The 89837-nt window shown below is 67.2% G+C and carries 83 protein-coding genes, 4 tRNA genes and 1 pseudogene (1 of these 88 only partly in view); 37 read left to right on the top strand and 51 right to left on the bottom strand.

Going from position 1 to position 89837, the window contains the following annotated elements; all coding sequences use genetic code 11:
* Both VPH46_RS08790 and gspG read right to left on the bottom strand, forming a co-directional pair.
* On the bottom strand, positions 1 to 25 hold the 5' end (the start) of the coding sequence (locus tag VPH46_RS08790; RefSeq protein WP_416610541.1) for a prepilin-type N-terminal cleavage/methylation domain-containing protein. 485 nt of this gene lie to the left of the window's left edge; 25 of the gene's 510 nt are visible here — the first part of the coding sequence; the start codon lies at positions 23 to 25; its stop codon lies beyond the left edge, outside the window.
* 58 nt (positions 26 to 83) lie between these two features.
* Complete coding sequence (gene gspG / locus VPH46_RS08795; RefSeq protein ID WP_132883447.1) at positions 84 to 593, bottom strand: type II secretion system major pseudopilin GspG; 510 nt, start codon at positions 591 to 593, stop codon at positions 84 to 86.
* A 33-nt stretch (positions 594 to 626) separates the two neighbouring features.
* On the opposite strand from gspG, the gene gspL reads away from it, so the two are divergent.
* The 3 genes from gspL to gspE are packed head-to-tail and all read left to right on the top strand — an operon-like array spanning position 627 to position 3678.
* Positions 627 to 1694 (top strand): type II secretion system protein GspL, encoded by a 1068-nt coding sequence (gspL, locus tag VPH46_RS08800; RefSeq protein ID WP_416610543.1) that lies wholly within the window; start codon positions 627 to 629, stop codon positions 1692 to 1694.
* A complete protein-coding gene (gene gspM, locus VPH46_RS08805; protein WP_416610545.1) occupies positions 1691 to 2188 on the top strand; it encodes a type II secretion system protein GspM in 498 nt (165 codons plus the stop codon). The genes gspL and gspM overlap by 4 nt, the downstream gene beginning before the upstream one ends.
* Positions 2185 to 3678 carry a type II secretion system ATPase GspE gene (gene gspE, locus VPH46_RS08810; protein ID WP_416610547.1) on the top strand — a complete coding sequence of 498 codons (1494 nt, stop codon included), beginning with the start codon at positions 2185 to 2187 and terminating at the stop codon, positions 3676 to 3678. Before gspM ends, gspE begins: the two co-directional genes overlap by 4 nt.
* 177 nt (positions 3679 to 3855) lie before the next feature.
* On the opposite strand, the gene VPH46_RS08815 is transcribed toward gspE, so the two are convergent.
* Positions 3856 to 4872 (bottom strand): family 43 glycosylhydrolase, encoded by a 1017-nt coding sequence (locus VPH46_RS08815; protein ID WP_416610549.1) that lies wholly within the window; start codon positions 4870 to 4872, stop codon positions 3856 to 3858.
* 229 nt (positions 4873 to 5101) lie between these two features.
* Here VPH46_RS08815 and VPH46_RS08820 point away from each other — a divergent pair, with 229 nt between their 5' ends.
* Positions 5102 to 6328 (top strand): type II secretion system F family protein, encoded by a 1227-nt coding sequence (locus VPH46_RS08820; RefSeq protein WP_416610551.1) that lies wholly within the window; start codon positions 5102 to 5104, stop codon positions 6326 to 6328.
* 9 nt (positions 6329 to 6337) lie between these two features.
* On the opposite strand, the gene VPH46_RS08825 is transcribed toward VPH46_RS08820, so the two are convergent.
* Positions 6338 to 6970, bottom strand: a complete 633-nt coding sequence (locus tag VPH46_RS08825; protein WP_416610553.1) for a hypothetical protein — start codon at positions 6968 to 6970, stop codon at positions 6338 to 6340.
* 185 nt (positions 6971 to 7155) lie between these two features.
* Here VPH46_RS08825 and VPH46_RS08830 point away from each other — a divergent pair, with 185 nt between their 5' ends.
* Genes VPH46_RS08830 through VPH46_RS08840 form a run of 3 tightly spaced genes read left to right on the top strand, consistent with a single transcriptional unit; the run spans position 7156 to position 9526 of the window.
* Entirely contained in the window at positions 7156 to 8100 is a 945-nt protein-coding gene (locus VPH46_RS08830) for an ABC transporter substrate-binding protein (protein WP_416610555.1), read from the top strand.
* Positions 8097 to 8642, top strand: a complete 546-nt coding sequence (locus VPH46_RS08835) for a type II secretion system protein GspJ (RefSeq protein ID WP_416610557.1) — start codon at positions 8097 to 8099, stop codon at positions 8640 to 8642. Before VPH46_RS08830 ends, VPH46_RS08835 begins: the two co-directional genes overlap by 4 nt.
* Positions 8639 to 9526 (top strand): general secretion pathway protein GspK, encoded by an 888-nt coding sequence (locus tag VPH46_RS08840; RefSeq protein WP_416610559.1) that lies wholly within the window; start codon positions 8639 to 8641, stop codon positions 9524 to 9526. Before VPH46_RS08835 ends, VPH46_RS08840 begins: the two co-directional genes overlap by 4 nt.
* Here the strand turns inward: VPH46_RS08840 and VPH46_RS08845 are convergent.
* The 3 genes from VPH46_RS08845 to VPH46_RS08855 all read right to left on the bottom strand — a co-directional run bounded on the left by VPH46_RS08845 (position 9523) and on the right by VPH46_RS08855 (position 13500).
* Positions 9523 to 9966, bottom strand: a complete 444-nt coding sequence (locus tag VPH46_RS08845; RefSeq protein WP_416610561.1) for a DMT family transporter — start codon at positions 9964 to 9966, stop codon at positions 9523 to 9525. The genes VPH46_RS08840 and VPH46_RS08845 overlap by 4 nt on opposite strands.
* A gap of 126 nt (positions 9967 to 10092) precedes the next feature.
* Complete coding sequence (locus VPH46_RS08850; RefSeq protein WP_416610563.1) at positions 10093 to 11883, bottom strand: DUF885 domain-containing protein; 1791 nt, start codon at positions 11881 to 11883, stop codon at positions 10093 to 10095.
* A gap of 72 nt (positions 11884 to 11955) precedes the next feature.
* Positions 11956 to 13500 carry an MDR family MFS transporter gene (locus tag VPH46_RS08855; RefSeq protein ID WP_416610565.1) on the bottom strand — a complete coding sequence of 515 codons (1545 nt, stop codon included), beginning with the start codon at positions 13498 to 13500 and terminating at the stop codon, positions 11956 to 11958.
* A gap of 259 nt (positions 13501 to 13759) precedes the next feature.
* Between VPH46_RS08855 and VPH46_RS08860 the strand changes: the two genes are divergently transcribed.
* A complete protein-coding gene (locus tag VPH46_RS08860; protein WP_416610567.1) occupies positions 13760 to 14356 on the top strand; it encodes a hypothetical protein in 597 nt (198 codons plus the stop codon).
* 102 nt (positions 14357 to 14458) lie between these two features.
* On the opposite strand, the gene VPH46_RS08865 is transcribed toward VPH46_RS08860, so the two are convergent.
* Positions 14459 to 14535: transfer RNA gene (locus VPH46_RS08865), tRNA-Pro, on the bottom strand.
* Between the two features lie 161 nt (positions 14536 to 14696).
* Here VPH46_RS08865 and lepA point away from each other — a divergent pair.
* A complete protein-coding gene (gene lepA / locus VPH46_RS08870; protein WP_416610569.1) occupies positions 14697 to 16505 on the top strand; it encodes a translation elongation factor 4 in 1809 nt (602 codons plus the stop codon).
* Between the two features lie 36 nt (positions 16506 to 16541).
* Here the strand turns inward: lepA and VPH46_RS08875 are convergent, their stop codons facing one another.
* The 3 genes from VPH46_RS08875 to VPH46_RS08885 form a co-directional block, all read right to left on the bottom strand.
* A complete protein-coding gene (locus VPH46_RS08875) occupies positions 16542 to 18236 on the bottom strand; it encodes a diguanylate cyclase domain-containing protein (protein WP_416610571.1) in 1695 nt (564 codons plus the stop codon).
* A gap of 96 nt (positions 18237 to 18332) precedes the next feature.
* Positions 18333 to 20645, bottom strand: a complete 2313-nt coding sequence (gene clpA / locus VPH46_RS08880; protein ID WP_132883461.1) for an ATP-dependent Clp protease ATP-binding subunit ClpA — start codon at positions 20643 to 20645, stop codon at positions 18333 to 18335.
* Between the two features lie 133 nt (positions 20646 to 20778).
* On the bottom strand, positions 20779 to 20976 hold the full coding sequence (locus VPH46_RS08885; protein ID WP_125960698.1) for a DUF1192 domain-containing protein: 198 nt from the start codon (positions 20974 to 20976) through the stop codon (positions 20779 to 20781).
* A gap of 73 nt (positions 20977 to 21049) precedes the next feature.
* On the opposite strand from VPH46_RS08885, the gene VPH46_RS08890 reads away from it, so the two are divergent.
* Entirely contained in the window at positions 21050 to 22069 is a 1020-nt protein-coding gene (locus VPH46_RS08890; protein ID WP_416610574.1) for an NAD(P)H-quinone oxidoreductase, read from the top strand.
* Between the two features lie 33 nt (positions 22070 to 22102).
* Here the strand turns inward: VPH46_RS08890 and VPH46_RS08895 are convergent, their stop codons facing one another.
* Complete coding sequence (locus tag VPH46_RS08895; RefSeq protein ID WP_416610576.1) at positions 22103 to 23299, bottom strand: threonine ammonia-lyase; 1197 nt, start codon at positions 23297 to 23299, stop codon at positions 22103 to 22105.
* Positions 23300 to 23489: 190 nt separating this feature from the next.
* On the opposite strand from VPH46_RS08895, the gene VPH46_RS08900 reads away from it, so the two are divergent.
* The 4 genes from VPH46_RS08900 to VPH46_RS08915 all read left to right on the top strand — a co-directional run bounded on the left by VPH46_RS08900 (position 23490) and on the right by VPH46_RS08915 (position 27693).
* Positions 23490 to 24107 carry a YqiJ family protein gene (locus tag VPH46_RS08900; protein WP_416610578.1) on the top strand — a complete coding sequence of 206 codons (618 nt, stop codon included), beginning with the start codon at positions 23490 to 23492 and terminating at the stop codon, positions 24105 to 24107.
* A 2-nt stretch (positions 24108 to 24109) separates the two neighbouring features.
* Positions 24110 to 25819 carry a flotillin family protein gene (locus tag VPH46_RS08905; RefSeq protein ID WP_416610659.1) on the top strand — a complete coding sequence of 570 codons (1710 nt, stop codon included), beginning with the start codon at positions 24110 to 24112 and terminating at the stop codon, positions 25817 to 25819.
* Between the two features lie 210 nt (positions 25820 to 26029).
* Positions 26030 to 26692 (top strand): DUF1013 domain-containing protein, encoded by a 663-nt coding sequence (locus VPH46_RS08910; RefSeq protein ID WP_204991407.1) that lies wholly within the window; start codon positions 26030 to 26032, stop codon positions 26690 to 26692.
* A 122-nt stretch (positions 26693 to 26814) separates the two neighbouring features.
* Complete coding sequence (locus VPH46_RS08915; protein WP_416610580.1) at positions 26815 to 27693, top strand: dienelactone hydrolase family protein; 879 nt, start codon at positions 26815 to 26817, stop codon at positions 27691 to 27693.
* Between the two features lie 17 nt (positions 27694 to 27710).
* Here VPH46_RS08915 and VPH46_RS08920 read toward each other — a convergent pair whose 3' ends face one another.
* The 3 genes from VPH46_RS08920 to VPH46_RS08930 all read right to left on the bottom strand — a co-directional run bounded on the left by VPH46_RS08920 (position 27711) and on the right by VPH46_RS08930 (position 29840).
* Positions 27711 to 27935 (bottom strand): DUF1289 domain-containing protein, encoded by a 225-nt coding sequence (locus tag VPH46_RS08920; RefSeq protein WP_416610582.1) that lies wholly within the window; start codon positions 27933 to 27935, stop codon positions 27711 to 27713.
* A 14-nt stretch (positions 27936 to 27949) separates the two neighbouring features.
* Positions 27950 to 29308, bottom strand: a complete 1359-nt coding sequence (locus tag VPH46_RS08925) for a DEAD/DEAH box helicase (RefSeq protein ID WP_416610584.1) — start codon at positions 29306 to 29308, stop codon at positions 27950 to 27952.
* A gap of 88 nt (positions 29309 to 29396) precedes the next feature.
* The gene (locus VPH46_RS08930; RefSeq protein ID WP_165890020.1) at positions 29397 to 29840 is read right to left on the bottom strand and encodes a hypothetical protein; all 444 of its coding nucleotides are present in this window, start codon (positions 29838 to 29840) and stop codon (positions 29397 to 29399) included.
* Positions 29841 to 29941: 101 nt separating this feature from the next.
* Between VPH46_RS08930 and VPH46_RS08935 the strand changes: the two genes are divergently transcribed.
* Positions 29942 to 31387: an FAD-binding oxidoreductase gene (locus tag VPH46_RS08935; protein ID WP_416610586.1), complete on the top strand. Its 1446-nt coding sequence runs from the start codon at positions 29942 to 29944 to the stop codon at positions 31385 to 31387.
* A gap of 30 nt (positions 31388 to 31417) precedes the next feature.
* Positions 31418 to 32191, top strand: coding sequence for a SapC family protein (locus VPH46_RS08940; protein WP_125960707.1), 774 nt, complete (start codon positions 31418 to 31420; stop codon positions 32189 to 32191).
* Between the two features lie 270 nt (positions 32192 to 32461).
* Here VPH46_RS08940 and VPH46_RS08945 read toward each other — a convergent pair whose 3' ends face one another.
* The gene (locus VPH46_RS08945; protein ID WP_416610588.1) at positions 32462 to 33310 is read right to left on the bottom strand and encodes an N-formylglutamate amidohydrolase; all 849 of its coding nucleotides are present in this window, start codon (positions 33308 to 33310) and stop codon (positions 32462 to 32464) included.
* A gap of 96 nt (positions 33311 to 33406) precedes the next feature.
* On the opposite strand from VPH46_RS08945, the gene cpdR reads away from it, so the two are divergent.
* On the top strand, positions 33407 to 33784 hold the full coding sequence (cpdR, locus tag VPH46_RS08950; protein WP_125960709.1) for a cell cycle two-component system response regulator CpdR: 378 nt from the start codon (positions 33407 to 33409) through the stop codon (positions 33782 to 33784).
* A gap of 74 nt (positions 33785 to 33858) precedes the next feature.
* Positions 33859 to 33933 (top strand) — tRNA-Val (locus tag VPH46_RS08955).
* Between the two features lie 150 nt (positions 33934 to 34083).
* On the opposite strand, the gene VPH46_RS08960 is transcribed toward VPH46_RS08955, so the two are convergent.
* From VPH46_RS08960 to VPH46_RS08970, 3 genes are all read right to left on the bottom strand, one after another.
* Positions 34084 to 35253 carry a YdcF family protein gene (locus VPH46_RS08960; RefSeq protein ID WP_416610591.1) on the bottom strand — a complete coding sequence of 390 codons (1170 nt, stop codon included), beginning with the start codon at positions 35251 to 35253 and terminating at the stop codon, positions 34084 to 34086.
* Between the two features lie 17 nt (positions 35254 to 35270).
* Positions 35271 to 37778 (bottom strand): TonB-dependent receptor, encoded by a 2508-nt coding sequence (locus VPH46_RS08965; protein ID WP_416610592.1) that lies wholly within the window; start codon positions 37776 to 37778, stop codon positions 35271 to 35273.
* Positions 37779 to 38032: 254 nt separating this feature from the next.
* Positions 38033 to 39466 carry a L,D-transpeptidase family protein gene (locus tag VPH46_RS08970; RefSeq protein ID WP_416610594.1) on the bottom strand — a complete coding sequence of 478 codons (1434 nt, stop codon included), beginning with the start codon at positions 39464 to 39466 and terminating at the stop codon, positions 38033 to 38035.
* 132 nt (positions 39467 to 39598) lie between these two features.
* Here VPH46_RS08970 and VPH46_RS08975 point away from each other — a divergent pair, with 132 nt between their 5' ends.
* The gene (locus VPH46_RS08975) at positions 39599 to 39772 is read left to right on the top strand and encodes a hypothetical protein (protein ID WP_165890021.1); all 174 of its coding nucleotides are present in this window, start codon (positions 39599 to 39601) and stop codon (positions 39770 to 39772) included.
* Positions 39773 to 39776: 4 nt separating this feature from the next.
* On the opposite strand, the gene VPH46_RS08980 is transcribed toward VPH46_RS08975, so the two are convergent.
* The 3 genes from VPH46_RS08980 to VPH46_RS08990 are packed head-to-tail and all read right to left on the bottom strand — an operon-like array spanning position 39777 to position 42406.
* On the bottom strand, positions 39777 to 40274 hold the full coding sequence (locus VPH46_RS08980; protein WP_416610596.1) for a DNA-deoxyinosine glycosylase: 498 nt from the start codon (positions 40272 to 40274) through the stop codon (positions 39777 to 39779).
* A complete protein-coding gene (locus VPH46_RS08985) occupies positions 40271 to 41443 on the bottom strand; it encodes an NAD(P)/FAD-dependent oxidoreductase (protein ID WP_416610598.1) in 1173 nt (390 codons plus the stop codon). Before VPH46_RS08985 ends, VPH46_RS08980 begins: the two co-directional genes overlap by 4 nt.
* 3 nt (positions 41444 to 41446) lie before the next feature.
* Positions 41447 to 42406, bottom strand: coding sequence for a cation diffusion facilitator family transporter (locus VPH46_RS08990; protein WP_416610600.1), 960 nt, complete (start codon positions 42404 to 42406; stop codon positions 41447 to 41449).
* 98 nt (positions 42407 to 42504) lie between these two features.
* Between VPH46_RS08990 and VPH46_RS08995 the strand changes: the two genes are divergently transcribed.
* The 3 genes from VPH46_RS08995 to VPH46_RS09005 all read left to right on the top strand — a co-directional run bounded on the left by VPH46_RS08995 (position 42505) and on the right by VPH46_RS09005 (position 46725).
* Complete coding sequence (locus tag VPH46_RS08995) at positions 42505 to 44373, top strand: ABC-F family ATP-binding cassette domain-containing protein (protein WP_416610601.1); 1869 nt, start codon at positions 42505 to 42507, stop codon at positions 44371 to 44373.
* Positions 44374 to 44408: 35 nt separating this feature from the next.
* Positions 44409 to 45152 (top strand): 2-phosphosulfolactate phosphatase, encoded by a 744-nt coding sequence (locus tag VPH46_RS09000; protein WP_416610602.1) that lies wholly within the window; start codon positions 44409 to 44411, stop codon positions 45150 to 45152.
* A 70-nt stretch (positions 45153 to 45222) separates the two neighbouring features.
* Complete coding sequence (locus VPH46_RS09005; protein ID WP_416610604.1) at positions 45223 to 46725, top strand: S10 family peptidase; 1503 nt, start codon at positions 45223 to 45225, stop codon at positions 46723 to 46725.
* Positions 46726 to 46790: 65 nt separating this feature from the next.
* Here the strand turns inward: VPH46_RS09005 and VPH46_RS09010 are convergent, their stop codons facing one another.
* The 4 genes from VPH46_RS09010 to rpoB form a co-directional block, all read right to left on the bottom strand.
* Positions 46791 to 47201 (bottom strand): low affinity iron permease family protein, encoded by a 411-nt coding sequence (locus VPH46_RS09010; RefSeq protein WP_125960812.1) that lies wholly within the window; start codon positions 47199 to 47201, stop codon positions 46791 to 46793.
* Between the two features lie 63 nt (positions 47202 to 47264).
* Positions 47265 to 47924, bottom strand: a complete 660-nt coding sequence (locus VPH46_RS09015) for a TorF family putative porin (RefSeq protein ID WP_416610606.1) — start codon at positions 47922 to 47924, stop codon at positions 47265 to 47267.
* Between the two features lie 374 nt (positions 47925 to 48298).
* On the bottom strand, positions 48299 to 52564 hold the full coding sequence (rpoC, locus tag VPH46_RS09020) for a DNA-directed RNA polymerase subunit beta' (protein ID WP_416610608.1): 4266 nt from the start codon (positions 52562 to 52564) through the stop codon (positions 48299 to 48301).
* A 73-nt stretch (positions 52565 to 52637) separates the two neighbouring features.
* The gene (rpoB, locus tag VPH46_RS09025; RefSeq protein ID WP_416610610.1) at positions 52638 to 56783 is read right to left on the bottom strand and encodes a DNA-directed RNA polymerase subunit beta; all 4146 of its coding nucleotides are present in this window, start codon (positions 56781 to 56783) and stop codon (positions 52638 to 52640) included.
* A gap of 364 nt (positions 56784 to 57147) precedes the next feature.
* Between rpoB and VPH46_RS09030 the strand changes: the two genes are divergently transcribed.
* Positions 57148 to 58467, top strand: coding sequence for a hypothetical protein (locus VPH46_RS09030; protein ID WP_416610612.1), 1320 nt, complete (start codon positions 57148 to 57150; stop codon positions 58465 to 58467).
* A gap of 331 nt (positions 58468 to 58798) precedes the next feature.
* Here the strand turns inward: VPH46_RS09030 and rplL are convergent, their stop codons facing one another.
* Positions 58799 to 59179, bottom strand: a complete 381-nt coding sequence (gene rplL / locus VPH46_RS09035) for a 50S ribosomal protein L7/L12 (RefSeq protein ID WP_125960766.1) — start codon at positions 59177 to 59179, stop codon at positions 58799 to 58801.
* A gap of 54 nt (positions 59180 to 59233) precedes the next feature.
* Positions 59234 to 59755 (bottom strand): 50S ribosomal protein L10, encoded by a 522-nt coding sequence (gene rplJ / locus VPH46_RS09040; protein ID WP_416610614.1) that lies wholly within the window; start codon positions 59753 to 59755, stop codon positions 59234 to 59236.
* Between the two features lie 425 nt (positions 59756 to 60180).
* On the opposite strand from rplJ, the gene VPH46_RS09045 reads away from it, so the two are divergent.
* Positions 60181 to 60747, top strand: a complete 567-nt coding sequence (locus VPH46_RS09045) for a L,D-transpeptidase family protein (protein ID WP_416610615.1) — start codon at positions 60181 to 60183, stop codon at positions 60745 to 60747.
* Between the two features lie 84 nt (positions 60748 to 60831).
* On the opposite strand, the gene VPH46_RS09050 is transcribed toward VPH46_RS09045, so the two are convergent.
* The 5 genes from VPH46_RS09050 to VPH46_RS09070 form a co-directional block, all read right to left on the bottom strand.
* Positions 60832 to 63957, bottom strand: a complete 3126-nt coding sequence (locus VPH46_RS09050; protein WP_416610617.1) for a TonB-dependent receptor domain-containing protein — start codon at positions 63955 to 63957, stop codon at positions 60832 to 60834.
* A 245-nt stretch (positions 63958 to 64202) separates the two neighbouring features.
* Positions 64203 to 64895, bottom strand: coding sequence for a 50S ribosomal protein L1 (rplA, locus tag VPH46_RS09055; protein WP_125960770.1), 693 nt, complete (start codon positions 64893 to 64895; stop codon positions 64203 to 64205).
* Positions 64896 to 64899: 4 nt separating this feature from the next.
* A complete protein-coding gene (rplK, locus tag VPH46_RS09060; protein WP_125960771.1) occupies positions 64900 to 65331 on the bottom strand; it encodes a 50S ribosomal protein L11 in 432 nt (143 codons plus the stop codon).
* A 170-nt stretch (positions 65332 to 65501) separates the two neighbouring features.
* A complete protein-coding gene (locus VPH46_RS09065; protein WP_416610620.1) occupies positions 65502 to 66179 on the bottom strand; it encodes a spermidine synthase in 678 nt (225 codons plus the stop codon).
* Positions 66176 to 66511, bottom strand: a complete 336-nt coding sequence (locus tag VPH46_RS09070; protein WP_125960773.1) for a DUF6481 family protein — start codon at positions 66509 to 66511, stop codon at positions 66176 to 66178. Before VPH46_RS09070 ends, VPH46_RS09065 begins: the two co-directional genes overlap by 4 nt.
* Before the next feature lie 238 nt (positions 66512 to 66749).
* Here VPH46_RS09070 and VPH46_RS09075 point away from each other — a divergent pair, with 238 nt between their 5' ends.
* The 3 genes from VPH46_RS09075 to VPH46_RS09085 are packed head-to-tail and all read left to right on the top strand — an operon-like array spanning position 66750 to position 69431.
* Positions 66750 to 67625, top strand: coding sequence for a CDP-alcohol phosphatidyltransferase family protein (locus tag VPH46_RS09075; RefSeq protein WP_416610623.1), 876 nt, complete (start codon positions 66750 to 66752; stop codon positions 67623 to 67625).
* Positions 67625 to 68716, top strand: a complete 1092-nt coding sequence (locus tag VPH46_RS09080) for an inositol-3-phosphate synthase (protein WP_416610625.1) — start codon at positions 67625 to 67627, stop codon at positions 68714 to 68716. Before VPH46_RS09075 ends, VPH46_RS09080 begins: the two co-directional genes overlap by 1 nt.
* A gap of 1 nt (position 68717) precedes the next feature.
* Complete coding sequence (locus tag VPH46_RS09085; RefSeq protein ID WP_416610627.1) at positions 68718 to 69431, top strand: NTP transferase domain-containing protein; 714 nt, start codon at positions 68718 to 68720, stop codon at positions 69429 to 69431.
* Positions 69432 to 69543: 112 nt separating this feature from the next.
* Here the strand turns inward: VPH46_RS09085 and nusG are convergent, their stop codons facing one another.
* The 5 genes from nusG to VPH46_RS09110 all read right to left on the bottom strand — a co-directional run bounded on the left by nusG (position 69544) and on the right by VPH46_RS09110 (position 73203).
* On the bottom strand, positions 69544 to 70080 hold the full coding sequence (nusG, locus tag VPH46_RS09090; RefSeq protein WP_125960777.1) for a transcription termination/antitermination protein NusG: 537 nt from the start codon (positions 70078 to 70080) through the stop codon (positions 69544 to 69546).
* 10 nt (positions 70081 to 70090) lie between these two features.
* Entirely contained in the window at positions 70091 to 70288 is a 198-nt protein-coding gene (gene secE, locus VPH46_RS09095; protein ID WP_125960778.1) for a preprotein translocase subunit SecE, read from the bottom strand.
* 180 nt (positions 70289 to 70468) lie between these two features.
* Positions 70469 to 71077 carry a YqaA family protein gene (locus VPH46_RS09100; protein WP_416610629.1) on the bottom strand — a complete coding sequence of 203 codons (609 nt, stop codon included), beginning with the start codon at positions 71075 to 71077 and terminating at the stop codon, positions 70469 to 70471.
* A gap of 197 nt (positions 71078 to 71274) precedes the next feature.
* Positions 71275 to 71350 (bottom strand) — tRNA-Trp (locus VPH46_RS09105).
* A 107-nt stretch (positions 71351 to 71457) separates the two neighbouring features.
* Complete coding sequence (locus VPH46_RS09110; protein ID WP_132883484.1) at positions 71458 to 73203, bottom strand: fatty acyl-AMP ligase; 1746 nt, start codon at positions 73201 to 73203, stop codon at positions 71458 to 71460.
* A gap of 118 nt (positions 73204 to 73321) precedes the next feature.
* On the opposite strand from VPH46_RS09110, the gene VPH46_RS09115 reads away from it, so the two are divergent.
* The 5 genes and pseudogenes from VPH46_RS09115 to VPH46_RS09135 form a co-directional block, all read left to right on the top strand.
* Positions 73322 to 73903: a regulatory protein RecX gene (locus VPH46_RS09115; protein WP_132883485.1), complete on the top strand. Its 582-nt coding sequence runs from the start codon at positions 73322 to 73324 to the stop codon at positions 73901 to 73903.
* A gap of 29 nt (positions 73904 to 73932) precedes the next feature.
* The gene (locus VPH46_RS09120) at positions 73933 to 74523 is read left to right on the top strand and encodes a cold-shock protein (protein ID WP_125960781.1); all 591 of its coding nucleotides are present in this window, start codon (positions 73933 to 73935) and stop codon (positions 74521 to 74523) included.
* Positions 74524 to 74561: 38 nt separating this feature from the next.
* A complete protein-coding gene (locus VPH46_RS09125) occupies positions 74562 to 75020 on the top strand; it encodes a DUF192 domain-containing protein (protein WP_416610662.1) in 459 nt (152 codons plus the stop codon).
* An 83-nt stretch (positions 75021 to 75103) separates the two neighbouring features.
* Positions 75104 to 75496 carry an NADH:ubiquinone oxidoreductase subunit NDUFA12 gene (locus VPH46_RS09130; protein WP_416610632.1) on the top strand — a complete coding sequence of 131 codons (393 nt, stop codon included), beginning with the start codon at positions 75104 to 75106 and terminating at the stop codon, positions 75494 to 75496.
* 272 nt (positions 75497 to 75768) lie between these two features.
* Positions 75769 to 75936, top strand: a pseudogene (locus VPH46_RS09135) (DUF2155 domain-containing protein); the annotation flags it as partial.
* A gap of 35 nt (positions 75937 to 75971) precedes the next feature.
* On the opposite strand, the gene aat reads toward VPH46_RS09135, so the two are convergent.
* The 8 genes from aat to VPH46_RS09175 all read right to left on the bottom strand — a co-directional run bounded on the left by aat (position 75972) and on the right by VPH46_RS09175 (position 80783).
* Positions 75972 to 76706 (bottom strand): leucyl/phenylalanyl-tRNA--protein transferase, encoded by a 735-nt coding sequence (aat, locus tag VPH46_RS09140; RefSeq protein ID WP_416610634.1) that lies wholly within the window; start codon positions 76704 to 76706, stop codon positions 75972 to 75974.
* An 89-nt stretch (positions 76707 to 76795) separates the two neighbouring features.
* Entirely contained in the window at positions 76796 to 77179 is a 384-nt protein-coding gene (locus VPH46_RS09145) for a hypothetical protein (protein WP_129340047.1), read from the bottom strand.
* Between the two features lie 180 nt (positions 77180 to 77359).
* Positions 77360 to 77722: a hypothetical protein gene (locus VPH46_RS09150; protein WP_239434786.1), complete on the bottom strand. Its 363-nt coding sequence runs from the start codon at positions 77720 to 77722 to the stop codon at positions 77360 to 77362.
* A gap of 138 nt (positions 77723 to 77860) precedes the next feature.
* Entirely contained in the window at positions 77861 to 78286 is a 426-nt protein-coding gene (locus tag VPH46_RS09155) for a hypothetical protein (protein WP_317892844.1), read from the bottom strand.
* A gap of 52 nt (positions 78287 to 78338) precedes the next feature.
* Positions 78339 to 78809, bottom strand: coding sequence for a DUF3597 domain-containing protein (locus VPH46_RS09160; protein ID WP_416610637.1), 471 nt, complete (start codon positions 78807 to 78809; stop codon positions 78339 to 78341).
* Complete coding sequence (locus VPH46_RS09165; RefSeq protein ID WP_416610639.1) at positions 78806 to 80122, bottom strand: hypothetical protein; 1317 nt, start codon at positions 80120 to 80122, stop codon at positions 78806 to 78808. Before VPH46_RS09165 ends, VPH46_RS09160 begins: the two co-directional genes overlap by 4 nt.
* Entirely contained in the window at positions 80119 to 80331 is a 213-nt protein-coding gene (locus tag VPH46_RS09170; RefSeq protein ID WP_416610641.1) for a hypothetical protein, read from the bottom strand. Before VPH46_RS09170 ends, VPH46_RS09165 begins: the two co-directional genes overlap by 4 nt.
* Before the next feature lie 299 nt (positions 80332 to 80630).
* On the bottom strand, positions 80631 to 80783 hold the full coding sequence (locus VPH46_RS09175; protein ID WP_164521262.1) for a hypothetical protein: 153 nt from the start codon (positions 80781 to 80783) through the stop codon (positions 80631 to 80633).
* A 503-nt stretch (positions 80784 to 81286) separates the two neighbouring features.
* Here VPH46_RS09175 and VPH46_RS09180 point away from each other — a divergent pair.
* Positions 81287 to 82114 (top strand): toll/interleukin-1 receptor domain-containing protein, encoded by an 828-nt coding sequence (locus VPH46_RS09180; RefSeq protein ID WP_416610643.1) that lies wholly within the window; start codon positions 81287 to 81289, stop codon positions 82112 to 82114.
* Between the two features lie 136 nt (positions 82115 to 82250).
* Positions 82251 to 82868: a hypothetical protein gene (locus tag VPH46_RS09185; protein WP_416610645.1), complete on the top strand. Its 618-nt coding sequence runs from the start codon at positions 82251 to 82253 to the stop codon at positions 82866 to 82868.
* A 161-nt stretch (positions 82869 to 83029) separates the two neighbouring features.
* Here the strand turns inward: VPH46_RS09185 and VPH46_RS09190 are convergent, their stop codons facing one another.
* From VPH46_RS09190 to uvrA, 3 genes are read right to left on the bottom strand one after another with little or no spacing between them, the layout of a single operon-like run.
* Positions 83030 to 83206 (bottom strand): hypothetical protein, encoded by a 177-nt coding sequence (locus VPH46_RS09190; protein ID WP_416610664.1) that lies wholly within the window; start codon positions 83204 to 83206, stop codon positions 83030 to 83032.
* Positions 83181 to 83726: a hypothetical protein gene (locus VPH46_RS09195; RefSeq protein WP_416610646.1), complete on the bottom strand. Its 546-nt coding sequence runs from the start codon at positions 83724 to 83726 to the stop codon at positions 83181 to 83183. The genes VPH46_RS09190 and VPH46_RS09195 overlap by 26 nt, the downstream gene beginning before the upstream one ends.
* A 31-nt stretch (positions 83727 to 83757) precedes the next feature.
* Positions 83758 to 86679 (bottom strand): excinuclease ABC subunit UvrA, encoded by a 2922-nt coding sequence (gene uvrA, locus VPH46_RS09200; RefSeq protein WP_416610648.1) that lies wholly within the window; start codon positions 86677 to 86679, stop codon positions 83758 to 83760.
* Positions 86680 to 86781: 102 nt separating this feature from the next.
* On the opposite strand from uvrA, the gene VPH46_RS09205 reads away from it, so the two are divergent.
* Positions 86782 to 87003 (top strand): AbrB/MazE/SpoVT family DNA-binding domain-containing protein, encoded by a 222-nt coding sequence (locus VPH46_RS09205; protein WP_416610650.1) that lies wholly within the window; start codon positions 86782 to 86784, stop codon positions 87001 to 87003.
* A gap of 197 nt (positions 87004 to 87200) precedes the next feature.
* Positions 87201 to 87287 (top strand) — tRNA-Leu (locus VPH46_RS09210).
* Between the two features lie 135 nt (positions 87288 to 87422).
* Here VPH46_RS09210 and VPH46_RS09215 read toward each other — a convergent pair.
* Positions 87423 to 88604, bottom strand: coding sequence for an abortive infection family protein (locus VPH46_RS09215; protein ID WP_416610652.1), 1182 nt, complete (start codon positions 88602 to 88604; stop codon positions 87423 to 87425).
* A 37-nt stretch (positions 88605 to 88641) separates the two neighbouring features.
* Here VPH46_RS09215 and VPH46_RS09220 point away from each other — a divergent pair, with 37 nt between their 5' ends.
* Positions 88642 to 89193, top strand: a complete 552-nt coding sequence (locus VPH46_RS09220; RefSeq protein WP_416610653.1) for a hypothetical protein — start codon at positions 88642 to 88644, stop codon at positions 89191 to 89193.
* A gap of 37 nt (positions 89194 to 89230) precedes the next feature.
* Here the strand turns inward: VPH46_RS09220 and VPH46_RS09225 are convergent, their stop codons facing one another.
* Positions 89231 to 89647: a copper chaperone PCu(A)C gene (locus VPH46_RS09225; protein ID WP_416610655.1), complete on the bottom strand. Its 417-nt coding sequence runs from the start codon at positions 89645 to 89647 to the stop codon at positions 89231 to 89233.
* Positions 89648 to 89837: the final 190 nt, after the last annotated feature.

Genomic DNA, 89837 nt, shown 5'->3' on the forward strand with positions numbered 1-89837 from the left:
CCTGCGCAGGCGCAGGATTCCGCACGCAACCGCGCGAAGGGACGGCCGGAATGGTGCCCGCGACCCGGGCGGGCGGCATCATGTCAGGGACGCTTGCCGTCGATGTCGGCGTCCAGATCCTCGCCGCCGGGCTTTCCATCCTTGCCGAGCGACTTCAGCTCGAAGCTGCCGTTGCCGGCCGAGCTATAGGCATAGGGGTTGCCCCACGGATCCACCGGCATGTCGGAGAGATAGCCGCCCGGCGCCCAGCTGCTCGGGACCGGCGGGGTGCTCGGCCGCTCCACCAGCGCCTTCAGCCCCTGCTGCGTCGTCGGATAGTCGCCGTTGTCGAGCCGATACATCTTGAGCGCCGCGGAGATGCTCTTGATGTCGGTATTGGCGGTGGTGACACGCGCCTGGTCCGGGCGGCTGATGACGTTGGGGACGATCAGGGCCGCGACGATCGCGATGATCGCCAGCACCACGATCATCTCGACCAGCGTCAGGCCCGCCTGCGAGGCGGGGACAGCACGCACGCGCGGCTTGCGGCTTTTCGTCCGGGCTGCCACGGTGCCCGTCACGCTGTCATGAAACTGTTGTGAAAAGATGCGCATCCCGGCCCCATGCGTTCGCCTGATGACTCAAATATGACTGTCCCTCCGGCCGGCCCCGCTGCCGGCGTGTGGACGCTTGAGGGCGAACGCCCGATCATAGCCGATGCCGAGGGACCCGCAACCTTGCTGGTGCCTTCCGAGCGTCTGCTGCTGCTCGCCGTCGACCTGCCGCTCGCCACGCGCGCCCAGCGGTTGGAAGCACTGCCCTTCGCGGTCGAGGATCGCATCGCCGACCCGCTCGATTCGGTGCACCTGGCGATCGGGGAGATGCTGGCGCCGCAGCGCTATCTGGTCGCGGTCGTGCGGCACAGCGTCATGGCCGAGTGGGTCACGCTGGCGGACGTGAACGGCCTCGGCGATGCGGCGCTGGTGCCCGATGCGCTGTCGCTGCCGCGCCCGGTCGAGGGCGCGTGGAACGTCGCGCAGCGCGAAGGCCGCGCGGTCGTGCGGGCAGGGGACGGCACCGGCTTTGCGGTGCCCGCCGCGCTGCTGCCCGCCGCCTGGCAAGCCGCCGCCCGGCCCGAGGTCACCACGTTCCGCGATCCGCTCGCCCAGCCGATCGTCGCGCAGGCGGCGGTGCCGCAGCCGCTCGGCATGACGCTCGCGGTGCCCGCCCTCGATCTGCGCCAGGGCCGCTACGCACGTCGCCGCACCGGATCGGCGTTCGTGCGCAAGCTCGCGATGGTCGGGCTCGCCGCGCTGGTCGCGCACGGCGTCATCGCCGCCGCCGACACGCTGATGCTCCGCGCGATCGCCGACCGGCGCGAGGCGGAGACGCGGACCCTGCTCGCCACCGCCGCACCCGATCTCGCCCAGGCGGAGGACCTGCCCGGCAGCATCACCGATCGGCTCCCGCGCGCCACCGGCGACAACCGATTCGTTCCCGCACTCGCCCGAGTCTCGGCCGCGCTCGCCCCCATGGGGCCCGCCATCGTCGTGCGCTCGATGCAATGGAGCGGCAACCGGCTGGTGGTGGATCTCGACGCGGGCGAGGTGGGCGCCGCCGACCGGCTTCGTGCGGCGCTCAGCGGTGCCCGGATCGACGCGACGGTCACCCCCGATCCCGCGGGCGGCATCCGCGTGACGGCGGCCGGCGCATGATCGTGCGGCTGCCCGGACGCTCGCGACTGGAGGCAGGGCTTGCCCGCTTCGACGCGTGGTGGAGCAATCTCAGCCAGCGGGAACGAAAGCTGGTCGGCAGCCTTGCGGCGCTGCTGGTGCTGCTGGTCGCCGTCTATGGCGTGGTGAAGCCCATTCAGGCAGCGCGCGCCGACGCCCGCGCCGACATCCGCCAGTTCGAGACGCTGAACGCCCGCATCCGTGCGGCCGGCACGCTGCCGCCGGTGCAGCCGCTCGCCGCCGGCCCGCCCGATGCCGCGATCACCGCCGCCGCCGGTCGCGCCGGGCTGGCCGTCCAGACGGTGCCGATGGTCACCGGTGGCTATCGCGTCACCGTCGCCGACGGCGCCTATGACGGCGTGATCCGCTGGATCGACGACGTCGCGCGCACCACCACGCTCGGTATCCGCCAGGTGTCGATCGTGCGCGGCACCGCCCCCGGCCATGTCTCGGCCACCGTGGAGTTCGGCGCATGACCGACACGCTGCTCCTGATTGAGGACGCGCCTGCCGAGCGGCTCCCTTATGGCTATGCCCGCCGTGCCGGCGTGCTGCTGCGGCCGGGCAGCACGGGCGTCGAGTGCCTCCACCGCACCAGCGCGCCGCTCGACGCGCTGCTGGAGGTCCAGCGCATCGCCCCCGGCGTCCCGTTCGTGCCCGTCGCCGACGACGCATTCGAGGCGGCGCTCGCCCAGGCCTATGGCGGCAGCAGTGCGACCACCGCCGCCGACATCGAACTTGCGGAACAGGACCTGGCCGCCCTCGCCGACAGCGCGGCGTCCGTCGACGACCTCCTCGACAGCCGCGACGACTCGCCAGTCATCCGCCTCATCAACGCGCTGCTGCTCGAAGCGGTGAAGGAGCGCGCGTCGGACGTGCATGTCGAGACGCAGGAAAAGCGCCTCGTCGTCCGCTTCCGCATCGACGGCGTGCTGCGCGACATCGTCGAGCCGCAGCGTGCGCTCGCGCCGCTGCTGGTCAGCCGCATCAAGGTGATGGCCAAGCTCGACATCGCCGAAAAGCGCGTGCCCCAGGACGGTCGCGTGACGCTGCGCATCGGCGGCCACGACGTCGACGCGCGCGTCTCGACCATCCCCACCCAGCATGGTGAGCGCGTGGTGCTGCGCCTGCTCGAGCGTGGCGGGCTGCGGCTCGACCTGCCGAGTCTGGGCATGTCGGACCGCGACGTCACCGTCTTCACCCGCCTGCTGGAGCGCCCGCACGGCATGCTGCTCGTCACCGGCCCGACCGGCTCGGGCAAGACGACCACGCTTTACACCGCGCTCACCCGCCTCAACGACCGCCGCCGCAACATCATGACGGTCGAGGATCCGATCGAATATGAGCTGCCCGGCATCGGCCAGACCCAGGTCAATCCGCGCACCGACCTGACCTTCGCGCGTGGGCTGCGCGCGATCCTGCGCCAGGACCCCGACGTCATCATGGTCGGCGAGATCCGCGACCAGGAGACCGCCCAGGTGGCTGTCCGCTCGTCGATGACCGGTCACTTCGTGCTGTCGACGCTGCACACCAACTCCGCGGTCGGCTCGGTCACCCGCCTGATCGACATGGGGGTCGAGCGCTATCTGCTGGCCCCGATGGTCGTGGGCCTGGTCGCGCAGCGGCTCGTCCGCAAGCTCTGCCCCGAGTGCCGGCGCGAGGACGTGGCGACTGAGGGCGACGCGCTGCTGATGGGCGGCGCCATCGCAGTCGGCGAGCCGCTGTGGCGCGCGAACGGCTGCGACGCCTGTCACGGCGACGGCTACACCGGCCGCGCCGGCCTCTACGAAGTGGTCGCGGTGGACGACGCCTTCCAGGCGCTGATCCACGACGGTGCATCGGAGGCCGAACTCGAGCGCGCCGCCCGCCGCGACAACCCCTCCATGCTCGACGACGGCGCCGCCAAGGTCCGCGCCGGCATCACCACGGTCGAGGAAGTCGCCCGCGTCGTCCGCGACGAGGGGTGAGCCGCTGCCGCTGAGGAGCGGTGTCCCAGGGGGTTCGCCAGACCCGTTCGTCCTGAGTAGCCATTGAGCGAAGTCGAAATGGCGTATCGAAGGACCGTCGGCGGTGCTTCGATACGGGTCTTCGGCAGGCTCAGCCCCTACTCAGCACGAACGGTCTCGGTTCCAAATCGTCCTGCGTCACGGCACCACCGCCTCCCGCTCCAGCGTCGGCAGCGCCGGCGCGCCGCTGGCATCGAACGTCACCCGCTGGATGTGCGGCGCACGCTTGCCGGTGCAGCCCATCTCGGCAGCGGTGTTGGCGTGGTAGACCATCCAGGTCGACCCATCCTTGCCCGTGAAGAACCCATTGTGCCCCGGCGCGTACACCCCGGCCGAGGGTGTGGTCTTCAGGATCGGCTCCGCCGCCTTGGTCCAGGACGATGCCTTCAGCGGATCCGCACCGGCCGGCGCACGCACCAGCCCCACCGCATATCCGTCCGACCAGCAGGCGCTGCCCGAATAGGCGAGGAACAGGTCGCCCTTCGGCCCCTTCAGGAACGCTGGCCCCTCCAGGATCTGCCGCCCGCCCTGCCGTTCCCACGCGCGGTCCGGCCGCGCGAGGATCGTCTCCGGCCCCGTCACCGTCCACGGGTTCGTCATGGCGACGATCGCCAGGTCGCTCTCGCTCCCGACATAAGGCGAATAGACGAAATAGCGTTTGCCGCGATGCTCGAAGGTGGTGCCGTCGATCCCCGGCTGTGCGGTCGCGACGCGGCCGCGGTCGATCCACGTGCCCGTCAGCGGGTCGGCACTCGCATTCTCCAGCACGAACACGCCGCGATGCGCGTCGTCGTCATGCCCAGCTGCTGCTGCGGTATAATAGATGTACCATTTGCCATCGATGCGGTGCAGCTCGGGCGCCCAGATCGACTGGGCATTGGGGCCGGTCACCGGCGGCCGCCACACCACCGTTTCCTTCGCCTCAGCCAGCCGGGAAAGGTCGCGCGTCGCCCGGATCGCCAGCCGGTCGCCCAGCGTCGCCATGTAGTAATAGGTGTCGCCTTGCCGGACGATCCAAGGGTCCGGTCCGCCGGGGAGCAGCGGGTTGATCGCCACCCGCGCCGCCGCGCCGCCGGCCGGGGTGCGCGCCACCCCCGCTTCCGACACCAGGGTGGCCGAAGCCAGGGCAGGCAGGATCCACCGGAACGCGCGCATCAACCTCTCTCCTCATATTTATCTGCTGTATGGCGGCAGTTCGGCGTGATGCTCAAGAGGACAGTGCGCTTGCCCCTGTCCTACGCCGCGCGCCTGTGCTTTCGTGGCCGACGATGCCTCTCCTCGCCCCCTTGTCCGCTCGCCGCCTGTGTCACGGTGCTGACATGGTTGAGGCAGAAGTGCGTTTGAGCCTCAACTTCCTCAACTTCCGCGCTCCCGAAAGCCTCGCATGACCGCCTATGCCTATCGCGCCGCCGATCGTGGCGGCGCCACCCGCAAGGGGATCATCGAGGCGTCGAGCCCCGCTGCGGCCCGCGCGATGCTGCGCGATCAGTCCCTGTTGCCGCTGTCGGTGGAGGTCGCGGGGGAGAAGCGCGCCTCGCTGGGAACGCTGCGGCTGCCCTCGCTCCGTCGGCGCGGCATTACCCCGCGCCAGCTCGCCACCATCACCCGCCAGATCGCGACCCTGGTCGGCTCCGATGTCTCGATCGAGGAGTCGCTGCGCCTGGTAGCCGGGCAGGCCGAACAGGCGGCGGTGAGCGCGCTGTTGCTCGACGTCCGCTCGGCGATCCTCGACGGCCGCAGCTTCGCCGCGGCTCTCTCGAAGCACCCGCGCGCCTTTCCCGGCTTCTACACCGCTTCCGTCGCGGCCGGCGAACAGTCCGGACGGTTGACGGACGTGCTCAACCATCTCGCCGCCTTCGTCGAGACGCGCCACGCCAACGGGCAGAAGCTCCAGCTCGCGCTGCTCTATCCCGCGCTGCTCGCCGCCGTCTCCTTCGGGATGATGGTGCTGCTGATGGTCTATGTCGTGCCGGACATCGTGCGCGTGTTCGTGTCGCGCGGCGCCGAGCTGCCGTTCCTCACCCGCGCGCTGATCGCACTGTCCGCCTTCATCCAGAACTACGGCCTCTATGTCGCCGTCGCGGCCCTAGTGCTGGGGCTCATTGCCGGCCGCTGGGCAAAGGTGCCCGCCAACCGGCTTCGCGTCGATCGTTTCCTGTCCGAACGGCGGCCCTTCCGCCGCTTCAGCCGCCAGCACAATGCCGCGCGCTTCGCCGGCAGCCTCGCGACCCTGGTCGGCAGCGCGGTGCCGCTGGTGGAGGCGCTCCACGCCGCCGCCGCCGTCACCCCCAACCGCTGGGTGCGCGACAAGGCGCTCGGCGTCGCCCATCGCGTCCGCGAAGGCCTCAGCCTGCGCGCCGCCATGGCGGAGGCGGAGGCATTCCCGTCGATGCTGGTCGCGATCGTCGCCTCGGGCGAGTCGAGCGGCCGGCTTGCCCCCGCGCTGGATCGCGCCGCCACCGAGCTGGAGCGCGAGCTCGACGCGCTCACCGCCACGCTGGTCGCCCTGGTCGAGCCGCTGGTGCTGCTGCTGATGGGCGGGCTGGTGCTGCTGATGGTGCTCGCGATCCTGCTGCCGATCATCAACCTCAACAATCTCGTGACGATCTGATGCGCTGCCCTACAGCCGGCTCTCGATCGTCACGCCCGGTGGCAACCCGGTGAACGGCAGCACCGCCGCGCCGTCGCTGGTAAGCGTCACCCGATATGCGCCGTCCTCGGCCAGCACCGCCTCCACCAGCGTCTGGCGGCGCTGGGTCTGCGGTGCCAGGCGGACGCGCGTCTCGCTGCCGACGTGCTCGGCGGTCAGGATCATCGCCGGCACCGTGCTTCCGGCGCCCGCCGGCTTTGCCATGCAGCTGCCGGCGTCGGACAGGATCGTCGCCTGCGCCTGGTGGTCGCTGCCGCCGGCCACCAGTCGCGGAAGCTCCACCTGCATGGTCATGTCGCAGGTGAAGGGCAGGTCCGGCGCCACCGCCTGGAGCAAGGTCGCGTCGGCGGATCCGCTCACCCGGTCCAGCCGGACGGTGCCCCCCAGGCGGAACAGCGCCTGGCCGCCCAGGTCGGTGTGCGGCCCCGTCGCACGCCAGTCGACCGCAAAGCCCAGGGAGGTGAGCGAGCGGAGCGGCGCCCATTGCCATTCGACCTTGCTGCCGCCGGCGACGCCCACTTCGCCGTTCCAGATCGTGCCGGCGACCCCGCTGCGCCACGGCCGGTCGGTCAGCACTGCGCTCGCCGGCAGCGTTGCGATCATGGCGACGGCGAACGAGGCTATGCCCAACCCCGCGAACGCGATAGAGCGCCGCCGTGCCTGAGCTCGCGCCCCTTCCGGAAGTATCGCGGCGGCAGACGCTTCGCCTGCTGCGGTCGACCCTAGTGCTATCGTCTGCGGCATGGGCCGCTGCTCCCTTGCTGGCGGCGCGGAAGGAAACCCGGCCCGTGGCGCTGCTGGTGCCGCTGACCGGCAGCCATGCGGCGCTGGGCCTTAGCATGCAGCAGGCGGCGATGCTTCCGCAATCCGGCGCACCGGCCGAAACGGGAATGCTGCGCGTGTTCGACACCGCGGGCACCCCGGCGGGGGCTGCCGCTGCCGTCCGGCTGGCGTTGAAGGCGAAGGCCGGCATGCTGCTCGGGCCGCTCACCGCGGCGGAGGTGCCCGCGGTGGTGCAGGCGGCCGGCGGTAAGGTGCCGGTGCTCGCCTTCTCCAACGACATGGCGCTGCGCAACAGCGGCGCCTTCCTGTTCGGCATCACCGCGTCGCAGAGCACCCAGGCGATCCTGCGCTATGCCCGCTCCCGTGGCGTGCGGACCGTGCTGGTGATCGGCGACGGCGGCGCCTGGTCCGTCGCCTCGGTCGATGCGGCCAAGGCGATGGAGGCGGAGCTCGGCATGACGGTCCGGACGGTGACGGTCGCCCCCGGGACGCCCTTGCCTGCGGTCGGCGATGCGCCCGATGCGGTCTTGGTGCCGGGTGGCGGTACGACGCTCCTCGCCGCGGCCCGCGCGTTGCGCGATGCCGGCGTGCAGCTGCTCGCGACCTTCCAGGGCGTGGACTATCGCCCCGAAGCGCTCACCGCGCTTGAAGGCGCCTGGATCGCCAGCCCCGATCCGGAAGCGTTCGAGGGCTTTGCCGGGGCCTATGCGGCGCGCAATGGCGGCCGCCCAGGCACCATCGCGGCGCTCGCCTATGACGCGGCCGGCATCGCTCGCCAGCTGCGTGCCGCCAATAACCTCAACCGCGAGGGCCTGCTTGCCGAAAGCGGCTTCCAATGCGCGACGGGTGCCGTCCGCTTCCGCACCGACGGCAGCTGCGCGCGCAGCTTCGCGATTCTGCTCGCCGGGCGCGACGGCTACTCCAAGGTGGCGGTGAGCCAGGGCGCGTGACTCAGCCCGTCCGGCACGGGGAGGGCGGCTTCACCCTCATCGAGCTGATGATCTCGCTCGGCCTGTTCGCGCTGATCGCCGTCGCGGGCGTCACGCTGGTCGACAGCATTCTCTCGGTCCAGGGCCGCACCGAGAAGCGGCTGGACCGCATTGCCGAGGTGCAGCGCGCGATGTTCGTGGTGGCCAGCGACTTCGACCAGCTCGCACGCGGGCGCGTGCAGGGGGACGGCGGCCGGGTCGCCTTCTCGCGTGCCGCCGGCGGCTTCGGTGGCCCCGCACTCGCCGTCACCTACACCCTCGCCAACGGCGTGTTCGTCCGCACGGTGGACGGCCGGGCGCAGCGGGTGCTCGGCGGCGTCCAGTCGGCCCGCTGGCGCTATTTCGACGGCGGCTGGCTCGACTCCTGGCCTCCCGACGAGGAGCGGGTCGACAGCTGGCCGCGCGCCGTGGCCGTCGAGCTCGCGGTCTCCGCCCCCAGCGGCATGGCAGGCACCGTCCGCCGCGTCGTCACCCTCCCAATTCCGGCGGCCGAGCCGAAATGAACCGACGTCCGCCTGACGACGAGGGGATGATCCTCGTCAACGTGCTGATGTTCGTGGCCATCGCCAGCGGCATCGTGCTGCTGCTCATCAGCCGCGAGGAAATCGCGCTCGATCGCGCGATCCGCTCAAGGGAAGCCGCGCGTGCGCTCGCGATCGTGCGCGGCGGCGAGACTTCGGCGCTGGTGGCGCTCCGCCGGGATGCCCGCGATGCGCCGGATGCCGATTATGCCAGCGAGCCCTGGGGGGCGATCGCCGACAGCGACGTGCCGATCGAGGGCGGCCGCTTCGACCTCGCGATCGCGGATGCCGAGGGGCGCTTCAACGTCAACGCCGTGCGCAAGGATGACCTCTCGGCCCAGCTGCTGTTCGCAAAGATCGGCCGCGCGGCCGGGTTCGACGACGACCAGCTCGCCTTTGCGGTCGGGTTGATCCGCGAATATGGCCCGATCAGCGACCTGCGCCCCCTGCGCTACTCCGGGATACCTCCCGAACTCGCCGACCGGCTCGAGCGGCTGGCGACGGCATTGCCGGGCAGCACGACGATCAACCTGAACGCCGCCTCGCCCGAACTGATGACGGTGCTGTTCGGCGATCCCGTCGTGGCCGAGCGGCTGGTGGCGACCCGTACCCGCCAGGGGTTCCTGTCGCTCCAGGACTTGGCCGACGAAGGCGTGACCATGCCCCCCGGCGCCGGCCTTCGCTCCAACACCTTCTGGGTACGCACCCGTGCCACGGTGGGCGGCACCGCGCAGCAAGGCGCCACCCTGATCCAGCGCCGCGAGGGCGAGGAGGGGCCGGTGGTGGTGCCCGTCGCCCGCTGGCGCAACGCCGCCGTCCCGCCCGAAGCGCCCGCCTTCGTGCTGCCCCGCAAGCCGCCTGCCTAGAAGATCGAGATCAGCGCGACCCCCAGGATCATCAGCACCGCGCCGGCGATGCGGCCGAAACCCGCCTGGTGCACCTCGAACCCCATCCAGCCGTAATGGTCGAGCACCAGTGCCGCGACCGTGGAGGCGGTGACGATCAGCGCCACGAACAGCCCCGCGCCGAGCCGGGGGGAGGCATAGACGGTCGCCAGCACGAACACGATGCCGAGCACGCCCCCGGTCCACGACCACCACGGCGCCTGCGCGATCGCCTGGCCGCTCGGCAGCCGCTCGCCCGCTGCCAGCGACAGCAGCAGCGACACGGACAGCGTCACCACCGAGACGATCGAGACCGTCCACAGCTGCGTACCCAGCGCCTTTTGCAGGGCATTGTTGGTGCCCGACTGGAGCGCACTGGTGATGCCAGCCCCGGCCGCGAACAGGATGAAGAGCAGGTACACGCCCTTACCCCTGCCGCAGACAGGGGAGGAACGGCGCGGCGCTGGGTTCGGGCAATCGGCTTCTCCCTCGGATCGTCCGCCAGCAACCACCGGCAGCGGCAAATGATCCGAGGAGGCGAACTCGCCCTAGTGAATGGCCTCGCCCAGCATCAGCGCGCGGACGTAGCGCACCGGCGGGGAGCCGTGGGCCAGCACCGCGTCATTGTAGCGCTTGAGGTCGAACGCCGCGCCCTCGCGCTTCTCCGCCGCCGCGCGCAGTTCCAGATGCTCGGAGTAGCCGACGAAGTAGCTCAGCAGCTGGGTGGAAGAGAGGCGCGCGCGCGTCCACTTGCCGGCGGCCTCGCGCTCCTGCTGGAACGCGCCCTGCATCATCAGCTCCATCGCCTGCGCCTCGGTCATCCCTTCGGTATGGATGCCGATGTCGAGCAGCGTGTTGGTGATCGAGCGCAGCCGCATCTTGAGGACGGTGAGCTTGAACAGCGGATCGCCGTTCAAATAGCCCTGGTCCGCCATCATCCCCTCGGCATAGACCGCCCAGCCCTCGATGAACGGTCCGGAGGCGAGCACCGCGCGCAGCATCGACGGATACTCGTTGGCGTGCGCGATCTGGAGGTAATGCCCCGGCATCGCCTCATGCACGCTCAAGTCGTGGATCATGTAGTCGTTGTACTCGCGCAGGAAGGATTCCGCCTGCGCGTCGCTCCAGTCCTCGGGGATCGGCGACACGGCAAAGAAGGTGCCGAGCTGCTTCTCGAACGGCCCTGGGCTATCGCAATAGGCGACGGCCACGCCCTGGCGGAACTTGGGCATCTCGATGATCTGGACGGGCGTGTCGGGCACGGTGATGAGGTTCTTCGCGCGGACGAACGCGGTCGCCTGCTGGAGCGTCTTGGTCGCCTCCGCGATCACGCCGCCCCGTGCGGGATGCTTGGCATAGGTGAGCTCCAGCGCCGCCTCGATCGCCTTCTGCTGCTGGTCGGGCGTAGGGGAGGCGGGGAGCGCCGGTGCGTTGGGCTTGCCCGCCAGAACGGTGCGCGCGATCGCATACATCTCCGCCCGCGCATCCGCCTTGGCCTTGAGCGCCCGCGCCTTGATCTCGGGGCGGGTGAGATCGGTCACCAGCGCAAAGCGCAGCTTCTGGTCGTAGCGCTCGGCGCCGAGCCGGAAGTCTCCCTTCGCCTGCGGCACCAGCACCGTGTCCAGCCACTTCTGCTGGTCGGCGACCGCCGTCTTGAGCGTCGCAAGCGCCGCGTCGAACTGCTTCTGGTCGGCGGCGGGAAGCTCGCCCTTGTGCGGCGCCAGCATGCCCTCCGCGATCTGGAGCACGCCCGAGTTCTGCTGCGCCACGGTCTTGGCGAACACCTCCGGCACGCGTGCGGGTACCAGGCTGGCGCGCATCTGCTGGAACAGCTGCGGCGTCTTCTCCATCCGCGCGATCGCCGCCCGCAGCCGCTGCGGCCACGGCGCGAAATCCCGCGCGGCGAGCAGGTAGAGTCCTCCGGAGACGGACTCGTTGGCGCCCTGCGGGTCCCATCCGTGAGGTTTCAGCGTCTCGATCGTCCACAGCTGGTAGGCGAGCTCGTTGGCGAGCAGCGCCGCATCGACCTGGTTCTCGCGGCTGAGCTTGCTGCGATCGATCCGCGCCAGCGCCGCTTGGGTACGCTTCAGCGCCGCTACCTCGCGTCCACGGCCCGCGGCGGACAGGTCGTCGACCTCTGCGTCGAAGCGATGGTCGCCCAGATACGTCGCATAAGTCGGGCGCAGCCGCGCCATCTCGTCCAGGAAGCGCTTGCCCAGCGCCTCGAACGCCGCGTCCTGCGCAGAAGCCGCGGCGGGTGCTGCAGGCTTGGCGACGATCGCGCTGCCGGGCAGCGTCGCCCCGGCCAGGAGCAACAGGGCAAACAGACCAGAGCGCATCGACGACCCCCACAAGTTCCAGTGGTTCGGGTCTATGCAGCGCACCGCCCGGCGGCAAGCGGCGGGATCGGATTACGCCGGCTTCGCCCGGCCGCTCAGCTCGGCGCCCGCCTGCGGGTCGAAGCGCAGGTTGACCAGCAGTGCCGCCAGCGAGATCGCCGTCACCGTCCAGAATGCGGCGGAGAAGTCGGGGAAGCTCGGGCTCGCCCGGCCGTTCGCGCCCATCGACACGTGCAGCGCGACGCTGGCCGTACAGATGCCGAGCGACAGCATCAGCTGCTGGAAGGTCGAGTAGAAGCTGGTCGCCGCGCTCATCCGCTCCTTGTCGATCTCGTCATAGGCGATGGTGTTGTAGGCGGTGAACTGGAACGACATCAGGAAGCCCGAGACCACCAGCACCGCAAAGATCGCCGGCAGCGGCCAATCCGGGCGAAACAAGCCGCAGACCGCATAGGCAGCCGTGCCGAGCACGCCCATCACCACGAGGCTCGAGCGAAAGCCGAAGCGATGAAGCAGGCGGCGCGCCACGCCCTTCATGCCGAACGAGCCGATCGCGGTGGCAACCGTCATTGCGCCGCTCTGCGCGGCGGTGAGGCCGAAGCCCAACTGCATCATCAGCGGCAGGAGGAACGGCTGCGCACCCTGGGTGATCCGCGCCAACGAGCCGCCCAGGACGGACAAGCGGAAGGTGGGAATACGCATCAGCGAAAGGTCGAGGATCGGGTGCTCGATGCGGCGTGCGTGCAGCATATAGAGGAGGCCGGTCACCGCGCCGACGGCGATCAGCGGCACCGCGACACCAGCCCCTTCCGATCGGCTCACCATCTCGAACCCCAGCAGCAGGCAGCCGAGGGCTGCTGCCGACAGGAGGAAGCCGGTTCGATCGAACGGCTGGGCCTCTCCCTCGCGAATGTCGGCGATGAACTTGCCAACCAGCGCGAAGCCGACGATGCCGATGGGCAGGTTGAGCCAGAAGATCCACCGCCAGTCGGCATAGGTGACGATGAAGCCGCCCACCGGCGGGCCCAGGATCGGCCCGATCAGCGCCGGCATGATCAGCCACGACATCGCCGACACCATGTCGCGCTTGGCGACGGAGCGCAGCAGCACCAGTCGCCCCACCGGCATCATCATCGCGCCGCCGACGCCCTGCAGGAAACGCGCGACTGCCATGGTCGGCAGGTTGGGCGCGAGGCCACAGGCGAGCGAGCCCAGCACGAACACCGCGATCGCCCAGCGGAACACGGGCTTGGCACCGAAGCGATCGGCCACGAAGCCCGAGGCGGGGATGAACATGGCGAGCGCGAGCAGATAGGAGGTGAGGGCGATGCTCATCTCCGGAGCACGCACGCCGAAATCCCGTGCCATCGTGGGCAGCGCCGTCGCGAGCACGGTGGCGTCCAGATTCTCCATGAACATCGCGCAGGCGATGATCAGCGCCACCGTCCGGTAGTTGGCGCTCGCCGGCGCGCCACCTTGTTGATCGGTGGTCTCGGCGATTCGCTCGCCCGCCGGCACGATGCCGTCGCGCACTTCGGAGTGGACGGAAGCGATGCCGCGACGCCGCGGGCGAAGGAAGTTGCGCGGATCGAGTCCGTGCGGGAGGTGCAAAGACATGAACCTGCAATTTGGCGTCTGGAGTCGCCGATGCAATGCTGCGGGTGCACAAAGACGCCGGGCGGGCTGCCGCTTGACCTTCACCATGGCCGTAGCGGTATGTCGGAGCTGCGGTGTTCGAGATTGTCAGGGCACCGTTGGGAAGGGGACCAGAATGCGTCACGTGGTCGCTGCGGGTGTCTGCCTTGCCGCTCTGACGGCTGCGGGCGCGGTGCAAGCCCCAGCATCGGGTCGGCAGGGATCAAGGACTTCCGCGCCGATGGACGCGCTGGCAGAGACCCTGCTCGCGCTCGCCCCGGAGGCGAATGCCGCCGGCACGCCGACGATCGCTGCGCTGCGGGCAAAGGACTCGCCGGTGCGATGGATCGACGCACCGCCCTCGGCTGCAGAAACGCCTCGGACTGTCGGCAAGCTGGCGGGCGGCACCGTTCTTGCGCCCAACGCCGACGTGGTATCGGAACTCACCTTCGAATGGGACGGCCCGCCCGGTCAGCCCTTCGGGTTCAATCCGGTGCAGGCGCTCCGGAGCAAGGGCTTCGAGGTGCAGGCGCTATACTGCTCGCCGATGGTGTCCGAGGGGACGAACTATTTCCTTGTCGCGCCACCGGGCAAGCGGCCGGGCTTCCTTGCGGTCTACGCGTTCGATGCGCCCCTGGCGATTTCGATCGCGAGCTGGTCGATCCGGTACCGACTGGATGGCCACATCCCCTCGCTTGCGGAGGTGCAGGCAGACGAAGATACCGAGGCCACCACGGATTGTTCGACGGAGACCTTCGGACCGGTCGAGCAGATCAGCCATGCCGAGGCAGAGGCGTTCGTGCGGAGCAGGGCCTCGGCTACGCAGGGTTCGCGCTAGCGGGACGCTGAAAAGCAGACCGAACGAAGCGAAGGTCGGCGCCGCGCCTGCCTCGCGAACGCTCCCCGAAGGGGGTGGTCTCATCGATGTCTTGGAAGAAATTGGTCGGGGAAAGAGGATTCGAACCTCCGGCCCCTGCGTCCCGAACACAGTGCTCTACCAGGCTGAGCTATTCCCCGACCGATGCCATCCCAGTCGCTGACCAGGTGGCAGGCGGCGGCTTATATCAGCGATTTCGCGGGTGACAAGCGTCTCTTTTGCGCTTTTCTGCGGTCTGGATCGCCGGCAGCGCGCGCGCCCCCTTCGCATCCGCCCGGCCCGGTGCTAACCGCGCGGGATCATGGCGACAGAACTCAGCAAGATCCGCAATTTCTCGATCATCGCGCACATCGATCACGGCAAATCGACGCTTGCGGACCGGCTGATCCAGCGCACCGGGGGGCTCTCCGACCGCGAGATGTCGGCGCAGGTGCTCGACAACATGGAGATCGAGAAGGAACGCGGCATCACCATCAAGGCGCAGACCGTGCGCCTGGAATGGAAGGGCCATGTCCTCAACCTGATGGACACGCCCGGCCACGTCGACTTCGCCTATGAAGTCTCGCGCAGCCTGGCCGCGTGCGAAGGCGCGCTGCTGGTGGTGGATGCGGCGCAGGGCGTGGAGGCGCAGACGCTCGCCAACGTCTACCAGTCGATCGAGCACGATCACGAGATCATCCCGGTCATCAACAAGATCGACCTGCCGGCCGCCGAGCCCGAGCGCGTGAAGGTGGAGATCGAGGACCTGATTGGCCTCGACACCTCCCATGCGGTGCTCGCCTCCGCAAAGGCCGGGATCGGCATCGAGGAAATCCTCGACACGGTAGTCGAGCGTATCCCCGCGCCCAAGGGCGATGCGGACGCGCCGCTGAAGGCGATGCTCGTCGACAGCTGGTACGACCCGTATCTGGGCGTCGTCATCCTGGTTCGCGTGATCGACGGCACGCTGAAGAAGGGCCAGCAGATCAAGTTCATGAACGCGGGCACCACCCACCTGGTGGACCGCGTCGGCTGCTTCCGGCCGAAGATCGAGCAGCTGACCGATCTGGGTCCGGGCGAGATCGGCTTCATCACCGCGCAGATCAAGGAAGTCGCGCAGACCGCGGTCGGCGACACCATCACGGACGCCAAGCGCCCTGCCGCCGAAGCCGTGCCGGGGTTCAAGGAAGTGCAGCCGGTGGTGTTCTGCGGGCTGTTCCCGGTCGACGCCAACGACTTCGAGAAGCTGCGCGAGTCGATCAGCAAGCTTCGGCTCAACGACGCGAGCTTCAGTTTCGAGATGGAGACCTCGGCGGCGCTGGGCTTTGGCTTCCGCTGCGGCTTCCTGGGGCTGCTCCACCTGGAGATCATCCAGGAGCGGCTGACCCGGGAGTACGACCTCGACCTCATCACCACCGCGCCGTCGGTCGTGTACGAGATCGAGCTGACCCATCCCGATCCCGCGGGCGTGACCAAGATCGACCTGCACAACCCGGCCGACATGCCCGATCCCAACAAGATCGCGAGCATCAGCGAGCCGTGGATCGAGGCGACGATCTATGTCCCCGACGAATATCTCGGCTCGATCCTGAAGCTGTGCCAGGATCGGCGCGGCATCCAGAAGAACCTGACCTATGTCAGCGGCCGTGCGCAGGCGACCTACGAACTGCCGCTCAACGAAGTGGTGTTCGACTTCTACGATCGGCTGAAGTCGCTGTCGAAGGGCTATGCGAGCTTCGACTATGAGCAGATCGGCTATCGCGAGGGCGACCTCGTCAAGATGAGCATCCTGGTCAACGAAGAGCCTGTCGATGCGCTGAGCATGATCGTCCACCGCGGCACGGCCGAGGTGCGCGGCCGCGGCATGGTCGAGCGGCTGAAGGAGCTGATCCCCAGGCACATGTTCAAGATCCCGATCCAGGCGGCGATCGGCGGCAAGGTGATCGCGCGCGAGACGATCAGCGCGATGCGCAAGGACGTGACCGCCAAATGCTATGGCGGCGACGCCACCCGCAAGCGCAAGCTCCTGGAGAAGCAGAAGAAGGGCAAGGCGAAGATGCGCGAGTACGGCTCGGTCAGCATCCCGCAGGAAGCCTTCATCGCCGCCTTGCGGATGGGGGACGAGCAATAGCATCGATGGGGCGGCGCCGGAGCGTCGCCCCTTTTCTTATGCGGCGTTGCGCGACGGCTCGGCCCAGTGCACCCGATCCCGGCCGGCGTGCTTGGCAGCGAACAGTGCGGCGTCGGTCTGGTGATAGAGCTGCTGCCAGTCGGCTTCCGTCGCCAATGGCCCGATGCAGCTGCCGATGCTCGCCGTGACCTTCAACCCATAGGGCATCGCCGCCGCGCGGAGCGACGCGAGCAGCGCCTCCGGGTTCAGTGCCGCGCGCGAATCGGCGAGGATCGCGAATTCCTCGCCTCCGATCCGTGCGATCAACGTCCCTGCCGGCGCTGCGCGACGGAGGGTGCGCGACACCACCCGCAGCACTTCGTCGCCGCCGTCGTGGCCGATGGCGTCGTTGATCCGCTTGAAATGATCGATGTCGGCGACCAGCAGCTGCTGTTCCGCCGTGCGGCCGATCGCCTGGGCCAGGAAGGCGCGGCGGTTCAGCAGGCCGGTGAGCGGATCGGTATCGGCAAGGCGTCGCGTGCTGATCTCCTGGCGGATTGCCGCATCCCGCTCCATGCTCAGCAGGCGGATTCGATAGGCGATTGCCAGGCTGGTGAGCAGCGCCTCGGCGCTCATCGCGAGCACGGTGCTGTTGTCGATCCAGAAGCTCCACGAAAGCAGCCCGAAGTTGCTGGAGACCCGCACGATCACCATGACGACCGGCGACGACCAGGTCAGTGCGAACAGCCACAGATAATTGCTCCGCCGCCGCCAGGCCCGCCACAGGATGGGGGCGATGACGCCGATCAGCGCCAGGAAAGACAGGGAGAACAGCGCGTCGAGAGCGTGGATGTTCACCGGTGCGATCAGCAGGAACAGGATTCCCAGGATCGCCATGCCCGCCGCCGAAAGCTCGGTGAGCCGCCCCACCCAGCCGTCGAAGATGCGCGCCTCGAAGAAGCTCCGGCTGAAGGCGAGCGCGGCCGCGCCGGCCCAGGCGAGCATCACATAGTTGATCGTGATCCGCTGGTTGTTCTGGATGTCGGGCAGCAGCCAGGCGAGCGCGGCCGAGGAAGATGCTGCATAGAACAACAGGCAAAGCAGCATCGCGCAGTAGGCGAGCTGGAAGCGGTGGCGCAGCGCCTTCCACAGCGCGAGATTGTAGACGATGAGCGCGATGCAGAGACCTGCGAAGGCTGCGTAGATCGCTGCCAGTTTCAATGTCTGGCGTTCGGCCTCGGCGCGGGTGAGGAGCCGCGGCCCGAGCACGATGCCCCGGACGTTCGCCGCTCCTTCAACGTGCCAGAGCAGCCGTGTCACGGGCGCGCTCCGCGAGGGCAGCGCGAACTCGATTAGCGCACCGAGCTGGAGGTGCTGCGTGAGCCCGCGCTGGTCGACGGTCACCGAGGCGATGTGTCCGTCGGCATAGAGCACGTAGACGGACATGCCGCGGATCCAGACGCTTCCGGACCGGACTCGAAGCGGCTCGTCGGCCGGGGGGCGGAGCGTCACCGGGCTGGACAGGACCCAATAGTCGCCTCGTCCCCAGGATCGCTGCGGAGTGGCGCAGTCGAAGCTTTGAGGCTGTGCGAAGAGGCTCTGCGGCGTCAGCCTGTCCGCATCCGGCCGTACGCAGGCCCGGAGGGACGCGGCGCCCTGCGGGGGGGCGGCGGCGGCCTGCTGGGTGAGGGCGAGACCCGCCAGCACCAGTGCGCAGACGATCCGCGCCAGTCGATTCAGGCTCCAGCTCACGCGATCGGACCTATCGCGTGCGGTGCGAAAAATCCGTTAAGCACGGAGAAGGGAAAATGTCCGGCCCCGGTCGCGAGGACCGGGGCCGGACATTGGTTACGCCTTGGCGGGTGCCTTGGCCCGGCCGCCTTTCTTGGGCTTGCGCGGAGCTGCCGGGGTGATCTCGAAGGCGAGCGCGCCGTCCTTCAGCTTCACCGACACCTCGCCCCCGTGGACGAGCTTGCCGAACAGCAGCTCCTCGGCGAGCGGCTGCTTGATCTTCTCCTGGATCAGGCGACCCATCGGCCGCGCGCCGTACAGCTTGTCATAGCCGCGCTCGGTCAGCCACGCCTTGGCTGCCTCATCCAGGTGGATGTGGACGTTGCGGTCGGCGAGCTGGAGCTCGAGCTGGAGAATGAACTTCTCCACCACGCGTTCGACCACTTCGGTCGGCAGGTACCCGAACGGCACGATCGCATCCAGGCGGTTGCGGAACTCGGGGGTGAAGAGCTTCTTCACCGCCTCCTCCTGCACGTCCTCGCGGCTGATCTGGCCGAAGCCGATCGACTCCTTGGCCATGTCCGACGCACCGGCGTTGGTCGTCATGATCAGGATGGTGTTCCTGAAATCGACGGTCTTGCCGTGGTGGTCGGTCAGCTTGCCGTTGTCCATCACCTGCAACAGGATGTTGAACAGGTCCGGATGCGCCTTCTCGATCTCGTCGAGCAGGAGCACCGAATGCGGGTTCTGGTCGACCGCGTCCGTCAAGAGGCCGCCCTGGTCATAGCCGACGTAGCCCGGAGGGGCGCCGATCAGCCGGCTGACCGAGTGGCGCTCCATATATTCGGACATGTCGAAGCGCTGGAGCGGAATGCCCAGGATTTCGGCAAGCTGGCGTGCAACCTCAGTCTTGCCGACGCCGGTGGGGCCGGAGAACAGATAGTTGCCGATCGGCTTGTCGGGATCGCGCAGGCCCGCGCGGCTCAGCTTGATCGCCGAGGACAGCACCTCGATCGCCGGATCCTGCCCGAACACGACCCGCTTGAGGTCGGTATCCAGGTTGGCGAGCACGCGTGTGTCGTCGGTCGAGACCGACTTCGGCGGAATGCGCGCCATGGTGGCGATCACCGCCTCGACTTCGCGGGTGGTGATGGTCTTCTTGCGCTTGTTCGGCGCCACCAGCATCTGCATTGCGCCCACCTCGTCGATCACGTCGATCGCCTTGTCGGGCAGCTTCCGGTCGTTGATGTAGCGCGCCGACAGTTCCACCGCCGACTTGATCGCGTCGGGGGTGTACTTGACCGAATGGTGCCCCTCGAACGCGGTGCGCAGGCCGGTCAGGATCTTGATCGTGTCCTCGACCGACGGCTCGTTGACGTCGATCTTCTGGAACCGGCGCAGCAGCGCGCGATCCTTTTCGAAGTGGTTGCGGAACTCCTTGTAGGTGGTCGAGCCGATGCAACGGATCGCGCCGCCCGACAGCGCCGGCTTCAGCAGGTTGGACGCATCCATCGCGCCGCCCGAGGTGGCACCGGCGCCGATCACCGTGTGGATCTCGTCGATGAACAGGATCGCGTGCGGCAGCTTCTCGAGCTCGTTGACGACCTGCTTCAGCCGCTCCTCGAAATCGCCGCGATAGCGGGTGCCGGCGAGCAGCGCCCCCATGTCGAGCGAGTAGATGACGGCGGGCAGCAGCACTTCCGGCACGTCACCCTCGACGATCTTGCGCGCCAGCCCTTCCGCGATCGCGGTCTTGCCCACGCCCGGATCGCCCACATAGAGCGGGTTGTTCTTGGAGCGGCGGCACAGGATCTGCACCGTGCGATCGACCTCGGCCGAACGGCCGATCAGGGGATCGACCTTGCCGTTCTTGGCCTTCTCGTTGAGGTCGACGCAGAACTGCTTCAGCGCGCTCTCGCCCTTGCCCTTGGGATCGGCCTTGGGCTTCTCCTCGTCCGCGCCCTTCACTTCGCGTGCCTCGGACGGCGAGCCGCCCTTGCCGACGCCGTGGCTGATATAGCTGACCGCATCGAGCCTGCTCATGTCCTGCTGCTGGAGGAAGTAGACGGCGTAGCTTTCGCGTTCGGAAAACAGCGCAACGAGCACGTTAGCGCCGGTCACTTCGTCGCGGCCGGAGGACTGGACGTGAAGAATCGCGCGCTGGACGACGCGCTGGAAGCCCGAAGTGGGCGAGGGATCGGTGGCCGAATCGACCTTCAGCGCGTCAAGTTCGGTGTCGAGATACTGGGCGACGGTCGCCTTGAGTTCGCCCAGGTCGACGCCGCAGGCGTTCATGACCTTGGACGCATGTTCGTCCTCCACCAGCGCGAACAGCAGGTGCTCGAGCGTGGCATATTCGTGCCGGCGGGTGGACGCAGCCTCGAGCGCCTTGTGCAGCGTGGTTTCGAGGGCGGAGGCAAAGGATGGCATCAGACGGATACTCCAACCGGGCCGACGAGCGTGCATCGGCCGTTTGCATCTATGTCGGAACGCAAGGGGCCTACATCAAGCGGCTGCCGGCCCCGGCGTTCCAGGAACGTTCCCGTGACCAGCGCCCCGATGGTCACCTTCGAAAGAGCGCGTCGGCGCTGGCCCGATGGGTCGTCGCCCGCTCAACCTGGCTTCGGCACCGGGCGATCTCCGCCTCCAGCGCCGCGATGCGTGCGTGAAGCTCCGCGACGGACAAAGGATCCAGGTCCTCGCGGGCCAGCTGCGCCAGCGGATCGTCCTTGCGACGCGGCAGAAATTCCTCGGCGTCCATCGGCACAGCGTTGACCCTCCTTTGCGCGATGTCAATAACGCTGGGCAACGCGCGGGGAAGCAAAGGGAGCCAGATGCCGATGAACCTTCCCGAGAGCATTCCGGGTACCATGATCGCGATCGACCCGGAGGTGGCGGGCGGGCCCGAGGTGCTGGTGCCGATCGAACGTCCGGTGCCGCAGCCGGGGCCCGGCGAGGTGCTGATCCGGGTCGCGGCGGCAGGCGTGAACCGGCCCGACCTGCTCCAGCGGGCGGGCAATTACCCGCCGCCGCCTGGCGCGCCGTCCATCCCCGGGCTCGAGGTTGCCGGCACGGTCGCCGCAGTCGGGGAGGGCGCGGACCAAAGCTTGGTCGGTTCCACCGTCTGCGCGCTGCTGGCGGGCGGCGGCTATGCCGAATATGCGCTGGCGCCCGCTGGGCAGTGCCTGCCGGTTCCCGAGGGGCTTTCGATGGCAGAGGCGGCGGCGCTGCCGGAGACGCTGTTCACCGTGTGGACCAACCTGTTCGAGCGCGCCTATGTCCAGGCCGGGGACGCGGTGCTGGTCCATGGCGGCACCAGCGGCATCGGCACCATGGCGATCAGCCTGTGCGCGCTGTTCGGGGTCGAGATCATCGTGACGGTCGGCTCCGACGACAAGGCCGAGGCGGCGCTGGCGCATGGCGCGACCCACGCGATCAACTACAAGACCGAGGACTTCGTCGAGCGGGTCAAGGCGATCACCGGCGGCGCAGGCGTCGCGGCGGTGCTCGACATGGTCGGCGGCGACTATGTGCCGCGCAACCTGAAGTGCCTGGCCGAGGATGGGCGCCATGTCTCGATCGCGGTGCAGCGTGGCGCGGAGGCGACCATCCCGATCTGGCAGGTGATGCGTCGTCGCCTGACGCTGACCGGTTCGACGCTGCGCCCACGCGATTCGGAGTTCAAGACGCTGGTTGCAGAGGAGATCGCGCGGCTGGTCTGGCCGTTCGTGGCCGAAGGCAAGCTGCGCCCGCTGATGGACCGCAGCTTTCCGCTCTCGCAAGCCGCAGAGGCGCACCGCCGCATGGAGGCGGGCGACCACGTCGGCAAGATCGTGCTGACGATCGGCGACTGAACCGCCGGCGACCCGGTCGCCGGCGGAATGCCTCTACAGCCGCGTGACCGCGTAATGCTCCTGCAGCGCGGCCACGACGGCATCGCTGTGGGTCGCGTCGCGTGCCTCGAACATCACCTCCAGTCGCGCCGCCTGGACGCTGGGGGAGGTGAAGAGCCGGTGGTGCGACACCTCGATGATGTTGGCCCCGGCTGCACCGATCCGCGTGGAGATCTCGCCGAGCACGCCCGGGCGGTCGGGGATGTCGAGGATCAGCCGCATCAGCCGCCCGTCGCGCACCATCACCCGCTGGAGCACGTTGGCGAGCGCGCGGTTGTCGATGTTCGCCCCGCACACCGGCACGCCCACCTTGCGGCCACGGAACAGCTCCGGATAGGTCAGCAGCGCGGCGACGCCAGTTGCGCCGGCGCCCTCGGCAACGATCTTGGCTTCCTCGGCCAAGAGCGCGATCGCGCTCTCGATCGCGCGTTCGGGCACGGTCAGCACCTGCTTCACTAGCTGGCGCACGATCTCCAGCGGCTTGCGGCCGACGTCGCGGACAGCAATGCCTTCCGCCACTGTCGCACCGCCGACGCTGACGGGCGTGCCCGCCAGTTCCTGCGCCATCGCCGCATAGCTCTCGACCTCGACGCCATAGGTGACGATCGGGCGACCGGCGCCCTCCGCTGCGAGCGCGGCGCCTGCGACCAGCCCGCCGCCTCCCACCGGGATCGCCAGCGTGTCGAGTTCGGGCACATCCTCGATCAGTTCGAGCGCAAGCGTCCCCTGACCCGCGATCACCGCGTCGTCGTCATAGGGGTGGACGAACACCAGCCCCTGGTCTTGGGCGAGATCGTGGGCGTGGGCGGCGGCCTCGGCCAGGGTCGTGCCGTGCAGCACGACCTCTGCGCCCCAGCGGGCGGTGCGGGTGACCTTGGTGGAGGGGGTGAAGGCCGGCATCACGATCACCGCGCGGATGCCGAGCAGCGCTGCGTGGCGCGCGACCGCCTGGGCATGGTTGCCCGCCGACATCGCGACCACCCCCGCCGCGCGCTCTTCCGCGGAGAGCAGCGCGAGGCGGTTGGCGGCGCCGCGCTCCTTGAACGCGCCGGTAACCTGCAGCGTATCGAGCTTCAGCCAGACGTCCGCGCCGGTAATCCGGCTAATCGCATCGCTGTGCACCACGGGGGTGCGGATCACCTTGCCGGCGATCCGGGTAGCGGCTGCGTGGACGTCTTGGGAAGTGATCACGTACGGCCCTCTTCGTTGGTGCCTCGTCGGCGGCGCGATACGCCGCGCCTGCCTACAACCACCAAAGCCGCAACCGGACAAGGAAAAGCCGCGGGGTACACCGCGTAGCGACTTCCCCCGCGTCGATCCGATTCCGCTAGAGTGCGAGTAGAAGCACCCCTAAGCTCGACTTCGAATCGGGGAGGGGGAGTTGCTCGAGTTTCTGGGCCTGCCGCAGAACATCGCCTTTACTGCGGCGCTTGTTCTGATGCTGCTGATCGGACTGGTGCAGTTGATCGGCTTCGGCGTCGAGCTGGATGCCGATGCGGATCTGGACGCCGACATGGGTGGTGATCTGTTGTCGTGGCTCGGCGTCGGCCGGGTGCCGCTGCTGATGCTGCTGGTGCTGTTCCTCGGGATCTTCGGTTCGATCGGATTGCTTGGCGAACAGGCAGCGCTCGAATGGGCGGGCGCTCTGGTGAGCGGCTGGATCGCTGTCCCGGCCGCCACCATCCTCGCACTGCCGCTCACCGGCCTGGCCGCGCGCGGCCTGGCGCGCCTGCTGCCGCAAGACCACACCACCGCGATCCTGCTCGAGGAACTGGTCGGTCGCTTCGCCCGGGTCGTGATCGGTCGCGCAGTTCCCGGTGCGCCTGCGCGGGCGCGGGTCGAGGACCGTCACGGGCAGCCGCACTACGTGATGGTCGAACCCGATAACCCCGGACAGACCTTCGAAGAGGGCGAGCAGGTCCTCCTCGTCCGGCGCGAGAACGACGTGTTCCGCGCCATTTCCCGCGGCGACCACAAGTTGCCCCAGCTAGGAGCGTGACGATGAATACCGACGTGGTGGTGCCCCAGTCCGGAATGCTGACCACGGTCGGCATCGTGGCAGGTGCCGCGCTCCTGCTGCTGCTCGTGATCGGCCTGTTGTTCGCCAAGCTCTACAAGCGTGCGTCGAAGGAAATCGGCTTCGTCCGCACCGGCGCAGGCGGGGAAAAGGTGGTGATCAACGGCGGCGCGCTGGTGCTGCCGGTGTTCCACGAGACCATGCCGGTGAACATGAACACCGTGCGCCTGGCGGTGGAACGCAAGAACAGCGATGCGCTCATCACACTTGATCGGCTGCGCATCGACGTGAAGGCCGAGTTCTACGTCCGGGTGAAGCCGGATGCCCAATCGATCGCGATCGCCGCGCAGACGCTGGGCATGCGGACCATGCATCCCGATGCGCTCAAGGAACTGGTCGAGGGCAAGTTCGTCGACGCGCTGCGCTCGGTGGCGGCCGGTATGACCATGGCGCAGCTGCACGAGCAGCGCAGCGAGTTCGTGCAGAAGGTGCAGCAGGTTTCCTCCGCCGACCTCGCGATGAACGGCCTGGAGCTGGAGAGCGTGTCGCTGACCGGGCTCGACCAGACGTCGATCGAGCATTTCAACGCCAACAATGCCTTCGATGCCGAGGGCCTGACCAAGCTCACCGAGCAGATCGAGCTGCGCAAGAAGGCGCGCAACGACATCGAGCAGGACACCCGCGTCCAGATCGAGACCAAGAATCTGGAGGCGGCACGCCAATCGTTTTTGCTCGGCCGCGACACGGAGTTCGCGCGGCTGGAGCAGGAGCGTGAGCTGGAGGTTCGTCGCGCCGAACAGGCCGCCGAGATCGCGCGCGAGCAGGCCGCGCGCCAGCGGGAGTCCGATGCAGCGCGGATCGAGGCCAAGCGCCAGATCGACGCGCAGCAGATCGAGGCCGATCGCGCGATCAAGGAAGCGCGCATCGCCCAGGAACAGGCGCTCGAACTCGCCCGTCAGGAGCAGCAGATCGCCGTCCAGAACAAGAGCCGCGACGAGAGCCAGGCTCGTGCGGAGGCCGACAAGGCGCGCGCCGATGCGGTGGCGGCCGAGGAACAGGTGTCGACCAGCCGCGAGACCGAGATCGCCGAGCGCACCAAGCGGATCGAACTGATCGACGCCGCGCGGGAGGCGGAACGCGCCGCGATCCGCATCCGCGTCGAGGCAGAGGCCGAGAAGCAGGCCGCTGCCGACCGCGCCGAGGCCGCCCGTCTTGCCGCAGAGGGCGAGGCCGAGGCCGCCAAGCTGCGCGCGGAGGCCGACCGCGTCCGCTTCGAGGTGGAGGCCGCCGGTCAGCGTGCGGTTAACGAGGCGGCGAACCTGCTGTCGTCGGACCAGGTGTCGCTCCAGACCAAGCTCGCGCTTCTGAAGGTGCTGCCGGAGGTCATCCGTGAGGCATCCAAGCCGCTGGAGGCGATCGACAGCATCAAGATCGTCCAGGTCGACGGGTTGACCGGCGCCGGTGGGACGACGGGGGCAGGTGTCCCCGCGGACGGCGGCGTCGATCGCAACCTCGCCAACTCCGCGGTGCAGGCGGCGCTTCGCTATCGCGCGCAAGCACCGATGATCGACGGGCTGATGAAGGAGCTCGGTTTCGACGGCGGCTCGCTGGATGGGCTGGTAAGGGGCGCGGCGCTTACGGCCAGCGGTCCGGTGACGCCAGCCGCCGCGGACCTGCCGGCTGCGGCGGAGTAGCGGCGTCAAGCGAGGGGAAGCGGTGTTGCTCCTGCGCAGGGCGGTCTGATCGGACCCGCGCCCCTTTTCGCAAAGCATTGCCGGAATAACGCTTTGCCGGCAGCTATGCTTGCCTCTGTCCACTTCGCGCACTAAGTCTGTTCCGGATACGGCCACCCCGCGAGGGGTGGCCCTTATTGTTTCTGGAGAACTGCCGTGGCCCAGCCGTTGATGCCGCATGCGACCGCTTCCTGGCTGGTCGATAACACGTCGCTGTCGTTCGAGCAGATCGCCGACTTCTGCGGCCTGCACATCCTGGAAGTGCAGGCGATCGCCGACGACACTGCCGCAACCAAGCTCACCGGCCGCGATCCGGTCCGCGCCCACGAACTGACGCAGGACGAGATCGAAAAGGGTCAGGCCGATCCGAACTATCGCCTCAAGATCCAAAAGGGGCCCGAGCAGGTCCGCCGCACCAAGGGGCCGCGCTACACCCCGGTGTCGAAGCGCCAGGACAAGCCGGACGGCATCGCCTGGATCATCCGCAATCACCCGGAGATCTCGGACGGCGCGATCGGCAAGCTGATCGGCACCACGCGCACCACCATCGCCGCGATCCGCGACCGTACGCACTGGAACATCGGCAACATCGTGCCGAAGGATCCCGTCACGCTCGGCCTGTGCTCGCAGCGGGAGCTCGATGCACTGGTGACCAAGGCCGCCAAGGCCGCGGGCATGGAAGCACCGACCGACACGCGCCTGGAGGGCGACCGCGAGGCACTGTTGGAGCAGCTGCGCAACGAGCGGCAGCAGGCGGTGCGCGATGCCGAGGCACTGGCGAACGGCGAGACTGCCGAGCCCGCCCCGGCCTTCATCGATCCGTTCAAGCGCTGATCGCCAGCGTTCCCGTCCCTCCGCGCTTGCGGGGGACGGGCTCGGCGGGCCCGAGGTCCTGCCGCTTCTGCTGAGGCAGAAAGCCGATTAGCTTCTCCCCGTCCGACTCGGGGAGAACTGGCATGACCGACCTTCGCGAGCGCGCTGTCGCGCTCTACGACGCCTTCACCCACGAGCACCGCGACCGTCGCGCCTTCATGCGGGAGATGGTCGCGCTCACGGGCTCCGCCGTCGCTGCCGAGGCGCTGGTCGCAGCGATCGCGGCGTCTCCTGCCGCAGCACAGCAGGTCCAGCCGGACGATCCTCGCCTTCGCACTGCCACGCGCAAAGGGGCCGAGGCGGGCAAACCAGCCGCAGCCTATTTCGCGGCACCCCGAGAGGCCGGCGGCCGCAAGCTCGGTACGGTGTTGGTCATCCACGAGAACCGGGGGCTGACCGAGCATATTCGCGACGTTGCAAGGCGCGTGGCGCTGAGCGGGTTCCGAGCCGTCGCACTCGACCTGCTGGCGCCGCAGGGCGGCACGCCTGCCGACGAGGACCGCGCACGCGAGATGATCGCCGGCATCGACATGGACTTGGCCCTTCGTCAGGCAGTCGCCACCATCGATCGTGCGGCGCGGCAGCGGGGCGGCTCCGGCAAGGTGGGCGCGGTCGGCTTTTGTTGGGGCGGCGCCTTCGTCAATCGCCTGGCGATCGCCGCCGGACCTGCGCTCAGCGCAGGCGTGGCATATTACGGACCTGCGCCCGCTCCTTCCGAGGCGGCGAAGGTCGAGACGCCGCTGTTGCTACACTATGCGGGCAAGGACCAGCGCGTGAACGCGACGGGCCTGCCTTGGGCAAAAACGCTGGAGGCGGCAGGCAAGCAGGTCGAGGCCCATGTCTATCCGGACGTCGACCACGCCTTCAACAACGACACGTCGGCAGAACGATATGATCCCGCGGCGGCAAAGCTCGCCTGGGAGCGGACCACGCGCTTCTTGCATACCCGGATCGACGGCTAGGCCGCCGAAGCCGGCGATCAGCCGATCGAGGCGGCAATCCGCTGTTCGAGTGTGCCGCAGCGCTCGGGGAGGGCCGCCATCACGGTGCTCCGCTCCTCGGCCGACATCGCCGTCCAGTCGGCAATCTCCTCGCGCGTGCGGCCGCAGCCGAAACACCAGCCGCTCTCGAGGTCGAGCGTGCACACCAGGACGCACGGGCTTTCGACCGCGACCGGCGCAACATACTCGATGAAATCGTCCACGCGGCCTTGCACGATCAGGCGGTGAGTCGAACGTCCAGAAAAGCCGGGATGGGGCCGTTCCAGCCGCCATCGTCCGCCACCGCATCCTCGACCTCGCGACGACGGCGTGGTTCTTCATGGCGGGGCGCCCGTTCCTCCCGGGTGCGGCGAGGTTCTTCGGACCGCGGGGTGCGATCCTCGCGGCCGCGGCGATCGCGTGAACGCTCGGTCCGCGGTGCCCGTGGCTCCGGCGTAGCTTCCGCTTCCGCAACCGGCACGCCGCCCAGATCGAGCACCTCGATCTTCTGGCCGGTCAGCTTCTCGATGTTGGCGATGTTCTCGGCATCGTCGGGCGTGACGAAGGTATAGGCCGTGCCCGTCGCACCGCCACGGCCGGTGCGGCCGATGCGGTGGACATAGTCGTCCGGATGCCAGGGCGCGTCATAGTTGAAGACGTGGCTGACACCCTTCACGTCCAGGCCGCGCGCCGCGACGTCCGACGCGACCAGGATGTTGACCTCGCCGTTCTTGAACCGGTCCAGCTCGGCGATACGCGCCGACTGTTCCATGTCGCCGTGGATCTCGGCCGAACGGAAACCCGCGCGCTGGAGGCTCTTGTTGAGCTCGCGCACCGTCGTCTTCCGGTTGGAAAAGATGATCGCGGTGCGGACCTCGTCGGAGGACAGGAGCCGGCGCAGCACGTCGCGCTTCTTGGCCGCACTGACATGGACCACCCGCTGGGTGATGTTGGTGTTGGTGGTCGCCGGCCGGGCGACCTCGATGGTCTTGGGGTTCTCGAGGAACTTGTCTGCCAGCTTCTTGATCGGCGGCGGCATGGTGGCCGAGAACAGCAGCGTCTGCCGCTGCTTGGGAAGCTTGGTGCAGATTTCCTCGATGTCGGGGATGAACCCCATGTCGAGCATGCGGTCGGCTTCGTCGATCACCAGGAGATTGCAGCCGGTGAGCAGGATCTTGCCCCGGCTGAACAGGTCCATCAACCGCCCCGGGGTCGCGATCAGCACGTCGACGCCCTTCTCGAGCGCCGCCAGCTGGTCTCCCATCGATACGCCGCCGATCAGCAACGCCATCGACAGTTTATGGCCAGCGCCGTACTTCTCGAAGTTCTCGGCAACCTGGGCCGCGAGTTCGCGGGTGGGCTCCAGGATCAGCGAGCGCGGCATGCGTGCGCGGCTGCGACCCTGGGCCAGAATGTCGATCATCGGCAGCACGAAAGCGGCCGTCTTGCCGGTGCCGGTCTGGGCGATGCCGATCAGGTCGCGCATCATCAACACGGACGGGATCGCGCTCGCCTGGATCGGCGTCGGCTCCGTATAGCCCGCCTCCGTTACAGCGTGCAGCAGTTCATCGGAAAGACCGAGATCGGCAAAGTTCATGGGGTTTCCGGAAAACGGCACCGTCGCGGCACCGGAATGCAGGTCCGCGCCTTGCGGATTTCTGCCGGATTGTCAAGCAGAACGCGCTTCAGCGGCCGGGAACGAGCATCCGGAAAGACGAGATGCGGCACTGCCCGCCAGAGCGGGAGCGAATCGTATCGCGTGACGCGCACACCATCCCGTCCGCGGTCGGCTTGAGGTAGAAGCCCGAGTAGAAGTCGAGCGTGGGGCAATCCTCCTCCAGGCGCGCCCGCAGCCGCTTCCCCCCGGTCAGCATCAGGTCCACGCTGTCGGTGCGGGTGATCGACACCGCAGCCAGATTGGCGACGGGCACACAGCGGTCGGTGCGTTTCTCCACCCAGTTGATCGCCGGCAACGCACGCGAACTGGAGGCGGGGGTGACTTCCATGCGCGGCACCCGCACGATGATTCGCTGGATGCGCACCTCCCTGTGCACGACCGTGCCGGCCGGAACGCTCACGCGCTGCTGGGCCCCGGCCATGGGGGCCGCGAGCGTCAGCAGCAGAAGCACGGGTACAGGCTTCGGTACGGGCATGGGGCTCTCTTCTCAGCCCCTGGGTTTTAACCGGTGATGAACTGGCGGCAAGCCTCTCGGCCGTGTAGCGCGACGGGATGACCGCACAGACCCGCCTGATCCATGCCATTCGGAAAGCGCTAGGCGAGTGCAGCCTCACCACCGACGCCGACCGGATCGCGCCCTTTCTCACCGATTGGCGCGGGCGGTTCCATGGCGCGGCCGCCGCGATGCTGCTGCCGACCTCCACCGCCGAGGTGGCCACCATGGTTCGCCTGGCGGTTGAGCATCGGGTGCCGCTGGTCGCACAGGGCGGCAACACATCGATGGTGGGTGGCGCGACGCCGCCTGCGGACGGATCGGCGCTGCTGCTGTCCACCCGCCGCCTCGACCGCATTCGACGCCTAGACGCCGGGGTTGCCCTCGCGGTGGCCGAGGCAGGCGTGATCCTGCAGAACCTTCATGAGGCCGCTGCGGAAGCCGGCTGCCGTTTTCCGCTCACCCTGGGCTCGCGCGGGACGGCGACAATCGGCGGCCTGGTCTCGACAAACGCAGGCGGTACCCAGGTGCTGCGCTGGGGGACGATGCGGCGGCTGGTGGCCGGGGTAGAGGCAGTGCTGCCCGATGGCAGCATCCACGATGGGCTCACGCCGCTGCCCAAGGACAACCGCGGCTACGACATCGACCAACTTCTCGTCGGCGCCGAAGGTACGCTGGGAATCATCACCGCCGCGACCCTGCGCCTTGCCCCTGCGATCCTTGGCCGCGCTGTCGCCTGGGTGGGCATCGCCGACCCGGAGGCGGGGCTGGCGCTCCTGCGACGGATGCAAGGGACGACCGATGCGATCGAGAGCTTCGAGATCATCCCTGGCGAGACGCTGGAGCGCGCGGTGCAGTATCTGCCGGACGCGCGGCCGCCGCTCAGCGGTACCCACCCATGGCACCTGTTGATCGAGGCGGTCGCTGCGACCCCGGAGGCCGAGGCGCCGGATGCCCTGCTCGCACGACTGCTCGGCGACGCGCTGGACGCCGGTCTCGTTGCCGACGCGGTGATCGCCACTTCAGAGGCGCAGGCGGAGGCGTTCTGGCGGCTGCGGGATTCGCTGTCGGCGGCGGAGCGCGCCGCGGGCCCGGCGGTGCAGCACGACATTTCCGTGCCGGTGGACCGGATGCCGCGCTTCATGGTCGAGGCGGCCGCGGCTGCCGAGGCGCGCTTTCCGGGCACCCACGCCACCGCCTTCGGACACTTGGGCGACGGCAACGTCCACTTTCATGTGCGGGCGCCTGCGGGCGTCGATCCGGCCCGCTGGATGGCGGGGGAGGCGCCCGGCATCACCACCTTTGTGCACGATCTGGTGGTTGCCGCCGGCGGTTCGATTTCGGCCGAGCACGGTATCGGGCAGATGAAGCGCGATGAACTTGCCCGCCTCGGCCCGCTCGCCCGCTTGGCGGCGCTGCGGGGGATCAAGCAGGGGCTCGATCCGATGAACCTGTTCAATCCCGGCAAACTGGTGACGCTTGCGCCCGTCGACGGGGCGAAATAGACGCGCAAGCTGGGTTCCAGGAGATCAAGAATGGCCACGGCGCCGAAGAACAACGGGCTTCCTCTGTTTTACAACCAGCTCGAACCGCTTTCGAGCCAGCAGCACGCCAACTACAAGGTTCGCGTTGCGGATCGTGCGCCGTTCCTGGTCAACGAGCATGCCGTGCCGGTCACCGTCGAAGAATTCCCACTGGTGCAGCGCCGCATGCCGATCGTCTTCTCGGTGGGCGAGGATCCCGTGCCCCTCGCGCTGATGGGCCTGAACGAGGGCGTCAACACCTTCATCGACGCCGACGGCCGGCTGATCGACCCGGAAGTGTACGTCCCGGCCTATGTCCGCCGCTATCCGTACATGCTCGCCCGCCTGCGTCCGGACAGCGAGGACCTGTCGCTGTGCTTCGATCCGACCGCGGACACGATCGGCGCGTTCGAGGACGGCGAGGCGCTGTTCGACGGCACCGAGCCGAGCGAGACCACCAAGCAGATCCTGCAGTTCAACGAGCAGTTCGAGCAGGCCGGCCAGCGCACCGCGATGTTCATGAAGGAGGTCAAGGACCTGGGCCTTCTGATCGACGGTGAAGTCTCGATCCAGCCGGACGGCGCCGAGCAGCCGTTCATCTACCGTGGTTTCCAGATGGTCGACGAAAAGAAGCTCAACGAGCTTCGTGGCGACCAGCTGCGCAAGATCCAGCAGAACGGCATGCTGCCGCTGCTCTATGCGCACATCTTCTCGCTGTCGCTGATGCGGGACCTGTTCGCGCGTCAAGTGCGCGCGGGCATGATCGCGCCCCAGCCGACCGCCTGATCGGACGTCCCGCCGGGTCAAGCCCGGCGAGACGCAGTACGAAGCGCAAGCGCCGTCCGTCTTCCCGACGGGCGGCGTTTCGTCGTGCGCGGCAGGCAATGCATCGCAAGTGTCGGCAAACGCTTGAACCTTTGCGCTTGATATCTATATTCTCTGGTACGCGGTCTCGTGTTCCCCCCTTTCGCGGGATCGTGTGACACGCTTTCAGCGTGTCTCCTCCCTGAACCTAGGCCACCTCGTGCTTCGTGCACGGGGTGGTTTTTTTATGCGCTATTCGGCGGCAAGCGCCGGCGGAAGCGCTTCCGCGGCGACGGCTGCGATCATGCGGGCGAGGGCGGCAGCGAGGTGGGGTAAGCCGGGGCCGGCTTCCGTCAGCGTGGGATCGAGATAGAGGCCACGATCGAACTCGATCTGGATCGCGTGCACATTGCGTGCGGGCGCGCCATGGGTCGTCACCACGTGCCCACCGGCATAGGGCTGGTTACGGGCGACCCGAAGGCCGGCATCCCGCGCGGCGGCTTCGAGCGTATCGACCAGGCGCCGCGCTGCCGAGCGCCCGTGTCGGTCGCCGAGCACCACCTGCGCAGGCGTGACGCCCGGCAGCGATGGCATGGAGTGGATGTCGAGCAGGATGGCGACGCCGAACCGCGCGTGCGCCGACGCGAGCGCGGCAGCCACCGCGGCGTGGTAGGGACGATGGTGGGCCATGATGCGGGCGGTGACCTCGTCCGCGTGCAACCGGCGCTTCCAGATGTCGCCCGCGCTGCTGGCGCGCCGGGGTATGAGCCCCAGCCCGCTGCGCAGCCGCGCCGAGGCCCGGGGCTGCACCATCGGATCGGCGCCCGCGTCGACCTGCGGATCGCGCTCCTGCTCGCTCCGGTTCAGGTCGATCCAGGCGCGAGGCAGCTTGGCGACGAACAGCGTGTGGGGGCCGCGCGCCGCAAGCGCCACCTGGTCGACCAGCCGGTCCTCCAGCGGCAGCAGCGCCGCAACCGGCACCCGCAGCAGGTCCTGCATCTCCTCGGGATAGGCGCGGCCGGCATGCGGCACCGAAAGCACCAGCGGCGTTGCCGGTTCGGCGGGACCGTGCAGGTCGAAGGAGAGGGGCGGCGCGGGCACGCCCTGGATGCTAGGCCCCGCAGCGATCCGGAGCAACGCGCTGGAAAAGCGGCAGGGGTTCGCCCATAGACGCGGGCGCTCGTACGAGAGGGATGCATGTACAGGATTCTGCTGGCCGAGGACGATCAGGTGATGCGCGAGTATCTGACGCGCGCGCTCGAACGTTCCGGCTACCGCGTGGCGGCGGTCGATCGCGGGACGGCCGCCTTGCCGTTGCTGGAGAGCGAGACGTTCGATCTGCTCCTCACCGATATCGTAATGCCCGAGATGGACGGCATCGAACTCGCACAAAAGGCGCAGGAGATCGCACCCGAGATGCGGGTGATGTTCATCACCGGCTTTGCGGCAGTGACGCTGAAGGCGGGCAAGGCCGTGCCCCAGGCTCGGGTGCTGTCGAAGCCCTTCCACCTGCGCGACCTGGTGCGCGAAGTGGACCAGCTGTTTGCGGAGGACAGCGTTCCCTCGCACAGCTGAGCAGATTTTTTAGGTTCGGCCGCTTTCGGTGCTTGCGCTCCCCAGCGCTCCCCGCTAGAGGCCGCACTCCCGGCGGGCGTGTAGCTCAGTGGTAGAGCACTGTGTTGACATCGCAGGGGTCGCAAGTTCAATCCTTGCCACGCCCACCACGGAAAAACCCGCCAGCGCACTGCGTTGGCGGGTTTTTTCATGTCGGTGCCCTGTGCCAGAAACTCGGCACATCTTTCGTTCGGCATCTCGACGACTTGGCGCCGCCCGACGGGTCCATCGTTCCCGACAGACCCGCTTCAGCCCGCCGATCAGGGATCGAGCGGGTCGAGTGGATCGATGCGCGCCGAACGAGGGTCGGGGCGGAAGGTGAGCTCGGTAGGCGAGAGCCGGCGGCCGATCACGCCGGGTTCGTAGCCGAGTTCGCGGCGGTTCCTCTCCCCAAAGGCGGGGCTCTCGATCATCCGGCTTTGGTCCGGGTTGCAGACGATCAGCGCCTCGCGATCGAGCGGGGCGCCCAACGCCATCAGCCGTCGCGTGGCGTTGCGCAGGTTGGTGGTCGTGTGGCGGGCGTAGGGCTCGATGACGATCGCCTCGGCAGGCACGCCATAGCGCTCGATCAGCGCGCGGCGCATCTCGACGGCCTCGTCATGGGGCGTGCCGTGCGGGTGTGCACGGCCACCGCTCACGATGATGAAGGGGGCGTCTCCCTCCGCGAAGCGGTTCGCGACGAGCCGGACGTGGTATTTGCCGCCGGGACTGAGCGGCATGTCGGGAACCTCGGGGCCGATCCCCGTCAGCACGATGGCCGTGTAGCGGTAGCGGGACCAGTCAAGGCCGCGGGCCCGCGCCATCGCCGCGGCGTTGTCACCGCCGTCGATCGGCTCGAATCCGCTTGCATCGGTGCGGTCGTTCACGTCGAGCAGGGCCAAGCCCAGTTCCACGCTGGGATCGAGCGCCTGCAGGGAGCCGGCACGCGGCGTGTTGCGCAGGCGGACCGCAGCCGCCAGGCGCGTCTGCGCCACCGTGCTCCCGAACGCCGCCGATGGCCCGTCGATGGAAGGGTAGCGCGCCGGCATTCCCAACGCATAGACGCGGACGATCGCGTTCAGCCCGCGGATCTCCCGAGCAAGGCCGGAGGCGAGGCCGTCGTCAGGAATCAGCCGCCGATCGCGCAGCAGCGGGGTGGCATTCCGCTCCACCGCATGCGTGAGGGTCGCCAGTTCCTGCTCGTCCCACAACGCGGCTTCCGCCACGCACGGGGCCGCCTCTGCGCAGGCGGCGGTGCGTTTCGCACGCGTCGCAAGCGTGGTGGCGAGGCTGCGATCGGCGCGGAGCCGGGTGATCGTCTCCGGCGACCGACCCATCGCATCGAGCATCGGGAACAGCCGTTGTGCCAAAACCTCGCTGGCGCGGTCGCGGACCTCGGCCGCCACAGCGGGCTGAACCGCCGCCGCGAGGATCGCGGCGGCGAGAGTCATGCGCAGCGCCCGATGCCTCACCACGACTTGGAGACGACCAGGCGGAAGTTCCGGCCGAAGATCGGGCGGCCGTAGATGGCCTCGCTGCTGCCTTGGCCGCTCAGCGAGTCGGTGCGGGTGTTGCCTTCGGTCAGGCCATGCGCGTTGAACAGGTTGTCGCCGACCACCTGCACCTGCCAGCTCGCCCGGCGCAGCGTCACGCCCGCGCCGATCGTGCCGTAGGAGGGCAGCGCAGTGTTGTTGTACAGGTCGACGTAGCGCTTTCCCATATAGGTGTAGCGGCCATAGACCGAGATATCAGTCGCGCCCGAGGTGAAGTCGAAGCTCGGCCGGATGTTGCCGTAGATCTTGGGCTGGCGGACGATCTGATTGCCTTCGGCCTGCTCGGGATCGGCGCCGGTTGCGCTTTCAAAATTCTTGTACTTCGGGTCGCTGACGGTGAGCGCGCCGTTCAGGGTGAACCAAGGGGTCACCGACCAGGCGCCGTCGAATTCCACGCCCTTGACCTGCGCTTCGCCGATGAAGGGGACGTTCACGTCGTTGCGGCCCGTCGTCGGGTCATACGCCAGGAACGAGGCGTTGAGCGGGTCGAAGTTGGTGTAGAAGCCGGTGACGTAGAGGTAGGAGCGTCCCGCCGCGAGCTTCAGCCCCGCCTCGAACTGGTCGGCGACGGTGGTGATGACGGTCGGGTTGATGCTCATCACCGTCTGGACGCTGGGCGGCGTCTCGAGGTGCGACGCGCGCCCATAGACGCCGACATGGTCGCTGAAGTCGTAGTTGGCGCCGACCGTCCAGTTGGTGACATGCGGCTTGCGCTTCTGGTTGATGATCGCCCCGGTAAAGGCGCGGGTGGCATCGTCCGCCAGCGTGGTTCGATCGCCGAGGTCGGCCTGCTCGGTGAGTGCCGCCCAGCCCTTGTAGCTGTAGCGCTCGTGGCGGATGCCGGCATCGACGCGCAGACCCGGCACGATCTCCCAGGTGTCGTTGGCATAGATGGCGAACATCTTCGCGTCGGAGTCGCCTTGGTTGAGCGTGGCGGCGTAGTTGAGCACGCCGTTGTCCGTCACGCGGCCGAGCTCTGCGCCCGTGGCCGAATAGGCCACCAGGTCCAGCGTGCGCGGCTCGCCCGCAACCTCGATCAGATAGTTCTGGTAGAGCGTCCGGCTGTCTTCGCCATAGAGGCTGGCATAGAGGCCGAGCTTGATGTCGTGGCTGCCGATGCCGGATTCGAACTTCTTGGCGACCGTGAAATTGCCCTGGCCCGAATAGAACTTCGAGTGGATGTCGCGATACTGGCCCTGCATCACCAGACCGGACGCCGCGTCGGGATCATAGGCGGTGTTGGTCCCCGCCAGCACATAGCCGAAGCGGTTCACCGCGCCGAAGGCAGTGGTCGCGCGCGTCAGATAGCCGTTGGCGAAGCTGTCGGCGTCAGCCGGATTGGTGGTCGAATAGAAGGCCGTGAAGTCGAGCTTGCCCTGGGTGTACCCAACCTTGGCGGAGACGAGCCACCCGTCGAAGTCGGCATCATATTGCGCGCCGAAGTTCACCATCTGCATGTGGCGTCCGTCGGACAGGTCGCTGGTGCGGCTCTGGATCACGCCGGCGCCGTCGCGGTACTTCAGGTTGACGTTGCGCAGCGCTGGCGAGTTCATCGTGCCGGTGAAATAGTCGATGTACGGATCGAGCGAGACGCTCGGGTCGCGCGGGTCGGCGATCGGAATCGGCAAATAGAAGACGTTGTGGTCGTTGACGTAGTTGAGGTTCAGCTTGATCGAACCGTTGTCGAGGTCATGCTTGAGGTTCGCGCGGATCTGGCCACCCTTGTCGTTCGGGAAGCCGTTGTCGCGATAGCCGTCGTGGTACCGGAGGAAGCCGCCGACGGCGTAATAGGTGTCTTCGGCGATCGGGCCGGACTGATAGGCGTCCAAGCGATAGAGGCCGGTGTCCCCGAGCGTCAGCTGCGCCTTTCCGCGCGGCGTCTCCTCGCCGGTGACGGTGATGGCGTTGATGATCGCGCCCGAATAGCTGGCGTAGACCGGCGCCGGACCGCCGCGGACGACTTCGGCATGGTCCGTCATCAGGTCCTGCTTGAGGATCGCGTCGCCGCGGAAGAACACGCCGTCGTTCTCGTGGAACAGGGGCAGGCCGTCCTGCTGGAAGCTGACGAAGCCGCCGTCGTTAGGCAGGCCGCGGATGCGGTAGATGTTCTGCACCTCACCGCCGGTGATCTCGGTCTGGAAGCCCGGCAGCTGGCCGATCAGGTCGGCGAAGTTGACCGGCGCGATCTTCTCGACATCCGCCTGGGAGATGGTGTTGATCGCATAGGACACGTCGAACCGCCGCTGCGCGCGGGTCGATCCGGTGACGATGATTTCTTCGGGCGACACGTCGCCGGCTGCTGCCTGCGGGTCCGACGCTTCGGCCGATGCAGCCGCTGGAGTCGTTTCCTGCGCCCAGGACGGTGCGGCGACGAAGCACAGCGCGGGAAGAGCGGCGTAGGCGAGCTGCTTGATGTTCGGCATGATATCCCAGTTCTGAACAATACCCGGAAAGGGCAGGCGACTGGGGCCGAGCGGCTACGGCAAAGCCATGACAGATCTGTTACGGAGTCGAACCGGTTGCAGGCCTATCTGCCTGCTGATCGAACCTTCTGGTCATCAATGAAGGGCAAGCAGGCATGTCTTTGGTACTATGCGCGCGGATGGAAATAGCGCTGGCTTGAATGGGGTATCGGCGAGGGCAGAGCTGATGCAGTCAGCTCCGCCCTCACAGGGCATCAGGGGCCTACGTCCGCACCGTCCGGCTTCAGGCGATAGTTGGTGGTGGTGCCGAGGCCGAGCGCCTGGGCGACGCGATCGTTCCAGCCATAGGGGTCGTTGCGGATCACCGGTTCGCCGGCTTCGTCGAACAGCACGGTCTGGTAGAGCATCCGGACCGGGATCTCGCGCGGCAGCTTGACGAAGGTCTCCTTGCCGGTCGCGCGCGCCTTGTTCCACTCGTCGATCACGCCCTCGTCCTTGGCGAGCATCTCGGCAAAGCCCAGCGCATCCTCGACGCGAACGCAGCCGTGGCTGCGCTGACGCTGCACCTGCTGGAACAGCGGCTTGGCCGGCGTGTCGTGCAGGTAGATGGCGTGATCGTTCTGCATGTCGAACTTGACGAGGCCGAGCGAGTTCTTCGGGCCTGGCTGCTGGACGATCCAGCCGTCTTCCCACGCCATGTTGTTGCGGCGCAGATAGTCCGATCCCTTGCCGGCGATCTCCTTTTCCTGGATCGAGCGGGGCACGGTCCAGGTCGGGTTGGCAACCAGGCGGAAGATCGGCGAGCCCAGCTGCGGCGTCTCGTTGTCGGGCTCGCCGACCACGACCTTGCGGCTGTTCACGAGCTTGCCGTCGCGCCAGTAGCTCAGCCGCGCCGCCGCCACATTGACGTCGATGCGGGTGCCGGGAGGGGTGCGCTCGATCCAGCGCAGCCGCTCCATGTTCACCGCGATCGCACGGGCACGGTCGGCATCGGAAAGGTTGAGAATGGCGAGCGCATCGCTGCCGATCACGCCGTCCGGCTTGATGCCGTAGTCGGCCTGCATCTGCTTGACGGCAGCCGCCATGGCCGGCGTGTAGCGATTGCCGCCTGCCGCCGCCCGATCCAGATAGTCGGAAGCGACCAGCTGGCTGGCGATCATCGGGATGCGCGCGTCGGTTGCGCCCGGCTTCAGCGGCTCGCCCTTATCGGGGATCGCCGGCGTCGCCGCCTCGCCCTGCTTGCGCAGCGCCAGATAAGCTTGCGACAGCTTGCGATAGTTCGCGTCCTGCGGGGCGAGGCTTTCCAGCCACTCGCCGACCTTGCCCTGCTGCAGCGCCTGGGCGAGCCCCTGTTTCAGATCGGGGTTGGGCCGGGGAACGGTGTAGACCTCATAGAGCTTGGTCGGATCGGTTGCGCCACGCGCCAGCGCGCCGGCATAGGCGAGCGCCGCCTTTGTCAAAGCCGCTTCGTCCTCGCCGGCCGGAACCTCGAAGTTCATCTTGTCGAGGCCATGGGCGGCGCGCTTGTTGAGGGCGTCGCGCAGCTGGTCGGTTGTGGATTTCGACCATTGCGCGGGCTGGGCGCTCTCGCCGGCTTCGGTCTGGTTGGACGGGGAAGTGTTGACGTTGCACGCCGACAGCGTGAGCGACATCGCCAGCAACGATGAACCGATAAGACCGACGCGCACCCGCTTCTCCTCGTTATTTTGCAGGCAGATAACGTCCGGACTGCCGTTTCGCTCCCGCAAGGAGCCTTCCGAGCCGTTGCCGCAACCGCGGGGCTGTTCGTCGGTTGAGGGGGGAAGAAGAGGAGACGCGTCATGGTCGACCGCGACATGGGTACGCCCGATCACAATCTGTCCACCGAGCATCAGAAGACGGGGGACGCAGCCCTTCCGAGCGACACGCTGGACAAGCCTGCGGACGAGGTGTCCCCGGCCAAGGACTTCGATCCCGCGGGCGACGTGGGCAAGCCGCAGCCGAGCGGCCGCTGACCGGTCAGAGATAGTCGGCGAGCGCCAGCCAGGCCTTCTGCTTGGCCGCGACCCCGACCGTGTGCAGCGGGCTGCTGGAGGGTAGGGCGAGGATCGCATAGTGCGCTGCCGCCTCGCCCAGCTGTGCCCGCCCATGGCGAAGCGCCGTGCCGCCGTTGAAGCCGATCGCGCGCAACTGCGGCAGCGTCGCGACCAGTGCGACCAGGTCATTGGCGGCGAGGTCACGGATGGCCGCGTCGCTGCTGCCGGTCCGCCGCGCCTGGGCGACGACGTCCCACAAGCCGATCTTGGCGGCCTGCAAGGCGGCGAGCCGCTCCGTATAGGCGAGTGGCGCCAAGTCCTGTCCGGCGACCGGCGACATCAGCCGCCAGAACTGGTTCTGCGGGTGCGCGTAATAACGCTGCTCGGCGAGTGAGCGCTCGCCGGGCAGGCTGCCGAGCACCAGCACGCGCGTGCCCGCGTCGACCACAGGCGGGAAGCTGCGCTTGAGCGTGTCGGTCACAGCGCCTTGCCCGCCGCCCAGCCGCTCGCCCAGGCCCATTGGAAGTTGTAGCCGCCCAGCCAGCCGGTCACGTCCATCGCCTCGCCGACGACGTACAGCTCCGGCAGGTGCCGCGCCGCCATGGTGCGCGAGGAGAGCCCCTCGGTCGCGATGCCGCCTACCGTCACCTCCGCCTTGGCAAAGCCTTCGCTGCCATTGGGGACGAAGCGCCAGTTGCCAAGCCGCTGCTCGGCGTCGCGAAGCGTGGCGTCGCGCTGGTTGCCGAGTTCTCCCACCACCGCTAGGCGTTCGGCGAGGGCTTCGGCAAGTCGGTCGGGAAGCGCCGTCGAAAGCACCGTGCGCAGACCCGCACGGGGGCGGGTGCGCTTCGCCTCCAGCAGCCACCCCGCATCCTGATCAGGCAGGAAATCGATGCCGATCGCATCGCGGTGGCGCCAATAGGAGGACACCTGGAGGATCGCCGGACCCGACAGGCCGCGGTGGGTGAACAGCGCCGCCTCGCGAAACGTCGCCTTGCCGCAGCGCGCGACCACTTCGGTGGCCACGCCGGACAGGGAGCGGAACAGCGCTTCCTCCGGCGGCAGCGTTAGGGGCACGAGCGCCGGGCGCGGCTCGACGACCTTCAGCCCGAACTTGCGGGCGAGATCATAGGCGAAGCCGGTGGCGCCGAGCTTCGGGATGGAGGGACCGCCGGTGGCGATCACCAGTGCCGGCGCCGTGAGCGTGGCGTCCCCATGCACCACGGTGAAGCGTCCGTCCGCATGCGAGACGTCCCGGATCGCCGCACCCAGGCGCATCGCCACGGCGCCCGCCGCGCACTCGTCCAGCAGCATGGCCACGATCTGCCGGGCGGAGCCGTCGCAGAACAATTGGCCGAGCGTCTTTTCGTGCCAGGCGATGCCGTGCCGCTCGACCATCTCCAGGAAGTCGCCGGGGGTGTAGCGGCCGAGCGCCGACTTGGCGAAATGCGGGTTGGCGGACAGGTACCGGTCTGGCGCGGTGCCCAGGTTGGTGAAGTTGCAGCGACCGCCGCCCGAAATCAGGATCTTGCGGCCCGGCTCCGGCGCATGGTCCACGACGACCACGCGCCTGCCGCGCTGCCCGGCGACGGCCGCGGCCATCAGCCCGGCGCCACCCGCGCCGAGCACGATCGCATCGAAGCTCTCCATCGATCAGCCGGCGGCAGGCGCGAAGCTGAGGATGGCCTCCTCGTGCTTCTCCGGACGGATGTAGATGGAGGTGAGGGTGGGGATCGCGGCCTTCAGTTCGGCCTCCAGTTCCTCGATCAGTGTTTCGCCTGCGCCCATGGTCAGCGCATCGTCGAAATCGGCGCTGATCGCAACGAAGACCGCATCGGGTGCGGTGTGGATGGTGCGCACGTGGTTCACCGCCGAGATGCCGGGCTTCGCGCCCACCACGGATCGCACCCGCTCGATCAGCACCGGGTCCGCGCGCTCGCCGATCAGCAGCCCCTTGGCCTCCCGCGCCAGCAGTGCGGAGACGGTCGCCAGGATCAGGCCGATGAGGATCGATGCGACGCCATCGATGCGGGGATCCCCAAAATAATGGCTGGCCCACACGCCAGCGCCGGCGACGGCAAGGCCGATCAGCGCCGCGGAGTCCTCGAACAGAACGATGAAGCCGGCGGGATCCTTGGACTCGTGGATCGCGCGCCACCAGCCGGTGTCGCCGCGCTTGGCGTTGAACTCGCGTACCGCGATCGTCCAGGACGAACCCTCCAGCAGGACGGCGACGCCCAGCACGACGTAGTTGATGAGGGGATCGCTGAGTGGCTCTGGGTCCAGGATATGGAGGTAGCCTTCGTAGATCGATACGCCGGCGCCGACCGCGAAGATCAGCAGGGCGACCACGAATGCCCAGAAGTAGAGCTCGCGGCCATAGCCGAACGGGTGCTTGGCATCGGCCGGTCGGCGCGCGCGCCTTTGCCCGTAGAGCAGCAGCACCTGATTGCCGCTGTCCACTACCGAATGCACGCCCTCCGTCAGCATCGAGGACGAGCCGGTGATACCGGCGGCGATGAACTTCGCGACACCGATCCCGAGATTTGCCGCGAGCGCACCATAGAGAACGAGGTTGTTCTTGATGTGCGCGCCGGCGCCGTCCTTCGCCATGAACCATTCCCTGCCTGTGCGGATGCTGAAGTGCCTGGGCAGCACCTGTGGTTCCGCCAGCCCTCGCGTGGCGGCGTTCGGGCTGCTAGGCGGCAGCGATGCTGAATCTCAACGGAATCACGGTGCGCCTGGGCGGGCGGCTCATTCTCGATGGCGTCAACGCGGCGCTGCCGCCGGGCAGCCGCGTCGGCCTGATCGGTCGCAACGGTGCCGGCAAGTCGACCCTGGTGCGCGTGATCGCGGGCGAGCTGGAGCCCGATGGGGGCGCCGCGGAGATGCCGCGCGGCAGCCGCCTGGGCTATGTCGCGCAGGAAGCGCCTGCTGGCAGCGCCACGCCGTTCGAAACGGTACTCGCCGCCGACACGGAGCGGGCAGCGCTGATGGAAGAGGCCGAGACGTCGCACGACCCCGACCGCCTGGCCGAGGTGCACGAGCGGTTGCTCGCAATCGACGCCCATACCGCGCCGGCACGTGCCGCCCGCATTCTGGTGGGCCTCGGGTTCGACGAGGGCATGCAGAACTCGCCGCTCGACGGCTTTTCCGGTGGCTGGCGCATGCGCGTCGCGCTCGCCGCCTTGTTGTTCAGCCAGCCCGACGTGCTGCTGCTCGACGAGCCTTCGAACCACCTCGACCTGGAAGCCGTGCTGTGGCTGGAGGATTTCCTCAAAAGCTATCGCGCGACGATCGTGATCGTCAGCCACGAGCGCGACTTCCTCAACAACGTCGTCGACCATATCCTTCACCTGCAAGGCGGCAAGGTGACGCTCTACCCGGGCGGCTATGACGCGTTCGAGCGGCAACGCGCCGAGCGGATGGCGCAGCTGGAGGCGGCGCGGGCCAACCAAGTCGCGCAGCGCGCAAAGCTGCAGGATTACATCGCCCGCAACTCTGCGCGCGCTTCGACCGCCAAGCAGGCGCAGTCACGCATCAAGGCGCTTGCCAAGATGGCGCCGATCGCCGCGATGGCAGAGGATCCGTCGCTGTCGTTCGATTTCCCCGACCCCGACGAACTGCGCCCCCCGCTGGTGACGCTCGACATGGCGAGCGTCGGCTATGGTGAAAAACCGATCCTCAAGCGGCTCAACTTGCGGCTCGACCCCGACGATCGCATCGGTCTGCTTGGTCGCAACGGCAACGGCAAGACCACGCTCGCCCGACTGCTCGCGGCGCAGCTGACGCCGATGGAAGGCGAGATGGCATCCTCGTCCAAAATGCGGGTCGGCTATTTCACCCAGTATCAGGTCGAGGAACTCGACGCGCGCGACACGCCGCTCGAGCACATGACCCGGCTGATGAAGGGCAAGACGCCGGGCGCGGTGCGCGCGCAGCTCGGGCGGTTCGGCTTTTCGGGCGACAAGGCGACGACGCTGGTCGGCAAGCTTTCCGGCGGCGAGCGCGCGCGCCTGGCGCTTGCGCTCATCACCCGCGACGCGCCGCACATGCTGATCCTCGACGAGCCGACCAACCACCTCGACGTCGACGCGCGCGAGGCGCTGATCCAGGCATTGAACGCCTACACCGGTGCGGTGGTGGTGGTCAGCCACGACCGCCACATGCTCGAGACCACCGCGGACCGTCTGGTGCTGGTCGACGGCGGCACCGCCAGCGACTTCGACGGCAGCCTGGACGACTATATCGCGCTGGTGCTGGGCGGCGGCAGCAAGGCGGACAAGGCCGAGAAAAAAGCCAACAAGAAGGAGGACCGCCGGGTCGCGGCCGAAGCACGCGAGCGTGCCCAGGGGCTGCGCAAGGAGGCGCAGGCTGCCGAGCGCGAGGTGGTGAAGCTCACCGCCGAGCGTACGGCGATCGACCAGGCGATGTTCGCCCCTGCGGAGGCGGCGCCGGCGCTTGCGAAGCTCACCATGACCGAGTTGATGAAGCGCCGAGCGGATCTGTCCGAGCGGATCGAGGCCGCGGAGACGCGCTGGATGGAGATCAGCGAGGCGTTGGAGGGCGCAGCGGCGTAGCGGCCACACTGATCGGCGCGGTGGGGGCCGGCTGGTTGGCAGGCCTGCTTCCCTCTGGCATCAGTCCGATGATGCCGAAAATAGCCTGTGAATGGGGCCTGTCCGGAATCGAGGCGTGGAAGGCCTCTGCGGACGTCTTCGTCATCGTCGACGTGTTGTCGTTCTCGACGGCGGTGAGCGTAGCCGTCGGAAACGGTGCGATCGTGTTCCCCTTCCCGTACGGGGACGCCGCCGCGGCAGCTGTCGAAGCTGCTCGGCATGGAGCGGTTGCAGCTTCACCGCGCAGTGCTGGAGGGGGACAGCTCAGTCTTTCGCCGGCCAGCCTGAAGCATATCGCGCCGGGAGGCCGCCTCCTGCTGCCGTCGCCGAATGGCTCCCGGCTGTCGCTGGCCACTGGTGACGCTCCGACCCTCTGCGGCTGTCTCCGCAACGCCCGAGCGGTCGGTGCGGCGGCAAGCTCTCTCGCCGGTGATGGAATGATCGTCGTGATTGCGGCAGGGGAGCGGTGGCCGGATCAAACGTTGCGACCAGCCATCGAGGATTGGCTCGGAGCAGGTGCCATCATCGATGCTCTTGGCGGGACATGGAATGCAGAGGCCGATCTAGCAGCCGAAGCGTACCGGGCAGCGAAGCCTCGCCTGGCCGAAATCCTCCGCGACAGCCGCTCGGGCCGCGAACTCTCCGGTTGGGGATACGCTGCCGACACCGAGGTCGCGCTTGAGGTGGATTCTGCCGACGTCGTGCCGATGATGCGAGAAGGTGCATACCAGGCCCTCTGAACCGGCTTCATCATTGCCTCGCAGTCCCCGCGCTGCAACATTCTCTCCCTTGCGAAGGGGAGCCCAACACTTGCGATCGATTCTGCGCCTATCCGCCGCCGCCCTGCTGCTCGCGTGCACCAGCAGCCTTGCTCATGCCCAGTCGGCGGAGACCACCACCGCCGTCGAGAAGAAGAAGGCCGAGGACGAAACCAAGCCGCCGCCGCTGCCGGGTGACAAGACGATCAGCCAGTCGGCGCGGATCGGGGGCCGTACGCTGTCGTACAAGGCGACCGTGGGCACCATTCCCGTGCGCGACGGGAAGGGGAAGGAAATCGGCCAGGTCACCTATACGGCCTACACCGTGCCGGGACGCGATCCGGCGCGTCCGGTGACCTTCGCCTTCAACGGCGGGCCGGGCGCCGCGTCGGTCTATCTTAACCTGGGCGCCATCGGGCCTAAGCGCGTCCAGTTCGGTGCGCAGGGCGATGCGCCTTCCGACGCCCCGATCGCGAGCGACAATCCCAACAGCTGGCTCGACTTCACCGACCTGGTGTTCATCGATCCCGTCGGCACCGGTTTCAGCCGCAGCCTGGTGGACGAGGCGGAGACCAAGAAGGCGTTCTACGCCAACGATCCCGACATCAAGTATCTGTCCAAGGTTGTCTACGACTGGCTCGTCAAGGAAGGCCGGCTGCGCTCGCCCAAATACGTGATGGGAGAGAGCTACGGCGGGTATCGCGCGCCGCGGATCGCCTATGAACTCCAGTCGCAGATCGGCGTCGGGGTCAACGGGATGATCCTGGTGTCCCCTTATCTCGATCCCGCCTCGGGGGACGGCGCGACCGCCCTGTCGCCGCTGCCGTGGATGATCGATCTGCCGTCGATGGCGGCCTCCAACCTGGAACGGCAGGGACGCCTGACGCCGGCCGCAATGGCGGAAGTGGAGGCCTATGTCCGCGGCGACTATGCCCGCGACCTGCTGCGCGGCCGGTCCGATCCCGAAGCGACCGCGCGTATCTCGCAGCGCGTGGCGGAACTGACCGGGCTCGATCCTGCGATGGTGCAGAAGCTGGGCGGACGGATCGACAGCCGCACCTATCTGCGCGAGATCCATCGCAACGAAGGACGGATCGGCAGCATCTATGATTCCAACGTGACGGCGTTCGATCCCTTCCCCTGGTCGGCACAGCAGCAATCGAACGACCCGATCCTGGACGCGCTGATCGCGCCGACCACCAGCGCGATGGTCGACTTCGTCACCCGCGAGGTGGGCTGGAAGACGGATGCGCGCTACCATGCGCTGTCCTACGAGGTGAATCAGGCGTGGGATCGCGGCAAGCCGGACGATACGCCCGTGACCGATCTGCGCAAGGCGATCGCCAACGATCCCAAGATGCGGGTGATGATCGTCCATGGCTGGGACGATCTGTCCTGCCCCTTCTTCGCCTCGCGCCTGATCGTCGACCAGATGCCGGCGTTCGGCCAGTCGGAGCGCGTGCAGCTGCGCGTCTATCCCGGCGGGCACATGTTCTACAGCCGCAGCGACAGCGGCGCGTCGTTCAAGCAGGATGCCCAGGCGCTGTATCGCTGATCCCGTCGCTGCCGGTCGCGCAAACGGGCGCGATCGGCAGCGCCATGCTCGTTCGCCGTGGCGCCTCAGCGGCGCTTGAGCAGCGTCTCCACGCTATCGTCCACGGTGCCGATCTTGCCCGGCTCGTGGCCGGCCTCTTGCTCCAGGGCAGCCCGGATCTGCTCGATCTGCCGGTCCGTCAGATGTTCGATGCCGATGAACTCGCCGCGAGCCGGGCCAAGGGCACGGATGAGCTCGTCGAGCTTCGCCTGCATCGCCGCTGCGTCCCGGTTCTGGGAGTTCTGGATCAGGAACACCATCAGGAAGGTGACGATGGTGGTCGCGGTGTTGATCACCAGCTGCCACGTGTCGGAATAGCCGAAGATCGGCCCGCTGACCCCCCAGGCGAGGATCGTAACGAGCGCGAGCACGAACGTCAGCGGCTGTCCGGCCGCAGTTGCAATGCGGGTGGATATGGCGGTGAAGATGTTGTCCAGCATGCGCGTACCCAAGGCGCGAACTGCCGCGAAAGCAAGCAGCGCCGCGCCCTGGTCATAGCATCAGAAGTTGAGTCCGACCCGCGCCAGCAACCGGCTGTCCACGTTGCGGCCATCCGCATAGGGGGAGTCGACGATCGCCCGGTCGGAGATGTCGGTATCGACATAGTCGATGCCGATCACCAACGGGCCGGTGACATGCTCCACGCCCAGGCGCCAGTCCATGTAGTTGCCGCCCGGCCGCAGGCGCGCAGCACGCAGCGTGTTGTCGACGTTCCCCGAGCTGCGCCCGATCCCCGCGATGACCGTGAACGGCGTCACGGGGATGCCCATGCGCCCTTCCGCGCCGATGTAGAAATTGTCGCCGCCGATCGCCGACTGCTTCGGCGCATAGCGTGCAAAGCCGTCGAGTTGCACGGGACCCAGCGCAAAGCCGGCGCCGCCGCCGAGCTCGAGATAGCTGAGCGCGCGGTCGCTGCCCGGGAAGAAGTGGCCGGTGATCCCGCCGTCCACGCGGACCGGTCCCAGATATTGTGCGTAGCTGGCGGCGAGATCGATCCCCACCGCAGCGCCGCCGTGGCGCGGGCTATCGTTCAGCGTCGCGACCGAACCCGTGACCGAGAAGCCCTGGCCCCCAAGCGGAATGGTCGCCGTGCCCCGCAGGCTGACGTCGCCGTCGCTCCAGCTGATTCCTCGCTCGCGATCGTCGGTGGTGAGTTCCACGGAAAGGGTTGAGCGCTCCGTTTCGCTCTGGGCACGGGCGGGCAGGGCGGCGGCAACGGAGGGAAGGGCGCTGCCGACCAGAAGAAGCAGGCGGGACTTGGCTCCCGGGGCGGAACAGCGCGTGCGCATCGACGATCTCCGAAGATTGGGTGGTGCGATCGCGTTCGGCAAACGCGACCAGCTGGGTGTGGAGGCTCGGCAGGTCTGCCTCGACGTGGCTGCGATAGCGATGCGCCCTGCGTCGCGCCACCCCGAGCGGTGACCCTCATCGGCTGCGACGCACCTGTCGGCGCGGGCCGCTGGATCATTCCCAAAAGAAAACCGCCGCCCGGTCTCCCGGACGGCGGCTTCGTTGTTCAGGCTGATCGCGGCGATCAGTCGTTCAGATACTCGCCGGCATCCCCGTCGGTGCCGTGACCGCTCGGGGTGACCGAGGCGAGGGCGTCGCTCGTACCCTGGTCGTCGCGGACAGAACGCGCATGCTCGGCCTCATGCTCTTCCTCGGCGCTGTTCGGCGCGATGAGAGCGGCCTGAAGCGCCCGCTGCTGTGCGCGGAGCGCCACGTCGCGGCTGGTGGCCGCCACGCGCAGGCGGTTCATGCCCGCACCGGTGCCTGCCGGGATGAGCCGGCCGACGATCACGTTCTCCTTCAGGCCGTTCAGCGAGTCGATCTTGCCCTGCACCGAAGCCTCGGTGAGCACGCGGGTCGTCTCCTGGAACGAGGCGGCCGAGATGAAGCTGCGGGTCTGCAGCGACGCCTTGGTGATGCCCAGCAGGATGGGCTTGCCCTGTGCCGGCTGCTGGCCCGGGGCCAGCTTGGCATTGGCTTCGTCCATCTCGTCGCGGTCGAGCTGCTCGCCCGCCAGCAGGGTGGTGTCGCCACCGTCGGTGATCTCGACCTTCTGCAGCATCTGGCGAACGATCACCTCGATGTGCTTGTCGTTGATCTTCACGCCCTGCAGTCGATAGACTTCCTGGATTTCCGACACGAGATATTCCGCAAGCGGCTCGATGCCGAGCACTTCCAGAATGTCGTGCGGATCCGGGCTGCCGCCGATCAGGTTGTCGCCACGCTTGACGTAGTCGCCTTCCTGAACGTCGATCACCTTGGACTTCGGCACCAGATACTCGACGACCTCGCCGCCGTCCTCGGGCTGGATGCCGATCTTGCGCTTCGCCTTATAGTCCTTGCCGAACACGACGCGGCCGGAGACCTTCGCGATGATCGCGTTCTCCTTCGGCTTGCGTGCCTCGAACAGCTCGGCGACGCGCGGCAGACCGCCGGTGATGTCGCGGGTCTTGGCAGCCTCGCGGCTGACACGGGCCAGAACGTCGCCGCCCTGGACCTGCGCACCGTCCTCGACCGAGAGCGTCGCGCCCGGCGCCAACATGTAGCGGCCGGCTTCACCCGAATTCTCGTCGAGCAGGGTCAGGCGAGGACGCAGATCCTCCTTCGACTTGCCGCGATATTCGGTGACAACGCGCTGGGTGATGCCCGTCGCTTCGTCGGCCTGCTCGGTCAGGGTCTTGCCGTCGATGAGGTCCTGGTACTTCACGGTACCCGGATTCTCGGTGATCACCGGCATGGTGAACGGATCCCACTCCGCCATGCGGTCGCCCGCGCTGATGATGTGGCCATCGTCGCACAGCACATAGGCACCGTACGGGATGCGATCCACGGAGAGCTCGCGGCCGTCCATGTCGACGATCGCCATCTCGCCCGAGCGGCTGAGCACCACGCGGCGGCCACGCTGGTCCATGATGACGCGCAGGTCGCGGTATTCGACCTTGCCGTCGACCGGCGCCTCTAGGTTCGACTGCTCGTTGAGCTGCGCCGCACCGCCGATGTGGAAGGTACGCATCGTCAGCTGCGTGCCCGGCTCACCGATCGACTGCGCCGCGATGACGCCGACGGCTTCACCGATGTTCACCGGCGTACCGCGAGCGAGGTCACGCCCGTAGCACTTGCCGCACACGCCGATCTTGGCCTCACAGACGAGCGGGCTGCGGATCTTCATGCCCGGCACGTTCAGCGCCTCGATCTGCGTGATCATCGCCTCGTCGAGCAGCGTGCCCGAAGGGATGACGACCTCGCCGGTCTTGGTGTCGACCACGTCCTCGGCCGTGGTGCGGCCCAGGATGCGCTCGCCAAGCGAAGCGATGGTCGAACCGCCCTGAACGATCGCCTTCATCTCGAGCGCACGCTCGGTACCGCAGTCCTCTTCCATGATGACGCAATCCTGCGACACATCGACGAGGCGGCGGGTCAGGTAACCCGAGTTGGCGGTCTTCAGCGCGGTATCCGCGAGGCCCTTACGAGCGCCGTGGGTCGAGTTGAAGTACTCAAGGACGGTCAGGCCTTCCTTGAAGTTCGAGATGATCGGCGTCTCGATGATCTCGCCCGACGGCTTGGCCATCAGGCCGCGCATGCCCGCCAACTGCTTGATCTGCGCTGCCGAACCACGAGCACCCGAGTGCGCCATCATGTAGATCGCATTGACCGGCTTTTCGCGACCGTTCTCGTCGCGCTTCACCGCCTTGATCTCGTCCATCATGGCCGCCGCCACCTGGTCGCCGCAGCGGCTCCAGGCGTCGATCACCTTGTTGTACTTCTCCTGCTGCGTGATCAGGCCGTCCTGATACTGCTGCTCGTAATCCTTCACGAGCGCACGCGTCTCGTCGACCATGCCTTCCTTGGCGGCCGGGATGATCATGTCATCCTTGCCGAAGGAGATGCCGGCCTTGAACGCGTTGCGGAAGCCCAGCGCCATGATGGCGTCGGCGAACAGCACCGTCTCCTTCTGGCCGGTGTGGCGATAGACCTCGTCGATCACGTCGCCCACGTCCTTCTTGGTGAGAAGGCGGTTGACGGTCTCGAACGGCACCTTGTGGCTCTTCGGCAGCGTCTCGCCGAGCAGCATGCGGCCCGGCGTCGTCTCGACGCGCTTCATGTAGGTGTTGCCGTCCTCGTCCGTCTGCGGAACGCGGCTGATGATCTTGGTGTGCAGCGTGACGGCGCCGGCGTTGAGGGCCTGGTGCACCTCCGCCATGTCGGACAGCATCATGCCTTCGCCCGGCTCGCCCTGCTTCTCCATGGAGATGTAGTAGAGGCCGAGGACCATGTCCTGCGACGGCACGATGATCGGCTTGCCGTTCGCGGGGCTCAGGATGTTGTTGGTCGACATCATCAGGACGCGCGCTTCCAGCTGGGCCTCGAGGCTCAGGGGAACGTGCACGGCCATCTGGTCACCGTCGAAGTCGGCGTTGAACGCCGAGCAGACCAGCGGGTGCAGCTGGATGGCCTTGCCCTCGATCAGCACCGGCTCGAACGCCTGGATGCCCAGGCGGTGGAGCGTCGGCGCGCGGTTGAGCATCACCGGGTGCTCCCGGATCACCTCGTCCAGGATGTCCCAGACTTCCTTGCGCTCCTTCTCGACCCACTTCTTGGCCTGCTTCAGGGTCATGGACAGACCCTTCGCATCGAGGCGCGCGTAGATGAACGGCTTGAACAGCTCGAGCGCCATCTTCTTGGGCAGGCCGCACTGGTGCAGCTTGAGCTCCGGACCGGTCACGATGACCGAACGGCCCGAATAGTCGACGCGCTTGCCGAGCAGGTTCTGACGGAAACGGCCCTGCTTGCCCTTGAGCATGTCGGACAGCGACTTCAGCGGACGCTTGTTGGCGCCCGTGATCGTGCGACCGCGGCGACCGTTGTCGAACAGCGCGTCGACGGCTTCCTGCAGCATGCGCTTTTCGTTGCGGACGATGATGTCCGGCGCACGCAGCTCCATCAGCCGCTTGAGGCGGTTGTTACGGTTGATCACGCGGCGATACAGATCGTTCAGATCCGACGTCGCGAAGCGGCCGCCGTCCAGCGGCACCAGCGGGCGCAGTTCGGGCGGGATGACCGGAACGACGTCCAGGATCATCCACTCGGGGCGGTTGCCCGAGTCGATGAAGCTCTCGACGACCTTCAGACGCTTGATGATCTTCTTGGGCTTCAGCTCGGACTTGGTGACGGCGAGCTCTTCGAGAAGCTCCTTGCGCTCACCTTCCAGGTCGAGCTCCATCAGCATCGTCTTGACCGCTTCAGCGCCGATGCCGGCGGAGAAGGCGTCCTCGCCGAACTGGTCCTGCGCCTCGAGCAGCTCGTCCTCGGTGAGGAGCTGATACTTTTCCAGGCTGGTGAGGCCCGGCTCGATCACGATGTAGCTCTCGAAGTAGAGCACGCGCTCGAGCTGCTTGAGCTGCATGTCGAGCAGCAGGCCGATGCGCGACGGCAGCGACTTCAGGAACCAGATGTGCGCAACCGGAGCGGCCAGCTCGATGTGGCCCATGCGCTCACGACGGACCTTCGAGACGGTGACCTCGACGCCGCACTTCTCGCAGACGATGCCCTTGTACTTCATGCGCTTGTACTTGCCGCACAGGCACTCATAGTCCTTGATCGGACCGAAGATGCGCGCGCAGAACAGGCCGTCACGCTCGGGCTTGAACGTGCGATAGTTGATCGTCTCGGGCTTCTTGATCTCGCCGAACGACCAGGAACGGATGCGCTCGGGGGAGGCGATGCCGATCTGGATCTGGTCGAAGGTCTCCGGCTTCTGGACCGGATTCGCGAAGTTGGTCAGTTCGTTCATGTCGTATTCCCTCTAGGGGCAAAACTCCGGGCGAAACGGGGAGGGGCACCGCCTGCGCGGCGCCCCAGCTCCCTTATTCCGCCGCCTCGGCCAGACCGTCGTCTTCCTCGAGTGCCTTGAGCTCGACGTTGAGGCCCAGCGAACGCATTTCCTTGACGAGCACGTTGAAGCTCTCCGGGATGCCGGCCTCGAAGGTGTCGTCGCCCTTGACGATCGCCTCGTAGACCTTGGTGCGGCCGACCACGTCGTCCGACTTCACCGTCAGCATCTCCTGCAGGGTATAGGCCGCGCCATACGCCTGCAGTGCCCAGACCTCCATTTCGCCGAAGCGCTGACCGCCGAACTGCGCCTTACCGCCCAGCGGCTGCTGGGTGACGAGGCTGTACGGCCCGATGGAACGCGCGTGGATCTTGTCGTCGACCAGGTGGTGGAGCTTCAGCATGTAGATGTAGCCCACGGTCACCTTGCGGTCGAACGCGTCGCCGGTGCGCCCGTCGTAGAGCGTCACCTGACCCGACGGATCGAGCCCTGCCATCTCCAGCATCCGCGACACGTCCGCTTCGCGGGCGCCGTCGAACACCGGCGTCGCCATCGGCACGCCGTTCTTCAGGTTCTGCGCCAGCTCGACGATCTCCTCGCCGTCACGGGCGTCGATCTCCGCATGGTACTGCTCGCCGTAGATGGTCTTGAGGCGATCCTTGACCGCGTCCGGCATCGCGCCGAACGACGGGTTCGGATTGGCCTCACGCCACTGCTCCAGCGCCTCGGTGACCTGCCGGCCAAGACCGCGCGCGGCCATGCCCAGGTGGGTCTCGAAGATCTGACCGACGTTCATGCGCGACGGCACGCCCAGCGGGTTGAGCACCAGGTCGACGGGAGTGCCGTCTTCCAGGAACGGCATGTCCTCCTGCGGCAGGATGCGCGAGATGACGCCCTTGTTGCCGTGACGGCCGGCCATCTTGTCGCCCGGCTGCAGCTTGCGCTTCACTGCGACGAAGACCTTGACCATCTTGAGCACGCCCGGCGGCAGCTCGTCCCCACGCTCCAGCTTCTCGCGGCGATCCTCGAACTTCTCGCGGATCTTGCGGGCAGCCTCGTCGTACTGGGCCTTCACGGCTTCCAGGTTCGACTGGACCGTGTCGTCGGCGACCGCGAACTTCCACCACTCGTGGCGGTCGACGCTGTCGAGCACGTCGCTGTCGATCACGACGCCCTTCTTGACGCCCTTGGGCGCCGCGGTGGCGGTCTGGTCGAGCAGCATCTCGCGCAGGCGGCTCCAGGTCGCCCGGTTGAGGATCGTGCGCTCGTCGTCCGAGTCCTTCTTCAGGCGCTCGATCTCCTCGCGCTCGATCGCCATCGCGCGCTCGTCCTTGTCGATGCCGTGACGATTGAAGACGCGGACGTCGACGATCGTGCCGGCAACGCCCGGCGGCAGACGCAGCGACGTGTCGCGGACGTCGGAGGCCTTTTCACCGAAGATGGCGCGCAGGAGCTTTTCCTCCGGCGTCATCGGGCTTTCGCCCTTCGGCGTGATCTTGCCGACCAGGATGTCGCCCGGCTCGACCTCGGCACCCACGTACACGATGCCCGCCTCGTCGAGGTTGCGCAGCGCTTCCTCGCCGACGTTCGGGATGTCGCGCGTGATGTCCTCCGGCCCGAGCTTCGTGTCGCGGGCCATCACCTCGAACTCGTCGATGTGGATCGACGTGAACACGTCGTCCTTCACGATCCGCTCGGAGATGAGGATCGAGTCCTCGTAGTTGTAGCCGTTCCAGGGCATGAACGCGACGAGCGCGTTGCGGCCCAGCGCCAGTTCACCGAACTCGGTCGACGGACCGTCGGCCAGCACATCGCCCGCCTTCACCACGTCGCCCACCTTCACCAGCGGGCGCTGGTTGATGCAGGTCGACTGGTTCGAGCGCTGGAACTTCATCAGCGTGTAGATGTCCACGCCGCTTTCGTTCGCATCGACGTCACCGGTCGCACGGATCACGATGCGGGTCGCGTCGACCTGGTCGACCACACCGGCACGCTTGGCCGAGATCGCGGCGCCGGAATCCCGGGCCACGGTCTCTTCCATGCCGGTGCCCACGAACGGAGCCTCGGCCTGGACCAGCGGCACCGCCTGGCGCTGCATGTTCGAGCCCATCAGTGCGCGGTTCGCGTCATCGTTCTCCAGGAACGGAATGAGCGAGGCCGCGACCGACACCAGCTGCTTGGGGCTGACGTCCATCAGGGTGATCTGGTCACGCATCGCCATCAGGAACTCGCCTGCCTGACGCGCGGAGATCAGGTCCTCGACGAAGCGACCCTCGGCATCGAGCTCGGCGTTCGCCTGCGCGACGGTGTGCTTCTGCTCTTCCATCGCCGACAGGTAGACGACCTCGTCGCTGACCTTGCCGTCGATGACCTTACGGTAGGGCGTCTCGATGAAGCCGTACTTGTTGACGCGCGAGAACGACGCCAGCGAGTTGATCAGGCCGATGTTCGGGCCTTCCGGCGTTTCGATCGGGCAGATACGGCCATAGTGGGTCGGGTGAACGTCGCGGACTTCGAAGCCCGCACGCTCACGCGTCAGGCCGCCCGGCCCGAGCGCCGAGACGCGACGCTTGTGCGTCACTTCGGAGAGCGGATTGGTCTGGTCCATGAACTGCGACAGCTGCGACGAACCGAAGAACTCGCGCACCGCGGCGACCGCGGGCTTCGCGTTGATCAGGTCGTTCGGCATCACCGTCGAGACGTCGACCGAGCTCATGCGCTCCTTGACCGCACGCTCCATGCGGAGCAGTCCGACGCGATACTGGTTCTCCAGCAGCTCGCCCACCGAACGCACGCGGCGGTTGCCGAGATTGTCGATGTCGTCGACTTCGCCCTTGCCGTCCTTCAGGTCGACCAGCGTCTTGACGACCGCGAGGATGTCCTCGGTGCGGAGCGTCGTGACCGTGTCCTCGGCGTCGAGGTCCAGGCGCATGTTGAGCTTCACGCGGCCGACGGCCGAGAGGTCATAGCGCTCGGGATCGAAGAACAGGCCGCCGAACAGCGACTCCGCGGTCTCCAGCGTCGGCGGCTCGCCGGGGCGCATGACGCGATAGATGTCGGACAGCGCCTGCTCGCGCTCCTCGGCCTTGTCGGCCTTGAGCGTGTTGCGGATCCACGGACCGGTGGTCACGTGATCGATGTCGAGCAGCTCGATGCGATCGATGCCGGCCTTGTCCAGCAGCTCGAGGTTCTCGGCCGAAACCTCGTCGCCCGCCTCGATGTAGATGCGGCCGGTGGTCTCGTCGATCAGGTCATAGGCGCTGTAGCGGCCGTAGATTTCCTCGGTGGGGATCAGCAGGTCGGTGAGACCGTCCTTGCCGGCCTTGTTGGCGGCACGCGGGCTGATCTTCTGGCCGGCCGGGAAGATGACCTCGCCGGACTTCGCGTCGACGATGTCGAACGCCGGCTTCTGGCCGCGCCAGTTCTCGGCGGCGTACGGGATCTGCCAGCCACCCTCACCGCGCACGAAGGTGACGGTGTTGTAGAAGTGGTTGAGGATCTCTTCCGAGTTCAGGCCCAGCGCGTACAGCAGGCTGGTGACCGGCAGCTTGCGCTTGCGGTCGATGCGGACGTTGACGATGTCCTTGGCGTCGAACTCGAAGTCGAGCCACGAGCCGCGGTACGGGATCACGCGCGCCGCGAAGAGATACTTGCCCGACGCGTGGGTCTTGCCGCGATCGTGGTCGAACAGCACGCCCGGCGAGCGGTGCATCTGCGAGACGATGACGCGCTCGGTGCCGTTGATGAAGAAGGTGCCGTTCTCGGTCATGAGCGGCATGTCGCCCATGTAGACGTCCTGCTCCTTGATATCGAGAACCGAACGGGCTTCCGTATCGGGATCGACCTCGAACACGATCAGGCGCAGCGTGACGCGCATCGGCGCCGCATAGGTGATGCCGCGCTGGCGGCACTCTTCGACGTCGAACTTCGGATCCTCGAGCTCGTAGGTCACGAAGTCGAGTTCGGCGGTGCCGGCGAAGTCGCGGATCGGGAAGACGCTGCGCAGCGTCTTTTCCAGGCCCGAGACATAGCCCGTCGACGGATCGCTCCGCAGGAACTGCTCGTAGGATTCGCGCTGAACCTCGATCAGGTTCGGCATCTGCACCACTTCGTGGATGTCGCCGAACACCTTGCGGATACGGCGCTTCGCGGTGCCGTTCTCGATTGCCTTGGTCGCCATGGGAGTAGGTCGCCTCGCTTGGTCAAATTTCGCGCCCGGGAAGCCCCGGGCAGATGCGCGAACGAGACGCAAAAAGCCGCGTCATCCCTGATGGGATCGCAGCTTCGGGGCGTCTCGAAAGACCTCGGCCGATCCATTCGTCCAATGCGTTGCGCGACGACGCATCATTTCCCGATCGTGAGGCAGAGCCGGGATATAGGGCACGGGTCGGAAACAGTCAAGGAATCGCGAACCTTGGGTGAGGGCGTGGCTTGATCCCGAGCCGAGGGGTGTGATTCGGCCTGGCGCAGCATTGCCACGGTCCGGCGCACCGAGGCCTGATGGGTGCTGGCGGCGCGGACGCGGATCGGCGTTGGCGGAACGCATGACCATTCGCGCCATCGCTGCAACCACCGTTCTTCTCCTGCCTCTGGCCGCCGCCGCGCAGGATGCGGCGCCAGGACCGGTGCCGCTTCCCTGGACGCTGCCGCCCGGCAACAGTGTGACACCGCCAGCGGTCGAGCCGCCGGCAACGACGCCGCCCGGTCCGGAAGCGGAGCCCAGGCCGACGCCGACCCCGCGCCGGACCGCGCGCCCGCAGCCGACGGCGACGCCCGCGCCAACACCGGTCGCGGCGCCACGACCGCGGCCGACTCCTTCGCCGACTCCCGAAGTGGCGCCAACGGCTGAACCAGCGCCGGAAACCGCGCCGACGCCCGAGCCGACGCCGGTGGTCCAGGCCGAGCCCGAGCCCGAGGCCGAAGCGGCGCCGGAGCCATCGGTCGCAACCGACCTGCCGCCGGCGACGCCTGAGCCCGCAGGGGAGTCGCGCAGTTCGCTGTTGTGGATGCTGCTCGCGGCAGGGCTGGTCGCCGCACTAGCCGCGCTGCTGTTCTGGCGCCGCCGCAAGCCCGAAGACACCCCGGACGAGGTTACCGAAGTGGCGGCCGAGCCTGCGCCCCTCGTGGCGGCCGCACCGGAGCCTGCCACTCCGGTGGAACCCGCGACACCTGCGCAGCCGCGCTTCCTGAACCGCGCGGTGCCCCGCCCTGCGCCGACGCCTGCTGCTCCGCCCCAGGCATCCGAGCCGGAAGGCCCGAGCTTCCTGACGCGTCCGATGCCGGAACCAGAGGGCCTGGTCGTGTCGACCGCGTTCCGCACGCCGCCCGCCACGCCCGCCCCGGCTCCAGCGCCAGCGACAGAGCGGGCGCCGCTCGACTTCACTTTCCTGCCAATGGCGATGGGCACTGACGGCGACAAGGCGGTGGTTCGCTTCGAACTCGGAGCCAGCAATCCGACCGACATGGCTGTGCCCGAGCTGCGCTTTGCCGCAGGCCTGTTCGGCGCCAGCCCGCAGCAGGATGCCGAGATCGAACGCTTCTTCGCGGAACTGCCGGTCCATGCGCAGCTCCAGCCGTTCCCGGTGGCGGCAGGGGAGGCCCGCAAGGTCGAGGCGACCGTGTCGCTGCCGCTCGACAACCTTCCGGTGCTGAGCGCCGGCGAGCGCCGCTTCTTCGTGCCGGTGATGGCCATCGACGCGCGTTACCGCTGGTCCGATGGACGCGAGGCACGCACCCGCGTCGCCTTTGTGGTGGGTCGTCAAATCCAGGGCAGCGACAAGCTGGCACCGGTGTTTCTCGACCGTGGCGACCGGATGGTCGATCGGCTCGAGGCGCGGCTCCACGGTGAGGTTCGTCGGGACTGAGGGAGGCACAGCCTCGCCTAGCCTCTTCCAGGAGGCGGGCGGGGCCGTGACATCGCCGGCGGAAGCTGGGGCTTCCGAGAGCAGCGGGCTCCTGCGCAGGCAGGGGCCCAGGGCCTAAGCCGCTGTACTCGACCGGCCTTACAGAAAAGCGCGTGAGCTCCGGTGTCGGGCTTCTAAGGCGCGTTTGCACGGCAAGGCGCAGGGCCGCGTCTGCGTCGGCCGAAGCGGCGACCCGTATTCGGCGTCTTCAAGCACGAAAAAGGGGCGGCTCCTGGTCGGAGCCGCCCCTCTTCTTGTCGGCAAGTGCCGCCCGGCCGAAGCCGGACGTCGCTTACTTGACCTCGACGGTCGCGCCGGCGCCTTCCAGCTGCGCCTTGATCTTGTCGGCTTCGTCCTTGGCGATGCCTTCCTTGACCGGCTTCGGCGCGCCCTCGACGAGAGCCTTCGCTTCGGTCAGGCCCAGGCCGGTGATCGCGCGGACTTCCTTGATGACGTTGATCTTCTTGCCACCGTCGCCGGTGAGGATCACGTCGAACTCGGTCTTCTCTTCGACAGCAGCAGCGCCGCCAGCAGCGCCGCCAGCAGCCGGAGCAGCCGCAACCGCAGCAGCGGCCGAAACGCCCCACTTCTCTTCGAGCAGCTTCGAGAGCTCAGCGGCCTCGAGGACAGTCAGTTCGCTCAGCTGGTCGACGATCGCGTTCAGGTCAGCCATGTGTAATCTCCAAAATCAGATAGTTCGGGTTGATAGTCAGGGCAGGGGCGCCGATCAGGCGGCCTCCTGTTCCTTGTCCGCATGCGCCGCAAGCACGCGAGCGATCTGCGCCGCCGGTGCCTGGGTGATGGTCGCGAGCTTGGTCGCAGGTGCCACGATGAGCCCCACGATCTTTGCGCGCAGCTCGTCGAGCGACGGCAGGCCGGCAAGTGCCTTGATACCTTCCGCGTCGAGAAGCTGGCCGCCCATCGCCCCGCCGACGATCTCGAGCTTGTCCGTGGTCTTGGCGAAGTCGTTGACGACCCGGGCAGCAGCCACGGGGTCGACAGACGTCGCAAGCGCGGTCGGCCCGGTCAGCAGGTCGGCGATAACCGAGTAATCGGTGCCTTCCGCTGCGATCTTGGCAAGGCGGTTCTTCGCGACCTTGTAGCTGGCGCCGGCTTCGCGCATCTTCGTACGGAGTGCCGTCGACTGGGCGACGGTCATTCCGAGGTTGCGGGTGATGACCACCACGCCGACCTCGTTGAAGGTGCGGTTCAGCTCGGATACCAGCTCACTCTTTTGAGCGCGATCCATGCCGTTCTCCTCACAAATGGGCGGTGCGCTAGGCACAGCCCGGTACATGTCCCGATGGCGAACCACCGGGGGCGACGTGTCCGAGGGGCATGGGCTCTGGTGCCAGCGGATCAACCCGATGGCGGACCCGGCGCTGCGGATGCAGGTCGCCAGGAATAGAATCACCTTCCCCGTCTAGGCAGGGCATTAAGCCGGAAGCCGGCACCTGCTGTCTCGGACGGCGAGCCGGACGCGCACGCGCGCCGGATCAGGTGGCGCCCATAGCAGACCGGCGCGGCGAAGCAAGCGAAACCGATCGGGGTCCCGGAACGAAACAAGCCGGTCCCAGCAACTTAGCTGCTGCTGGTAAACATCGGGAGCCAAGCTGGTAAACGAAACGTTAAGACTCGGCTCGTGGCACGGTGCCACGGCCCGGAGGCCGTTCAATGCGTTTCGCCCGTTCTCTTTTCCTTGCAACTGCGCTCGCGGGCACGGTGCTCGCGGCCGCGCCGGTTCTAGCTGCGCCACCGCAGCCGAAGGTGGTGAGCGTGATGGAGACCGGCGGCGTCCTGCAACCCGGCGAATATCTCTGGGCGCCGGAAGGCGTGCCGCCGGGCAAGCTCGCCATCGTGGTCGATCTCCGGCGCGAGCGGCTCTACGTCTATCGTGGCGGCGTGGAGATCGGGCGGACGCTGATCATCTATGGCGCGGACCACAAGCCGACCCCGACGGGCAGCTTCCCGATCCTGGAAAAGGATCGCGACCATGTCTCGAACCTCTACAATGCGCCGATGCCGTACATGCTGCGGCTCACCTGGGGCGGCGTCGCGATCCACGGGTCGGGCGAGGACGTCGACAGCCGCTACGCGACCCACGGCTGCATCGGCGTCCCCGACGAGTTCGCAGCGCTGCTCTATGCGCAGGCCAGGAAGGGCGACACCGTCCTGGTGACGCGAGACTGGATGCCGGAGGTGTATGGCACCGAGGGGGTGCAGGTGGCCTCCGCAGACTAGCGAGGTGCTCGCGGAGCCGAACGCAAAAAAAAGCCGGCCGGACCATGGGTCCGACCGGCTGTCTCTTATTCAAAAGCGCTTGGCTTACATCTTCACCGAGACGCCGACGTACATGAAGCGACCGACGTTGTCGTAGATCGCGTCCTCGCCGTTGCCCAGCAGGCCATAGGGCGGCCGCTTGTCGGTGAGGTTGTCGATGCCGCCATAGAGACGGAACTGGTCGTTCACCTCCGCCGACGCACGGATCGCATGATAGAACACACGCGGATAGTAGACGACGTCCGCATAGTTCGGATCAAGCGCGGGCACGCCATAGGTGTCGTGCTGGGCTTCCCAGTCGGTGATCGACTGGCGGCCGATGTAGCGCAGCTGGTAGCCCAGCGTGACGTTCTTGTGGGTGTAGTCCGCCGAAAAGTTGATGTTCCAGATTGGATCGCCGAGTTCACCCTTGATCCGCTCGCGCTGCTCTGGATTGTCGAGGTACGGATAGTCGTCCCGCGTGCGCACCCAAGTACCGACTGCCCGCAGCGCGAGGCGGTTGTCCGCGTCGAAGCTGTGGTTGTAGGCGATATCCATGTCGATACCGCGCGCCTGGAGCGCCGCGAAGTTCACCGTGCTCTGCAGCAGCGCGGTGGGTGCGAACTCGCCATTCGCCTGGCGCGGATTGATCAGACCACAGAACTGGTTCTCCAGCGAAGCCGCGTCATAGCACGCGTCGAGGATGGTCTGCGCGTCGACCGAGGCGATCACGTTGCTGATCTTGATGTCGTAATAGTCAGCGGTGATCGCCAGTCCCGGCAGGAATGACGGCTGAACGATGACGCCATAGGTCCAGCTGCGCGAGCGCTCGGCTTCCAGGTTCGGATTGCCGCCAGACAGGATCTCCGTACTGCCCGCGCGTGCCGCATTGTTGACGAAGCCCGTCGGAACGCCCGCTGCGGCGCAGTTGGCGACGCGGTTCGGTCGACCCGTGTTGATGAAGTTTACATCGCACGGATCGTTGAGCTGCGCGAAGTTCTGCGTGGGCGAGGAGTAGAGGTCCGAGAGGGTCGGCGCGCGTACGGCCTTCGAATAGTTCACGCGGAACTTGATGTCGCGGACCGGTGCGTAGATGCCGCCCACGTTGTAGGCCCAGACGGTGCCCGTCGAACCCTTGTAGTCGGCGACGCGCACGGCGCCGGTCGCGGTCAGCTCCTCTGCAAACGCCATGTCGCGCAGAACCGGCAGTTCAATCTCGCCATAGGCTTCCTTCACTTCGAAGGACGGCGGGTTGAACGGCGGAATGGCGTTCAGGAAGGTCGCGCCGCTGCTCACGAGCTCGTCATAGGCATAGGACGCGGTTTCGCGCCGGTATTCCGCGCCCAATGCGAAGCGAACTGGACCACCCGGCAGTTCGAACAGCTGCGAGCTGTCGCCGACGACGTTCGCATTGATGTCGAATTCGGTGGCCTTGCCCGTGCGAGTCGAGTTGGTGTTGATGTAGTTCAGCGCCGCCTGGCTCGGCGCACCTTCGCCAAGGACGTTGAGCGGCACGCAGTTCGGGTCGGTGACCGACGCCTGGTTGATCCGGCAGACGATCTCGCCCGCACCGTTCCGCACCGCGTCGACCGCGTTGTAGAAGTTCTGATTGATGCGGTTGTTATAGAAGGTCGAACGACTACGGAACTCGCCATAGTTGACCGAGAAATCGTACTTCCAGTCCTCGTTGAACGTACCTTCGGCGCCGACGACGATGCGATAGGTGTCGCGGCGGTCATATTCGTCGCGCGTGCCGAAGTCGTTGTTGTTCCGGTTCAGACGGAAGAAGGTCGCACCTGCCGGCAGCATCGAGCGGATCGTCGCGGCTGCACCGGGCTGCAGATACGGGTTGTCGAGCGAGATCGGGATGCCGATCGACTGGCGCGCGAAGCCCGAATTTGCGGGGCGGAGAATATCGTTCCCGTCATCATCGGTATCTGCAACCAGACCCTGCTCGCCACCCTGGGCGAAGGTCGGCGTGCCCTGGTTGAAGCTCTCCACTCGGACGAACTTGGCTTCGAAGAACGGCTTGAATCCCTCCGACACGTCGTAGTGACCAAGCAGGTTCGCGACATAGCGCTTCAACGACGGGTTGAGTGTGCCGCGGTCGTTGAGGATCGCGCCGTCGCCGCCATTGTTGTTGTTCGAGCCGGCAGGACGGAAGTCCTGGCCGTAGTTGTACTCGCGCAGCGAACCGTCGGTGTTGAAGCCGAACACGCGCGGATAGCCGTTCGGCAGGCACGCCATGGTCACGCCGTTGCCGCACGTCCCGATGCCGGCGCCGCTGTAGGCGATGAAGTTGCCGCCGTTGTCATAGCCGAAGCTGCGAACGCGGTTCAGATAGGTGCGGTTGGGGGTGTCGTTGTCGGCAGCCGGGCTGTCTACCAGCTGGAACTGCCGGCGGCCCGTGAAGGCGCCGGTGAGGTCCGGGCGGTCGCTGTAGGTCAGCAGGTTCTGACGGTTATACTCAAGTGCAAGCGCGATGTTGCCGCGGCCCTCGGCGAAGTTCTTTCCGAACGTGCCCGATACGCGATAGGTACCGCGATCCCCCTCGTCACTGAGGCCGCCCTGCGCGTTGAGCGTGATGCCGTCGAAGTTCCGCTTGAGCACGAAATTGACGACGCCGGCCATCGCGTCGGAACCGTAGACGGCCGAGCTGCCACCCGTGACTACGTCCACCCGGTCGAGCAGGTCGGTTGGAATGGTGTTGGTGTCGACCAGGAAGTCGCCTTCCGATCCGGTAATGTGACGGCGGCCGTTGACCAGCACCAGCGTGCGGGTGACGCCGAGGCCACGAAGGTCGAGGAAGTTGACGCCCGAGGTGCCAATGTACTGGGTCGAGTTCGCCTGACTGTAGGTCGAGCGCAGCGACGGCAGGTCGTTCAGTACGTCGCCGACGACGACTGCGCCGGTGCGAGTCAGGTCCGCCGCAGTCACGCTGGTCACCGGAATTGGCGAGTTGAGCGTCGGGCGGGAAATGCGCGAGCCGGTAACGACGACTTCGCCGCCCGTATCCTCGAGCGCGGGAGCCGGAACCTCGGTCTGGGGAGCGCCGATCTGGTTCTGGTCGGTGGAGGCCGAATCCGCGTCGGCCGGGGTGGTGGTCTGCGCAGCAGCGCTGCCGGCGAGAACCAATGCGATGGTGGAGGCCGTCAGCCCGAGGACTGCCTTCCGTACAAATACGCGTGTCATGTGAAACCCTCTGTCTACACGGCTGCCCGTTACTCGGCTGCGCCAGCTAGACGTGAGACACCCCTCCCGCACGAAGAACAACATGCTGCGCAGCATTGCTGCAAAAACATGCAGGGTGTTGTCTACGGGCAACACTATGTAAACAAAGGTAAATAGTGCCGTCCCGCAGATCCTCCCGGCCGCACAAACAAAAAGGGCCGGGATCGCTCCCGGCCCTTTTCCGTTTGTATCGAGTCCCGAAGGGATCAGGCGGTGGCGACTTCCGCCACGTCCACCCGCACGCCCGGGCCCATCGACGAAGAGAGCGCGACCTTCTTCAGGTACTTGCCCTTGGCGCCCGACGGCTTGGCCTTGACGACCGCGTCGACCAGCGCGTCGAAGTTCTCGCGCAGGTCCTCAGCCGAGAAGCTCGCCTTGCCGATGCCGGAATGGATGATGCCGGCCTTCTCGACGCGATACTCGACCTGACCGCCCTTGGCGGCTTCCACGGCGGCTGCGACGTTCATGGTCACGGTGCCGAGCTTCGGGTTCGGCATCAGGCCCTTGGGCCCCAGCACCTTACCGAGGCGGCCGACCAGGCCCATCATGTCCGGGGTGGCGATGCAGCGATCGAAGTCGATCTTGCCGCCCTGGATGGCTTCCATCAGGTCCTCGGCGCCGACGACGTCCGCGCCGGCTGCCGTTGCTTCGTCAGCCTTGGCGCCGCGGGCGAACACGCCCACGCGGACGGTCTTGCCGGTGCCCTTGGGCAGGGTCACGACGCCGCGGACCATCTGGTCGGCGTGGCGCGGATCGACGCCCAGGTTCAGCGCGACTTCGACGGTCTCGTCGAACTTGGAGGTCGCGTTGGACTTCACCAGCGCGATGGCTTCGTCAACGCCGTGCAGCTTCTCGCTGTCGATCGTCCAGGTCTTCTGCTTCTTGGTCAGCTTGGCCATGATCTCAGCCCTCCACCACTTCGAGGCCCATCGCGCGGGCGGAGCCTTCGATGATCTTGGTCGCTGCCTCGATGTCGTTGGCGTTCAGGTCCTTCATCTTCGCGGTGGCGATGTCGGCCACCTGCGAACGCTTGATCGAACCCGCGGTCACCTTGCCCGGCTCCTTGGAGCCCGACTTCAGGTTCGCTGCCTTCTTGAGAAGGTAGGTCGCCGGCGGCGTCTTGGTCTCGAACGAGAAGGAGCGGTCGGCATAGACGGTGATGACGGTGGGGAGGGGGGTGCCCTTCTCGACGTCGCCGGTCTGCGCGTTGAACGCCTTGCAGAATTCCATGATGTTCACGCCGCGCTGACCCAGCGCCGGGCCGATCGGCGGCGACGGGTTGGCGGCACCAGCTGCAACCTGCAGCTTGATATAGCCGGTGATCTTCTTTGCCATGTTTCTCACTCTGTAGCGGGGCAGGGTCTGGCGACCTCGCCCGTTTCAAGTTTAGCGGTTCGATCGGCCGCCCGATGGACAGACGCCTCCCGCAAGTTTTCCACGCATGACGTTGGAAGGCGCGCGCATAGCCGAAGCGGGGGCGAAAGGCAATTGGCCGTGCCGGAGCCTCAGACCCGTGCGAACCAGATGACGTGCATCGGTCCCTTGCCATTCTCCCGGGCGCGGACGCGAACCTCGTCGACGGCAAAGCCCGCCTGGGCAAGTCGCCGTGCGAATGCCGGATCGGGCGCGGCCGACCACACGGCGAGAATGCCGCCCGGCCGCAGCGCTGCCCGGGCTAGCGCCAGCCCGCGCGCCGTGTACAGGCCGTCATTCTCCTGTCGGGTAAGACCGTCAGGACCATTGTCGACGTCCAGCAGGATCGCGTCATAGCGCTCGGGGCCTGCCGCAGCCTCGCCGATTGCCGAGCCTACGTCGCCTATCCGGATGGTGACGCGCGGATCGTCCACACATCCCTGGGCGAGTTCCGCCATCGGGCCGCGCGCCCATTCGATGATGCCGGGCACCAATTCGGCAACAGTCACCTGGGCGTCGGGACCTACCAGGCCGAGCACCGCACGCAGCGTGAAGCCCATGCCATAGCCGCCGATCAGCAGCCGCGGTGCCGGTCTCGCCCCGAGACGATCGCAGGTCATGGTGCCCAGCGCGACCTCGGATCCGCGCATGCGGCTGCTCATCAACTCATTGCGTTCGAGCAGGATCATGAAGTCGCCGCCGCGGCGAACCAGCCGCAGCGGCGGCCCTCCCGGGACCTCGGCGACTCCGATCAGCTCGCGCGGAGTCACCGCTTGCGGGCTTTGCGCGCAGCGTATCGCGCGTCGCGAGCGGCTTTCAGCTCTTCCGCCGTCTTCTGGGGCTTGGGCGCAGCAGGTGCCTGGGCGGCACGGGCTGCCTCCGCCTCGGCCAGCTTGGCTGCCCTCTCGGCTTCGGCGGCCTTCAAGCGCTCGGCACGGCGCTCGGCCGCGGCAGCCTTGCGGGCTGCCTGGGTCGCCTCGCGCGCCGCGATGGTCGCCGGATCCGCGGCGGGCTTGTTGCGGAGCTTTTCGAGCGCCGTCTGCTTGGCAGCACGCGATGCGGCTGCACGTTCGGAGAAATCGGGAGTCTTGTACCCTGCCATGTCTAGTCCGTCATGGGTCGCGACCGTCGCGACCGGAGAGGGAGCCCTTTAGACCAATCTCCCGCAGAGTCTCGCATGCGAATGGTGCGGATCCGGCTACGATGTCGAAAACGGCCTGCAGAACCCTTCAGTATCTATGCCCAGCTGCGTGGCCGCGTCCACTTCAAGGCTTGAGTGCTTGATGCCTCGTCGCAAACTGCTTGCTGGAAAGGCCGATGCACCTGTACGTGACATTTCGATGACCCCCCCTCCACCGGACCAGTCACGCGATCGCCGGATCGAGGATCCTACCAACCTGTGGGTCATACACCCGGCGGGGCGGATGCTGCTGCCCTGGTTCATCGCACGGGGAATCTCGGCAAACGCAGTGTCGGTCGGGGGGCTGACGCTCGGCGTCTTGGCCGCTCTCGCCTTCGGCCGCTGGGAACACTGGCCGTTCGTCGTGGCGGGATCGGTGCTGTCGGTCGCTTGGCTGATCGCCGACGGACTCGACGGCATGATCGCGCGGGCGACCGGCACGGCAAGCCCGCTCGGACGGGCACTCGACGGCCTGTGCGATCATGGCGTCTTCATCCTGATCTACCTGGTTCTCGCCTCGTCGATCGGCACGCTCGATGGCTGGTTGCTGGCCATTGCAGCAGGTGTCGCGCACGCGCTGCAATCGAACCTCTACGAAGGCGAGCGCGCGCGCTTCCACCGCCGGTGCAAAGGATTGGCCTCGGCGCCCCCGCAACCCAGTCGCAACCCGCTTGTCCGGTTCTACGACCGCATTGCCGGGACGGTCGATCGGTTCGCCCGTCCGTTCGACGACGCCCTCCGCAACAGGAGCGACTCCGCGCGGCTTGCGGCTGTCTATGGCCAGCAGGCGGCCCGGCCGATGCGGTTGATGCGGTTGCTGACCGCCAACACGCGGGTCGGAGCGATCTTCGTCGCGTGCCTGGCGGGCGATCCGCGGCTGTTCTGGTGGTTCGAGATCGGACCGCTCACCCTTGTTCTGATCATCGGGCTGGTCTGGCATCGCAGCGTCGAGGCCCGACTAGCCCGCAGCGCGTCTCCGGTGGAGCGCGCCTTTTCCTCTATTCCAATCATCCAGTCGAAGGACGTGAAGAAGTAATGCCGAGCATCAACATCGCAGTCGTCGGCGTCGGTAACTGCGCCAGTTCCCTCGTTCAGGGACTTTCCCACTATCGCGACGGCGCCAACGAGCGGACGGGCCTGATGCATTGGGACCTTGGTGGCTACCGCCCGAGCGACATCAAGGTCGTGGCCGCCTGGGACGTCGACCAGCGCAAGGTCGGCAAGGATGTAGCGGAAGCGATCTTCGCCAAGCCGAACTGCACCGCCATCTTCTGTGCCGAAGTCGAGCCAACCGGCGCGATCGTTCAGATGGGCAAGGTGCTGGACGGCGTCGCCGAGCACATGTCCGAGTACAAGGACGACCGCACCTTCCTGCTCGCCGACGCGAAGGAGCCGACGAAGGAAGAGGTCGTCGCAGCGCTCCGCGCGACCAACACCGACGTGCTGATGAACTATCTGCCGGTGGGCTCCCAGGCTGCGACCGAATTCTACGCGGAATGCGCGATCGAGGCAGGGGTCGCGTTCGTGAACAACATTCCGGTCTTCATCGCCAGCAACCCGGAATGGGCGAAGCGGTTCGAGGATGCGGGCGTGCCGATCGTCGGGGACGACATCAAGGCGCAGCTCGGCGCGACCATCGTGCACCGCGTGCTGACCGACCTGTTCGCCAAGCGCGGCGTGAAGCTGGAGCGGACCTACCAGCTCAACACCGGCGGCAACACCGACTTCCTCAACATGTCGAATCATCGCCGCCTGGAGTCCAAGAAGATCTCCAAGACCGAGGCAGTGCAGTCGGTCGCAGCCGAGCGGCTCGAAGAGGAGAACGTCCACATCGGCCCGTCCGACTATGTGCCGTGGCAGAACGACAACAAGATCTGCTTCCTGCGCATGGAAGGCTCGATGTTCGGCGGCGTGCCGATGAACCTCGAACTGCGTCTTTCGGTCGAGGACAGCCCGAACAGCGCCGGCGTCGCGATCGACATGATCCGCTGCGCCAAGCTGGCGAAGGACCGCGGCCTCGCCGGTCCGATCGACGGCGCCTCCGCCTATTTCTGCAAGCATCCGCGCACGCAGATGACCGACGACCTCGCCCAGCAGGCGGTGGAAGCGTTCGTCGCGGCCCATTGAGGTGATCGATACCGCCATCCTGCTGGCAGCCGGTGAAGGAAGCCGGCTGCGTTCCGCAGCGCCGTTCAAGCCCTTGTGTACCGTCGGGGGGCGCCCCCTGGTGGATCACGCGATTGCGGGGCTGGCGGAGGCAGGCATGGCGCGCGTCGTGGTCGTGCTCGGCTATGGTGCCGAGCAGATCGAATCGCATCTCGGCGAGCGGGCCTGGCCGCTCGCCGTCGAGACGGTCCGGGTCGAGGATTATCGCCAGCCCAATGGCGTGTCCGTCTTGGCGGCAGAAGGGCATGTCGCCGGCGCGCCGGCCTTGCTCGCCATGTGCGATCATCTTGTCGACCCGGCGCTCTATCGACGGATGGCGGAGACGGGCGAGGCGACCACCGGCGCTCGCTTGGGCATCGACCGGCGGCTCGACAGCGACTGGATCGACCTGGACGACGTGACGCGCGTGCAGACCGCGGGCGAGCACATCGTCGCGATCGGCAAGGGGCTGCATCCCTACGACTGCTTCGACACGGGCGTGTTTGCGGTGGGGGCGGGGCTGTTCGCCTCGCTACGGACGCTCGCGGCGCCCTCGCTGACGGAAGGGATGCGCGCCCTTTCCCGCGATGGCGAGGCACGGGTGACCGACTGCAGCGACCTCGACTGGATCGACGTCGACGACCAATGGGCGCTCGACAAGGCGGAGGCGTGGCTCGCGGCCACCAGCGTCGCCTAGGCGCAGTTCCGTTGAGCACAGGCTGGTGACGCAAAAGAAAGGCCGGAGCATGAAGCTCCGGCCTTTCTTGTTCTTACGGTGAGGACGACCGCGTAGTGCGATCGTGCGAAGCTTACTTGCTGCGCTCGACCTGCTCGAAGTCCAGTTCCACAGGCGTGGCGCGACCGAAGATCGACACCGACACCTTGACCTTCGACTTGTCGAAGTCGAGTTCCTCGACCAGCCCGTTGAAGCTGGCGAAGGGGCCGTCGAGTACCTTCACCGAATCGCCGATCTCGAAATCGACCTTGATCTTCTGCTTGGGCGCAGCGGCCGCTTCCTGCTTGGTGTTCAGGATGCGCGCGGCCTCGGCCTCGCTGATCGGCTGCGGCTTGCCCGACGAACCCAGGAAGCCCGTCACCTTCGGCGTGTTCTTCACCAGGTGATAGACGTCGTCGTTCATGTCGAGCTTGGCGAGGACGTAGCCCGGAAAGAACTTGCGCTCCGACTGCACCTTCTTGCCGCGACGAACCTCCGTCACGGTTTCCACCGGCACCTCGACCGATTCGACCAGCCGGTCGAGCCCGAGGCGGGTGGCGTCGGCCAGGATCTGGTCGCGAACCTTGTTCTCGAAACCCGAATAGGCGTGGATGATGTACCAGCGCGACATGCAGTATCCTTTAGGCGGCCAGGCTCAGCAGCATCTTCACGATCGCGTCGAACGCCGAGTCCACCGCGAAGAAGAAGACGCCCAGCAGCGTTGCCATGATGACCACCATGACCGCCGTCATGACCGTTTCGCGGCGCGTCGGCCACGTGACCTTCTTGGTCTCGGTCTGGACCTGGCGGATGAACTCTGCCGGAGATGTCTTCGCCACTGTTTCACCTGAAAGTCTTGTGCGTCACCGACCGCGGGGCAAGGGTCCGCTGCCCGGTTCCTTTCCGAAGGAACCGGCGCAGGCCATCCACGCTGTCGGATTGGGTCTGGTATCTAGCGACGAAGCCTGCACGGTGCAAGCGATGGATGGGAAGGGCCCGCAGGGGCCTCTTCCCTGATGTCAGAGGAGCCCCACCGCGAGGAAGCCGCCGACCAGCGCCACCAGCACGGCGATGCCGATCAGGTTCAGCCGCCGCTCGATGAACGCCTGCACGGGAGCGCCATAGCGCTTGAGCAGAAAGGCGATGAGGAAGAAGCGAAAGGCTCGGGTGACCAGCGCCACGGCCATGAAAGCGGCGAAGTTGAACTTGGCCAGGCCGCTGGCGATCGTCACCAGCTTGAACGGGATCGGGGTGAGGCCCTTGATCAGGATGATCGCCGCGCCCCACTGCGCGTACCAGGCCTGGAACTCGTGCGCTTTGTCCTCAAGCCCGTAGAGGTGGATCAACCACTGGCCCAGGCTGTCCCACAGGAAATAGCCGATCGCATAGCCAAATGCGCCGCCCAGCACGGACGCGATCGTGCAGATGGCGGCGATCCGATAGGCGCGCTCGCGATGCTGCAGCACCACCGGGACGAGCACCACGTCGGGCGGGATGGGGAAGAAGGAGCTCTCGCAAAACGACACCACCGCCAGGCTGCGGACGGCGTGGCGATGGTTGGCGAGGCGGAGCGTCCAGTCGTAGAGCGCGCGAAACATCGACAGGTCCTGGAAAAAGGCAGGCGACATGCCGGAAGGCGTGCCGGAAACCCGTCGCGGTCGCGCCAGGCGCGGGTTTCCTAGGCGGCCCGCAAAGGGCAGGCAAGCGGTCGAGGGATAGTGCGCCCGCCTGAGGCGGCAAAGCAGCGGTGGTCGGGCGAGCGTGGTCGCATCATGCTGCTGAAGGGAGACCTTGCCGCCGCCTCAGGCGAGGCGACGGCAGGTGCTGGCAGGAGTGGAGGGACTCGAACCCACGGCCCTCGGTTTTGGAGACCGATGCTCTACCAACTGAGCTACACTCCTATTGCCCCGCCCTGTATCCGCCGTTTCCGCCGGGGGCAAGGGCCCTCGGCATGCAAAAACGAGCGGGATGCACCGGGCGCCGGCTCCCGCGAGGGGCAGCCGGGAACTCAGGCGGCGATGTCGTAGGGCTTGATCTCGCCGTTCAGGTACAGGTTACGGGCCTTTGCGCGGCTGAGCTTGCCCGAGCTGGTGCGCGGCAGCGTGCGCGGCGGCACCAGTTCGATCACGCAGTTCATGCCGGTGACGGCGCGGACGCGCTCGCGGATCTCTTCCCGCAGGCGCTGGCGCTCGGCATCGTCCGACGCGCGACACTGCACCAGCACCGCGGGCGTCTCCTCGCCTCCGGGAGTGGTGATCGCAAAAGCGGCGATGTCGCCGGCCTTGAAGCCGGGCAGCTGCTCGACCGCCCATTCGATGTCCTGCGGCCAGTGGTTGCGGCCGTTGACGATGATCATGTCCTTGGCCCGGCCCACGATGTAGACATAGCCGTCCGACATGTAGCCCATGTCGCCGGTGTCGAGCCAACCATCGGCCATGCACGCCTCGGTCGCGGCCTCGTCCCGGAAGTAGCCGACCATGACCGACGGGCCCTTGCACCAGACCTTGCCGATCGCGCGCTCGGGCAGCGGGGTGCCGTCCTCCTCGCGGATCTCGACAGTCATGTCGCGCACCGGCTTGCCGCAGTTGACGATCGCGCGGAATCGCTGCGGGCGATCACCGTGGCGGTCCCCGCCCGAGAGCTCGGTCTCCTCGACCAGCTCGACCTGGATGCCTTCGCCCGGCGGCATGATCGAGACCGCCAGCGTCGCCTCCGCAAGGCCGTAGCTGGGCAGGAAGGCGGAGGCCTGGAAGCCTGCGTCGCCGAACGCATCGACGAAGCTCTGCATCACGTCCGGGCGGATCATGTCGGCACCATTGCCTGCCACGCGCCAGCGCGACAGATCGAAGCGGTCCGACGCCTTGGTCTGCGACGACATGCGGCGCGCGCAGATGTCGTAGCCGAAGGTCGGCGAGTAGGAGAGGGTGGTGCCGGTGTTGCGGCTGATGAGGTCGAGCCAGGCGAGCGGGCGCCGCGCGAAATCCTCGGTCTTGAGATAGTCGGTCGACACCTGGTTCGCGACCGGCGACAGGAAGCAGCCGACAAGGCCCATGTCGTGGTACCAGGGCAGCCAGGAGACACAGCGGTCGGTGCCGACCAGCTTCATGCCGTGGCTGTGCGCGGCCAGGTTGTTGAGCAGCGCATGGTGCGTGATGGCGACGCCATGCGGGAAGCGCGTCGAGCCGCTCGAATATTGCAGATAGGCGATGTCGTCGCCCTTGGCGGTCGGCAGCTCGGCTTCGGGCGCCTCGCGGGTCGCGAACTCGGACCAGTCGATCCCTTCGACGCCGGCGATGCGCGCCGCTTCACCGGCCATCTGCGCGAGCTCGGGCGGGAAGATCAGCATCTTGGGGTCGCAGCTCGAAAGCTGGACGCGCAACTGCTCGACGTAGGCCTCGCGGCCACCGAAGGAGGTGGGCAGCGGCAGCGGAACCGGCCAGGCGCCTGCATAGACCACGCCGAAGAACAGGCTCGCAAACTCGGCGCCGGTCTCGGCCACCAGGGCGATGCGGTCCTCTGGGCAAACGCCGGCGGCGATCAGGCGGCGTGCCTGGGCCAGCGCGTCTTGGCGCAGCTCGGAATAGGGGTAGGCACGGATCAGCGTACCGCGCGCATCATGGAAGTTCAGCCCCCGGACGCCGGAGGCTGCGTAATCCAGCGCCTCACCCAGCGTATCGAAGTCGGCAAAACGGCGCGGCAGCGTATCGGTCGTGGGTGTGCCACCCGGTGCCGTTGCTTCCATATCGGTGTTCATCGTCAAAAAGCGTCCTCCCTGCGGCGACGGCCCGCCATCCAGCGCGCGAACGCGCGACGGCCTGGCGTCACGGCAATCCCGTTCAAAATCACTGCCCAGTGTGGCACAAACATGGCGTATGTCCTACGCCCGCCGCCCCACCGCCTCGCCTAAGCCGCTCGACGCAGCGGCGCTCGAGCGGTTGGCGTTGCGCTATGTCGAGCGGTACGCGACCACCCGCGCACGGCTGCGCCAGTATCTTGCCCGTAAGCTGCGCGAGCGCGGCTGGGAAGGTGCAGAAGCGCCGGCGGTCGATTCGCTGGCGGAACGCATGGCCGAGCTACGCTATGTCGACGACCGCGTTTTTGCGGAGAACAAGGCTGCCGCAATGGGGCGGCGGGGGCTGGGCGCGCGTCGGGTCGAGGAGGCTCTGCGGCACGCGGGTGTCGAGGCCGACGACATCGAGGAAGTCGCGGGGGCCAGCGCCGATGAGGCGGCGGAGAGCGCACTGAGCTTCGCCAAACGTCGGAAAATAGGGCCGTTTTCGCCGTCGCCTGCGGCGCCGGACCTCGTGCGGAAGCAGGTGGCCGCGATGGTTCGGGCCGGGCACGCGCCGGCGATCGCATGGCGGATCGTGCGCCTCACGCCGGGAGAGGACACGGGATTTCTTCTGGACGAGGAAAACCGAAACAAAACGTCGCCATCCGGCTGGGAGCTGTGATAGGCCTTCGAGCCGGGGGAACAATATAGATGCGTGCGGAACCGCAGCGCGCACCGCTCGACCGCGAAGGCGAGACGCGCGAAGATCAAGAGAGGGGAGCCGGCGTTGCCGATGCGGCCGTTGCCGTGTCCGGCGTCGTCAAATGGTTCGACGTGACACGGGGCTTCGGCTTCATCGTCGCGGACGATCCGGAACATGGGGACGTGCTGGTGCACTTCTCCGTGCTTCAGCCGCACGGCAGGCGGACCTTGCCGGAAGGCGCACGGGTCGAATGTCTGGCCACGTGGCGACAGCGCGGCATGCAGGCACGCGAAGTGCTCTCGATCGACCTGTCCCAAGCCGTGGAAGAACAGCGGCCGCGCGCCAGCGGTCGAAGCGAGCGCGTCGACCTGATCGCTTCGGCCGGAGCGTTCGAGCCCGTCGCCGTCAAATGGTTCAACCGGCTCAAGGGCTATGGCTTCCTGTTGCGTGCAAGCGACGGCGCCGACGTGTTCGTCCATATGGAAACCCTGCGGCGCGGTGGTATCGAGGAACTCGAGCCCGACCAGCCGATGCGCGCACGGGTGGTGGAAGGCGAGCGCGGGTTGCTCGCCGTGGTTGTCGAGAGGGCGGAAGCGTGATCAGCAAGGGTGTGCGGGCGGCGCTGGTCGCAGCGGCGATGGCGCTGTGCGGTGCGTGCACGAGCAACGGCAATGAGGCGAGCAACGCGGCGAGCGTGTTGCCCCGGACCGAGGTCACCATCGAAAGTGCTGGCGGCGCGCACCGGTTCGACGTGGAAGTTGCCCGTACGGCCAAGGAGCAGGCGGACGGCCTGATGTACCGCACCAACATCCCGCAGGACGGTGGCATGTTGTTCGCGCCCTATCCGGCCGGTGGCGGGGCGCCGCGCGCCGCAAGCTTCTGGATGAAGAACACGCCTTCGCCGCTCGACATTCTGTTCATCCGTGCGGACGGCACGGTGGCGACGCTTGCCGAGAACACCATTCCCTTTTCCGAAGCGCCGGTATCGTCGCGCGAGCCGGTCAGCGCGGTGCTGGAGATCCGCGGCGGTCGTGCCGCCGAACTCGGCATCGCCGAGGGGGACAAGGTGCGCTGGAAGGACGTCGCGGCCAAGTAAAGATCGTCGGATCGCCCGCTTTCGCCCCTTGGGACGTTCGAAGCTGGTTGCTGGCAGGCGCGGGCAGGGGTAAGCGGCAGCGCATGGGCATGCTCAAATCGATCTTCACCTGGTGGGAAGGCGCCACCATCGGCACCACGCTTGCACTGCGCGGCAGGAAGAAGGCGGGCACCGATTCGCTCGGCAACGTCTATTACGAGGGCGGCTCCGACACGAACGGCCAGCCGCGCCGCTGGGTGATCTATGCGGGCAACAACGACGCGAGCCTCGTGCCGCCCGAGTGGTTCAGCTGGCTGCACCACCAGATCGACGGCCTGCCGAGCGAGGCGCTTCCGCCGGTCCGGACCTGGGAGAAGCCGCCGGAAGGCAACCACACCGGCACGCCGCTGGCGTGGCGGCCGCCGGGCGCGCTGGATCAGGGTGGCCAGCGCATTCGCGCAACGGGTGATTACGAGGCGTGGAGCCCCGACGCGTGAATCGCCGCCTGGCCCTGATCGGGCTGGTACTGGCGGTGCTGGTCGCGGTCGGAGCCTGGCTTTACCTGCGCCCGAGCGCTGAGCGGGGGGACGGTGCTCCCGACCCGGAGGCGGTTGCGTTCGACGTGTCGGACGGCGCGGCGCCCGCAGCGGATGTCGTGAGCGTGGCGAGCGGTGACGCGGTCGCGGTGCCTGGCGCGACGCCGATGGCGGAGCGGGTCGCGGTGATCGGCTTCCTGAACAAGCGGAACGGGGAAACCCGCGAGCTGACCATGAAGCCCGGCGAGGCGCGGCGGATCGGCGATGCCGTGGTCCGTCTGCGCGCCTGCGAGCGCACGGCTCCCTGGGAGCAGGAGCAATATACCGGCGCGTTCGTGCAGCTCGACGTCCGCGGCGCGGACGGGCGCTGGCGGCGCACCTTCTCGGGCTGGCTGTTCAAGGAGCGGCCGGCGCTGAACGTGGTGCAGCACCCGATCTACGACCTGTGGCCCAAGAGCTGCACGATGCGCTTCCCTGAGACCGGGCCGGACACGGTGTCCGTGCCGAGCACAGGTGGCAGCCGGTCGAGCGCGAAGAAGTCGGGCGGCGATTCGGCGGGCGCGGCACCGTCGGAACCGGCTGCTTCCGAGCCGAGCGCAGCAGCCAACAGCACCGAGTAATCTGCTCGGTCGACCTCCACGACGCCCAGGGTGGCGAGGTGGTCGGTCTGAAATTGACAGTCCAAGAGCGTGAAGCCGCCGACGCGGAGGCGGGCGACGAGCCAGGCGAGCGCGACCTTGGACGCGTCCGTGGCGCGGCTGACCATGCTCTCCCCGAAGAAGGCGCGGCCGAGTGCGAGGCCGTAGAGGCCGCCGACGAGGCGGTCGCCGTCCCAGCATTCGACCGAATGGGCGAAGCCCAGCGCGTGGAGGCGCAGGAATACGTCCTCGATCGGGCCGCTGATCCAGGTTTCCGGGCGGTCCGGGGCGGTTTCGGCGCAGAGCTGCAGGATCTCGCCAAAGGCCTGGTCGACGGTGACGCGGAAGCGATCGGCGGCGAGCGTTTTCCGGAGTGAGCGGGAGCAGTGGAAGCCGTCGAGCGGCAGGATGCCACGGCGCCGCGGCTCGACCCAGAAGACCGAGTCGGCATCGCGATGGTCGGCCATGGGGAACACCCCCATGGCGTAGGCGCGCAGCACCGTCTGGGGATCGAGGGGCACGGACGGGGCCATCGGAAAAGTCTAGCCGGTCGGAGACCCAAAGGAAAAGGGCCGGCGGCACATGCCACCGACCCTTCGAAACCGACTCGGAGAAAGTTGGATCAGGCCTTGCAGCTCTGCGCCGGCTTGCCCGGCTGGGTGAGGGTGATCGACTTTGCGTCGCCGGTCAGGCTGTAGCCATCAGCCTTGAGCGGATCGCCGGCCTTTTCGGCCTTGAGCGCGACGGCGGTGCCGCCCTTTTCGGTGCGCAGGTTGGCCAGCTTGTCGCCCGCGAAGAAATCGACGTAGACGAGCGTGTTGTCCTTGCAGCGGAAGGTGCTGGTCGCCTTCACCGCCGGCGGCAGTTCCACCGGAGCGGCGTTGGCGAGCTGGGAGGCCATCGGGTCCGGCGCACGGGCGTCGACGGTCTCGGTCTTCTGTTCGCAGCCCGCGAGAAGAGAAAGCGCGAGGGCCGCAGCGGCAGTGGGGAGCAGGGAGCGTTTCATAGCGCGGGTTGCTTCGCCCATGGGATACGCCCCGTCAAGCGTAAGGAGATAACAAAACACGCGGCTGCTGTGTCGCAGCATTACACGAAACGACCTGCCGGACCCGTAACGATCGGCCCTGTATGGGAGCGGTACCGCCTCCGAACGGAGGCGGCGCCGCAGTGCGGCAAGCCTTGGGCGTCAGGCGTTGCTGCTGCCGGTCTGGCTGCGCATGCTGCCGCGATCCTGGACGAGCGAGGGCGCGGGGCCGGTCGCGGGCCGCAGCGCATCGCGCTCGCCGGCGGGGACCGGCGCGGTCGGATCGGGGCGGAACGCCTCCGGCGCGCGGTCCTTGGGGCCGGGATGCGGCTTGTCGAGGGCGAGATCGACGGGGACGTGCTCGCCGGTGCCGACGTCGCCGGCGCGGGCATCGCGCTGCTGGCGCGCGAGCAGCCAGCCGCCGAGCCCGAGCGCCACGCCCAGCAGGCCGATGCCGGCCGTCATCAGCCGGGAGCGGGCGGGAGCGGTCGCGGTGCGGCGACGAGTAGCGGGGGCCTGGGCCATGAAGATCCTTCCTGAGTTCGGTTCTGCGGGCTCCAACCGCCGGGGCGGGAGCGGGGTTCCGGTTGAAGCCGGGGCGGGTCGGGCGCCGGCGCCCCGGCTCCCGCTCTAGCAGGAGCCCCGGGGCGCGGGAGCCCGGATTCAGGCGCCGGCGGTGCTGGTGTCGTCGGTGCCGCCCGTGCCGCTGCGGCCGAGGCGGGCGGGGAGCGTCTTGCTGCCGTTCGCCTCCAGCCCGAGCGCGGTGATGGTGTCCAGCGCGGTCGCGCCCACCACAAAGGCGACGGCGCCCCAGATCGCGCGGTTGCGCGGGCTCTTGGCCGCGGCGAGGCTAAGCGCGGTCAGGTCCATCGCGTCGCCGACGACCCGGTTCCACATGCGAGCCGAATGGGCCGGCGCCTGGAGCAGGCCGACGCCGGCGGCGACTTCGCGCGCGCCGAACGCGCGGACCAGCCCTTCATGGCCGTCCGCATCGAGGGTGCGGGCGATGCGCCGCGCACCGAGCAACTCGGCCGCGCCCAGCGCAAGGCTGAACACGCCGAGGCCGAAGCTGAGTTTCCTGGCATCCATGGTCGGTCTCCTTCGTCAGGGGCGGCTCCCCCGTGAAGGGGAGCCGGCCGGGTCAGTCGCGCAGGTCGGCGGGCACGGTGCCGCCGTTCGCCGCGAGCTCGCGCATCACCGCTTTGTGCAGCCAGATGTTCATTTCGGCCGAGCCGTCCTTGGCGCCGGTGTAGCCGAGCTCGGTCGCGAGCTCCTTGCGGTTGTCGAGGCTGGGATCGAGATCGAGCAGCTTCATCAGATCGACGATCGAGGTGCGCCAGTTGAGGCCGGGGTGCGCGGCCTCGCGCGCCTTCAGCACCGCCTCGACATCGACCGGCTGGCCGCTGGTCGGCTCGGCAGCGGTCGTCTGCGGCGGGGTGGCGGCGCCGGGCACCGGATCGGGGATGTGGACGGGGACGGTCTTGGTCTGGGTGACGGTGCCGTTCTTGGCAGCCGCCGCCTCTGCGCGATCCTTCTGGCCGAAGTAGTTGTCGCCGAAGGGGCCGCCGTCCTTGCCGAAGATGGCCGTCTTGATCTTGCCGAAGATGCTCATGCTCTCGTCCCGTGATGAGGTTCACCTGGGTTAACGAGCGGGGACCGGGCTGGTTCATCCCGCCCGTCGTGCGGAGGTGGCGTGTCGTCCGGAGCGGACGCCGCCTGGGCATCGCGCGCGGCCATGGCGTCCAATTCCGCGATCGCGGCCCTGTCCTCCTCGCTCAAATAATCGTCGTTGCTGAGGATCGGGATGGTCATGGGCCAGGCGGCGGGGTCCCAGGGCACGCGCGGGGCCGGATCGCGGGCGGGTGGATCGGGAAGCGGCGGCTCGGGCGCGGCGACCTGCGGGGGAAGGAGCGGGCCGCTGCCGTCGAGGAGGGCGCCGAACCAGGCGTCGCGCGCGGCATGATCGGACGCGAACTTCTCCTGCTCATGGATGCGCAGCTGCTCCACCTCCTCCATGTCGAGCTCGCGTTCATAGTCGGGATCGCCGAAGCGGCCGAAGCAGTCGCCATCGAAGCCCGGCGGCGGCGGGAAGCGGGTGCGCCATTGCTCGCGGAGGTCGCACCACCACACCGGCTCCCCGGCTTCGGGGCCGAGCGCTTCCGGCTTCGGATCGGGCGGAAGTTGAGGAAGTTGAGGCTCGGGCGGGGGTGGCGCAACTTCGGGCTCGGGGGTGGCGACGCGCAGCAGGCCGGCGGCCTCGGCACGGCGCCACTGGTCGGCGGTCCATTCGGCGCGGTGGGCGGGGTCGCAGTCGGAGACGTCGATCTCGCTCGCCAGACCGGCGCCGGCCTGGAGGAAGCGATCGGCGCGGGCGAGGGCGACGACCGGCTCGACGTCCGCCGCCTGTTCGGCGCGGTTGGCGAGGAACAGCGCGGCGCGCGCCGGGCCAGCGTCGCGGCCGAGCAGATCGAGGAAGCCGTCGAACTCCTGCGCGACGATGCGGGCGGCGTGGTGGGCGGGGCCGGAGGCGGGCGCGTCGGCCTGGGCATCGAGCCGGGCGAGCAGGCGGGTGGCGAGGCCGTTGTCGTAGCGGTGGCGCGTCCAGGTGCCGCCGTCGGGGCGGGTGCCGGTTTCGGTCTGGCCATAAAGGGCGCGGGCGAGCAGCGTGTCGGCGACGCGTTCGCGGGCGAGCAGGTTGGCGGCGTGCCAGCCGAGCGCGAAGCCGGCGCCGGCCGCGCGGCGCCGCAGCGCATAGGCGGAGGCGACGGACAGGTCGACGATGCGGCAGGCGTTCTCGACCGTGTGCCCCTCGGCCACGCATTCGAGGAAGCGGCGCTGGCGTTCGGGCGTCCAGCCGTCGTGGCGGAAGCGCGGGGTGGCCTCGGGGGTATCGGGGATCGCCTCGGGCGCGTTGGCGGCGCTCATCGGGCGGCCTGGCCAAGCCGGCGGAACAGGGCGGCGGTGCGTTCGGCGGCTTCGCGGGCGCCGGGCTGCGGCGGCACGCGGGTGCCGATGCGGCCGGCAGCGAGGTGGTCCGACCAGGCGCGGGTAACGGGATCGTCGAGGTCGATGGGGTCGCGGACGGTGCGCGACAGCATGGGGAGCGGGGCGGGCGACGGCTGGGGGCGGTGCATGGGCGTCCTCCTTCAACAGGCGGACCGGCCATCTATCGCAAGTCGGGGGTTGTAGGACAGCCCCGCCCTCAGAGAGCGCAGCGAAGCTGCGCGCGAGGCTCGCCAGGGCGGAGGCCGGACGGCGGCGCTATGGGCGCCGACCGACGCCGCGGCTTTGCCGCGGCGCATGCAGTTCAGAGCCCCGCCCACGAGAGCGCAGCGAAGCTGCGCGCGAGGCTCGCCAGGGCGGGAGCCGGACGGCGGCGCTACGGGCGCCGACCGACGCCGCGGCTTTGCCGCGGCGCATGCAGTTCAGATGCTCAGCCGAGCACTTCGCGGACCGCGCGGCGCGCGATGTCGCGCGGGCACTGGTCAACCGGGAAGAGGCGGCGATGGAGCGGCACGAAAGCCGCGAAAGCCTGGTTCGACGGCGAGGTAATCTGGGTCTGCTGAATCGATTGAATGAAGTTCATGATGTTCCTGTTGTTGTTCCAAAGAGACGCCGTCCGGATGGACGGCAGCCGCCATTCTCGCGTCCCGCCGGCGTGCGGCGGGGCATGGGGGAATAAGGCGGAAGCGGCGCGAAAGTTCCGGATGCGGAACGGGTCGGCGCCTGAGGTGGATGTGGGGTGTGGGGGGCGGGGGTGCAAGGGCACCGGTCAGCAGAAAAAGAGCCAAGTAAAACGCCAAATCTTAATGGGGCAACGGAGAACCAAAGCGCCCACTCCGGGACATAGAGTTCGCCTGTCGGCGCTTGACGACATGAGAATGCGCTTGCAGTTTACTTGGATGTAGAAGGCCGCCAGCTATACGGCGAGTGCTTGATTCTGGCTCATAGGATCCGGGGGAGTAGGTGGCGGCAGGTCCAAGAAAGAATTCGCCCTCATCATCGCGGTCGAAGCTGGCGCAATCGACCACGCGCTTTGAGTCAACGAAGGTAGATGGGCTGTATGCAGTCCTAGATGCCGTAGCTTGGATGGACGCCCCGTCTGTTGCCCAGATTGCCCAGTTCTCCGGCCTGGATCCTCGCACTTCTGGGAAGTTGCTGAAGAATGCTGCTCAGATCGGTTTGGTCGACAAGATTGGGCAAGGCCATGTTTTGCTCGTTTCTTACCCTTATAAGGGCGATGACAAACAGAAGAAGGATGTGGTCAGGGAGGCTCTTCTAAAGATGCCTCTGCTGATTAGCATTCGGCAGTTCATGAAGCTTGGGGACGACGTCGACGCTGCGACCCGGAAAGCAGCTACGATCAGTAATATCGTACCGTTCTCTGCCGCAGACCTTTCGCCTCTATTAGAATGGGCGCGAAACCTAAATGTCTTAGACTCAAACGCTCTAGCTGAAGATATGGTGGAGTATGCAGAGGCAACCAAGCAGGTTCGCCATGAGGTCGACCGGAAAAGTAGAGTCGCTTTCCTGTCGCATAGCTCTCATGATAAATCATTCATTCGTCAGCTTGCATCTGACCTGACGCAAAATGGAATAAAGGTCTGGCTTGATGAGCAGCGAATCAAGGTCGGGGAGTCGATTCCCGAAAAAATAAGTCAAGGGCTCGCGGAGTCCGACCACTTTTTGATCGCGGTAAGCAAGAACTCCGTTGACTCTGATTGGGTGAAGAAGGAGCTGAATAGCGCACTTGTAAATGAGGTTCAGCGTCGGGCGGTGCACATACTGCCGCTGAAGCTTGATGATGCGCGAATGCCCGCCGCCATACATGATAAGAAATACGCGGACTTTTCCTCTTCTTATAAGGCGGGATTAAATGAGCTACTTGTAGCCTTGAGGGAAGACGTAGATGAGTGATGTGGCGCCCGAGACGCTCCCCAATCCAAGGCGAAAGGGCGGTACCCGATTCCCTCGGTACAAACTAGAACACGCTCTGGTTTGGGCTCGCAAGCTTGTTTCCAAAACACATCTCACCCCCGTTCCGCGGGATATCGTGTTCGCTAGCGTGGTGGAGTCGAAGGGCTCAACGGGAGAAGTCAAGATATCCGCGCTAAAGCAGTACGGACTTCTTGAGGGGGACTCAAGAGCATACGCCGCTACTAGATTGGCGAAGGCCATAACTCACGCTCCAGAAGAGGAGCTGGCGAAGCTCTATGTGGAAGCGGCCCTGTCTCCCGATATATTCAAGAAGCTGTATGAAACGTTCCACGGAGACGAGGTTGCGTATTCCCGGCTTCGGCAGCGAGCTGCAGACCTTCAGGTCCATCCGGACGAAACTGCTCGATGCATAGACACGTACGTGTCAGCCTTGCTGACGGCTGGTCTTGCCTCCGAATCGGGAGACAAGGTGGCGCACCTGACGGCGGCCCCGAGCGACTTGAACAGCGGAGATCAAGCGAAAGCGGAGGAGGTCAAATTGGACTCAGATGCCTCCCTCGAAGAACCTGACTTGATTGAGTCTGATGAAGCTGCGGCCGGGGATGAGGTTGCTGCGGTCGGCTCAAGGTCGCCGCGCGCTATTTTCAACGTCAACATTAGCTTGGACTCTAGCTTGGACACGGAGAAGCTGGAGCGCCAGCTCAAGCTTTTAAAACGCTTCGGCGCAATCTAGCTCACTCGCCGCCTGCGCCACCTTCCTGGGCTTCAGCAACGGCGCGAAATGCTTGCCCGTGTAACTGCGCCGTTCCTTGGCCACCTGCTCGAGCGGGCCCTCAGCGACGATCTCGCCGCCCTTGACGCCGCCCCGCGCCTAGAAGGGTCCGCTGCCGCTACTCACCACTTTCCGCCAGTCGCCGCGATCGCCTTCAGCAGCGCGCGCTTGCTTTCCGTCCGCCGCTCGCCGCTGTTGCGGGGCAGGTCGGTCACGCCGCTTTCGGCGCGGCGGCGCTCGATATCGGCGGCGAGCGCGTCGAGGGTGATGCGCCTAGAGGTCTTCGATCCCATAGTCACCGGCGGTCTCCTCGCGGATGCGGCGATCAAGGTAGGCGCGGTCGGCGTCGCTGTGAAGGGACAGGAGCTTGCGGGACTGTTCCAGCATGTCCGGCGCGCTGCCGCTGGCGTACTGGCCCATGCGGTCGGCGATCATGTCCTCCACCGAGAGCACGGCAACCGTGCCGTCGGGTGCGATGTCGACCAGCAGCAGCCGTTCACGATCGGCCAAGCCCCCGAGCAGGGTGGACGAGACGACCTCGAAGCCCAGCCGCAGCTCAGGATGGATCCAGCCGCGGGTCGCGATGCCGGGGCCGGAGGGACGAACGAAGCCGGCCTCCACCAGCGCTGCCTCGAACGCCTCCTGCCGAGCGGTGACGAGATCGAAGTCACCGGTGGTGACGGCGCTGTTCGAATAGATCTCGACGGCCCCGCCGCCGACCAGCACCGGCGCTTCGAAGCCCTGCGCACGCATCACTTCGCTGACGCGCGCGAGAAGGCGGAGTGCGGCTTCAAATTCGGGGCGGTAGGCGCTGGTCATTCCGTCTCCTGTTCGAAGCCGCCGCGTGGCGCTACTCCGCCGCCTGCGCCACCTTCCTCGGCTTCAGCAACGGCGCGAGATACTTGCCCGTGTAGCTGCGCGGTTCCTTCGCGACCTGCTCGGGCGTGCCTTCGGCGACGATCTCGCCGCCCTTGACCCCGCCCTCCGGACCCAGGTCGAGGATCCAGTCGGCGGTCTTGATGACGTCCAGGTTGTGCTCGATCACCACCACGGTGTTGCCCTGCTCGACCAGCGCGTGGAGCACTTCCAGGAGCTTGCGCACGTCCTCGAAATGGAGGCCGGTGGTGGGCTCGTCGAGGATGTAGAGGGTGTTGCCGGTGGCACGGCGGGCGAGCTCCTTGGCGAGCTTGACGCGCTGCGCCTCGCCGCCCGAGAGGGTCGTCGCCTGCTGGCCGACCTTGACGTAGCCGAGGCCGACTTCGGCGAGCATCGCCATCTTGTCGCGGATCGGGGGCACCGCCTTGAAGAACTCGTGCGCGTCCTCGACCGTCATGTCGAGCACGTCGGCGATGGACTTGCCCTTGAACTTCACCTCCAGCGTCTCGCGGTTGTAGCGGGCGCCGTGGCAGACGTCGCACTCGACATAGACGTCGGGGAGGAAGTGCATCTCGATCTTGAGCACGCCGTCGCCCTGGCACGCCTCGCACCGGCCGCCCTTGACGTTGAAGCTGAAGCGGCCGGGCTTGTAGCCGCGCGCCTGCGCTTCGGGGAGGCCGGCGAACCAGTCGCGGATCTGGGTGAAGGCGCCGGTGTAGGTGGCCGGGTTCGAACGGGGCGTGCGGCCGATCGGCGACTGGTCGATGTCGATGACCTTGTCGAGGTGCTGGAGGCCGGTGATCTTGTCGTGCTTGCCCGCGAGCACGCGCGCGCCGTTCAGCTGGCGGGCGGCGGCGGCGAAGAGCGTGTCGATGGTGAAGCTCGACTTGCCCGAGCCCGAGACGCCGGTGATGCAGGTGAAGGTGCCGAGCGGGATCGAGGCGGTGACGCCGGTCAGGTTGTTGGCGGTGGCGTTGTGGACGGTGAGCTTCTTGCCCGTGCCCTTGCGGCGGGCGGCCGGCAGCGGGACTTCGCGGGTGCCGTTCAAGTAGTCGGCGGTGACGGAGCCTTCGGTGGCGAGCACTTCCGGCAGGGTGCCGGCGGCGACGACCGCGCCGCCGTGGACGCCGGCGCCGGGCCCCATGTCGATCACATAGTCGGCGGTGCGGATCGCGTCTTCGTCATGCTCGACCACCAGCACGGTGTTGCCGAGGTCGCGGAGGCGCCGGAGGGTGGCGAGCAGCATGTCGTTGTCGCGCTGGTGCAGGCCGATCGAGGGCTCGTCGAGGACGTAGAGCACGCCCGAGAGGCCCGAGCCGATCTGCGAGGCCAGGCGGATGCGCTGGCTCTCGCCGCCCGACAGCGTGCCGGAGGTGCGGTTAAGGTTGAGATAGTCGAGCCCGACGTTGTTGAGGAAGCCGAGGCGCTCGTCGATCTCTTTCAGGATCGCGGCCGAGATGGCGCGGTGCTGGTCGTTGAGCTGGGCGGGGAGCGCCTGGAACCAGGCGAGCGCGTCCACCACCGAGAGATGGGTGGCGTGGGCGATGTCCTCGCCGGCGACCTTCACCGCGAGTGCTTCGGGCTTCAGGCGGGCGCCGCCGCAGGTCTCGCACGGGTGGCTGGCCTGGTACTTGGACAGCTCCTCGCGCATCCAGGCGCTCTCGGTCTGGAGCATGCGGCGGTTAAGGTTGCCGATCACGCCCTCGAACGGCTTCTTCACGTCGTACGACTTCTTGCCGTCGACGAAGGTGAGGGTGACGGGCTTGCCCGCGGTGCCGTGGAGGATGACCAGCTGTACCTCGCCCGGCAGGTCCTTCCACGCGGTGTCGAGGCTGAAGCCGAACTCGCGCGCGAGGCTGCCCAGCACCTGCATGTAATAGGGCGAGGGCGGGTTGGACTTGGCCCAGGGGACGATCGCGCCCTTCTTGATCGTGAGATCGTGGTTGGGGACGACGAGGTCGGCGTCGAACTCGAGCTTCTCGCCCAGGCCGTCGCAGGCCGGGCAGGCACCCTGGGGGGCGTTGAACGAGAACAGCCGCGGCTCGATCTCGGCAATGGTGAAGCCGGAGACGGGGCAGGCGAAGCGTTCGGAAAAGACGATGCGGTTGGCCGGAATGCCGGCCTTCTTCATGTTGCCGCCCGCCTGGGCCTCATCCTCGCGCCCCGGCACGACCGCGTCGACCAGGTCGACATAGGCGAGGCCGTCGGCGAGCTTGAGCGCAGTCTCGAAGCTGTCGGCCAGACGCGTGGCGATGTCGCCGCCGGTAACGAGCCGGTCGACCACCACCTCGATGTCGTGCTTGTACTTCTTGTCGAGCGCGGGCGCGTCCTCGATCAGATGGACTTCGCCGTTGATGCGGACGCGCTGGAAGCCGGCCTTCTGCCACTCGGCGAGCTCCTTGCGATACTCGCCCTTGCGGCCGCGCACGACGGGGGCGAGCAGCAGCAGGCGGGTGCCGTCGGGCAGCGCCAGCACGCGATCGACCATCTGGCTGACGGTCTGCGCCGAAATCGGCAGGCCGGTCGCGGGCGAATAGGGGATGCCGATCCGCGCCCACAACAGGCGCATGTAATCGTAGATCTCCGTCACGGTGGCGACCGTGGAGCGGGGATTGCGGCTGGTCGTCTTCTGCTCGATCGAGATCGCGGGGGAGAGCCCCTCGATATGCTCGACATCGGGCTTCTGCATCATCTCCAGGAACTGGCGCGCATAGGCGGAGAGCGACTCCACGTAGCGGCGCTGCCCCTCTGCATAGATGGTGTCGAAGGCGAGGGAGGACTTGCCCGATCCCGACAGGCCGGTGATCACCGTCAGCGTATCGCGCGGGATGTCGATGTCGACGCCCTTGAGGTTGTGTTCCCGCGCGCCGCGGACGGAGATGTGGGTCAGACTCATGGAGGGCGTTCTACTTCCGTTCTGTGCAGGATGCCAGATGCGGGAGATAGGAAGCGGGGGCGGCGGTTGCGAGGGTGGGGCTTGCTGCCGTGCGGCGGAGGCGTGGGTTGCGGGATGATCCAGTCGCGGGTGACCAGCAGAGGGCGGACGACCATCCCGCGTGCAGTGCGGATCGCGCTGGGGCTGAAGGAAGGTGACTGCGTCGCCTATGCGATCGACGGCGACCGGGTGATCCTGGCGCGCGCCGATGCGGTGGACGATCCGTTCGCGACCTTTACGGAATGGGCGAGTGCGACGGACGCGGAGGCCTGTGCCAAGCTCTAAGGCCGCAGGTGGTGCGGGCTCCGTTCTGCTATACGGGCCGGGAGGTATTGCAGCGGCGACCGGCGTTGGTAGCGGGCGGACAAGCGGCAACTCATCTCTATGCGGAGTGCGCCTGCCTGCACCTTACAAGTGCTTGCGCCTTGCTCGGGATCACGCTATTTTTTCTGTCCGCCATGCCCGCGGTGACGTGGTGGTATGGAGCGTTGGCCGAGTGGTTGATGGCAGCCGGTTTAGGTCCGGCCGAACCCGAAAGGGTTCCGTGGGTTCGAATCCCACACGCTATTTTAGAAGCCTGCTCCGGCCGATTGGCCGTTGAGCAGGCTTCGTCGTTTGGTAAACGATGCCGTCCGTAAGTCGGTCTTGCTGGGATCTTACGCGTTGCGGCGCCAGCACAGTCTGCTCTCTCGCAGAAGGCGGCACTAATTAGCTGCTTTCGCGACGGTCACTTTGCGAGCTTCCCAGGTGGACACGAGGAAGGTCGCCATTGATCCTGCTAGGTTCACGGCCAACTCGGCGTGGCGAGCAGCTGGCCTCGCCCGCCGCGGTCCGCCGCTATGAGCGTCACCGAGCTTATTTCTGAGCGCGCCTAGCGACTCCACGATTGACTGGCAGTTGCCCAGAATTTGTTTGAACACCTGCTCGCTATGATCGTCAGGTGCGAGTTTAAGTGTTTTTGACAGCTTGCGGTAGAGTTGCGGAAGGTCCTCCTGATCGGTGGCTGGTGCACCGGCTTCATCCAGCAACCATCGGCAAACATCCTCGACTAAGGTTCGCGCCAGTGTAATCGCTCCCGCCGGGTCGGTAGCGCGCCGCTCAAGCGCCGCGGTCCAGCGTGCATGGACTTGGTCCGGCTCGAACTTCGCAAGCGTTGATGAAATAGCCGCGTCCGAGGGTGATCCCAGCCTGTGCGCGACTACCGAGTAGATCGGGCTGCCCGACATCGTGCTCGTTCGCTGAAGTCGATAGCCGTCATGTTGGAGATAGGTGTTGAGTCGTTCAACACGCTTCTTTTGCATGGCGTCGTTGATCGCGGTCGGGTGGACCGAGGCCTCGAGGAAACGGAACAGCAATGCTCGCGATGAATGCAGCAGACCTAGACGTTCAAAGAGGTCGCGATACGTCCAGTCGTCATTTTGCACCATGTGGCGGATGATGTCCTCCCTCAACGAGGGGGAACTGAAACTGCCGAAATCTGGGTCTGTAGAGTGGCCCGGCATTGTGGAAATGGGCCAGATCCGCTCAATGAACTCGACCTCAGCATATTCGGAGCAGAGCGCCTCGCCCTCGAACACGCCGAACAGCCGGCGGCGCGTGAGCTCGGAGATAGGCGGCGTTCCCCGCTCGGAAAACGTATCCACGACCTCACGTAGCGCAAACTCTTCATTCTCGTCCAAGAGGCTGCGCGCGACACCGAGCAGCCGGTCGGCTGGCAGCGAAGCGAGACGCGAACTAACGTAGCGCGCCTTACTAGACATCGCCTCCGATGAGTCGCCGTCTGCAAGACCCAGGCGCGCACAGAGCGCTGGCACGTTATAAGCCTTCTCGGCTGCGATAACGTTTACAATGGCGTTCCGCAGCTCATTCACGTGTATCTTGCTCATCGTGCCAGCGTAGATGTTCCAGCTTGGATCGCCAACTATGACCTCCCAGCGTCGTGACACGCTCGTTGACAATATCGTGCAGGCTCAGCCTACGCTTCGCGACTTTCTGCGCGAGCGGCCGGGGAGTCTATTGGCGGGCAATTGGGACCTCGTATCCTACAGCTTCCAAAAAGGCTTCGAAGCCCTTTGGGACCTCGCGCGTTCCGATACGAGCGGTTTGCTGCAGATGCCACTGCTCGCGCTATGGCGACAAAGCGTGGAACTCGCAATTAAGTCGACAATTCTTGATTTGGCTGGGAAAATTGAAGGTCGACCCGGACATGACCTGCAAGCGCTGTTCAAACAACTCCTAGACATTCGGGCGGCGGAAGGGCTGGTCGACGACGACGCACTAGCGAAAAACGTGAAGGCGATGATAGCTTTGGTGCAGTCATTCGATCCGGACGCCGATCGCTTCCGATATCCGACCGGCAGAGGCGGTAAGGCATACGAAGGTGTTGCTGTCGACCTAGACGCCCTCTTTCAAGCGCACTGGATCATAACAACTTGGTGTGAGGGAGCGGTATTGGAAATGAGGGGTGATATTTAAGCGGGACGTTTGTGTCTCGCGCCGGCGCTGCGCTCCTCTACTCCACTCCCGCATCCCCAGGGGCGACCGCCTTCGCCTGCGCCTCCAGCGTCCGCCCGTCGGCGAACTTCAGCCGTAGCGGCACGCTCGCGCCCGGCGCCACCTTCGCGTCCACGTCGAACAGCATCAGGTGGAGGCCGCCGGGGGCGAGCTTCACCGTCTGGCCGGCGGGGAGGGGGAGCGCCTTGACGGGGCGCATGGTGGTGGCGCCGGACATGCCTGCCATGCCCTCGTGGCCGGCGTGGTCGGGCGCGCCGGGGGCGTCCATCTTCATGGTCTCGTGCAGCTCGGTGCGGGCGGCGGCCGGCGTGGTGACGGCGACCAGCGTCGCGTCCTTGTTGCCGCCGACCAGCGTCAGATAGCCGGCCGCCGGGCGGCCGGGGACGGCGGGGAGGCGGACCCAGGCCTTTTGCACCTGGGGCTCGGCGGGCGCTTGGGCGGTGCCGCAGGCGGCGAGCAAGGGGAGGGCGAAGAGGGGGAGGACCGGGCCTGTCTCTTATACACATCTTAAAGTGGGGGGGGGGGGGGGGGGGGGGGGGGGGGGGGGGGGGGGGGGGGGGGGGGGGGGGGGGGGGGGGGGGGGGGGGGGGGGGGGGGGGGGGGGG

This window comes from Sphingomonas sp. MJ1 (PH-R8), from assembly GCF_048058635.1.
In the GTDB taxonomy this organism is placed as follows: Bacteria; Pseudomonadota; Alphaproteobacteria; order Sphingomonadales; family Sphingomonadaceae; genus Sphingomonas.

Excerpts from the sequence above, each read along its gene's own strand:
- gspG (WP_132883447.1), bottom strand. The coding sequence starts at position 593 with ATGCGCATCTTTTCACAACAGTTTCATGACAGCGTGACGGGCACCGTG.
- gspL (WP_416610543.1), top strand. The coding sequence starts at position 627 with ATGACTGTCCCTCCGGCCGGCCCCGCTGCCGGCGTGTGGACGCTTGAG.
- gspM (WP_416610545.1), top strand. The coding sequence starts at position 1,691 with ATGATCGTGCGGCTGCCCGGACGCTCGCGACTGGAGGCAGGGCTTGCC.
- gspE (WP_416610547.1), top strand. The coding sequence starts at position 2,185 with ATGACCGACACGCTGCTCCTGATTGAGGACGCGCCTGCCGAGCGGCTC.
- VPH46_RS08815 (WP_416610549.1), bottom strand. The coding sequence starts at position 4,872 with ATGCGCGCGTTCCGGTGGATCCTGCCTGCCCTGGCTTCGGCCACCCTG.
- VPH46_RS08820 (WP_416610551.1), top strand. The coding sequence starts at position 5,102 with ATGACCGCCTATGCCTATCGCGCCGCCGATCGTGGCGGCGCCACCCGC.
- VPH46_RS08825 (WP_416610553.1), bottom strand. The coding sequence starts at position 6,970 with ATGATCGCAACGCTGCCGGCGAGCGCAGTGCTGACCGACCGGCCGTGG.
- VPH46_RS08840 (WP_416610559.1), top strand. The coding sequence starts at position 8,639 with ATGAACCGACGTCCGCCTGACGACGAGGGGATGATCCTCGTCAACGTG.
- VPH46_RS08850 (WP_416610563.1), bottom strand. The coding sequence starts at position 11,883 with ATGCGCTCTGGTCTGTTTGCCCTGTTGCTCCTGGCCGGGGCGACGCTG.
- VPH46_RS08855 (WP_416610565.1), bottom strand. The coding sequence starts at position 13,500 with ATGTCTTTGCACCTCCCGCACGGACTCGATCCGCGCAACTTCCTTCGC.
- VPH46_RS08860 (WP_416610567.1), top strand. The coding sequence starts at position 13,760 with ATGGACGCGCTGGCAGAGACCCTGCTCGCGCTCGCCCCGGAGGCGAAT.
- lepA (WP_416610569.1), top strand. The coding sequence starts at position 14,697 with ATGGCGACAGAACTCAGCAAGATCCGCAATTTCTCGATCATCGCGCAC.
- clpA (WP_132883461.1), bottom strand. The coding sequence starts at position 20,645 with ATGCCATCCTTTGCCTCCGCCCTCGAAACCACGCTGCACAAGGCGCTC.
- VPH46_RS08885 (WP_125960698.1), bottom strand. The coding sequence starts at position 20,976 with ATGGACGCCGAGGAATTTCTGCCGCGTCGCAAGGACGATCCGCTGGCG.
- VPH46_RS08890 (WP_416610574.1), top strand. The coding sequence starts at position 21,050 with ATGCCGATGAACCTTCCCGAGAGCATTCCGGGTACCATGATCGCGATC.
- VPH46_RS08905 (WP_416610659.1), top strand. The coding sequence starts at position 24,110 with ATGAATACCGACGTGGTGGTGCCCCAGTCCGGAATGCTGACCACGGTC.
- VPH46_RS08910 (WP_204991407.1), top strand. The coding sequence starts at position 26,030 with ATGCCGCATGCGACCGCTTCCTGGCTGGTCGATAACACGTCGCTGTCG.
- VPH46_RS08915 (WP_416610580.1), top strand. The coding sequence starts at position 26,815 with ATGACCGACCTTCGCGAGCGCGCTGTCGCGCTCTACGACGCCTTCACC.
- VPH46_RS08925 (WP_416610584.1), bottom strand. The coding sequence starts at position 29,308 with ATGAACTTTGCCGATCTCGGTCTTTCCGATGAACTGCTGCACGCTGTA.
- VPH46_RS08935 (WP_416610586.1), top strand. The coding sequence starts at position 29,942 with ATGACCGCACAGACCCGCCTGATCCATGCCATTCGGAAAGCGCTAGGC.
- VPH46_RS08940 (WP_125960707.1), top strand. The coding sequence starts at position 31,418 with ATGGCCACGGCGCCGAAGAACAACGGGCTTCCTCTGTTTTACAACCAG.
- cpdR (WP_125960709.1), top strand. The coding sequence starts at position 33,407 with ATGTACAGGATTCTGCTGGCCGAGGACGATCAGGTGATGCGCGAGTAT.
- VPH46_RS08960 (WP_416610591.1), bottom strand. The coding sequence starts at position 35,253 with ATGACTCTCGCCGCCGCGATCCTCGCGGCGGCGGTTCAGCCCGCTGTG.
- VPH46_RS08965 (WP_416610592.1), bottom strand. The coding sequence starts at position 37,778 with ATGCCGAACATCAAGCAGCTCGCCTACGCCGCTCTTCCCGCGCTGTGC.
- VPH46_RS08975 (WP_165890021.1), top strand. The coding sequence starts at position 39,599 with ATGGTCGACCGCGACATGGGTACGCCCGATCACAATCTGTCCACCGAG.
- VPH46_RS08985 (WP_416610598.1), bottom strand. The coding sequence starts at position 41,443 with ATGGAGAGCTTCGATGCGATCGTGCTCGGCGCGGGTGGCGCCGGGCTG.
- VPH46_RS08990 (WP_416610600.1), bottom strand. The coding sequence starts at position 42,406 with ATGGCGAAGGACGGCGCCGGCGCGCACATCAAGAACAACCTCGTTCTC.
- VPH46_RS08995 (WP_416610601.1), top strand. The coding sequence starts at position 42,505 with ATGCTGAATCTCAACGGAATCACGGTGCGCCTGGGCGGGCGGCTCATT.
- rpoC (WP_416610608.1), bottom strand. The coding sequence starts at position 52,564 with ATGAACGAACTGACCAACTTCGCGAATCCGGTCCAGAAGCCGGAGACC.
- rpoB (WP_416610610.1), bottom strand. The coding sequence starts at position 56,783 with ATGGCGACCAAGGCAATCGAGAACGGCACCGCGAAGCGCCGTATCCGC.
- VPH46_RS09030 (WP_416610612.1), top strand. The coding sequence starts at position 57,148 with ATGACCATTCGCGCCATCGCTGCAACCACCGTTCTTCTCCTGCCTCTG.
- rplL (WP_125960766.1), bottom strand. The coding sequence starts at position 59,179 with ATGGCTGACCTGAACGCGATCGTCGACCAGCTGAGCGAACTGACTGTC.
- rplJ (WP_416610614.1), bottom strand. The coding sequence starts at position 59,755 with ATGGATCGCGCTCAAAAGAGTGAGCTGGTATCCGAGCTGAACCGCACC.
- VPH46_RS09045 (WP_416610615.1), top strand. The coding sequence starts at position 60,181 with ATGCGTTTCGCCCGTTCTCTTTTCCTTGCAACTGCGCTCGCGGGCACG.
- VPH46_RS09050 (WP_416610617.1), bottom strand. The coding sequence starts at position 63,957 with ATGACACGCGTATTTGTACGGAAGGCAGTCCTCGGGCTGACGGCCTCC.
- rplA (WP_125960770.1), bottom strand. The coding sequence starts at position 64,895 with ATGGCCAAGCTGACCAAGAAGCAGAAGACCTGGACGATCGACAGCGAG.
- rplK (WP_125960771.1), bottom strand. The coding sequence starts at position 65,331 with ATGGCAAAGAAGATCACCGGCTATATCAAGCTGCAGGTTGCAGCTGGT.
- VPH46_RS09070 (WP_125960773.1), bottom strand. The coding sequence starts at position 66,511 with ATGGCAGGGTACAAGACTCCCGATTTCTCCGAACGTGCAGCCGCATCG.
- VPH46_RS09075 (WP_416610623.1), top strand. The coding sequence starts at position 66,750 with ATGACCCCCCCTCCACCGGACCAGTCACGCGATCGCCGGATCGAGGAT.
- VPH46_RS09080 (WP_416610625.1), top strand. The coding sequence starts at position 67,625 with ATGCCGAGCATCAACATCGCAGTCGTCGGCGTCGGTAACTGCGCCAGT.
- nusG (WP_125960777.1), bottom strand. The coding sequence starts at position 70,080 with ATGTCGCGCTGGTACATCATCCACGCCTATTCGGGTTTCGAGAACAAG.
- VPH46_RS09100 (WP_416610629.1), bottom strand. The coding sequence starts at position 71,077 with ATGTCGCCTGCCTTTTTCCAGGACCTGTCGATGTTTCGCGCGCTCTAC.
- VPH46_RS09110 (WP_132883484.1), bottom strand. The coding sequence starts at position 73,203 with ATGAACACCGATATGGAAGCAACGGCACCGGGTGGCACACCCACGACC.
- VPH46_RS09115 (WP_132883485.1), top strand. The coding sequence starts at position 73,322 with ATGTCCTACGCCCGCCGCCCCACCGCCTCGCCTAAGCCGCTCGACGCA.
- VPH46_RS09120 (WP_125960781.1), top strand. The coding sequence starts at position 73,933 with ATGCGTGCGGAACCGCAGCGCGCACCGCTCGACCGCGAAGGCGAGACG.
- VPH46_RS09125 (WP_416610662.1), top strand. The coding sequence starts at position 74,562 with ATGGCGCTGTGCGGTGCGTGCACGAGCAACGGCAATGAGGCGAGCAAC.
- VPH46_RS09130 (WP_416610632.1), top strand. The coding sequence starts at position 75,104 with ATGGGCATGCTCAAATCGATCTTCACCTGGTGGGAAGGCGCCACCATC.
- aat (WP_416610634.1), bottom strand. The coding sequence starts at position 76,706 with ATGGCCCCGTCCGTGCCCCTCGATCCCCAGACGGTGCTGCGCGCCTAC.
- VPH46_RS09145 (WP_129340047.1), bottom strand. The coding sequence starts at position 77,179 with ATGAAACGCTCCCTGCTCCCCACTGCCGCTGCGGCCCTCGCGCTTTCT.
- VPH46_RS09150 (WP_239434786.1), bottom strand. The coding sequence starts at position 77,722 with ATGGCCCAGGCCCCCGCTACTCGTCGCCGCACCGCGACCGCTCCCGCC.
- VPH46_RS09155 (WP_317892844.1), bottom strand. The coding sequence starts at position 78,286 with ATGGATGCCAGGAAACTCAGCTTCGGCCTCGGCGTGTTCAGCCTTGCG.
- VPH46_RS09160 (WP_416610637.1), bottom strand. The coding sequence starts at position 78,809 with ATGAGCATCTTCGGCAAGATCAAGACGGCCATCTTCGGCAAGGACGGC.
- VPH46_RS09165 (WP_416610639.1), bottom strand. The coding sequence starts at position 80,122 with ATGAGCGCCGCCAACGCGCCCGAGGCGATCCCCGATACCCCCGAGGCC.
- VPH46_RS09170 (WP_416610641.1), bottom strand. The coding sequence starts at position 80,331 with ATGCACCGCCCCCAGCCGTCGCCCGCCCCGCTCCCCATGCTGTCGCGC.
- VPH46_RS09175 (WP_164521262.1), bottom strand. The coding sequence starts at position 80,783 with ATGAACTTCATTCAATCGATTCAGCAGACCCAGATTACCTCGCCGTCG.
- VPH46_RS09180 (WP_416610643.1), top strand. The coding sequence starts at position 81,287 with ATGGACGCCCCGTCTGTTGCCCAGATTGCCCAGTTCTCCGGCCTGGAT.
- VPH46_RS09195 (WP_416610646.1), bottom strand. The coding sequence starts at position 83,726 with ATGACCAGCGCCTACCGCCCCGAATTTGAAGCCGCACTCCGCCTTCTC.
- uvrA (WP_416610648.1), bottom strand. The coding sequence starts at position 86,679 with ATGAGTCTGACCCACATCTCCGTCCGCGGCGCGCGGGAACACAACCTC.
- VPH46_RS09215 (WP_416610652.1), bottom strand. The coding sequence starts at position 88,604 with ATGAGCAAGATACACGTGAATGAGCTGCGGAACGCCATTGTAAACGTT.
- VPH46_RS09220 (WP_416610653.1), top strand. The coding sequence starts at position 88,642 with ATGACCTCCCAGCGTCGTGACACGCTCGTTGACAATATCGTGCAGGCT.